General features: G+C 34.9%; 71 protein-coding genes, 1 tRNA gene and 3 pseudogenes (2 of these 75 running past the window's edge). 30 read left to right on the top strand and 45 right to left on the bottom strand.

All coding sequences use genetic code 11. From position 1 onward, the window contains the following. The 5 genes in view from A9D35_RS05815 to A9D35_RS05835 are tightly spaced (at most 36 nt apart) and all read right to left on the bottom strand, a layout consistent with a single transcriptional unit that may run on beyond the window. Positions 1 to 862, bottom strand: the 5' portion of a protein-coding gene (locus tag A9D35_RS05815) for a fasciclin domain-containing protein (protein WP_066220257.1). It extends 599 nt beyond the left edge of the window; only the first 862 of its 1,461 coding nucleotides appear in the window; it begins with the start codon at positions 860 to 862; its stop codon lies beyond the left edge, outside the window. Between the two features lie 36 nt (positions 863 to 898). Further along, complete coding sequence (locus A9D35_RS05820) at positions 899 to 2,578, bottom strand: fasciclin domain-containing protein (RefSeq protein WP_066220259.1); 1,680 nt, start codon at positions 2,576 to 2,578, stop codon at positions 899 to 901. A gap of 11 nt (positions 2,579 to 2,589) precedes the next feature. Next, complete coding sequence (locus A9D35_RS05825) at positions 2,590 to 4,080, bottom strand: RagB/SusD family nutrient uptake outer membrane protein (protein ID WP_066220263.1); 1,491 nt, start codon at positions 4,078 to 4,080, stop codon at positions 2,590 to 2,592. A gap of 13 nt (positions 4,081 to 4,093) precedes the next feature. Continuing rightward, entirely contained in the window at positions 4,094 to 7,378 is a 3,285-nt protein-coding gene (locus A9D35_RS05830; protein WP_066220266.1) for a SusC/RagA family TonB-linked outer membrane protein, read from the bottom strand. 2 nt (positions 7,379 to 7,380) lie between these two features. Next, positions 7,381 to 9,615 carry a fasciclin domain-containing protein gene (locus tag A9D35_RS05835; RefSeq protein WP_066220269.1) on the bottom strand — a complete coding sequence of 745 codons (2,235 nt, stop codon included), beginning with the start codon at positions 9,613 to 9,615 and terminating at the stop codon, positions 7,381 to 7,383. A gap of 439 nt (positions 9,616 to 10,054) precedes the next feature. On the opposite strand from A9D35_RS05835, the gene A9D35_RS05840 reads away from it, so the two are divergent. Further along, positions 10,055 to 11,230 (top strand): DUF4998 domain-containing protein, encoded by a 1,176-nt coding sequence (locus tag A9D35_RS05840; RefSeq protein WP_066220271.1) that lies wholly within the window; start codon positions 10,055 to 10,057, stop codon positions 11,228 to 11,230. A 184-nt stretch (positions 11,231 to 11,414) separates the two neighbouring features. On the opposite strand, the gene A9D35_RS05845 is transcribed toward A9D35_RS05840, so the two are convergent. The 6 genes and pseudogenes from A9D35_RS05845 to A9D35_RS05865 form a co-directional block, all read right to left on the bottom strand. After that, positions 11,415 to 13,853, bottom strand: coding sequence for a glycoside hydrolase family 2 TIM barrel-domain containing protein (locus A9D35_RS05845; RefSeq protein ID WP_066220275.1), 2,439 nt, complete (start codon positions 13,851 to 13,853; stop codon positions 11,415 to 11,417). Between the two features lie 121 nt (positions 13,854 to 13,974). After that, positions 13,975 to 14,398: pseudogene (gene tnpA, locus A9D35_RS18745) on the bottom strand (IS200/IS605 family transposase). Between the two features lie 91 nt (positions 14,399 to 14,489). Beyond that, positions 14,490 to 16,652: a hypothetical protein gene (locus A9D35_RS05850; protein WP_066220277.1), complete on the bottom strand. Its 2,163-nt coding sequence runs from the start codon at positions 16,650 to 16,652 to the stop codon at positions 14,490 to 14,492. A gap of 39 nt (positions 16,653 to 16,691) precedes the next feature. After that, a complete protein-coding gene (locus A9D35_RS05855) occupies positions 16,692 to 18,356 on the bottom strand; it encodes a family 43 glycosylhydrolase (RefSeq protein ID WP_235817859.1) in 1,665 nt (554 codons plus the stop codon). Between the two features lie 11 nt (positions 18,357 to 18,367). Then, positions 18,368 to 22,000, bottom strand: a complete 3,633-nt coding sequence (locus tag A9D35_RS05860) for a DUF4450 domain-containing protein (protein WP_066220280.1) — start codon at positions 21,998 to 22,000, stop codon at positions 18,368 to 18,370. Between the two features lie 2 nt (positions 22,001 to 22,002). Next, positions 22,003 to 23,484, bottom strand: coding sequence for a glycoside hydrolase family 28 protein (locus tag A9D35_RS05865; RefSeq protein WP_066220283.1), 1,482 nt, complete (start codon positions 23,482 to 23,484; stop codon positions 22,003 to 22,005). A gap of 344 nt (positions 23,485 to 23,828) precedes the next feature. Between A9D35_RS05865 and A9D35_RS05870 the strand changes: the two genes are divergently transcribed. The 4 genes from A9D35_RS05870 (at position 23,829) to A9D35_RS19540 (ending at position 34,615) form a co-directional block, all read left to right on the top strand. Further along, complete coding sequence (locus tag A9D35_RS05870; protein ID WP_083191638.1) at positions 23,829 to 25,124, top strand: rhamnogalacturonan acetylesterase; 1,296 nt, start codon at positions 23,829 to 23,831, stop codon at positions 25,122 to 25,124. Positions 25,125 to 25,155: 31 nt separating this feature from the next. Continuing rightward, positions 25,156 to 28,008, top strand: a complete 2,853-nt coding sequence (locus A9D35_RS05875; RefSeq protein WP_066220286.1) for a glycoside hydrolase family 2 TIM barrel-domain containing protein — start codon at positions 25,156 to 25,158, stop codon at positions 28,006 to 28,008. Positions 28,009 to 28,021: 13 nt separating this feature from the next. After that, positions 28,022 to 29,533, top strand: coding sequence for a rhamnogalacturonan acetylesterase (locus A9D35_RS05880; RefSeq protein ID WP_066220289.1), 1,512 nt, complete (start codon positions 28,022 to 28,024; stop codon positions 29,531 to 29,533). A gap of 555 nt (positions 29,534 to 30,088) precedes the next feature. Next, entirely contained in the window at positions 30,089 to 34,615 is a 4,527-nt protein-coding gene (locus A9D35_RS19540; RefSeq protein WP_066220291.1) for a rhamnogalacturonan lyase family protein, read from the top strand. A 140-nt stretch (positions 34,616 to 34,755) separates the two neighbouring features. Here the strand turns inward: A9D35_RS19540 and A9D35_RS05890 are convergent, their stop codons facing one another. After that, positions 34,756 to 34,974, bottom strand: coding sequence for a hypothetical protein (locus tag A9D35_RS05890; RefSeq protein WP_066220293.1), 219 nt, complete (start codon positions 34,972 to 34,974; stop codon positions 34,756 to 34,758). 92 nt (positions 34,975 to 35,066) lie between these two features. Between A9D35_RS05890 and A9D35_RS05895 the strand changes: the two genes are divergently transcribed. Beyond that, entirely contained in the window at positions 35,067 to 35,363 is a 297-nt protein-coding gene (locus A9D35_RS05895) for a hypothetical protein (protein ID WP_066220298.1), read from the top strand. Positions 35,364 to 35,546: 183 nt separating this feature from the next. Then, a complete protein-coding gene (locus A9D35_RS18345) occupies positions 35,547 to 35,744 on the top strand; it encodes a hypothetical protein (RefSeq protein ID WP_141675488.1) in 198 nt (65 codons plus the stop codon). Between the two features lie 239 nt (positions 35,745 to 35,983). Here the strand turns inward: A9D35_RS18345 and A9D35_RS05900 are convergent. The 13 genes and pseudogenes from A9D35_RS05900 to A9D35_RS05950 all read right to left on the bottom strand — a co-directional run. Then, a pseudogene (locus A9D35_RS05900) lies at positions 35,984 to 37,258 on the bottom strand (DUF2264 domain-containing protein); the annotation flags it as partial. 53 nt (positions 37,259 to 37,311) lie between these two features. Next, positions 37,312 to 37,965, bottom strand: coding sequence for a DUF2264 domain-containing protein (locus tag A9D35_RS19455; RefSeq protein ID WP_262487481.1), 654 nt, complete (start codon positions 37,963 to 37,965; stop codon positions 37,312 to 37,314). A gap of 48 nt (positions 37,966 to 38,013) precedes the next feature. Further along, positions 38,014 to 40,065, bottom strand: coding sequence for a glycoside hydrolase family 2 TIM barrel-domain containing protein (locus A9D35_RS05905; protein ID WP_369692149.1), 2,052 nt, complete (start codon positions 40,063 to 40,065; stop codon positions 38,014 to 38,016). Between the two features lie 35 nt (positions 40,066 to 40,100). Then, positions 40,101 to 41,114 (bottom strand): sugar-binding domain-containing protein, encoded by a 1,014-nt coding sequence (locus A9D35_RS19645; RefSeq protein ID WP_369692150.1) that lies wholly within the window; start codon positions 41,112 to 41,114, stop codon positions 40,101 to 40,103. Positions 41,115 to 41,136: 22 nt separating this feature from the next. After that, positions 41,137 to 42,342, bottom strand: coding sequence for a glycoside hydrolase family 88 protein (locus A9D35_RS05910; protein WP_066220301.1), 1,206 nt, complete (start codon positions 42,340 to 42,342; stop codon positions 41,137 to 41,139). 19 nt (positions 42,343 to 42,361) lie between these two features. After that, a complete protein-coding gene (locus tag A9D35_RS05915; protein WP_235817860.1) occupies positions 42,362 to 43,675 on the bottom strand; it encodes a BNR repeat-containing protein in 1,314 nt (437 codons plus the stop codon). Positions 43,676 to 43,714: 39 nt separating this feature from the next. Then, entirely contained in the window at positions 43,715 to 46,618 is a 2,904-nt protein-coding gene (locus A9D35_RS05920) for a glycosyl hydrolase 115 family protein (RefSeq protein WP_066220307.1), read from the bottom strand. A 5-nt stretch (positions 46,619 to 46,623) separates the two neighbouring features. Continuing rightward, positions 46,624 to 49,059 (bottom strand): beta-galactosidase GalB, encoded by a 2,436-nt coding sequence (gene galB, locus A9D35_RS05925; protein WP_083191640.1) that lies wholly within the window; start codon positions 49,057 to 49,059, stop codon positions 46,624 to 46,626. A gap of 131 nt (positions 49,060 to 49,190) precedes the next feature. After that, a complete protein-coding gene (locus tag A9D35_RS05930) occupies positions 49,191 to 50,516 on the bottom strand; it encodes a rhamnogalacturonidase (RefSeq protein WP_066220312.1) in 1,326 nt (441 codons plus the stop codon). 51 nt (positions 50,517 to 50,567) lie between these two features. Continuing rightward, positions 50,568 to 51,959 (bottom strand): glycoside hydrolase family 28 protein, encoded by a 1,392-nt coding sequence (locus A9D35_RS05935; protein WP_066220315.1) that lies wholly within the window; start codon positions 51,957 to 51,959, stop codon positions 50,568 to 50,570. A 33-nt stretch (positions 51,960 to 51,992) separates the two neighbouring features. Next, positions 51,993 to 53,375, bottom strand: a complete 1,383-nt coding sequence (locus tag A9D35_RS05940) for a sulfatase-like hydrolase/transferase (RefSeq protein ID WP_066220318.1) — start codon at positions 53,373 to 53,375, stop codon at positions 51,993 to 51,995. Positions 53,376 to 53,511: 136 nt separating this feature from the next. After that, positions 53,512 to 55,380 (bottom strand): RagB/SusD family nutrient uptake outer membrane protein, encoded by a 1,869-nt coding sequence (locus A9D35_RS05945; protein ID WP_066220321.1) that lies wholly within the window; start codon positions 55,378 to 55,380, stop codon positions 53,512 to 53,514. A gap of 11 nt (positions 55,381 to 55,391) precedes the next feature. Next, positions 55,392 to 58,514, bottom strand: coding sequence for a SusC/RagA family TonB-linked outer membrane protein (locus tag A9D35_RS05950; protein WP_066220325.1), 3,123 nt, complete (start codon positions 58,512 to 58,514; stop codon positions 55,392 to 55,394). A 454-nt stretch (positions 58,515 to 58,968) separates the two neighbouring features. On the opposite strand from A9D35_RS05950, the gene A9D35_RS05955 reads away from it, so the two are divergent. The 9 genes from A9D35_RS05955 to A9D35_RS05995 all read left to right on the top strand — a co-directional run bounded on the left by A9D35_RS05955 (position 58,969) and on the right by A9D35_RS05995 (position 73,983). Next, positions 58,969 to 60,174: an oligogalacturonate lyase family protein gene (locus A9D35_RS05955; RefSeq protein WP_066225854.1), complete on the top strand. Its 1,206-nt coding sequence runs from the start codon at positions 58,969 to 58,971 to the stop codon at positions 60,172 to 60,174. 2 nt (positions 60,175 to 60,176) lie between these two features. Beyond that, positions 60,177 to 62,915 carry a glycosyl hydrolase gene (locus A9D35_RS05960; protein WP_066220327.1) on the top strand — a complete coding sequence of 913 codons (2,739 nt, stop codon included), beginning with the start codon at positions 60,177 to 60,179 and terminating at the stop codon, positions 62,913 to 62,915. Then, the gene (locus A9D35_RS05965; protein ID WP_066220329.1) at positions 62,905 to 64,035 is read left to right on the top strand and encodes a glycoside hydrolase family 88/105 protein; all 1,131 of its coding nucleotides are present in this window, start codon (positions 62,905 to 62,907) and stop codon (positions 64,033 to 64,035) included. The genes A9D35_RS05960 and A9D35_RS05965 overlap by 11 nt, the downstream gene beginning before the upstream one ends. A 158-nt stretch (positions 64,036 to 64,193) precedes the next feature. Beyond that, the gene (locus A9D35_RS05970; RefSeq protein ID WP_066220332.1) at positions 64,194 to 66,128 is read left to right on the top strand and encodes a family 43 glycosylhydrolase; all 1,935 of its coding nucleotides are present in this window, start codon (positions 64,194 to 64,196) and stop codon (positions 66,126 to 66,128) included. A gap of 7 nt (positions 66,129 to 66,135) precedes the next feature. Then, a complete protein-coding gene (locus A9D35_RS05975; RefSeq protein WP_083191642.1) occupies positions 66,136 to 67,146 on the top strand; it encodes a glycoside hydrolase family 43 protein in 1,011 nt (336 codons plus the stop codon). Positions 67,147 to 67,237: 91 nt separating this feature from the next. Then, the gene (locus A9D35_RS05980) at positions 67,238 to 70,159 is read left to right on the top strand and encodes a DUF4982 domain-containing protein (protein WP_235817861.1); all 2,922 of its coding nucleotides are present in this window, start codon (positions 67,238 to 67,240) and stop codon (positions 70,157 to 70,159) included. A gap of 64 nt (positions 70,160 to 70,223) precedes the next feature. Then, on the top strand, positions 70,224 to 71,264 hold the full coding sequence (locus A9D35_RS05985; RefSeq protein WP_083191643.1) for a glycoside hydrolase family 43 protein: 1,041 nt from the start codon (positions 70,224 to 70,226) through the stop codon (positions 71,262 to 71,264). 4 nt (positions 71,265 to 71,268) lie between these two features. Beyond that, positions 71,269 to 71,583: an L-rhamnose mutarotase gene (rhaM, locus tag A9D35_RS05990; protein ID WP_066220341.1), complete on the top strand. Its 315-nt coding sequence runs from the start codon at positions 71,269 to 71,271 to the stop codon at positions 71,581 to 71,583. 1,359 nt (positions 71,584 to 72,942) lie between these two features. Further along, positions 72,943 to 73,983: a GntR family transcriptional regulator gene (locus tag A9D35_RS05995; RefSeq protein ID WP_066220346.1), complete on the top strand. Its 1,041-nt coding sequence runs from the start codon at positions 72,943 to 72,945 to the stop codon at positions 73,981 to 73,983. A gap of 56 nt (positions 73,984 to 74,039) precedes the next feature. Here A9D35_RS05995 and A9D35_RS06000 read toward each other — a convergent pair whose 3' ends face one another. The 14 genes and pseudogenes from A9D35_RS06000 to A9D35_RS06060 form a co-directional block, all read right to left on the bottom strand. Further along, a complete protein-coding gene (locus A9D35_RS06000) occupies positions 74,040 to 75,044 on the bottom strand; it encodes a glycoside hydrolase family 43 protein (protein WP_066220349.1) in 1,005 nt (334 codons plus the stop codon). A gap of 85 nt (positions 75,045 to 75,129) precedes the next feature. Further along, entirely contained in the window at positions 75,130 to 76,290 is a 1,161-nt protein-coding gene (uxuA, locus tag A9D35_RS06005; RefSeq protein ID WP_066220351.1) for a mannonate dehydratase, read from the bottom strand. A gap of 12 nt (positions 76,291 to 76,302) precedes the next feature. Continuing rightward, positions 76,303 to 76,887, bottom strand: a pseudogene (locus A9D35_RS06010) (SDR family oxidoreductase); the annotation flags it as partial. A gap of 61 nt (positions 76,888 to 76,948) precedes the next feature. Next, positions 76,949 to 77,116 (bottom strand): SDR family NAD(P)-dependent oxidoreductase, encoded by a 168-nt coding sequence (locus A9D35_RS19650; protein ID WP_369692151.1) that lies wholly within the window; start codon positions 77,114 to 77,116, stop codon positions 76,949 to 76,951. A 439-nt stretch (positions 77,117 to 77,555) separates the two neighbouring features. Next, complete coding sequence (locus A9D35_RS06015; RefSeq protein WP_066220356.1) at positions 77,556 to 80,540, bottom strand: LamG-like jellyroll fold domain-containing protein; 2,985 nt, start codon at positions 80,538 to 80,540, stop codon at positions 77,556 to 77,558. A 413-nt stretch (positions 80,541 to 80,953) separates the two neighbouring features. Next, on the bottom strand, positions 80,954 to 82,387 hold the full coding sequence (locus A9D35_RS06020; RefSeq protein WP_066220358.1) for a purine-cytosine permease family protein: 1,434 nt from the start codon (positions 82,385 to 82,387) through the stop codon (positions 80,954 to 80,956). 134 nt (positions 82,388 to 82,521) lie between these two features. Beyond that, a complete protein-coding gene (gene aldA, locus A9D35_RS06025) occupies positions 82,522 to 83,961 on the bottom strand; it encodes an aldehyde dehydrogenase (RefSeq protein WP_066220361.1) in 1,440 nt (479 codons plus the stop codon). A 32-nt stretch (positions 83,962 to 83,993) separates the two neighbouring features. Continuing rightward, complete coding sequence (locus A9D35_RS06030; protein WP_066220364.1) at positions 83,994 to 85,142, bottom strand: alpha-hydroxy acid oxidase; 1,149 nt, start codon at positions 85,140 to 85,142, stop codon at positions 83,994 to 83,996. A 10-nt stretch (positions 85,143 to 85,152) separates the two neighbouring features. Beyond that, positions 85,153 to 86,442: a class II aldolase/adducin family protein gene (locus tag A9D35_RS06035; protein WP_066220367.1), complete on the bottom strand. Its 1,290-nt coding sequence runs from the start codon at positions 86,440 to 86,442 to the stop codon at positions 85,153 to 85,155. 34 nt (positions 86,443 to 86,476) lie between these two features. After that, positions 86,477 to 87,850 (bottom strand): FGGY-family carbohydrate kinase, encoded by a 1,374-nt coding sequence (locus A9D35_RS06040; protein ID WP_066220369.1) that lies wholly within the window; start codon positions 87,848 to 87,850, stop codon positions 86,477 to 86,479. A 15-nt stretch (positions 87,851 to 87,865) separates the two neighbouring features. After that, a complete protein-coding gene (locus A9D35_RS06045; RefSeq protein WP_066220372.1) occupies positions 87,866 to 89,146 on the bottom strand; it encodes a sugar isomerase in 1,281 nt (426 codons plus the stop codon). Positions 89,147 to 89,270: 124 nt separating this feature from the next. After that, entirely contained in the window at positions 89,271 to 91,376 is a 2,106-nt protein-coding gene (locus A9D35_RS06050; protein ID WP_066220375.1) for a bifunctional aldolase/short-chain dehydrogenase, read from the bottom strand. Between the two features lie 223 nt (positions 91,377 to 91,599). Then, the gene (locus A9D35_RS06055) at positions 91,600 to 92,844 is read right to left on the bottom strand and encodes a site-specific integrase (RefSeq protein WP_066220378.1); all 1,245 of its coding nucleotides are present in this window, start codon (positions 92,842 to 92,844) and stop codon (positions 91,600 to 91,602) included. Positions 92,845 to 93,072: 228 nt separating this feature from the next. Continuing rightward, positions 93,073 to 93,147, bottom strand: a tRNA-Pro gene (locus tag A9D35_RS06060). Between the two features lie 91 nt (positions 93,148 to 93,238). Between A9D35_RS06060 and A9D35_RS06065 the strand changes: the two genes are divergently transcribed. The 12 genes from A9D35_RS06065 to A9D35_RS06120 all read left to right on the top strand — a co-directional run bounded on the left by A9D35_RS06065 (position 93,239) and on the right by A9D35_RS06120 (position 103,724). Continuing rightward, complete coding sequence (locus tag A9D35_RS06065; protein WP_066220380.1) at positions 93,239 to 94,345, top strand: PQQ-dependent sugar dehydrogenase; 1,107 nt, start codon at positions 93,239 to 93,241, stop codon at positions 94,343 to 94,345. 34 nt (positions 94,346 to 94,379) lie between these two features. Continuing rightward, positions 94,380 to 94,988, top strand: coding sequence for a uridine kinase (gene udk / locus A9D35_RS06070; protein ID WP_066220383.1), 609 nt, complete (start codon positions 94,380 to 94,382; stop codon positions 94,986 to 94,988). After that, entirely contained in the window at positions 94,985 to 95,314 is a 330-nt protein-coding gene (locus tag A9D35_RS06075) for an FtsB family cell division protein (RefSeq protein ID WP_066220387.1), read from the top strand. Before udk ends, A9D35_RS06075 begins: the two co-directional genes overlap by 4 nt. Further along, positions 95,307 to 96,683, top strand: coding sequence for a methylmalonyl-CoA mutase subunit beta (locus A9D35_RS06080; protein ID WP_066220390.1), 1,377 nt, complete (start codon positions 95,307 to 95,309; stop codon positions 96,681 to 96,683). The genes A9D35_RS06075 and A9D35_RS06080 overlap by 8 nt, the downstream gene beginning before the upstream one ends. 185 nt (positions 96,684 to 96,868) lie before the next feature. Continuing rightward, positions 96,869 to 97,333, top strand: coding sequence for a hypothetical protein (locus A9D35_RS06085; protein ID WP_066220395.1), 465 nt, complete (start codon positions 96,869 to 96,871; stop codon positions 97,331 to 97,333). A 17-nt stretch (positions 97,334 to 97,350) separates the two neighbouring features. Continuing rightward, positions 97,351 to 97,803: a GNAT family N-acetyltransferase gene (locus A9D35_RS06090; protein WP_174545272.1), complete on the top strand. Its 453-nt coding sequence runs from the start codon at positions 97,351 to 97,353 to the stop codon at positions 97,801 to 97,803. A gap of 79 nt (positions 97,804 to 97,882) precedes the next feature. Beyond that, positions 97,883 to 98,338 (top strand): hypothetical protein, encoded by a 456-nt coding sequence (locus A9D35_RS06095; protein ID WP_066220397.1) that lies wholly within the window; start codon positions 97,883 to 97,885, stop codon positions 98,336 to 98,338. Between the two features lie 176 nt (positions 98,339 to 98,514). Further along, positions 98,515 to 98,949 carry an RrF2 family transcriptional regulator gene (locus tag A9D35_RS06100; RefSeq protein ID WP_066220399.1) on the top strand — a complete coding sequence of 145 codons (435 nt, stop codon included), beginning with the start codon at positions 98,515 to 98,517 and terminating at the stop codon, positions 98,947 to 98,949. 66 nt (positions 98,950 to 99,015) lie between these two features. Continuing rightward, positions 99,016 to 101,262: a nitric-oxide reductase large subunit gene (locus A9D35_RS06105; protein ID WP_066220402.1), complete on the top strand. Its 2,247-nt coding sequence runs from the start codon at positions 99,016 to 99,018 to the stop codon at positions 101,260 to 101,262. Between the two features lie 11 nt (positions 101,263 to 101,273). Next, entirely contained in the window at positions 101,274 to 101,996 is a 723-nt protein-coding gene (gene ric, locus A9D35_RS06110) for an iron-sulfur cluster repair di-iron protein (protein WP_066220405.1), read from the top strand. Positions 101,997 to 102,067: 71 nt separating this feature from the next. Continuing rightward, complete coding sequence (locus A9D35_RS06115) at positions 102,068 to 103,267, top strand: hypothetical protein (RefSeq protein ID WP_235817862.1); 1,200 nt, start codon at positions 102,068 to 102,070, stop codon at positions 103,265 to 103,267. Continuing rightward, complete coding sequence (locus A9D35_RS06120; RefSeq protein WP_066220407.1) at positions 103,260 to 103,724, top strand: hemerythrin domain-containing protein; 465 nt, start codon at positions 103,260 to 103,262, stop codon at positions 103,722 to 103,724. The genes A9D35_RS06115 and A9D35_RS06120 overlap by 8 nt, the downstream gene beginning before the upstream one ends. A gap of 213 nt (positions 103,725 to 103,937) precedes the next feature. Here the strand turns inward: A9D35_RS06120 and A9D35_RS06125 are convergent, their stop codons facing one another. The 6 genes from A9D35_RS06125 to nirK form a co-directional block, all read right to left on the bottom strand. Further along, the gene (locus A9D35_RS06125) at positions 103,938 to 104,648 is read right to left on the bottom strand and encodes a FadR/GntR family transcriptional regulator (RefSeq protein WP_066225870.1); all 711 of its coding nucleotides are present in this window, start codon (positions 104,646 to 104,648) and stop codon (positions 103,938 to 103,940) included. A 284-nt stretch (positions 104,649 to 104,932) separates the two neighbouring features. After that, entirely contained in the window at positions 104,933 to 106,492 is a 1,560-nt protein-coding gene (locus A9D35_RS06130) for a RagB/SusD family nutrient uptake outer membrane protein (protein ID WP_066220410.1), read from the bottom strand. A 13-nt stretch (positions 106,493 to 106,505) separates the two neighbouring features. Next, positions 106,506 to 109,538, bottom strand: coding sequence for a SusC/RagA family TonB-linked outer membrane protein (locus A9D35_RS06135; protein ID WP_066220413.1), 3,033 nt, complete (start codon positions 109,536 to 109,538; stop codon positions 106,506 to 106,508). Positions 109,539 to 110,442: 904 nt separating this feature from the next. Further along, complete coding sequence (locus A9D35_RS06145) at positions 110,443 to 111,066, bottom strand: SCO family protein (RefSeq protein ID WP_066220419.1); 624 nt, start codon at positions 111,064 to 111,066, stop codon at positions 110,443 to 110,445. 19 nt (positions 111,067 to 111,085) lie between these two features. After that, positions 111,086 to 111,865, bottom strand: coding sequence for a formylglycine-generating enzyme family protein (locus tag A9D35_RS06150; RefSeq protein WP_066220422.1), 780 nt, complete (start codon positions 111,863 to 111,865; stop codon positions 111,086 to 111,088). 17 nt (positions 111,866 to 111,882) lie between these two features. Beyond that, complete coding sequence (gene nirK / locus A9D35_RS06155) at positions 111,883 to 113,352, bottom strand: copper-containing nitrite reductase (RefSeq protein ID WP_066220425.1); 1,470 nt, start codon at positions 113,350 to 113,352, stop codon at positions 111,883 to 111,885. A gap of 522 nt (positions 113,353 to 113,874) precedes the next feature. Between nirK and A9D35_RS06160 the strand changes: the two genes are divergently transcribed. Then, positions 113,875 to 114,639: a ParA family protein gene (locus A9D35_RS06160; protein WP_066220428.1), complete on the top strand. Its 765-nt coding sequence runs from the start codon at positions 113,875 to 113,877 to the stop codon at positions 114,637 to 114,639. A 9-nt stretch (positions 114,640 to 114,648) separates the two neighbouring features. Next, positions 114,649 to 115,343 carry the 5' portion of a ParB/RepB/Spo0J family partition protein gene (locus A9D35_RS06165; protein ID WP_066220431.1) on the top strand. The gene runs 220 nt beyond the window's last position, so only the first 695 of its 915 coding nucleotides appear in the window; the start codon lies at positions 114,649 to 114,651; its stop codon lies beyond the right edge, outside the window.

Here is a 115,343-nt window from a genome sequence, read left to right on the forward strand (position 1 = left end):
CTGGAAGGTTTTCTTTGGCTACCGATTTATAGAAAGCATAGTCTCTTGTCGCAAAGTAGCTTGCATAGGTTTTTGTAGAATCAGAATTACTTTTCAATAAATAAGGTTCTAGTTTTTCAACTTCGGTCTTAAAGTCATCATCATCTAATAAAAAGAAAGTGTATTTATTCTTCTCATTATTTAAATTGTATACGTTATTTAAATATGAATTTGTTAATGAATCGGCATATAACTCTGGCATCACTTCTGCATTAGCTTTAGCTATACTATCCGATTGGTAAATATTGAATTCATTAAGAGATACTAAATAAGCACTCATTACATTACTGCCTTCTATACTATTAATATATTCCCAAATATTTGCTCTAGGAATAAGCGCATCGTCTACAACATGATATAAACCGTTGGATGTATATTGGTCTGCTGTAACAACTTTAGAACCATCCATAACGGAGCCTCCTATAAACTCTAAATTCTTATTAGATAGCATTTGTACTATAACTGTATCTTGGTTAGAAACAGACCCAAAAGCAGTTAATGCAATATGGTTACTCACAAATATTTTTTTACTTTCTAAATCACTTAGTTCGTTGCTTGACACCTCCTTGATAGCATCATTTGTTGGTACCCAAACTGTATAGGTTTTAGAATTAGCTAAAACACGATCGTAACCAGTTTCTGTAAGCAGTTTTCCAAATTCTGAAGTTTCAGAAATACTGGTAAGTCGTTCCGCTAAGTTCTCATTTAAATTATTATCTGAATTCTTGGTATGCTCATCCCATGGGTCTGAACATGATATAACAGCTAAAAGTGTTATGCTTGCTAAAATAGCTTTAGAGTATTTGTATATATATATCTTCATCCTTATTGGATTAGTTTAGTTAATAGTTTTCATGTTTTACTCGTAGATAAGTCCATCTCCTCCTGCTTCAAACTTAGGATACAATTGATCCATATCTACTGGTCTAAATTCAACCACATCAAACCAACTGTTACCTCCAGCATAAGCCAAAGATTGCAGTCTAAATTTATGTCTTCCCGTTGTTTCTACATTTATAATCCCTAATAACCTACAATTATATCTAGAGGTAGCAGGGTCGATATGGCGTTTATAGCCTTGGGACTCTAGCACTCGTTCTGGGGTACTAGTATCTCCATATTCCGTCATGTTAAATGTTCTTGCTAATTGGGTATCGTTAAAATAAGCTCGCACAGAATTAGGTGCCCTAGCATTTTGACGCCAAGAAATCCAAACTTTATATTGACCTTTAATAATTACAGGCGTATCAAATTCTATATTATTAATATACCCATCTCGTAAACGTAAAATATCTAGTACGTCGCCATGCCACCCTGGCCTGCTAGAATCGCCTAAATCGAAACTAGAATAGGTTATACTTGGACTACCTTCCCAAGTAACACTTGCGAGTTCATCATTAGTAAGTGAAGCTGACATCCCTGGGACTCTAAAGACAGAGCTTAATTGTCTAAATTCTGGCTGATCTCCCAGATCAAAATAAACAGGTGCAGGTAAACGTTTTTTAATGAAATAATTTTCTTTAATATAATGTACAACCCCATTAGTTGTCGTTTCATCACTAGGAGCTCTATCAATTTGGACACCTTTTTCTAGTACTCCATTAAATGTTTCTTCATTAATTAAAAGACTATCGGCTGCTAGTTTAATACTAATTACTTCTAAAGGTGCTTTAGTTAGTAAAGCTGGTGTAACCGCTAAATCTGCTAAATAATTTAAACCCGGAGATATTCTATATGCAACAAATAAATTCAAACTATCTTCTGGATTCATTGGGTCGTCTAAATGACTATATCGTGCTTTTAACTCGTCGAAATTATTAAATCCAGCTTCTGAAAATACCTCATCAGTTTGTGCAACAACACTTAAATAAGAAGGTATACTATCTACATACGTAAGTGGAAGGTCTAACTTATCATACCAACCTGTTGCCTTAATGGCATCTGTAAATAGGGAAAGAGAGGGATTGCTTTCTATAGTTTCAGCAATTGTTCTTGTTGCTACTCTTAGGACTTCATCAACTTCATGTATAATACCATTACCTACTTCGATATTTGAAGTGATAATATTAGATGTTTTATTAACAGTAATACTTGAACCTTCGGCGGTATTAGTTGCACCTGTAATTAAAAATTGACCTTGCATACTAGGCGCACTAATTTTACCATCTGTAAAAGAGGTTGTTAAAATTTTTTGTTCAAGGATATGTAACTTTGCTAATTCCTCAAGATCTTCAAGAGGTACATCAACTAAATTATTTACTCCTAAATCCGCCATATACATTTCTACAGCAGTGTTAGTAGGTAAAAACAACGTATATGTTCCATAGGTATTCATAAATGAAGCATAATTGGTAATATTTAAAATCTCAAGAAAAAGTGAATAATCTTTTGGATTGGCTCTTAAATATTCTGTAATATTCAGAGTCTCATCTGTGGACTCTTTAATCTTTTCTTCTGCACAGTTAAATAAAACAACCATTGCAAAAAGCGATAAACACACAAATTTTAACACATGGGATAGTTTGAATATATTTTTCATGATATAATTTTTTATTTATAAAATGGATTTTGCACTAGGGCTTTGTTTGTATACAACTCATACTCCGATATTGGCAAATAATGACTGTTAGGATCCTTCAGCTTTGCAATAATAATTTGTTGCTGATTTGCGGGCGCTGAATTAATTGCAATCCCAATTATAATATCTATATAAGCATAATTATCTTTTCTAGCATTACGCAAAACATCGAACCAACGTTTACCTTCAAAGGCTAATTCTCTTGCTCTTTCAGCCAAAATGTACATCCGAACCCCGTTCTTATCTACACCTGAAACGTGTTCAGCTGTCAAGTCAATTGCCAACCTAGACTCGCGAATTTCTTCAATAATTTCTAAAGCTTCACCTCCCCTATCTAACTCATTAAGAGCTTCTGCTTTCATAAGTAAAACATCGGCATAACGATATACAAACCAATGAGTATCAGAAACTTCTAAAGCTTTTCTATTATCACTATTTAATCCTGTAAACTTGTATATCTCGTTAGTTCCAGGAACTAACGAGGCTCGTTCTCCACGAACATCTTTATTCTCTGGATTTTGGAAATCTAACCCAAAAACGTCTTCCAACACTTTAGCATCTGCTAAATATTCCGGGCGTTGCAAAAAAATCTCATAAAAAGGCCCTCTGTTTTCTGCAGTATATTGAAACTCAAAAATGCTTTCTGTAGAGTTTCCTCTAGCAAATACGGTTGTAAACCATGACGTGTTACCTGGAATTAACTGGTAACCTTCTCCCGAACCAATAATTGCATCGGCGGCCATTATTGCGTTTGTATAGTCTTCCTGCCATAAATAAACATCTGTAAGCATGGCATTTATGGTGTTTTTTGTTATACGTCCCTTATTAGATGGAATATCTCCATGATCCTCAATTGCTGATTCTAAAGCTGTCGTTAAATCGATTACCACTTGCTCAAATATTTGAGCTTGGGGTGTAGTTGGGATTTGAAAATTATCGTCGTCTGATAATGTAGCTTCTAATTTTAAAGGAACATCTCTAAATGTTCTTGCTAGGGTAAAGTACAAATACGCTCTAATTGCTAAAGCTTCAGATATATATTGATCCAACTGTTCTTCTGTAAAAGTTGGATCTCGCTCTAAAACACCCGGTGCCAAATCTATTACAGTATTACAAAAATTAATTACCGTATAGAATGCCCCCCAAGAGGCCACCGTATTAGATGGTAAAATATTTGTTGTAATGATATCTCTTTGATCTGGTGCAGAATACAAACCTGCACCTACCATACCCCCTCTCAACTCTCCATACATAAAAATGTATTCTGCTATGGAGGTAGATGAGTTTGGGGTATTTAACAGTCCTGAATAAATACCAAAAACAGCGGCTCGTACATCTTCTTTTGTTTTCCAGAACTCATTACGTGTCGTTCCATCTTCTGGTTGTAAATCTAAATAACTGTCGCATGACTGTACTAGAAATACTACAGAAAAGATTAGGTTGAATATTTTTATTTTTCGCATGTTAAATTATTTTTTAAAATCTCATTCTTAATCCTATAGTAAAACGTCTTGTTGGTGGGGTACGAGAATAATCTATTGCTATCCCAAAAGGATCCCCTCCTTTCATATTTACTTCAGGGTTTTGACCTCGATAATTTGTAAAAGTCATAATGTTATCTGCAGTGAAGTACATATTTAAATCATCTAACCTTAAACTCTTTATAACGTTTTTGCTAAAATTGTAACTGAAAGTGGCTGTTCTAAATGTTAAAAAGGAGGCATCTTCTACATAACGGCTAGATCCTAACCAGTTGTAGCCTCCTCCAATAACAGCACGAGGCATATCTGTTTCATCTCCAGGATTCCTCCATCTCGACAATACCGCAGTACTCTGATTATCATAATTATACATATTTGTTGTTACCATATTTGTACCATTAATAATATCATAATCGATACGATATGTAAAGAATAATTGTAATTTAAATTGGTTATTAAAGGAGATAGACGGACCAAAACCTCCTGTGAATTTAGGATTACTATTACCTAAATAAACTACATCTCTACTATCTATATTACCATCTTTATTAACATCTTCATAAATGGCATCCCCTGGTTGAAATGTATAATCTACATTCGGATAGTTAAATCGCATGTAAACCTCCTGTCCATTAGGACCTACAATTACATTACCACTAGCATCCAAAGCTTTGGTAGATTGCAAATCTGAATACACTCCTTTAAATTTATAACCATAAAACGAACCAAACGGATTATCAACCTGTAGAAAACGTTTATATTCACCGTTTCGGTCTATATTACCACTTTCGTTAGGATAGAATTCTGAAATTTCTCGAATAATATTTTCATTTCTAGAAATATTAAAATTAAAATCTATTCGCCATTTTTCTGTTCTTAGTGGTGTGGTATATAAACCAATCTCCCAACCTTGGTTATCTATAACTCCAACATTCTGGTCTGATAAACCAGGATAACCAGAAACAGTAGTAATATCAATATTTTCAAATAATAAATCTTTAGTTCTATTTTTATATAAATCAACATCTAAAATCATTTTTCTATCAAACAGCTCTATATTAAATCCAATGTTACCACCTGTTAATGTTTCCCAACGTAAATTATTTAACTGTATGTTTGCGGGATAAACTCCATTTTCTCCTAAATACTCAGATGAATAGTTACTATAGTAATTAAAGTATCGATAATCATAACGAGGGGTACGTCCAGATTGCCCTAAACTAGCACGAATACTAAAATCATCTACCCAATCTAGGTTTTTCATGAATTGTTCTCCTGAAACTCTCCAACGTGTAGAAATAGACGGAAATAAAGCATAGCGGTTATCCTTACCGAATTTCGAATTACCATCACCACGAAGTCCTACATTTATTAAATATCGATCATCATATCCATATTGAGCATTAATTAATGCTCCTATATTTCTAGATTGGCTATTATTAGTATAAAGTTTTAACTCAGAATTTTGAATTCTTGAAGGCACCGAAGGGTCGGTTAACAACGAGGACGCAGTATTAGATGTTAAAGCCTCGTGTGATTCATATCGATAGTCATTAGACTGAATTGACAAAACAGATTTAAAACTATGTTTGCCTCCCAAATTAGGAGTATAAATAAAATTTGTTTTTGTGGTAATACTTGTAGCATCAATATCAGAGTCAGAAGCTCGGTTTACAACCGTTTCGGTAAACGGCCTACCCGTGGCATTTTGTGGTAAAAACGACTTTGCTTTAGTACTATTAAAGTCATACTGAATATCGAACGTAGATATTAATTTATTTGGTACTATATCTACCATTACAAAAAAGTGCGGAACTATGCGCTCTCCTACCTGATTATTGGTCGCAAATTCTGCCATTGCCAGAGGGTTATAAGTTCTAGAATATCCCCCTTGGATGTTCTGTTCAGGTGAAAAATAGTTTGGTGTAATATCTCCTAGATCATCATACTCATAAATACTCATGTTTGGCATTTTACCGTAGGCTACACTTCTTAATCTATCTCTATCTGATGTATCAAAAGAATTCACATAATTTCTATCGGTATCTGTATGTGTGTATGAAATGTCTGCTTTAAATTTAATTCGGTCTGAAACCACATAATCTAAATTTAAACGACCATTAATTCTTTCGTAAGCGGTGCCTTTAGTAACTCCTTTAGAATTATAATATCCTACTGAAGAATAGTAACGCGCTCTTTCACCCCCACCTTGCATAGAAAGATTATATTCTCCAGTAAGTCCTGTTTGTGTAATGGCATCTATCCAATCAGTATTATTACCGTAATTATTATAATAGTATACTTCTTGTGGATCGTACTGAAATTCTTTAATTGTTAAACTGTTTAGAGGAGTCCCTGTACGATTCATATAGGCTTCTGGAATTAATTGAGAGTATTGATCACCACTTAACATAGGAATAGTATTTGGCAGCTGTTGGACTGTACCTGTATACGAGAACCCTATTTTCGGAGCTCCTATAGCACCACGTTTAGTGTTTATAATTAAAACTCCACTAGCTGCACGTGAACCCCACATAGCCGTAGCTGCAGCATCTTTTAAGATGGTAATACTTTCAATATCGGACGGTGCTACATTTAATAGTGCTGCGTAACCCTGCTCGTCTGCCGTTCCAAAATTAAAGTCTGCTGGAACAGATGTTTCATAAGGCATCCCATCTACTACTATTAAGGGATCTGAAGACCCTGTTATAGAGGATGTACCTCTTATACGAATTTGCATACCTGCCCCAGGATCTCCTGAATTGGCTGTAATATCTACTCCTGGAACTCTCCCTTGAAGTGCTTCGTCAATAGATGCAGCCTGTGTATCTTGCACCTCACTAGCTTTTATGGTTACTGCACTTGTTGTTAAGTCACGGTCTGCTATGTTTAAAAGTCCATCATCATCCCCTTTAGAGGCATTAATTACAATTTCATCTAAACCTTCAACCTTTTCAACTAATTGAACTGTAAAGTTCCTTTTATTTCCAATATCTATGGTTTGAGATGCGTAGCCAATGGTTGAAATTACTAATTTATGATTTGTACTCTTTACACGAAGAGCGAAATTACCATCAAAATCGGCAACTCCTCCCGTTAAGGTTCTGTTTTCGGCATCCTGTTCAATAACAGTTGCCCCCATAATTGGTTCTTTTGTTTTTGCATCAACGACCTGACCTCTGACCACTTGCCCGGAGGATTGTGCAGACAACTGGAATGATGTAAAGAAAATCAATACAAGTGAAAAACTATAAAGTAAATTGGTTATATTATATTTCATATTTATTCCGTGTAAAAAAGATAATTATCTACTAAATGAATAAGAGTACGATCGGCTAAATGATTACTTTCGAGAGGAATGTAAGTAGCTATTCTATTGCTTGAATCGATAAAGCTAAGATCACCTACTGCAGATACTATATTGACATAAGTTTTCTCGCCAAACTCTGTTTTAAGTAGTGTTTCTGTTAATCCATTGATTAAACCGTCGTCAGAAGCTGTGCGATTAGTAAGGAAGTGATATTTCACAAAATTTGCAATTTCATCCTTAATCGTATCATCTGCTGGAACAAAGTTTGGTTCTCCTGTTAATGTGTCTCCTGGTAAGACTCCATCCATAACGGCTTGCTTAATAGCATCGTTACTCGGAATTACAAAAGTAAAAGGAGTCCCCAATTCAATACCATCGATTGCTCCTGAGGCTTCATCGTACAATCCTGAATTTTTTAAGAACTCAAAGAAAAATGCAAATTTAGAGTCAGGTTCAGATGCGATTTCAGCCAAATCTACACCTTGAAACTCTTCGCTAAATTCTAATAATTTATCGATATAATAAGTACGTCCATTCTCCTTATCTTCGTATCCTAAAATATTTACAGTATTTTCTAGAACCTCGTTACCTGCAGCAAATACTTGATTATTGTTCCACTTAATGTATTCACCTGGTAAATCGAAATCTCCTGATCGGATAATACCTGATCCAGAAAGATCATTTAATTCCATATTAGGGGTAGGTACAATACCATTGTATAATATCCTTAAAATTCGAGCACGTGCTAAGCTACCTCGTACCTCATTACCTGTTTCAGGAGAAACAAATACCCACTCTGATCGATTTATATCATAATTATATCCTAAATCCATTAAAACTTCATCGGAAGGTAAAAACAACGTGTAATCACTATAGATATTACTAATTATTTCACGATATCCAGAACCATCATTAAACAATCGAGTGGCTAGCGTAAAGCCTGGATCAAGATAAGCAGACGTATAAACAGAATAAAACAAATTAGACTCTTGTACTCTACTCGTTCCATAGAAGAAACCGTTGCTTAAAATTTCTGCTTCAACAACATCTGTATCCATATCAATACGAATATCTTCTTCAAGAGCATTACTATATCCTGATACTTTTGATGGCCATACTGCGGCTTGTATCATATGAGCATTAAAAAAATCTTGATATATATATTTAGGTAATTCACCTAAAGACGAATATTTATTCAATAATATCTCATCAACAAATATCTGTAATGATTCATTATTGGGAACTATTAAGGTATAGGCATCACTTTGCCCATCATTATCTGTTGCTTTTAGAAAGTTTTCATTATTTGGAGAAAATGATAAGGTAGGATCGTATACTTTAATATAAACATCATCAGAATTACGTGTATAATTTCTATACGTTGTTGTTGCCTCCTGATCGAAATTATAGCTAATTAAATTATCTTCTAACATTTCATAAAACAAGCTGTAATCTGAACTTTGTTCTATTTTTTGGTCAAGATTTAATGGTGGTAATATTACTTTATTTACCTCGTGAATAATACCATTTTCAGCAACTATATCGGCCTGCACAACTTCGGAGTTTAAAACATTAAACCCTGTATATATTTCATCCTTAAAAAAGTAATTATAATCGTAACTTCCTAACGAAGCTGCATTCATATATTCCTCTGTGAAATAGGAGACATACTTATTATTATTGTCTCCTGGAATATAATAATCTCCCCCTTCAACATTGTTCCGATTAGATCCTACAACTACCATTGGCGAACCATTAATAGTCCTCTTTTCAAAACCATCATAGTAAGCTGTTCGACGTCTAAAAGCTAAATCCACTTCCCAACCAATATTAGATTGATAATCCGAAAGTCTTTCGGTACGAAATGCATTATATATAAGAGCGTATTTTACAATTTTTGATGCTATTATAGTATCAACCTGCGAAATATCTGAAACACCTTGTTCCTTAAAAAAGGAGGTAAAAGCATCATCATTTGGGGCCATTAATGTCCAATATCCTGCTTTCCCTAGAATATCTTTATATCCGGCAATTTCTATAAGTTTTATTAGATTTTGAAAATTACCTTCAGTTTCAAGTTGTTGGTAAATAGGGGGTTCAAGATCGTCGGGTCTTGCATAATACTCATCAACTTCATCTCTGCTACAATTAGCAAGAAAAAAGAAAAGTGGTAAGCATAGCAAATAATATGGTATTATTTTCTTCATTATAGTTAGACTTATTTGGTTTGTGGAAAAATAAAAAGTGGTTACTTTACCAACTTTTAAAAAAATGGTTGTCTTATAAAAATAGAGTTAGTTGATTTTTGTGATTAATAATTAGTTTTAATATTGATTTTTTAATATAGTAATCGATTACAATATGTTGATAGAAATAAATGTAGTTAACACATTTCTTTCACGAATAAAACGTTAATTTTCTGTTAAGGCATCCTGCAGTATCCTGATAATTGATTTTTTCTTAAAAAAATTAAAAAAAAATGAACACTCTTTATATTTCTATGAATTAACCTGAGAATTTCATTTTATCTAAAAGCTTAAAACAAAACTTATAAATTAAGTTGCTACAGGTTACCACAGGATAGTAATTTTAATAGTATAGAATACATTTAAATTATTATAGTAACTCTTAAATACACTAATTAGAATGAAAACCAAACTCAATTATGTAATAACACTACTCTTAATATCCGTACTTTTCGGTGTTACATCCTGCAATTCAGAAGATTACCCAGATGTGAATAATAATGATGATTCGCTAGGAGAGATAAAATCTTTTATCGTTAGGCCTGGCTTTAATATGGCTTTAATTGAAGGAATTATCGTTGATCCTAATATTTCTGAGGCCATTATTTATTGGAATGATCAATCTGAATCAATTAGTGCTCCTATTAATAACAATAACATTTCTGTACAAATAGAAAATTTACAAGAAAATAAGCTTTACACGTTTCAAATTAAATCTTTAGATGCACATGGAAACAATTCCAATTTTGTAAGTGCAGGAACTACTGTATATGGACCTAATTATGTACGAGAACTTAAAAACCGTAATATTTCCACAAGTAAACTAAATGGAACCAATTTAAATCTTTCTTTTAGTTCTGCAGATTTAACTTCTGGTATTTTAGGTACAGAACTTTTTTATATCAATTCTGAAGATATAGAAAAAGAAATTTTAATAGATCCAAATAATAACGATTTATACATCTCTGATTTTAAAAGTGGTTCTACCCTTAAACACAGATCTTACTTTGTGTACTCTCCTTTAAGTCTAGATACACTTTATACAGATTATACGACGCATAAACCTTTTGTGTTACCTGTATTAGGAAATGCTTCCGTACCATATTTGGCATCTGAAACAGGAGGCCGATGGGGCACTTTGGCAGAGCCATGGATTACTAATGAAGCTGCTAAAAACCATGATGGTTTTGGAGGTTGGGACGAAAAGAATGACAACATCTTTAACCTTGAGTCTGGATGGGGATCACCTTATATTGTAAACGGTAAAATTCATCAAGTCATAAATGCAGAACCTGCTAACTATAGATTAACAGTTGAGGTATTAAACACCAATCATGATACTAACGTCGATGGTGCATATTTTGTTATAGCTAAAGGTAATACTGGCTTACCTGACTTAGAAGAAATCGAAACATCCACAGAAGTGATTGGATACCAGAAAATTGAATTATCCGGAACCTATACGGTAGATTTTATATTAGATGAAAGTACCGATATCTCTATAGGAGAAGTTACCACACAGAATGGGAACCTCTATTGCAATATTACATCTTGGTCTTTGAGTTTAGCCAATTAACATAACCTACAAAAGACATTTAATAAACTGAGTTTAAAAATACTTTTAATAAATCTTCTTGTTTCATAAGTGTGTAAAATTTAAAATTAATCAAAAAAAATCTCAGGTCAATTTTTAACCTGAGATTTTAAAACTTACACAGTTTATAAGATACCGCCTAAGTATTGAATTTATGATCTCATCATCAAATGGAATTCAGTTCTACTTTCCCTGTTTTTAAACCCTTTCCTTTTACCTCTAGAATAATATCTCCCGGATTCTGTGTGGCTTGAACAAGCACTACTAATTTCCCACTAAACAATTTCATAGTTGGTAAATGAAACTGTTCTAAAGAAGTGGCGTCCCCATTGCAGGAAGCGCGATAAACTCCGCCTTTACCTTTAACTTTAAATTGTAATTGATTTGCAGCTGTCGGACATGGGATACCGTTTTTGTCGACAACAGAAACCTCAACATAAGACAAATCTTTTCCATCTGCTTGAATGGTTTTACGATCTGGAGTCAATACAATTTCATAGGGCTTTCCAGAAGTATGTATTTCCTTTTCCGCCACCGCATGACCTGATTTATCAAAAGCCACAACTTTTACCGTTCCTGGCTCGTAAGTAACATCCATCCACATTAAACGGTACCGGTTTTGTGGTGTGCTTTTATTTTTGGTTTGTACGCCCATACTTTTTCCGTTGACAAATAATTCGGCACTATCGTAATTCGTATAGACAAACACCGGTGTTATTTCCCCTTCTCGTCCTTCCCAATTCCAATGCGGTAAAATATGTAAGGTTTCTGCGTCAGTATTCCATCGACTTCTATATAAATAAAACCGATCTTTTGGCAACCCTGCTAAATCCGAAATTCCGAAGTAAGAACTCCGAGACGGCCATACATGATCGTAAGGCGTTGGCTCTCCCAAATAATCAAAACCTGTCCAAACAAATTCACCAATAACCCAAGGTTTATCGTCTTGCATGACAAAATCATCATCGGGCACATTCGACCAACTGCAATATTCTAAATCGTAAGATGAACTTTGAAAATCAAGATACATTTTCATCGCTGCCTTTTCCACTGGAAATTTATAAATACCACGCGAACTAACCGTTGATGCGGTTTCTGACCCTAAAATAAACCCTTGCGGAAACTTCTCGTAAGCTTCTTCGTATAAATGCACACGATAATTTAAGCCTGGCACATCTAAAAGTGATGCAAATCCAGATTCCATAACTGCTTTTACCTGATCCATACCTACGGTAACAGGACGTGTAGGATCTTCACGATGAAAAATCTCTTGCAGCCATTTCGCACGCTTTACACCTTCCGCACCCCATTGGTCTGGCACTTCATTTCCCGAACTCCACATTACTACACTTGGATGATTTCTTGTAGCATGCACTAAATTCACGATATCTTTTTCTGCATAGTCATCAAAAAAACGATGGTAACCATGCTCTACTTTTGGTTTTTTCCACTCATCAAAACTTTCGGCTAAAAATAAAAATCCCATTTCATCGCATAACTCTAATTGCTCTAAAGACGGCATATTATGAGAACTCCGAATTGCATTAGCTCCCAAATCCTTTAAAATTGTTAACTGTCGCCGTAAAGCTGCTTTATTTATTGCAGTCCCCAACGGACCTAAATCGTGATGCAAACACACGCCTTTAAACTTTGTAGTTTTTCCATTTAACTGAAACCCGTGCTCGGCAGTATAATCTATTTCTCTAATACCAAATCGTGTAACTACTTCATCTTTTAATACCTTCCCGACATAAATTTGAGATACCGCCGTATATAAATATGGTGTTTCTGGGCTCCATAATTTTGGATTAGATACTTTTATATTCTGATCGAATTGATTTCCAAATTGCGTAGTGCTGCTCTTCGCTCCTACTTCATTTTTAACGGCATCATAAACTTTGGTTACCAAAGAAATACCATCGCCCGAAGCTTTTGTTTTAACATTCACCTGAGCTTCAGTTTTACTAACGTAAGGGGTGGTTATAAATGTTCCCCACTGGTCTATACTTTCTTTGTTTTTTACAATTAGAGATACTTTTCTGTATAAGCCCGCACCTGGGTACCAGCGCGATGAAAACTCTGGATTAGAAACGTCTACTGCCAAGATGTTTTCTCCTGTTCTTAAATCTTCTGAAATGTCGAAATAAAAATAGCTATACCCATACGCCCACTCACCAATTTTCTTTCCGTTTAAATACACTTTAGGCTCGCTCATAGCCCCTTCAAAGAGCAAAATTACCTTTTTACCTTTTTCAAAATGAGGCACAGAAAATGTATTTCTATACCAGGCTGTTCCTATAAATGGTAAAGCTCCAGTTCTTCCAGTTTTCTCGGCTGCCTCTTTTTCACCATTTTGAGTTATGGCAACATTTTGCTTATCTATGGACTTATCAAACGGACCATAGATTGCCCAATCGTGAGGCACAGTTACACTTTCCCAATTTGAATCGTTGAACTCGATTTTATAAGCATTTGTTTGATGCCCTTTATTAAATTTCCAACCCTGTTCTAAAACTTGAACTCTTCGTGTTTGTGCTTGTACTTGTACTTGTGTTAATTGTGTAAAGACTAACAATAAACACATTAAACATCTTAATTTCAACATTTTACTTATGTGATTTTATTAGTTTTATAGAACAATAATACCGTTCTAATGTATTTAATATTTTTTTTAGTTGTAAACGTCATTTACTGAATCCCCTATAGACTTAAGTCCCTCTTTGTTTTTACTCTAATATAAAGTTGGAATTATCAGAATTGGGCTTTCTATGATGTTCTAGATATTCATTCACAATATCTTCTGTGATATTTCCTGTACTCAAAACACCATAACCTGTGTCCCTAAAGTGTTTACTCCAATATGATTCCTTAATTTTAGAAATTCCTACTGTAACTTTCTTGAACTCCCCTTCATTTATTTTGTCAAAAAACTAATACTCTGTTTTAGTGAGTATTCGATATCCATATGGTCAGAACTTACAACTCTTTTAATATTTCAACTTCTTCGGCTTCACGTATTTGAATCAGTAAATCCCGGCAACGTGGCTGAATATCGCCTTTCAATACTTTATATCTATATTTGGTAGATCAAACTATGTAACAACTTAAACGACTCACTGTATGCAATCTTTTTCGTTGAAATTCTCCCATTCCATAAAGATATAATTTTTATATTACTAAAGTACTGCAATAAAATTGCAGGGTTTAAACCCTTATTTGAAACCAATAAATGTTTTAAGAATTAAAACATCTTATCTAAATTTTCCCAACGTACGGTCCATGTACCATCTTTAGGGAACCCAGGATTTTCATCTTCAGATCCATCCCAACCAGCACACATCATGGCTACAGTGGTAAGTAACCCGCCATTTCCGGGTAAATACACAGGCAAACGTCCTTCTTGATAATTATGTCCGCTTTTAAGAAAGGTATTGGTTGTAATATCCATAAACAATGCATCTACAGCCTTTTCTGGTTCACCTAACCGCGCTGCTGTCATTGCGGTCATCGGGAAATCCCAGCCCCAGGTATCTTCCCAAGCCCAATTTTCCCAAATCCAATCAAAGGTATTTTTCATAATAGTTTTATCCAACAATTCCGATTCTGGCAACATACCCAATGTTCCAAATACCGATGGATGATCGGTTCTATATTCTGGATTTGTATACGAATCTGTCGCACTTTCTGCTGCTAAATACATATTGTCTTGAACGGGTAATGGCGACAAACCTTCTAACACCTTTACCCACTCTGGATTTGGTTGCTCCTGCAGGCGTTCCTTCCATTTTATAGCCGTATGTAAGGCCCAATTCCAATACGCTAATTCGTAAGTTGGGTTGTAGGTTTCAATGGCTTTAAATCGTTCTTGAGCTGCTATTATAGGAGGACCCAATTCGTAACGATTTTTCTCGGCATTATAATTAGCATAAGACGCCATAAAATCGGCTGTAGCATAAACGCGTTCTTTGTATAAATCTAATGTTTCTTTTGTGGAATTTTCGCGATACATTAATTCTGCATAGGTAATCATATGTGGCTGTTGCCAAACTAAAAATGCACCAACAGACGATGGCCCTTCATCACCATAAGGATCGGTCATTTTTTGCCATCTTGCTCCTTCAAAACCTTGTCTTTTTGCTAATTTTTCTGCCTTTCCTAATACCTTATCATACCATGGTAAGGTACGCTCTAAGTATTCTGATCTATTCCATAAAGCAAAATGAACCCCATGCCACCAATGCATTTCGAGGTGCGGTTTTCCATACCAACTGTTATATGTTAACCCAGTTTCTTGTGGTGGTAATGCGCCGGTGCACTGCAATTTTGTTAGATATTGTGATAAAATCACACGGCGTTCCAACTCTTTAGCCCTTGTATCTGTACTTGCTGAAAAATCAATCGCGCCACCACTTTCCCAGAAACGTTCCCACTCGGCTGCGCTACTTTTTTGAGTCGTTTCGAAAGTAAAATTATTTGTAACCGCTGCCTTGGTAAACTGGCAAGTAAATTCAAATACCTTCTTATTTGTTGGTGTTAGCACAAAATAATTTGTGTCTTTCGTTGTTAATTTAGCTCCGCCTTTCCAAGCTAAACCTACTTGATATTGCAAAGAATCTAAATGGCGTGAAATGATAGCCTGACTATCTTCTTGCTTAACAATGCGACTTTTATACGGGCGTTCTCCCTCCCATTGTGCTCCTAAATCTGTCCATGATGCTGTTGGATAAGGAAAACGAACGCGTATTTTAAGTTGATTGTTCTGTAATAAATCAGATTGAATTCTTACACCAATAGCATCTGCTTCTTGGTGACAATTGGTCCATACCCTTACAGGCACATCTTCAATAGTAAATTCACTTTTAATTTCTCCACTCCAAACGTTTAAATGCTGGTTGATATTTTTAATGTCTGAAGGTTTAACTTTCTCGCCGTTCCTTTTAAATAATTCTAATCCTAAATTCCCTAGTTGTAAACGGTGTGGATTCGCTCTAAAATATTCTGTTGCGGCCTTTGTACGCTCTGAAGCTTTATTCTGAATCGCATAAGAAACTTCTCGTCCGTTTTGCTTGTAATCCACCAAAGTTTCTTCAAATTTATAATTCTCGGTATTTGGATGGCTATCCCATCCCCATTCCGATTGCGTTCCTAAAGGCATACCGTCTTTATAATATTCTGGAAAAGTCTGCAAGCCTGTAACATCTACAGTATAGGCAAATGTTCCGTTACCCACCGTTAACGACGCTAGAGTGTCTAAGGATTTCACTTCAACATTATGTCTGGAAACCAAAGCTTTTCTGTCAATTTTTTCGAAAATTGTTGCTACTGTTTTAGATGCTTCTTCCTTACATGAAAACACAGCTATGCTTACTACTATTAGAATTAAAAGTGATTTTAGTTTTTTCATTTTAATGTAATTAGTGCTTATTAATTTAATACGCTTGTTTTATTGTTTCACCAGAGTGATATCGTCTATTTGACAACTTGCAGTCTTATCGCCTTCTACTTTAAATCCGATTTCTACTTTTTCATTAGTAACCGAAATATCATCTATTTCTACAAGGGCCCATGACGTGTTTATTTTAGAAACATTTAAGTTCTTCTCCTTCCCGCCACTCTCTGCATACACCTGTAATGTTTTAAAACCAGTGGTGTTTTTAATTTTAAAAGACAACTTATACCGCCCCGATTCTAATGGCACAAAAGATGTGGATTCTATAATCTGATAAATGCGTCTTTTAAAAGGAACATTATCTGAAATATTTAAACTCTTTTCTCCAATTACAAAAGCTCTATCGGCTTCAGTATTAAAATAATTTAACGATGGTGAAGCATCAGACCCAACAACAATTTCATTGCCCTGATAAATTTTAGTAACCCATCCTTTTAATTGCTCTTGAATCGGTTTTACTGGACTTGGTATCTGCCTACGATCAGCTTCAAAACTGCCATTTTTAACATAATTATTATCTTTTGCAACGCTCCAATTACCAGTAGCCCCCTCCAAATTCCATGAACTTAACGAGTTAAAATAGGGCGTTTCTCCAGTAAAGGACATAGGAAACCATTGATTATACCCCAATCCGTTACCAGCAAAATCGGCCCATCGATCTCCACAGTACAATACTAAATCTTGATCTCTCCCTTTTAGGGTAACAAAAAAACCAGTTTGTGTAATATGCGCATAATCGTCCATAGAACCTGGAGTTATAAGCATATTATTCTCGGGTAGATATGGCCCCCTAATATCGTCGGCTACCAAATAATAAGCATAAGACGAATCCCAACCATACAAATTTGAAGCATACAAATAATATCTACCTTGGTATTTAAACATACAATTTCCCTCTCTACCGGCACCTTTAAAAACTTGAGTACAGTCTAGTAAATTAACCTTCCCATCTTTTACACCAATTTCTGAAACATAAATCTTATTTCGACCACGACCATACGAATAGACTAAATACGAAATACCCGTATCTTCGTCTGTAAACACTGTTTGATCGCCTGTGTTTGATGTCCCAATCATGGCTTTCATATTTATTCTTTGATGCCATCTAAATGGACCTGTTGGGCTATCGGCAAGCGTTATTAAAACTTCGCTATCGTGCTGTATAAACATGGCATATTTTTTTAAGGCTTTAATATAAGCCACACCTAACCTACCCATCCATTTTGTATTGCTGTAATGAGCATTAATGTCATCTATATGTAAAACTGGTGATTCTGTATTCCAGTTGACTAAATCTGTAGATGAATAGCAGGTAACCGACTCGAACGTGGAAGTTTCTTGTGTTACCGCAGGGTTATCTCTATACGCTGCGGCTTCTTTGTAAAATGCGCCATACCAATAATATTTCTCCGTATTTGTTTTAGGATCTTTAAATTTAAAAATACCACCACCTTGACTATAAATGGGAGTTCCATCTGTAGTACTCCAAAAGCTATCATTTTTAATATTTAAAGATTGGCCAGACAACACAGTTGCCGTAAAACACAATATAAGTGTAGTAAAACAATCCTTTATTTTAAATTGAGATGGCCGAGAACAGGACTTCATTATAAAATCTGCGATACCTATTTTCACTTTATCTTTTTCAAAAAAACTCATTCCGTTTTGTATTAATTTCTTACTAAAGTTGCACTCATTAATCCAATAACCACATCGTTTGCTATGGTTTTCACTTCTAAACTTTTCAACGTTTTATTTGGGTTTAGGGGTAAATCCAATAATGTAGCTGCTCCCCCATCTATTGCAAAATCTGAAAATCCTTTTATGGGGATATAATCTTTAAAATCGGTTAAAAATTTCCCTGATTTTAAATACAAGCGAGGTGGTTTAACAGCTCCTGTTGTAAAAGCAGAGCCATCGGTATAATAATTCTGTTCTATTGGCCACCAATTTTCTGGATTTTTAAGCTCTAAAACTTCGTAAGCACCATCGGCATACCCAACTTTTACTATACCATTTACCATTTGTGATTGCATGGGGTTGGTTGTTCCTGCCATTAAAAGATAAGCATGTGAGGCGTTTCCGTCTAGCGAAATTGTTATCGCTTCAGGGTAATTATCCCACATTGATGTAAATGCAATATTATTTGTTTCGGAATTTTGAGGTGTTTGCAACGGAATATGTTGTGGTGTTTTTATACTTCCATCTGAAGCTTTTTCACGTAAACCAGAATCGTCTAAATCTGGTTTAATATACGGGTAACACCAATTCCCAATTCCCTGAGTTGGTAGTTGTAATGTTGGTGAGATTGGCCGCGGACTTAAATATTCCTGCTGAAAAACTTCAGTAACTTTAGCATTAAAATGTGCTTCTAAAGGAATGGTCTGAAATTTTAAATCAGACTGAAATTCGATATCCCAATTTTGGAATGTTACGCTAGTTTGAGCTGTTTTCGTTGTAATTTCTAACTGATTTGTTCCGGGAATAGCATATGTTTTTGGAATTGAAATGCGATAATTCTTGCCTTCTGAAATTTTAAAATCAGAAATCGTCTTGCCGTTTAATTTTAAACTTTGTATCGTTTCTTTTGCGTTTGAAGGTTTTAAACTTAAAATGATGTTGTCTGATTCATTTTCAACCGAACTTAATTCAAACGGCTTGTTTATATTCAAATAAATGGGTTCCCACCAAATCAAATCGTTTTGTTGCAATTTCACAAAAAACATGCTATGTCCGGTCTTCTTAACAACTGTATTGTTTAATTCATTAGATTGAATTTCACTTTCACTTAATACGTTCTGCGGATCCTTAATTTGCAATATCTTAGCTTTACCTGTGTTTATATTCAATAATTTTCCGGTATACGTATCTGTTTGAATACCAACATTTTCAATACGCTCATCTCCATAAACAATTCCAATAATATAGTGTTCAGAATAAGGGCTTTCTATTATCACTTGAGGAGCTCCAACTGCATCATTTACAATTTCGTAAGATACTTTTTTACCATTTAGAGTAACCGCTTTAATGGAGGCAAATTCTGGTTTAACAACCAGTTTTAAATTTAATTTCGTTTCAAATTTTGGTGTAATATTGTACCAAGAAGCACCTTGATCTCGTTTATAACTAATCGCAATATTTGGAATATCTAAGTCGGCAAAATCCCAGTCTGCTGGAAATCCAGGTTTAATAGTTAATGTGTTTTCAATCGCATTGGGAACTATTCCAAATAAGCCTTCTACCAAAGACCTCGCTGCCATCCCGATAGAATCGGCAAAATCGCGATACAATTCACCGCGAATGGCATCGTAAAAAGATAATTGCTGGAATCCACCTGGTGAAGCGCCATAATACATACTTTCTACCAGGGCACTTTTCCAAAGTTGAAAGGCTTTTTCAGAATTTCCACCTTGCCAATAAGCTAATGAAGCATGTAAATTTTCGGCTAATGCCACATTATTCACACTCCAAGTATAAGGCTGCCAATTGGTGGTTGACAATAAAAACAACCCGTCTGCTTCAGAATTATTAGTTATTACAGGAATATGCGGAATCTCGTTATCTACATAATTAAGCATTTGCTGCGCTTCAAAACCATCTGCAATGCCTTCATCTAAACTGTGATAAATCGTCCACAATCCAGGTGTTTCATGCAGTAATTTATTACCCAGTAAATCTTTAAATTCGGCAAAAACACCTTTCTCATTTATCCATAATTCCTTTTGAATTGCATTTTTTATATGATTTGCTTCCGTTTGATAAGCTGTGGCATCTTCACCTAAAATAGTCGCTATTTGCGCTGCTATTTTATTAGCACTATAATTATATGCTGAAGCATAAGTAACACCGCCACCACTGTATTGCAAAGCGTCGCTTGCCCAAATACAGGCGTATGCATCATACAGGCCGTCGTTATCAACATCGAAGTTGCGCTTTTCCCATGCCAAATGGCGCGTAATTACAGGCCACATTTCCTTTATAAATTCTAAATCACCAGACCACAAATAATGACGTAACACCTGATTGATAAACACCGAATTCATATCGTAATGATGCGCAATGGTATTGTTATTGGGACGACGGCTTATATAGCCACGACTGAACATCGCCGTGCCTAAAACTTCTTTCTGTCTTGCAAAATTTCGCGAACTATCTAAAACCACAGGTCCAGTTTCTGGTTCTAAAACTTGAGATTTTCCATAACTTTTAAAATGAGTTCCTGCCCGGTCCTTCCAACCTAATGGATCGGCCACATAAGCACCACGCCAGGCATTTAGGTGCATACGCCAGGCCACCGAACCATGTAAAAATGCGGGATCTTCCCAAATAGCATCGGCTGCAACTGCCAAAGCACCCCCTAAAGTATTAATGTATTCGTCTGGAGTTTCAACCGTAACACGTGTTCTTAAATTTTCAATTTTATCAATGGCTTTATGATAGTCTTTTTCAATTTGAGATTGACTTTTAAATGAATTAGCCTCTGTATTTTCGAAGCACCAATACCTTGACTGTTTTGCTTTTAGGTTTAATTTTCCAGAAATTACTGGTAAGGAATCTACTTTTGAAGCATAAAGCACTCCGGGGTTTTGCTGATGATTCGCACTAACTAATTTCACTTCCGAATCGGGAAAACAGGCTACAATACGTCTATTATTCCCTGTTTTCTTTTTATTAGTTTCCGAACCAAAAGCTAAGGTAAAATGTGATTCTTCTATAAGGTACGTATTGTTTATACAATATTCTGGCTGCAAATAAAATACCGATTCCGGATCGGCACCAATATCACCATCGCGATGAAATTTTTTACCGCTTGCACCTCCAAAGGCCCAAATTAAATCTATTGGATTAACTAAGGATTCTGTATCCATTTTTAGAATAAAACCTTCACTATCGGCCAAAGCCACCACTTCAATTTTTAAAACACCAGCCCCTAAAAGCGCATCACGAATTTCGTATATCATGCTACCGGGAATATACTTTGTTACAATACTATCGCAAGTTGTTAGCCATTTGCTGGTAGCTGTATCAGAAATTCCCAATTTAAAATTACCGCCCATTCCAGGCAGATACATAGCAAATTCTGGCAAATCACCTGTTTCTACTCTAAACCCGGTATTTGTGCCATACAATGCACGATTAAATTTACGACTCCCTTGTACGAGCTTAAAATGCTCTCCTTCTGGTTTATAATGTAATTGTCTAATGGTATCGTGCCAAACATGATTTTTAGGTTGTGCAAAAACGAAACCTGAAATAAAAAAGATAAAAAAGAAAATTGACTTAGCAGTTATTTTAAAAACCATAGTTAATTTGTGTAGTTTGTTTTAGAAAGAGGAATATTGGATACGTGATTCATGTCCACCATAGAACTATCACGTATTTTTAGGGATACATTCTTTAACTGCCAATCTTTACTGTACTTAATTTTCCCTGCAGTTTGTGCTTCTATAGACACATTATTTAATGTGATATTTTCGATAATGGATTGCTCCAAGCCGTTTACATTTATGGCCGTTTTAGCACCTTTTACATCTATATTTTGTAACGTAATATTCTTGAAGGTTGGAATTCCTTTAGATGCAGGCTCTACAGTTTTTAACATTTTTTTCCAATGTTCGGGTATCGTGTTAGGGTCGTAGTTTTCGGGTAATTTAGAATAACTATAGGTTGGATTCCAGTTCATAGAAACTTTAATAAAAGTGCCCACACTATCCATTTTAATATTTTCTAGATAAATTTCTTCAACAGTTCCACCTCGGGTTGTAGCCGACTTTATGTTTAAACCGTTACTAGTACCCAATCCTTTTATATTGGACACGTACACATGACGGATGCTTCCTGAAGTTTCACTACCTATAGTAAATAGCCCAGCACCACTACGTGCAATACAATCTTTAATCACCACGTATTCTGTGGGTTTATTTACACGAAGGCCATCCCAATCGCGACCTGCTTTTAAGCAAAAATTATCGTCATTACAATCAATATCGCAATTTTGAACTAAAATCCATTTGGAAGAATCTATATCGATACCATCGGTACTAGGACCATGACCACCAATATTATTTTTAATTGTTAACCCTTCTACAGTTATATACTCGGAATACAACACTTGAACTGTCCAAAATCCAGCCTTTTGAAGCTGCAAATCTTTCAGCATTACATTTTTAGCATCCGAAATTAAAATAGTTCGCGGTCGTTTAGCATCGTAATCTACTATCCAACGTAAGCCTTTAGGTTCGTAATCTTCCTTTCTAAGCTTCCAATAATAATCCCAAAACACTTTACCTTGACCATCTATAACACCTTCTCCTTCAATAATGACATTGTTCTGGTTTCGTACATTAATTAATGCCGCTGGCCATTCTATTTCTACACCTGCTACACGCGTATCTATTTCTTTGTAATCTTTAATGTTTTCGCTGCCAAGAATAGTAACATCTTTACCAACAAGAAATCGTATATTTTCTTTTATAAAAACAGATCCAGTTAGGTAAGTTCCCGATTTAAAAGTAATAGTTCCTCCTCCATTTTTATAACAGGCATCTATAGCATTTTGAATGGCTTCTGTATTTAATGTTTTACCATCATTAACCGCTCCAAAATCATTTACATAATATACGGTATCTTTAATTGTAGGCGTTGCTGCTCCAACTTTAGTAACCCAGTCTGGAGCTACATAATTTTGTTCTATTTTAATCTCTTGCGATTCTGTTGTTTCCTTTTGTTTACAAGATAACAGGAGTAAAAGCACTATAATACTAACGAGTTGACATTTTGGTTTCAAGAGCAAAGTGTTTCAAATTTATAGAGGCAATTTGGGCAAAATTCATTAATAAAGTATCCTGTACATACATGACTTAAAAAAATAAACCAATAAATTTTTAGTTTTACACCCCTTTTTTTCAATAATTTTATTAACCAACTCCCTAAACAACAAGCTCTAGCCAATCTTGGAATGTTGAAATTATTAGAAACTTAATTTACCTTAAGATTAAAGAAACCGGAATGTTCATCATAGTACAGGATAGTAAACCAGGTTATAGTCCTTAATTTAGTAGTTTATTATACGCATAGAGCATATTTAAACCCTAAAACCAACACCCTAATAATAATCTTCATCCTTTAATAATGAAACCAATCCTTTTTCTTTTAATCCATTTTATTACAAGCTGCATAATTGGGCAACGGCAAACCGACTCTTATTCATTCTACTTCGGAAAAGAAAGTAACGATAAAACAGCGATACAAATCGCTAATCCCATAACCTATTCCAAACAAACAGGTTATGGTTTCGATTTTAATTCCGCAGAAAATGTCTCCTTAAAAAATAAAGCTTTAACGGGAACTGGCAGTATTTATTTTTCGGTAAAACTACCTGAAGGCAATTACAAAATAGACCTTATTTTAGGAGAAAAAAAGGCATCGAACACCACTGTAAAAGCTGAATCTAGACGACTCATGTTACCAGAAATTAAGGTGAATAAAAACCATACCGTTCATAAAAGTTTTATAGTAAATGTACGCACACCAAAAATAAACGACTCGTCAAGTATTTCTATTAAAGATCGTGAAAACAACTATTTGAATTGGGACGATAAATTAACACTTGAATTTCTAGGAAACTCAGCCATACAAAGCCTTAAAATCACACCGATTACCAAGATCAAAACGCTTTTTCTTGCTGGCGACTCTACGGTAACCGACCAAGATGTGGAACCTTGGGGGTCTTGGGGACAATTTATTACCGCTTTTTTTAACACCAATGTTGTGGTAGCCAACTATGCTAATTCTGGTGCGTCTTTGAGTTCTTTTAAAGGTAGAAAACGTTTAGATAAAATCCTATCTAAAATGCGACCTGGAGATTATCTTTTTATAGAATTTGGTCATAACGACGAAAAAATAAAAGGAGAAGGTAATGGCGCTTGGGGATTGTACAGTAATTTATTAAAAGAGTTTGTACTAAAAGCCAGAGACAAAGGTGGCATCCCGGTTTTACTTACACCAACCCAACGTCGTGCTTTTAATAAAAATAACACCTTAAATCCAACTCATGGTGATTTTCCTGATGCCATGCGAAAAGTAGCTAGCGATTTACAAGTTCCTTTAATCGATCTTACAAAAATGACAACAGAACTGTACGAAGCCTGGGGCGATCAAAATTCTAGATTGGCATTTGTTCAATACCCAGCAAATACGTTTCCTGGGCAAGATAAAGCCTTAGATGACAATACACATTTTAATAGTTTTGGTGCCAATGAAGTTGCAAAATGTGTGCTTTTGGGTATTCAGAACCTCAATTTAGATCTCGTTAAATATTTTAACAATGGTATTTCAGAATATACCCCAAAACAACCAGACCAATTAAAAGATTGGACGGTACCCATGAGCTCTAGGTTTGAAATAAATAAACCAGATGGCAATTAATACAAACTAATATTTGACCAATAATTACATCATGTATAAATCACGCTTATTTTTTCTTTTACTATGTCTTAGTTTTCAATTAAGCTTTGGCCAAGACACTAAAAAAATCTATTTATCAGGTAAAGATTTCAAAAACCCCGTACAATGGGAGTTTATGTGTACTGGGGGTAACAATAGCAATACTTGGAGTACGATAAATGTACCCTCTAATTGGGAGCTTGAAGGTTTTGGAACGTATACTTATGGTAGATGGTACAAAGAATTAAACCAAAAAGAACCTAGTAAAGAACAAGGCTTCTATAAATATAAATTTGAAGTTCCTGAAGTGTATAAAAATCAAGAAGTTGTTATCGTTTTTGGCGGTGCTATGACCGATACCGAAGTAAAAATTAACGGCAAAATAGCAGGAGAAATCCATCAAGGAGGCTTTTATGAATTCAAGTACAACATTACCGATTTAGTAAAAATTGGAGCTGAAAACCTACTTGAAGTTCATGTTTCTAAACATTCTAGTAATGCAACCGTTAATAATGCCGAGCGCAAAACCGATTGGTGGTTATTTGGTGGTATTTATAGACCTGTTTGGTTAGAAATCAAACCAAAAACCAATATAGAGCACGTTGCTGTTGATGCCAAAATGGATGGCAGTTTAACGGCTGTAATTAATTTGAACAATACGCCTAAAGATGCTACATTACAAGCTAGTATAAGTCCTATAGGCAGTAAAGAGACTTTTAAACCACAAACATTTCCAGTTACTAAAAGCAGTACTAAACAAACCATTCAGGCAAAATGGGATGGTGTAGAACCGTGGAATCCCGAAAACCCTAAACTATATCAATTAGAAATAGCTATAGTTAAAAATGGGAACCCTGTACATAAATACACCTCTAAAATTGGATTTAGAACCCTAGAATTTCTTAAAAAAGATGGCATTTATGTGAATGGCAAAAAAATAATAATGAAAGGGATTAACCGCCATGAAATCTGGCCAGAATCTGGACGTAGCACCGATAAAGACATCAGTATTCTAGATGTAAACTTAATTAAAGATATGAACATGAATGCGGTGCGTTTTCATTACCCGCCAGCAACACATTTTCTTGAAGTATGTGATTCGCTAGGCCTTTTTGTTTTAGATGAATTGGCGGGCTGGCAAAATGGTTACGACACCAAAACAGGTACGACTCTAATAAAAGAAATGGTACAACGCGATGTAAATCATCCGTCCGTAATTATTTGGGATCACGGGAACGAAGGTGGTTGGAATTACGATATCGATCATGTCTTCCACGAGTACGACCCACAAAAAAGAATTATTATTCATCCTTGGTCCGATTTTGATGGTTGGGATACGCACCACTACCCGACTTACCTAACCGGAATGCACCGATTTAATAATGGTGAGAATGTATTTTTCCCTACAGAATTTATGCACGGCACCTACGATAATGGTATTGGAGCTGGCCTGGAAGATTTCTGGACACGCTATAAGCAAAGTCCGTTATTCGCTGGTGGATTTATGTGGGCCATGTTAGATGAAGCTGTATTACGAACAGATTGGACTGGCGAACAAAAATACGATTCTAAAGGCAATTTAGCCTCGGATGGCGTTTTAGGACCTCACCGTGAAAAGGAAGGTAGCTTTTTTACCGTAAAAGAGGTATGGGCACCAATCCAGATTAAACCCAAACAAATCACCTCTACTTTTGATGGATCGTTCTTTGTTACAAACGACTATATATATACCAATCTTAATAGCTGTAAACTGGAATATCGTGTTCTTAGCGCAGATAAAGATGCGTTATACACTAACAGTAAAAAAGTAGTTATAACCACGAACCCTATTGAAGTTGGCGATATTCAACCTGGAGAGACACGTGCTATTCACTTTAATGTACCCACGAATTTCTTTAAAGGTGATTGGTTAGAAATTACAGCTACAGACAAACATGGTAGAGAAATTTACACCTGGTCCTGGCCAATTCATCGGGCGCCTTACTTTGCTCAAAAATTCATAAAAGCTGAAACAGAAGCTACAGCTACTAGCATATCGGAATCTGATGGTAAAGTTCTAATGTATAGTAAAAACATAAGTGTAGAACTAGACAAAAAAACTGGAGAAATTGTTTCTATAAAAAACAAAAAAGGGAATGTTCCTTTTAGTAATGGTCCAAGACCTGTTGGTATGAAAGCCAAAGTTGAAACTATAAAAATAGAGCAATTTAAAGACTCTATTGTTTGCCAAGTAAAGTATTCTGGAGGCATTGACAACATTACATGGACTATGTTTAATGATGGCCGATTAAAAATGAAAGCTTTACTACTAAAAAATGCGGGCCGAAATAGTGGTTTCGACGGAGCGTTTATACAAGGTGAGATTAGTGAATTCGGATTGACTTTCGATTTTCCAGAAGAGGGCGTAGAACATATAAAATGGCTTGGCAATGGCCCTTACCACGTATGGAAAAACCGCATAAAAGGAACCACAATGGGGCTTTGGGAAAAAGACTATAACCAAACCATAACAGGAGAAAGTTTTGAAAATTTAGTATATCCAGAATTTAAAGGTTATCATGCCAACCTTTTAGCTGCCAATTTAAAAACTAAAAATGGAGACCTTAAATTCTTTAGTGAATCTGATAAATTATTCCTGAGATTATTCACACCCGATTTGCCTCAAAAAGCAGTATCTAAAGTCTTTCCTCAGCCAGAATTTCCAGAAGGTAATATTTCATTCATGTACGAAATTCCAGGTATGAGAGCCTTTAAAGCCTTACAAGATCAAGGTCCCGAAAGTCAACCAACCAACATTCGTATTAAAAGTGGCGATGTAGGAATCCCGATGACATTATGGTTCGACTTTAGATCAAATTCAAATTAAATAAAACATTATAATGAACGTATTAAAATTCTTAGCCGTAGGCCTTTTAAGCCTCTCTTTTTTTAATTGTAATAATAAAGATTCTCAGACCTTAAAACCTACCGTTTACACCGTTGGAGACTCAACGGTAAAAAACGGCAGAGGTAATGGCGACGGCGGACTCTGGGGCTGGGGCGACTTTATTGGTCAGTTTTTAGATACTACCAAAGTTTCCATAGAAAATCATGCTTTGGGAGGTACGAGTAGTAGAACCTATCAAAACCTTGGTTTATGGGATACAGTAAACAATAAACTAAGAACAGGTGATTATGTATTAATTCAGTTTGGACATAACGATAATGGCCCCGTAAACGACACTATAAGAGCTAGAGGTACCATTAAAGGTATTGGAGATGAAACCGAAAAAATAGATAATTTAATTACAAAAAAACATGAAATTGTTCACAGTTACGGTTGGTATATCAGAAAAATTGTGACCGATGCTAAAGCTAAGGGCGCCATACCTATTATTATGTCCCCTATTCCTAGAAATAAATGGCAAAACGGACGTATTCCTAGAAACAATAATTCTTATGGATTATGGGCCAAACAAATTGCCGAACAAGAACAGGTTACTTTTATAGATCTAAATAAACACATGTCTAAAAAACTAGAATCCTTTGGGGAATCAGGCGTTACAGGCACCTACTTTTATCTAAGAGATCATACACATACCTCTGCAAAAGGGGCCGTATTAGCAGCTTCTTGTATTATAGACGATTTAAAAGCTTCAACCAACCCGTTAAAACAATATGTATTAAACGAACCGAAAATTATACTCCCAAAAAAAATTAATTTCTTTTTAATAGGTGACTCTACCATGGCAATCAGCGACAACCCTAATACTATTGGTTGGGGTGTTCCTTTTCCAAAATACATAGACACCATGCGTGTTAACGTCATCAATAAAGCACGTGGCGGACGGAGTACTAGAACCTTTATTTATGAAGGTTTATGGGATAAGGCAAAAACAGAATTTAAAGCTGGTGATTTTGTTTTTATTCAATTTGGACATAACGATGCAGGAAATATTGATAAGAAAAAATATCGCGGATCTTTAAAAGGAATGGGAGAAGAAACACAAGTAGTAGATCGCGATAGCCTTACCGAAACGGTGCATACTTATGGGTACAACCTAATAAAAATGATTAGAGAAACTAAAGAAACAGGAGCAACACCTATAGTTTTAAGTTTAACACCAAGAAATGAATGGCCACATGGTAAAGTCGAGCGTCGAACAGATTCCTATGTAACTTGGGCAGAACAAGCAGCTAATGCAGAACATGTGTATTATATGAATGTTAATGATTTAGTAGCTACCAAATATGAAGGTTTAGGCAAAGACCAAGTAAAACTATTCTTTCCTCAAGATCATACCCATACCAATCTAAAAGGCGCCACATTTACAGCAAAAACTATTGCAGAAACGCTAAAAAACTCTAAAGCAAGCGGATTAAGAGATTATATAGAATTACCTAAAAAATAAAGCAGTATCTCATAAACCATATACTATCTAAAATCTCAGGTCAATTTTTAATCTGGGATTTTTTTTATGCATGAATTATTATGCTATTTACATCCCTTTTTACCCGTTCCTCTTTAGGTACATTCCGGCTTCCATTTATCTATTACTGCAAAAGAAGCCTTGTTCTACTACATAATTGCAATAACTATTATCAATAAACCTTTATAAGTAGACCTGAATTTTTCAGAAACCTATTAATTATTTGAATCAAATTCAAAAAAAAAGACCTATCATACTGTATTCCATGACAGTACAGGATGCTTTAGCTCCGAAATCTCAATAAATTTAAGTAGTAAAAAAAACAACAAGCTTATTATGTTTTTTCAGGTAAAGCTTTGTTTTCTAAAGATAAACCTTAAGCCCTAACAATTGAGTAGATCGCCACCAACACCCTAACAATTTGAATTTCCAAAATGCATTTTTTGTCTCTGACTATTAATGCTACAAACAATCTAACTAATTCTAGATTATATGATTTTTTATGAGGTCATAATTCTAGTAACCTAAAATTTTAAAATGAAAAAAACTTACTTTCTTACACTAATATTATTCTTTATTGGAATAAATTTAAGTGTAGCACAACGAAAACTAGAAACCTTAAATCGAGGGCTTATAGCTGTAAGAACTACAACCGATCAGGTCTATATCGGGTGGCGACTATTGGGATATGAAAATCAATCTACCGCTTTTAATGTTTACAGAGATGGCGTTTTAATAAACGACACGCCAATCGAGAATTCAACAAATTTTATAGATACCGTTTCCAGCGATGGATCTTATCAAGTAAAAACAGTTATAAATGGTGAAGAAAAAGACACCTCTGAGTCTGTCGATGTATTGCAGCAAGATTATCTAGAAATTCCACTTAACACCCCCGATGGCGGTATTACACCAGATAATGTTTCTTATACATACACGGCAAACGATGCCAGTGTTGGCGATTTAGATGGTGATGGCCAATATGAAATTATCTTAAAATGGGATCCAACAAATTCCAAAGATAACTCTCATGAGGGCTATACTGGTAATGTTTATTTAGATGCTTATACTTTGGAAGGCGAATTTAAATGGCGTATCGATTTAGGTCATAATATTAGAGCAGGTGCTCACTACACTCAGTTTATAGTGTTTGATTTTGATGGGGATGGAAAATCTGAAATCGCCTGTAAAACGGCGGATGGAACCATAGATGGCCAAGGAAAAATTATTGGAGACGCCACTGCAGATTATAGAAATAGTGCTGGACGCGTCCTATCAGGCCCTGAGTTTTTAACCATCTTTAATGGCGAAACGGGTGCAGAAATGGCAACTGTAGACTATTTGCCTGCCCGTGGGGATGTTAGTTCCTGGGGAGATAATTATGGGAACCGTGTTGATCGTTTTTTAGCAGGAGTTGCTTTTTTAGACGGTAAAAATCCTAGCCTAGTAATGTGTCGCGGATACTACACGCGTAGTGTTTTGGCTGCCTGGGATTGGAAAGATGGTAAACTTACCCAACGTTGGATATTTGATTCGAACGATGAAGAAAACAAAGGTTATGGAGGTCAAGGAAACCATAGTTTAAGTATAGCCGATGTAGATGCAGATGGAAAAGATGAAATTATTTACGGTTCTATGACTGTCGATGATGATGGGACAGGTCTTTATAATACAGGTTTAGGTCATGGAGATGCTTTACATGTTTCAGATTTTGACCCAGAAAGACCTGGGCAAGAAGTCTTTATGCCACACGAAAATAAAGTTGATGGGATTACATTTAGAAGTGCCAAAACAGGAGATATTATATGGCAATATAAAATGAATACCGATGTCGGCAGAGGTTTAATTGCAGATATAGATTCTACACAATTAGGAGCTGAATCATGGGCATCTAGTGGTTTAGGCGTTTATAATTCTAAAGGAGTTAAAGTACTATCAGATAGACCTTCAATTAATTTCGCGATTTGGTGGGATGACGATTTACAACGTGAATTACTTGACGGAACAAGCATAACGAAATATGGTGTAGGTGAAGTTTTTAATGCTACAGATTGTAATTCTAATAATAGCACTAAAAAAACACCCAATTTGCAAGCCGATTTACTTGGAGACTGGAGAGAAGAATTAATGCTTCGTACAAGCGATAATAAAGCTCTAAGAATATTTTTAAATCCAACAAAATCTAAAAGAAAAATGTACACTTTAATGCATGATCCTCAGTATAGAGTGGCAATAGCATGGCAAAATGTAGGGTATAATCAACCCCCGTGGCCTTCTTTTTATTTGGGATATGGTATGGATACACCTCCTCCTGCACCTTTAACTAATAATAAATTAATTTGGAATAAAGGTGATGTATGGGATATAGAAAAATCTTCAAACTGGTTTTTAAACGATAACGTATCCGAATACCACCAAGAAGATGTTGTATTGTTTGATGAGTCAGGTGAAACCAAACAACCCATACAATTAGTTGGAGATATAACACCTACTAGTGTTACTTTTAATTCGGCTTCTAATTACATATTAACTGGTGAAGGACACTTAACTGGAACTATGGAACTTGTCAAATTAGGGAATAGTAATGTCTTTTTAAATAATAGCAACACATTTACTGGTACCTCTACCGTCTGGCAAGGCGGTCTCTTTATAAATGGAAACTTAGAAAATAGTTCTATAATCATTAAAGATTATGCCACTTTTGGAGGCGAAGGTATTGTTGGTAAAACGCTTAATTTGGGAAAAGGGGTCCACATGTATGCTGGTGAAGATAAAAAAGCAGGCATATTAACGGTAAATGGTGCAGTAACTATTAAAGATGGTATTAACTTTAATTTCGATTTATCGGATGACCCAATTGGTTTAAATGATAAACTGGTGTTTAACGAATCTGTTCAATTTAATGGGGATGTGACATTTGTTTTTAATACCATAAATGATGGGTTAAACAGCGGAACCTATACACTAATTGAATATGGGAAAGATTTTGATATCGATTTAGATAATGTAAAAGTAGAAGGGATTCCTGGTATTAAATACGAATTAAACAATACAGGTGCTACCATAACCATGGAAGTTGAATGGGTGAGAAATCCAACAACTGTATATTGGCGAGGAAATACGAGTAACGTTTGGGATTTAGCCGAAACGTATAATTGGTACAATGGAACGGATTCGGATTTATTCGCTCCTTCAGACTATGTTATTTTTGATGATTCTGGAGCATCAAAAAATACTATTGAAACATCTGGCACACTGCCTATTGGTCAAATTACCGTAAATTCAGATTCCGATTATTTTATACAGGGAGATGGCAGTATTAATGGCGATGGCGGATTACTAAAACAGGGAGATGGTACTTTATATATTAAAGGAAACCATAATTTTACAGGTATTACCACAATTGAAGGCGGTAAAATTAGTGTAGATGCACTTTCTAACGGCGGTGAATCTGGATCTATTGGAGCCGCATCAAATCTACCTGAAAATCTACAAATAAATGGCGGAACATTAGAATTTTCTTCAAACATAGAAACCGATAGAGGCATACTTACTTTAGATAAAAATGCCACCATTATAGCTCCTGATGGTGTTATAGCAATTCTAAATGGAGAAATTTCTGGTAAAGGAAAATTAGAAAAAACAGGAACAGGACAGATTCAACTAAATAATAAAAATACGATTCTGGGCAATGTTATTTTAAAAGAAGGAATAATTCATTTAGGATCGGAAGAAAGTATTTCCCATGGGTTTAACGATGGAAATATTGTTTTAGAAGGCGGTATGCTAAGTATGCTAGACGACACCAATTCTTTTAGTAAAGCCTATTGGAATGTTATTATACCAGAAGAAAAACAAGCAGAATGGAGATTAGATGGTCGCTGCGAATTTAGAGGTACTCTTAGAGGTGCAGGTATTCTAAATCTTTACGCCCCATGGATTAGATCTGAAATGTACGGAGACTGGTCTGAATTTAACGGACATGTAAATGTAACCACAGATAGTGATGGCGGCTGGTTTATACTCGGAAATAAAAATGGGTATGTAAATACTTCTATTAATTTAGCAGACGGCGTTTCAATCCTGTTCAGATTAGACTCAAACGAAACTATTGAGTTAGGAGAACTATCGGGTACTTCCAATTCTTTTTTGTCCTCAGGTTACGGATCCAGAACCTTAACTTGGAAAGTTGGAGGAAAAAACACAGATGCTATTTTTAATGGTGTTATAGATGAAACAGCCTTTAAAGGTTCAGGTTCTAAAACGGCTATAATTAAATCGGGTTCTGGTACGTGGACCTTAACAAATTCAAACACTTATTCTGGAGGAACTAAAATAGAAGCCGGAGAACTTATCGTAGACAATACTATTGGTAGCGGTACAGGAACAGGTATGGTAACTGTAGATGCTCATGCTATACTTTCTGGAAATGGCTCTATGGATGGAAACCTGCTGCTACAAGATGATGCAATCTTGGCCCCAGGACGAGAAAATATAGTTGGACAATTACGGTTTTCCAAAGATGTTAGTTTTTCTGAAACCTCAATTTTAAAAATAGATATAAACGACAATTCTTACGACAAAATTACAACTTCCGGGACATTGAAATATAATGGTATACTTCATATTAATAATTTAGGGAACGAATTTAAAGAAGGGGATCGTTTTGCTATTTTTGATGCAGAAACAATCGAAGGAAAATTCGCAGATATTACACCTGCATTAACAAATAATTTAGCTTGGGACACTTCCGAATTATACACTAACGGTGTTTTAATCGTAAATCATGAAGACAATCTATCTATTTCAGATGATGACCTAAACAAAAACCGTATTTCATTTTTCCCTAATCCAACACAAGACTATTTAAATATTTCACTGCAAAAAAATCCAGGACTTGATAGTCAAATATTAGTTTACGATTGTTTAGGGCATCTTTTAGTTAAAGAGTCTTTCAACAAGGATAAATACCAATTATCCCTAGAGCATCTGTCTAGTGGTATGTATATTATTAAGGTAAAAAATACTGAAGGAGTAATTACCAAAACAATTATAAAGGATTAAATAAAAAACAGTAATTAAATCTATAAATAGTACACTTCTATACAAAAGGGATAGACATTGCATAAAGTCTATCCCTTTTCTTATAATATAAATTAAATTACTACTCTTCTGAATTAAAATGAATAAAAAAATAAAATAAATCAATTCTTAATAATTTCAATGTAATCAATAACAATTCCCGTTTGATTTACTCCAACTTTAATATGATGTATTCCTGCCGATGTAAAACTATACGGAATGGTTGTTACTGCACTGTTTCTAAGAACATTTTCTTTCCATGTCGCACTTCTTCCTTGTGTTGAAATTGAATAAGATAAAGGCGTGTTATTATCTATAAATACATCTCCTGAATTCTGCACTTTTTTACCCTAAAAACGCTAACCATCACTATTACAGTGAAATAACATGATTTAATCTTGTGTTGTGGGTGTCCCAGCGGTATATTTATACCATGTTTGTAAGAAAAAAGAAGAATAATAGCGGTATTATAAGTGTCCAAGTTATAGACAAAAGCTCAGGAAAATACAAAGTGCTAAAAACAATTGGGAGTTCTTCGGTTGATTCAGAAATTAAAACATTTTACCAACAAGGGCTTGACTACATCTCACATTATGAAGGTCAACAAACCTTTGATTTTACAACTCAAGATTTCAAAGAAACAGTCAAACAAAGCATCCAAACTATCTCAATAGAAGGAGTTAACTTGTTACTTAGTAAAATTTATACCGAAATTGGATTTGATACCTAGATAAGATTTATTCTGATTATAAAGAGTCGCTTCAGCAGATTAGTTATAATCATACAAAAAAAATTCTTGGCGGTATTATGAAAGAATGAAAAAGCCTTTAGAATATCTAAGCATGATTTAAAAATCCGACCAATCTATCATAGGTTACAAAAAAGAATTGAGGCTCACATAACTATTAATTTCGTGGCATATAAAATCTACAAAGAACTAGAACGGCAGCTAAAATTAAAAACATCCAAAATGAGTCCTGAGAAGGCTATTGATATAGCTAAGTCTATTTATGCTATAGAACTTGTTGACCCTACTAACGGAAAAACTTTTAAAGAAACACTGCTGCTAAACCAAAAACAAAAATTACTAGCTAATTTATTTGATTTTTGATTTGGGTGTCCCAGTGCGGAACTCAGGAAAAAACGATTCAAATAGATAAGAATTATTACATGTTTGATTTAAAAGATAAAGTAGCTATTGTTACAGGAGGTAATGGCGTTTTGGGAGTAGCATTCAGGTTTTATTCAGTTATAGAATAACCACCTATTAAAACCAAGATTTAATTCATTTTTAAGTCTTGGTTTTTGTATTTCTTATAATTTTATATCTTAGATTTTTTACACCAATTGCTACTCATTGTATTTTATTAGAGTCGTTTTACCATCATTCCTTTTTACCTTAATGCTATTTGAATCTTCTGAGACTTCTATTTCATCAACGGGTATCAGATCTTGATTTTCCCATTTTTCTCCAGATTTTTTCCAAAGCATTAGGGTCGCATAAATATTGGATTTCGTGTTTGGATTCGCAGTTGCTGTCAGGTTAATTACAGAACTCTCTATGCTTTCTGGATGCAGACCTTTTGCAGTTACGATTTCAGCTTGTTCCCACCCCAGAAGTGGCACCATAGCCAACTGAAATTTCCCGTTATCAATAATCGTCACGTTATGACTCTTTACTTTTCGTTTTCTGGTTGTGATGTCCTTATCCAATTTAGGTAAAGCATAATGCCCTAAACGCATAGCAATAGTATTATCGCTATTGTTTTTGTCAACCCTTAAAATGCCGTTCGGTAAAGGTATATCGGCTAAATTAAACTTGATAGTTTCATCGGTTTCTAGCACCACATCTCTGTAATAGACCCCATCCTCAAACGATTTAAATGTGTATAGCCTGAACGCTTCCCAATGGTTCTCTTTATTTTTTATCACGTAATTCATAGCGACTTCTCCTTGAGATCCATCGGCTTGCCAAGGAAAATCACTATTATAGGATAAACGATTATAATTTTCCGTAGAACGAAATTTTTGCCAATCGTCGGCTACTTTTTCATGACACCAAGCTCTGATTTCTGAAGCGCCAATATTTGGATAATCTGTAATTAAGACTTCCGATTCACCTTGAAATTTATTATATACCTCTCCTTCTTTAAGCTCATCTTCCCAAGCGCCATTATTTTCTGTTGCTGTCCAAAACGGACTATCATCTGGCAACAATAATCCGAAGAAAATTTTCCCCATCCAATACACACTTCCGCGGCAGCTATAATTCTGTACCGCAGGTTCAAAAGCACCATAAAAACCAAGTGTCGGTACCTCATCTTTCATAAAGTCTGGGTGCGTGAAAAATTGTTTAATAACGCCAGATGCAATTCTGCGCATCCAACCATAATTTACATTTTCATCATTTTCAAAGCCCATTAACGGAAAGGGTACTGCTGCTCCCACTCTATAACTTATACTTCTGCCGTACATAATCATTTCGCCATGTTCACTAAACATGTAAGGGTAATTCCCTTTCATATCGTTAAAGTTTGATTTGAATTTCGCTGCAATTTCAGGATAATGTTTGTCTCCAAAATATTGAGCCCACACACTTCCATACATCTGAAAGGCCCACATGCTGTAATAATCATACGCAGGACTGTCGTTATACCATCCGTTGCCTCTGTAATGTGTTAGCGATTTTCTAAATACTCAACCAGTAATTTTTCATTGACTTGATATCCTTGTTCCTTGAAGAAACTCAATACAAATATGTTGAAAAATTTCCAGTTAGAATCTACCGTTGGACCATCGCCATAACTTAACATAACTCTTGCCAAGTCGTCTTTTTCCTGTTTAGTTAAGGGATCCCATAAGACTTCAGTATTTACCAATAACGACAAGGCTAAAGCACCAAACTCCACCAAATTTTGGTTTGCACCACCATCTTTAGCTCTAGGAACGATATAGGATGAACTTTTGGGGTCTGTTAGTTTTGAAATCTGATAGCGATAATAATTAGCTACGTTTATTGTATTGAGGACTAAATTTGGATCTTCTTTTAAAATCGGAGACGCCACAAACAAAGTTCTACATAGACCTTCTAATTTTTCTGTTGGTACGCGTGCTTCATCATGCGGATAACTTTTCCCTGGTTGTTTAGGGAACTTCATAGGATCGTCCAAGGTATGAATATAACTGAATGCACCCTCTAACAAATAAAGGGCGGCATCTTTCCAGTGTTGCTTAGTCATACCCGTTTTGGGGCTCAACTGATAATCTGGATTTTTAATTTGAAACACCTCATCATCTTTACTTTTTTCTTGTGAAAAAGAAGATGCGTTCAATAATAAACAAAGTATAAAACAGGTCCTATTTTTTCTAATCATAATGAATTATTCCAGTTCCATTGTAAAGCTATAGGTATAGGTTTTATTTTCCAATCGGTAAGGCTTATGCGGTAAAGCCCCCCAACTCGTATCACCACCAACACCACGTTGTTTTAAATCGACATGTAGATATATTTTATCGTTTTCAACTTTAATATCTGTTGGATGCGTTTGCGCTTTTTGTTTTCCACCATCTAAAGTTTCTGTACTCATATTTAAAGCGCTAAATCCTAAAGGCTGATCGCCCGTAAATCTTAATCCTTGATTATTTGAATTTAATAAAGTTAACCAACGTACATCGGTTTTATAACCTGCTTCTTGCGGACGAATATAAGTCCAAGTAAACTGGTTTTTAACGGCATCTTTATATATTCCCATAAATGACGCCGTATTTCTATCTGAATAATTTTCCCAAGGACCGCGACCATAATACGCTAAATTATTGTATTTGCCATCTAAAACCATACGCATACCAAATCGTGGTAATTCTGGCAAATCTTTACCTGTCATATCTATACTTGCAGTGACTTTAATGCGTCCATCATTTTGAATTAAATAATCAACAACATAAGGAACATCTATATTTTCTATATGAAACGTCACTTTTACAGGAATACCTGCATTCATTTTATCTCCAACGGTCACAGTTTCTACTTTTAGATTTTTAGAAGCGTCTTCCCAAACGGCCAATTTTTCAGGCATTTTATTCCCATAATCATTGTCTGTTGGTGCACGCCAGAAATAAGGTTCTGGAAAATTAATAAATCGTATAGAATTGTCTTTTACCGACACATATTTTGTGATTTTCCCCGTTTTTAAATCCAATGTACCTTCAACTAAATCATTTGAAAAAGAAAGTACATCATCTTTCACGGTGTAAGTGATTTGCCCTTCTACTGTCGTATTAAGATTGAAAAAAGAACCTGTCCCAATTTTGAATTGTTCTCTTGCTTGTTCATGGTTTTCAGGAACTAAAGTCGTTGCTGTTTTGGTATATGCGTAGACTTCTAAATAATACTCCTTTGATGGGTTTAAGGTTGGTAGATTAATAGTAATATCTTGGGTTTCATTTGGGTTTGCGGTGACCTTGAAGGTCTCTTCTTTAACTAGTTCTCCATTCGCTTTTAAAACCCATTTAAAATTAAAATCATTTAAATTGATAAAGTTGAAGTTGTTGGTCACCGATAGTTTATTATTAACCAGTTTAAAATCGATATCCTGATATACTTTTTTAATTTCCTCTAATGCTGGATGCGGAACCCGATCTGCTGTAACCAAGCCGTTGGCACAAAAATTTTGATCGTGTTGTAGGTTTTCGCCACCTAAATCGCCGCCATAGGCCCAAAACATTCTACCATCGGCTGTTTCTGCTTTTAATCCTTGGTCTACCCAATCCCATATAAAACCACCTTGCATCTTTTTATTAGTGGCAATCACATCAAAATACTCTTGAAAATTCCCATTACTATTTCCCATGGCATGAGAATACTCACACATAATATATGGACGGTTATCAGAACTATCTGCATACGCTTTCATATTTTTTAACCTGGGATACATAGGCGCAACAATATCTGTGTTTTCATTATCGTCGGCTTGTTCAAACATAACAAAACGTGTTGAATCTTCTGCCTTTAACCATGTATAGGCTTCGTGAAACACGGGGCCATTTCCACATTCATTACCCATAGACCAAAGAATAACAGAACTGCTATTTTTGTTTTGTTGAAACATGCGCTGTATTCTATCTGTGTGGGCTGCAGCCCATTCTGGCAAATAAGCAGGATGCTTAGATTTATCGAACGTTCCTTGCTTTTCCGCTCCCATGGCATGGGTTTCTATATTGGCTTCGTCTACAACATACAAACCGTATTCATCGCATAAGGTATAAATGTATGGGTCGTGCGGATAATGACTCATTCTTATGGCATTGATGTTATTCAGTTTCATCAGCTTTACATCTTCCAACATCGTTTCACGGTCTGGAGCATGCCCTTTAACTCCGTGATGTTCATGCAGGTTTACACCGTTTACCATCAATGCTTTCCCATTAACCATTAATTGAAAATCTTTAATTTCAACTTTTCTAAAACCTATTTTTTTGAAAGGACTTGTGTATCTTTTTTATCTTCTAAGGTCAATACATATCTATATAAATAAGGCTGTTCGGCGCTCCATTTTTTAACATCTTTAATGGTTGTTGAAAAACTCACTTTAGATTCTGATTTTTTAACTTTTTTAGCTTCAGAATACACCTCATTTCCTTTCGCATCTAATAATTTGAGTGATACAGTCTGGTTCTTTGACACTTTTTTACCAAAAGACCTTAAATCTGCACTCAATTTGAATTCCCCGTTTTTGTAGCTATCATCTAAATTACCTTCAACCACATAATCCCAAACTGTGGTTTTTGGCGTGGCTTGTAAATACACATCGCGTTCTATACCACTTAATCTCCAAAAATCTTGATCTTCTATATAACTCCCATCGTGCCAACGAAATACTTGTACCGCTAAGAGGTTTTTCCCGTCTTTTAAAAATGTGGTTACATCAAACTCGGCTGCTGTTTTAGACGCTTTAGTCATCCCAACTTCTTTGCCGTTTAGAAAAATTCTAGCATAACCAGAGATCGAACCAAAATGAAGAATCACTTCCTTATCACTCCAAGCATCAGCCACTTCAAAAGTGGTTCTATAGCTTCCTACTGGATTATAATCGCCATCTATAAACGGAGGGTTTTTAGGAAATGGATACACGATATTGGTGTAAATAGGCGTATCGAAACCCTGTAACTCCCAATTGGAAGGGACTTGAATCGTTTTCCAATCAGTATCATTTAGGTTTGTTTGATAAAAATTTTGAGGCCGATCCGTTGGATTTTTAACGATATTAAATTTCCAAGTGCCGTTTAAACTTTGGTAATATTTAGATTTTTCAGGGGAATCTATCAACGCCGATGTTTCATTATCGAACATGACAAAAGAAGCTCTAGCAGGTTCTTTATTACGACCTACTATTTTTGGATTCTCCCATTCATTGGTTTTGGTCTGAGCAAAACTGAATAAAGTGAATACAATGAAAAAAGGGGCTATAAGGAATTTATACATGCTAATTGTTTTTTTAAGTATTCTATAATTTAGTGTTGTCTAGATCGGATTTTAAACGCATAAGGGCTTCCACAAAATAATAATCGCCATAGGATAGAGGCGTATCAATTTCGGTATTATTTGGCATATTTCCGACACCATGTTTCAATATAAATCCGCCATTGGTTCCTACTTTTGCTAAATAATCATCTGAACTCAATGTGGTTAACATGGTTTTTGCAGCCATATTATATGTTTCGGTTAACGGATTTTCTACATAATTTTTAAGCTCTAACAATGCAGAAGCTATAATGGCTGCTGCCGAAGAATCTCTTAAAGCATTCGGAATATCGGTCGCATCAAAATCCCAATAAGGCACCATATCCTTTGGCATATTTGGATGGTTTAAAATGAAATTAGCAATACCTTTCGCTTGATTTAAATAGCTCTGATTTTTGGTTTCTCTGAATGCTACAACATAACCATATAATCCCCACGCCTGACCACGAGCCCAAGCCGAATCATCTGCCGCGCCTTGATTGGTTATTTTTGCCTTCACGTCGCCTGTTTTTTCATCGTAAATAACTTCGTGATACGAACTAAAATCTTTTCTAAATTGATTTTGTATGGTTTTATCGGCATGATTAACAGCTATATTATAATAGGTGCTATCACCGCTATGTTGCGTTGCCCAAAACAGTAATTCTAAATTCATCATATTATCGATAATAACTACGAGATCCCCTTCTTTTCCTTTATTCCAAGAGGCATTATCCCATGAGCGAATCGCTTTTACCGTATCGTTATACCGAGTTGCCAAAGATTTGGCACTATTCATTAAAATGTTTTCATATTCAGGCTTTGGATGTAAACGTTGCGCGTTCCCAAAACTACAATACATCATAAAACCAAGATCGTGAGTGGTTGTGTTATATTGTTCTTTTTTTAAATCAAATAAAAGACTTTTCGATTCTTGCCTTAAAACAGGTTTGTTTAAGTCTTCTGTTAGATATAAAAGCGTACCCGGATAAAAACCACTGCACCACCAATCTGATGTGCTTATTTCTAAAGTGTTTTCGTGATAGGTTTTAGGAAAGCCATAATCTGGTAAGTGTGTCATTAAATACTGGTATTGACTTGCGGCATGGTTTAAAACAGTCTCCACTCTATTTTCAATTAAAGTTGTTTTTGAAGCACACGAACTAAATAGTTGAAGTGTAACTAATAAAACAATGACGTTTTTTCTCATGATGTGGTTAATTATTTTTTTATTTATACAATTTATTAAGATTCTTTACTTTTAGAACTCGCACCTTAGAAGCCTTTGTTTCAGCAACTCCTTCTCCATCTATTTGGATCACATTTTGAACAAAAACATCCAATTCTTTTTTACTATTCCACAAATTAATATCATAATTCGGCTCCCATTCCCCTACTGAAGTTTCACTTAAATCTTTCACATTCCACTCTGTCCTATTGTTTAAACTCGCGTATGCTAAAGACACTTTATTCTGTCTTTCTTCATCTCTAAAAAGCAGATTAATGTATGTTTGTTTATTGAAGTCATTAATAAAAATATCGGGTCTGGAAATTGGAATTTTTTTAGTCCCGCCGCCACCTAAAGTAAAGGTTGTTGTTCTAAATCCTGTATTTATTTTTTGCCATGCATTATCCTTTAAATACACGATTTGATATTGAGTAATATCATTCTCATTCCAATAGGACGCTATAAACGGATTACCATGAGCATCCGTACTCATAGCCGTTTGATTGATAAGATTACTGTTTTGGGGGATTTTCCAGGCCTGTTCTGCTGAAGCTAGTGTGATTGGTAAGTTATAACGCTCTCCAGTAGATTTCTCCCAAGTTACACCACCATCTTTGGATCGTGCGTAGCATATATCGTGATTAGTGGATACATCCCAAGTTTCTCTCCAAACCCAAGAAATATGAATAACGCCCTTTGTGTCTATGCAAGTTTGCCAATAAGCACTCCGTTTGTTTTCTCCGTCTATAAGGTTGTGTTGCAACTGCTTCCAGGTGTCTTTATTAACATCATAAGAATTCAAAACTAAATTTCCTCGACCTGATTGACCTGAACGGTAGCAAAATAATAAATTGCCATTGGGTAAATTATAAAATTCTGGATAAGTTACTTTATCTTCTAGCAAGCCCGTCATTTGCATTTCTGATCCCAGTTCTAACCCATAAGGTTTTACGCTTTTTACATACCTCAATTTAGTATCATGATGATTCCAACTAACGTGAACAAACCCGTTACCGTCTATAGCTATACTAATGCTATTATGTGCATCTTTAGTATGTCCTTTATAAGCTGATTTTAAAATCTCCCATTTTTTTGATTGTAATTTACGTTTGCCCAACACCAAATGACTATCCGCATCATAATATGCTACGAATTGATAATTCCCAGATGTTGTTAAAGCATTTTTTCTAAATTTAACCGTATTTATAGAATTGGCACTCCAGCCTTCTCCAACATAAGTATCTGTTATCTGTTTTGTACATGAGGTAACACTCAATAATAGAATGAATAATACTTTAGTATTTTTTAATTTCAAAAACGTTTTAAAGTTGTTCATTAAGAATTTTACAAAAAATTAATGATTAATTGTTTCTGACACTATTGGGTAAACTTCCGAAGTTTCACCTGTGTTTAAAACAAAATAATCTAACAACACACCAGCATCTACCGGATATACCTTTAAGGTTTGTTTTCCTTTGTTTTTTATTGGAGCTTGAATGTGTTTGATGGCTTTGTTACGCAGCACATTTTGTTTCCATTCATCACTTCTTCCTTTAGTTTTAAAATCTATTATTTTTATAGGTTCGTCATTCCATTGTACAGCAATTCTTATTTTCCCATCTGTATTTAAAGGATGGGTTGGCATGGCAACAATATCTATCATGGCTTTTTCCGTTATGGTTTCAGTAAAAAATTCATAAGATAAAACGGGAGCTTTTGGTTGGTCCAAAACAGATTTAGCACTTAAGGGTGATGCTTGCATGCTGCTTTTAGAATGTCCTAATCCTTTTAATTCTTTCCATGTTAAACCTTCTTTTTTTTCATTGTTCATAAAATTATTCGCATACACAATTGCCTTTCCGTTTTTTTCTACAATGCTGTTTTTAGGAACATTTACATAACTATCAGAAATATTAATTTGAAGGTTTTTTTCAAAACCTTCTGCTTTTATCTTTAATGTTACTGAATTTGGTTTTCCTGCTTTTTTCCAAAGATTCCAGTTGATTGACAACTGTATTCTACGCTCTAAATTCTTTTCATTTAACCGTCCTGATGTTTTGGTTGCTGTAATCCAATTTGGTAATGCATCAAACTTCCAATGCGCTTTATTTGCAGATTTTAAATAGATATCTATAAAGTGTGATAACGTCTCATTCACATAAAAAGTTGGCAATTTATCAATCCCTTCTCTTGTCTTCAACGTATCTTCTAAAGTGATTCCTATGACGTCTTTATCACTATTTTCTGCAAGATTTATTTCAGGGTTGTCAAAAACAGGCAATCGTCTTGGTTTCATATCCATTATACCTTGCCATTTTCCGTTATTCAATCCATTGTACTTTTTTGTTAAAGACACCATTTTATCATAGGCCTTTGCTGATAAATCTTTATAATGCGCTGCACTTTTTCGACCTTCTTGGGCATACGTCATCGCTTTGTCTCTGTACAGAAACTTTTTATTCATATTGGCAGCTCCTTCTACAGGATAACTAACCAATTGAATAAAACTACTTTTAAATTCTTTTGGCAATTGATTTTCTATTTTTTGTACTTGCTTTTCAATTGTTTGATAAGCATGGATACGTTGTTCAATTTCATCACCATTAGCCAAAGTATTATATGCCGTATTGTAAATAGGCGTTGTTTTTTCTGTTTGACTCCATCCCATAAACTCTGGTTTGCGTTCAAAAGCCAATTGATAATAGGTGTTTTTTATTTCAGCAATCTCACTTCCCAACTCATTTCCATAAATATCACTAAAAAATTGTTGTTGATGTGTGGACACATATTCTGATTTTTGAAATTGTTCTGCATCATAAGCCATGTCTAAAAACAACTGTGTATTATATTCTGCTGGTTTGATGTCTCCTACATTTAAAATCCAAATTTCTTTGTTGTTTAAGTTGTAAGCTTTCATCATTTCTTCTTGAATTAAATACGGATTGATAGCACTTAACCACAAATAATCATGAGGTCTTCCCCAATAAGACGCATGGTAATACACGCCTCCGCCACCAGCACGTTTTTGCTCATCTGCATTGCTTAATGCTCTTATATATCCGTAATTATCGTCTGTCCACACCAAGGTAATATCTTCAGGAACTTCTAACCCATTTTTATATAAATCCAAAACCTCTTTGTACACTGTAAAAGCTTGCGGCACATTTGCCGCCTCTGGATTAATGTACTTTTTTATCAATCCTCTCTGGTCTACAATCACCTCATTTAAAACAGCAATAGCCTCTTCTATGTTTTTTACACCTTCCATTCCACTATCGTGCACACCACGCATTCCAATGGTATAAATAGCATCAATATCTCTGGCTGCTTTTACTCTGTCTTTCCAATACTCATAGACATTGGTTTTGTTAGTTTTATAATTAAAACTCCCAAAAGATTTTTTATCCCATTCATCTACATTGTTCCGTAACATGGGTTCTGCATGAGAGCTTCCTAAAACAATATTGTACAACGCTGCCATTTTAGGATTTCCAGGATAATGAAAAAATGCCTTGGTACTTGGGTGCATGGCTGGCCAAATGGAATTCGCATTTAAACGCAATAGTAATTCAAAAATTTTAGCATAGGTTTTTGGACCAATATCTCCTGTTTCAGGTTCAAAGCTTTTTTCAGCCCAAGGTTGTAACCCCCAATCTTCATCATTTAAAAAGATACCTCTATATTTTACCGATGGCGCTTTACTATAATATTCTGGTTGATTTATTATCAGTTCCTTACTTTTTTTAACGGGCACATCTGCCCACCAATACCAAGGATTCACTCCAATTATTTTTGAAATATTAAACACGCCATAAGCTGTCCCTCTAGGGTTTGTTCCTGCAATAACAAAAGCTTTGTCGATGGTTTTAGTTGGATTTGTGATGGTTTTGTACAAATAACTTTCCCACTGATTTTTAAATCCTTCCTTAATATTCTTATCATCTATAAATTGATTGACCAAATCTGAATCCACACGACCAATAACAATTACATGTCCTTTGGCTTGTTTAATATCTGTAATTACTTTGGGTTTATAATTGGTTACTTTATAAATATCATCTGCTAGAAGATTGGCCGTTACAGAATCTAGAGCCGATGCGTTTTTGTCATACAAAATAATGGCTTCGCTTTTCGAACTATAAATTTCAAATACAACGTCCTTACTGTTTTGAAGGGTATCTGAATTTGCCATGCCTGAAATGGGCAGCAAAACAGTTACTAATAATAAAATTTTGTTTTTAATACTATTGATAATCATTTATTTTAATCTTTTGAACTTAAAATTACTTTTGCTGTTTTTAAACCTTTTCCGGAAACAGTCAATTCCATTTTTCCTGCTTCTTTTGTAGACTGTACTAGCACCACCAATTTACCACTAAATAATTTCATAATTGGTAAATGAAATTGTTCTAAAGATGTAGCATCGCCATTGCAAGCAGCCCTGTATCTCCCTTTTCCAGTTACCTTAAATTTTAATTGATTGGTCGCTATTGGACAAGGAATTCCAGCTTTATCGACAACAGAAACCTCTACATAAGACAAATCTTTTCCATCTGCTTTAATAATTTTTCGATCGGGACTCAGCACGAGTTGATCAGCTTTTCCTGCGGTTTTAATTTCCCTTTCGGCCACAGGTTTTCCTCCTTTATTAAAAGCAACAACTTTTACCGTTCCAGGTTCGTACTTAACATCCATCCACATTAAACGATATCTAGTTTGTGGGGTGTCTTTATTCTTTTTTTGAATTCCCTTACTTTTCCCATTAATAAATAGTTCTGCACTATCGTAATTGGTGTATACAAAAACAGGTGTTATTTCACCTTCTCGTCCCTCCCAATTCCAATGCGGTAAAACATGTAAGGTTTCTTCTTTTTTATTCCAACGGCATCTATATAAATAATATCTATCTTTTGGTAAGCCAGCTAAATCTGAAATACCAAAATACGAACTCCTTGAAGGCCAATAATTATCGTAGGGCGTAGGTTCTCCTAAATAATCGAAACCTGTCCATACAAATTCGCCTATCACCCAATCTTTGTCATCCTGTAAAACAAAATCTTCATCGGGCACATTAGACCAGCTACAGGCTTCTAAATCGTAAGATGAACTCTGCAAATCTGGATATTGCTTTCCTTTTCCTTGAACTACGGGAAATTTATATATTCCACGAGAACTTACTGTCGAGGCGGTTTCCGAACCTAAAATCATGCCTTGTGGAAATTTCTCATAAGCTTCTTCGTATAAATGCACGCGGTAATTTAAACCCAGCACATCCAAAAGTGACGCAAAACCCGATTCCATAACGGCCTTTACTTGATCCATACCTACAGTTACAGGTCGTGTGGGATCTTCACGATGAAAAATATCTTGCAATTTTTTAGCACGCTTTAGGCCTTCTGCCCCCCATTGATCTGGTACTTCGTTGCCCGAACTCCACATGACAATACTAGGATGGTTTCGTGTGGCATGCACTAAGTTCACAATATCTTTTTCTGCATAGTCATCGAAAAACCGATGGTATCCATTTTTCATTTTTGGTTTTTTCCACTCATCAAAACTTTCAGCTAAAAACAAAAACCCCATTTCATCACATAATTCCAATTGCTCTAAAGATGGCATATTGTGAGAACTTCGAATCGCATTTGCTCCCATATCTTTAAGAATTGTTAACTGCCTACGTAGCGCTGCTTTATTAATGGCCGTACCTAACTGGCCTAAATCGTGATGTAAACACACCCCTTTAAATTTGGTAGTTTTTCCATTTAATTGAAACCCGTTTTCGGCTGTATACTTAATATCTCGAATTCCAAAACGCGTTGTTAATTCATCTTTTAATTCATCGTCAACATAAACCTGAGACACAACTGTATATAAATATGGAGTTTCTGGGCTCCATAATTTAGGGTGTTCTACTTTTAAATTTTGATCAAATGATTTTCCAAATTGTGTAGTAGAACTATTAGTCGTTACCCATTTTTTATCGGCATCATAAATAGTCGTTTTTAAGGTTATTTTTTCTCCTGAAACCTGTGTCTTGACATTAACACGAGCCAACTTATCACTAACCAAAGGAGTGGTAATAAAGGTACCCCATTGGTCGATACTTTCCTTATTTTTTACTATTAGAGATACATTTCTATAAATCCCTGCTCCTGGATACCAACGTGAAGAAAACTCAGGATTTGATGCTTTTACTGCTAATGTGTTTTTTCCTTTTTTTAAAGCATTAGAAATATCAAAATAAAAATAGCTATAACCATATTTCCACTCTCCAATTTTTTCACCGTTTAAATAGATCTCAGGCTCACTCATTACGCCTTCAAAAAGTAAAATAACGGTCTTCCCTGTCTCGAAACTAGGAACTTCAAATGTATTTCTATACCAAGCTGTACCTATAAATGGTAAAGAACCTGTTCTACCGGTCTTCTCTGTTGCCTCTTTTTCATTATTCTGAGAAATAGCAATATTTTGCTTATCAATGTCTTTATCAAAAGGTCCGTAAATAGCCCAATCGTGTGGCACAGTTACTTGTTCCCATTTTGAATCGTCAAACTGTACTTTAAAGGCATCTGAAGACTTTCCTTTTTTAAAAGCCCATCCCTCTTCTAACACCTGCACCGTTCGATTTTGTGCTAGTAATTGAAAGGTAACCACACACATACTACATATTAAAAACAGATGCCTTGTTACTCCTGTCATATTCTAATTTTTGAGGAATAAATATTTTTTATTCTTAAGTATTCTTTATTAACTCCCTGCTATTGAGTCGATAAAATCATCTTAGAATAAAGGTGAATACATACAGGAAATTAATTTAAGGTATCTAACTTTTATTTAATCAATTTATCGTTCACATAAACATTCTTAAATGAAATACCATCCACTAAATTCTTATTAATAGAAGCATCTTTAGATATGATCTTAGAATCTTCGAAGGTGAAATCATTAAGCTTAATGTTATCATACTCGTCTACTGCAAAAAAACGATCGCAATTTAAATTCAAGTTTTTTAATGTAATGTTTGATCCTGTCGAAAGTGGTGGATCTTTTCTTCCTTTTAAATCAAAAAACTGGCTCCATTGATATACAACTAACCCGCGCTTTACCTTCCCTTTTATATTATCTAAGGTAATATATTCATAATGTTGTGGGGTATCTGGTCGCATTTTAAGCCAAAGTAAACGCGAAGGCCCATCGACTTTACAATTACGAAAAATAACATTTCGATTATGAATAGATTCGCTTCCATTTGTTAATGCAGAATGGCAATATCCAAATTCACAATCTTCTATAATAATATTAGTGTTTTCACCATTCCCTTCTTGTGTGTCTGCCCAAGGGCCTTTCCCTCCTTTTAACGCTATGGCATCATCATTTACAGACATATAACATCCTTTTATTAACACATTTGAACAGACATCAATATCAATAGCATCTGTACTTGGTGCTTTTACGGGCTGATATGGCGAATAAATGTACAGATCTAACAATTTAATATTGTTGCATTGGTAATAATGACTAGTCCAGAACCCTGCATTGATTAATTTTACATCTTGAAGTTGAACATTATTCGATTTCCAAATAAAAACCAATCTAGGTCTTGAGACTTCTAGATTTGTACACTTTGGATTAACTTTTCGTCGTTCCCAAAATGCTTTCCAATAATTTAGCCCATTTCCGTTAATAGTTCCGTGACCTGAAATAGTAAAACCATCAACTCCATAAGCGTTTACTAATGCTGGAAAATAATCTAAATTTTGACCTTCCATTCTCGACGGCATAATTGGGTAATTTGAGATATCATCAGATCCTTTTAAAACTCCGGCTTTATCCACATATAAATGTGTTTTAGGTTTAAAAAATAATGCTCCACTTAAAAACACTCCTTTAGGAATAACAATTACACCTCCTCCATTTTTTGCTGCCTGATCAATAACATTTTGAATTTTAACGGTTTGGACTATTGTACTGTCGTTTACAACACCATAATCCGTAATTTTATATTGCTTGCCTAAATTTTTTAGTTGAATTTTAGATGTGTCTCTAAACCAATCTGGAATTGCTGTTCCATCAGGAAATACATCTTTGCTATCTTGCGCATTTGAAATCGAAATACATCCGATAATACAAATAATACATTTTAAAATAGTTTTCATACTGTTTACTTTTAATTATGTTTAAGTTTAAAATTTTATAATCCTTACCAATTATTCTTTGGTTATTTCAATAAATCCAATAACATGTTCATGATGACTATGTTCTTCCTCTGCTAAGTCGACAACAACATTTTTTAAATGAATATTTTCTACAGGTAATTCTTCCTGCCCTAAAATTCGAGACACATATTTTACGTGACCAGCTCTAATATTCTCTAGAAAAACATTTTTAATAGGCGTAAGTTTACGCTCTATAGTTGGTACTAAATCTCGCCATTGGTATAAAACATCTGTTTCTATTCCTAATACTCCATTTTTCATAGCTCCAGACTTTATATTACTAACAAATATATTTTTAACATATCCTCCACGTCTTTCATTCGTTTTAATAAATACTAAATGATACATATTTGCATCCTCTACAACTTCACAATTATCGACAAATACGTTTTCTATCCCCCCTGAAAGTTCACTACCAATTGCCAATAATTGATGTCCATTCTTAACTACACAATTACGCATAACAATATTTTTTGAAGGTGTATGTAAACGCCAAGCATCTTGATTTCTACCAGATTTTACAGCAATAGCATCATCTCCTTGATCGAAAACACAATTTTCAATTAATACATTCTGACTCATTTCGGGATCTACACCGTCGTTATTATGACCATGGGCATATACATTAACGTTTCTAATAACAACATCTTGAGATAGATAGGGATGAATCGTCCAAAATGGGCTATTTGTAATTGTAATACCTTCAATTAAAATATGCTTACTTCTATTGAATTGAATAAATTGTGGACGAAAATGAGCTGTACCATTTACCATTTGTCGTTTAATAACTGGGCTATTATTTGCAGCTAAATTGTAAAGTATTTTAAGGTTTTGCATATGACCTTCTGGTCTTGCATACCATTTTTCCCAAACATCTAATTTAGCTTTAATTTCACCATCACCTGTAATTGCGATATTCTCGCAATTGTATGCATAAATTAATGGTGAATAATTATAGCACTCCATTCCTTCCCATGTTGTATGTACAACAGGCAAATAATCTTGAGGATCTTCTGAAAAAAGTAAGGTTGCCCCCTTTTCCAAATGTAAATTCACATTACTTTTAAGCTGTATTTTTTTTGTTAACCATTCTCCCTTAGGAATAATAACAGTTCCTCCTTCATTTTTATTTGCTAAATCTATGGCCTCATGTATGGCGTTATAATTTTTATTTTTATCCTCTGGTATTGCTCCAAAATCGGTAATATTATATTGTTTTGTTTTCCTAAAGTCCGGAATTTTTATGCCAGGCATCACGAATGGAGCTTTAACATCAATCGTATTAAAAGTTAAAACTCTATTAGACAGATCTTCTGAATTCCTTTTACATCCTACTAATAAGATGACGGTAAGAATTACGAGGTTATTTATTAGATTTTTCATTTTATATATTTTTGTTCTAACTAGGCCTTTTAATTATTTTAAACCAACATTCACGGTTTTATCATCTTTTAAAAACTGATTAATTAAAAGATTCTTAAGTTTTAAAGTTAAACTTGAATCTCTATTAATTATATTGTGTTTTTCTTCAGGATCAACTTCTATATTGTATAACTGGTAGGTTGGCAAAGAGTTATCTTTATATCTATTTCTGATAATTTTCCAAGGTTTATGAATTAAACTTTCTTGGATATGTCCTCTTATATAGATATCATGAGTGGTTTCTCTATTCATGTTCTTTATAGACTCCCAAACATTCTCACCTTCTACTTGTTTAGGAATATCTGCATGTATCAGCCCAAGTAAAGAAGGCATTATATCTGAAACAGATATATAATTATAGTTTTTTTGATGTTTTAATTTATTTTTCCAGTACACTACAGCAGGAATTCTAATAGCTCCTTCGTAATTTGAACCTTTCCAATCTCTAAATGGAAAATTACTTCCTAAAACAGGATTAGGGCCATGCACACCATTATATTGTGTTGTAGGGTACCAGTTTTCCATTGCACCATTATCGCTAATGAAAATAATCACTGTGTTTTCATCGAGATTTTGTTTTTGTAAAGTTTCTAAAACTAAACCAATACTAAAATCCATGTGAGACATTGCTGCTGCAAAATCTCTTCGTGAGTTATTCTCTATCGTTTCTAAATAAGGCAATTTCCATTTTTCCTCTTCCTGAAGAGGGAAATGTGGAGCACTATAAGCCAATTGTACATAAAAACCTTTGGTTGTATCCCTTTCTTCTGTAATCCATCGAATAAAATCATTGGTCAATAAATCTGTTGTATGTCCATTTTCTTCTAAAAATTTGCCATTTCTATGCCAACTTAAATCACCATTTTTATAATGATGTGTATACTGATCTATTTGGCCATGTAAAAACCCATATGAATAGTCAAACCCAAATGTATTTGGACCATTTAAGGCATTTAAACCTAGATGCCATTTGCCAAATAATGCATTCTGATAATTACTTTTCTTTAAAACCTGAGGTAAGGTTATAATAGAATCTGGAAGTGTTTTTTTACTTTTCCCACTAATAGGAGAGACAACCCCTATTCTACTTGAAGGCATACCTGTTAATAATGACACTCTAGAAGGAGAACACGTGGGATTTGTATAAAACCGTTGCAGTTGAACCCCATGGCTAGCTAACCAATCGATATGTGGTGTTTTAATAACTGAACCATTATACCCAACATCGTTCCAACCAGCATCATCTGCAATAATTATCAAAAAATTGGGAGTATTATTTTGTGTGATATTTCGATCGGTATTTTTACAATTGAAAAGAGAAGCCATTATGAATAAAATATACCCAAAATGCAGCACTCTATTTTTAAAATTCCTCATATATCAATAATTTTAAATCTATTTCAACCTTAGAATATTGAAGTTTCTAAATTTATCAAAGTAAAAAACAAACGCTATTATAAAAATTATAATAGCGTTTGCCGTTTTAAAAAACACAATTATTAACTATTATAAATTAATAACCTGGATTTTGCATTTGGTTTCTTTCGTCTGGAGGCAACAAATTTCCTCCTACTGTTACCGATTCTAAATAGCTTTGAGGTATCGGTCTTAATGCATGATGTTGATCAACATTAGGAGCTGCTTCTGGATTGAATGCTTTTGCTCTACTAACTAATGTATTTGTTCGTGCTAAATCTACCCAACGATGGAATTCCCCCATCAGCTCTCGAGCTCTTTCATTTAGAACAAAATGAATAAACATTTCTGGTTTTGAAGATACTCCTGGAGGATATAATTCTCCTGCAGACTCCTGAGTACCAGGTGTAAAATATGCTTCTGTTGCTTGCATTGCGCTAAGAGTACTTGTTTCGTCTCCTTCTGCAACCTGTTCTGCTAAATAATAAACAGAACTTCTAGCTTCCCCTTCTTTAAAAGCCGCTCTACTCCTTATTTGATTAATATAGTTTAAAGCTGTACCATAATCACCCATTCTACCATATGCCTCTGCGGCAATCAAATATGTCTCTCCAAGACGTGCTAAGATCCCATCTCTGGTTCCTTTTGCATCATTAAAAGATGTACGAAAAGGGTCTCTATATTTAGATAATGAAGGATAAGTACTTACATCGTAATCCGTTCCTTCCGAATCATTTGTATATCTTACTAGCATAAGAGGGGCAAAGGAATCCTTGTATTCAGGCGTAAACCTATTATCTTCTTCATCATTTATTAACATAACAATAGCAGTATCCCCTATTCCAAACTTAGGTTGACCAACTAGACTTGGGTCTGGTGCATTTGTAGCAGACCAATTAGGAATACCATTGGTATTTACAGCAGTATAACTTGTTTGAAAACTCTTATAAAAACGAGAATCGTTTTTTCTATCAAATACATCTAGAGCAAAATCTGTAGGTTTTAAACGTTGAAATTCTCTACCATCATAAAGGTTTCTTGTCATTCCAGGGAAATTTCTATATACCGATAAAAAATACATATGTGTTTGGTTACCATAGCGTCCCAATAATGCTTGTGTATCATCGAATTGTGATGATAAAATAATTTCACTTAAAGTTTCATTTGGTCCATTAACACTTGTATAGTTAAATATATCGTTATAGTCTGGGGCCAATGTGCGGCTAGAAATCACCATTTCTGCAAACTTTGCAGCGTTCTCCAAATCTGTAGATTGTGTCAAATCTGCATTTTGTTCGCTAGCTCTATTTAAATATACTTTGGCTAAAAAATGTTGAGCTGCAGTTTTTGTAATGCGACCTACTTGACCAGGTGTTGCTGGAAGCAATTCCTCTGCACGTGTTAAATCTTCTATTATTAGGTTAAAAACATCTTCCTTGCTTGCTCTAGGAAACTCTGCCGTATCTTCCGATATAGGTGATGTTGTTATTGGAACTCCTCCAAATTGTTCAATCAATTTTAAATAATCGAACCCTCTTAAAAAGTATACTTCTCCTAAACGAGTTTTCATTAGTTCTTCATCTAATGGATCCCCTAAAACCACTGGAATATTTTGAATACCAATATTACATAAGTTTATTTGAGCATACATATTATCCCAAAGAGGAGCTAAATTTCTTGTTTCCAAAGGATCTAAAACAGGAGAATATGTATTCCATTGTACATGGTCTCTACCTCCTCCATTTGTAAATTCGTCTGTTCCATAATTTGTTAAGGTATATGACCATTCGTAATTATGATGGTAACGTAAGCCTTCGTATGCTCCATTAACCAACTCTTCTATTCCTTCTTTAGTATCGTAACGCTCTTGGGTTAGCGTAGAAACCATTTCTTCCTCTAAAAAGTCGCTACATGACGATAATAATCCTGTAACACTAATTAATGTTATTATTAATATTTTTTTCATTGTTTTTTTTATTAAAATATTAAACTTAATCCTAATACAAAACTTGTTGGAGCACCATCACTATCTATAAAATCCGTTTTAGAATACAACCAAGGGTTGTTAGCTTGAGCATAAATTTTAAATTTTGTCATCCCTAAATTATCTAGTACTTGATCTGGCATATAATATCCTAAAGAAAGGTTTCTCAGTTTTACAAAAGATCCGTCTTGATAATTCATTGCACTATAATGTACTGGTTGCCCTCCGTTATTAAAATCTGCGATAGGATATTCGTTTGTTGGATTATCTGGTCTCCAATAATCTACCTTTCTACTAGCATAGCGGCCTTGCATATCTACTGCTCCCCCTGATACCGTATGCCCCCATCTAGAGAATAAAAACACATAAAGCTCGAAGTTTTTATAGGTAAAAGTATTTTGTAAACCTGCAATCCATTTAGGGTTTGCCTGTCCAATAATTTTCTGATCTTCGTTAGCGTCAATTTTATTATCGCCATTTATATCTCTAACTTTTATATCTCCAGCCTTGTAATCGTGTCCGTTAGCGTTGAACAATGCCATTTCTTCGGCATCGTCTAGTTGCCATATACCTGTTTTTTCGTAATCGTAGTATACACTAATAGGCTGCCCAATAAACCAACGGTTAACTAAATCATCTTCCCCAGTCACCAAGCTTACAATTTCTTCTTTATTTTTAGTAAAAGTAAAGTCTGTAGACCAAGTAAAATCTTTAGAATCAACGTTTATAGAGGATAACGCAATTTCAATACCGCTGTTTTTTGTTTCACCAGCATTTACAGTAATATTACCATAACCAGTAACCGAATTTGGACGCTTGTCTAATAAAATATCTTTAGTATCAGCACTGTAGTAATCGATAGACCCTGTTAATCTGTTTTTGAAGAATCCAAAATCCAACCCAAAATTAAACGAGCTTGTCTTTTCCCATCCTAAGGTTCTATTTGGTATAGAGCCTCTATTGGCTTCTGAGGCTTTTGGATCTCCTGTAATGTAACCTTTTGCAGGATCACTACCAAACACATAAGCCGACGATTGTAATGCTCCAGATGTACCATATGGATCTACCGCTTGGTTACCAACTGTACCATAACCACCTCTTAATGCCAATTGACTAATCCATGAAACATCTTGAAGGAAGATTTCTTCATCTAGTTTCCATTTCAATGCTACAGAAGGAAAGAAGTCCCATTTATGTCCTTGACTTAACACTGAGGACCCATCTGAACGTCCTGTAACAGTTACAATATATTTATCTTTAAAGGCATAATTAACACGGGCCATGTAAGATAATAAAGTTTGTTTACTATATCCAGAACCCCAACCGTCTAGAGCTCCTCTGTTTGTAGAACCTAAGTTATACCATAGTTGACTATCGTAAGGTAAATCAGATGCTACCATACTAGAAGATTCATTTTGGATCGCAGACGAACTTTGTAATAATGTTACCCCTAAACGATGATTTTCATTAAAAGTTTTATCGTAGGTTAGTAAATTCTCTAAGGTCCAAGATAAATTTCTCCCCTCATCTGACCTAGCATAATTTGTTGAAGAAGGAGCACCACCTCCTCTTAAACTAGAATCTGCTGTTTGGAACTGTCCGTTCTTATACGTTCTAATATCTGGTCCAAAAATGGTTTTAAAATTAAGACCTTCAATTATTCTAAAATTAGCAAAGAAACTTCCAAAAACTCTTAAATTTGTTCGCTCATTAATAACTTCTTCAAAATCCCTAATTGGATTTACAATATTTGTATCAGCTCCTGGATTGAAAATAAAATTTCCATCAGCATCATACGGCACAGCAAAAGGTAATTGTCCTCGAGCTTTAGCATATAAATTGCCAGCACCTCTCGAGCCTCCTTCTACATATCCATAGTCTTGTACACTATATAATGTATTTAAAGTACCTCCCATGGTAAACCATTCCGTAGCTTTAAGTTCAGCACTTACTAACCCTGTATATTTAGTATACTCTTGGCCTTTTACAGCTCCCGTTTGATGTAAATAACCTCCAGACACAAAGGCTTTAAGTTTTTCTGTACCTCCACTTGCACTTAAATTATATTGCTCGGTTATCCCTGTTTGTGTAACGTAATCTGCCCAATCCGTGGTACGCACATTAGATTCATCATAAATAGGATTTCCATTTTGATCTAATTGTGGAATCAAATTATCCTTATCTACCCATGTGTATCCTGCTGCGATACTCTCCCAAGCCGAAGCGTCTTGTCCAAAATATTGAAAATCTTTTACTGGGTCTGCATAATTCATAACATTACCGTCTGCATCATTGTACAAACCTGCTGTTCGTAAAGCATCTCTTCTATATTTAGCGTATTCACCTCCGTTGAAATAATCGGCTTTATCATAGATTTCTTCAAAAGACACTGAGTTTTCAAAATTAATTTGCATTTTTCCACCACTTCCTCTTTTTGTAGTCACCAATACCACACCATTTGAACCTCGTGATCCATAAATAGCTGTAGCCGATGCGTCCTTTAGAATTTCAATCGATTCAATATCATTTGTGTTTAACATTTCCAAACCACCTGTTTGCAATGGTACCCCGTCTACAACATATAGTGGACCATTACCTCCGGAAATAGATCTATTTCCTCGAATTCGAATACTTCCGACTTCTCCTGGACGCGCATTAGAGGTAATATCTACCCCTGCAGCTTTTCCTTGCACACCTTGTAAAGCATTACTAGTTGGCTGAATGACTAATTCCTCTGAGGAAACTGAAGAAATGGCTCCTGTAATATCACTTTTTTTCTGTGTTCCATAACCAACAACCAATACTTCTTCCAAAACAGCAGTATCAGGATTCAGTACAACATCCAGTACATTAGAAGAACCTACATTTTTTTCAACTGTTAGAAATCCAACGTAAGAAAATACCAATGTTTCACCTGCTAATGCAGAAATTTCATAGTTTCCATCAAAATCGGAAACTGTTCCTTTTGTGGTACCTTTTAGTATCACATTAACTCCCGGTATAGGCATACCTGAGTCATCAATTATTGTTCCTTGTATTACCTTGGTTTGAGCATAACTGGCGCTCGATAATAAAGAAAAAACAAATACCAATAAATAAATTAGTTTTCTTCTCATATTAATAAAATAGTTAGATGTTTATTTACCCAAATATATATTATAGACAAAATGATACCATCCTGTGCTTACCTGAACTTTCTACTTTTTACTAGAAAAAATAAACATAAACACCTACAAAACAAATGATTAAAAAATTAACAAATAATTAATATTTTTTTATTGAATTTAAAACTTTCCTTATTTACTTATCTTACTATTTACAGAACAGCAATTAATTGCTAATTGATTAATAAATTATGATTTTCACTTAAACAAAAAGCCAACTCACTAAAAACGAAATAAATACCTAAATTATCACAACCATTTAACTCATAGTACAGGATGCTACAGGATACAAGTACATTTGAAATAATCTAATTTTAAAACTGTTTAGAAGTCATTTATCTAGTAAATATTATTTATGAAACTCCAATCCCAGATAGTTTTTAACTTTTTTTTAATAGCAGTTTTTTTGGGTTGTAAAACAGAACAAAAAAAAGGTGTAGATATTTCAGGTAAACTTCCGTTTTTAGAAACGGGAAGCTTAGACGCAATGCCTGCCATTTGGATTGATAAAGTCACAAAACATAGAATAAGAAAGCTTACAAACAGAATCGGTACAAACCGTAGTTTTTACTTCCACAATAATCCTTTCCTAAAATCTAAAGATGGTAATACCGATTTAATGATTTTTTATGGCGGCAACGGAAATGCTAAACATTTATACACAGTAAACTTAGAAACGCAGGAAACAGAACAAATCACCAATAAGCCAGGGAATAAATATGGTGAAATTCTTGGAGTCCAAACAAGAAAAGTATATTACACCATAAACGATAGTATTTTTGCCACGCATATTGATACAAAAAAAAATGAATTCATTTATAAATTTCCAGATAGCGTAAGAGGTTCGGTGGTTACCTTAAATGCTTCAGAAAATTTGTTAGCAGGTACAATTATTAGTAAAAAGGAAGACGACTTACTTCGAAAAACTTTAGACGGTAACGGCAATTTCGATAAAATATATGAAGCCAAATCAGAACGCACTTTAGTAACTATTAATATAGAAACCAAACAAATGCAGCCTATTTATAAAGAACGGGCCTGGCTAAATCATTTACAGTTTTCACCAACCAATCCAGATCTATTAATGTATTGCCACGAGGGTCCATGGCATAAAGTAGATAGAATTTGGAATATTAACATTAAAACCAAGGAAAAGCAACTCATCCATAAAAGAACGGTAGATCGTGAAATAGCAGGCCATGAATTTTTTAGTCCTGATGGTAATACCATTTGGTTCGACCTTCAAATTCCAAGAGGAGAAACTTTTTATGTAGCAGGTAAACATTTGGATACAGTTGATGAAACACAGTACGGTTTAAAAAGAGATGAATGGTCTATACATTATAATATATCACCAGATTTAAAAACATTTGCTGGAGACGGCGGCGATGAAAGTCAGGTAGCACATGCCAAAGATGGTAAATGGTTATACCACTTCACTCCTACTAAAGATTCATTGGTTTCTGAAAAATTGGTAAACATGGCACATCATGATTATAATCTCGAACCTAACGTTCATTTTTCACCTGATGGTAAATGGGTTATTTTTAGAGCTAATTTTGAAAGCAACACACAAATTTATGCCGTTGAATTGAAAAAATCTAACATTTAAACATGATAAAACATACCTATATCATTGTATTTCTAACAGCTATTATTGTTACATCTTGTACTATAAAAGCCCAAAATGAACAGAAAAACAAAGAAGCTTGGCCAAACATTAAAAACACTTCTAAACCCTGGACCCGTTGGTGGTGGATGGGTAGCGCTGTAGACAAACCCAACATTAAAGACAATTTAATCAAACTCCACAAAGTTGGTATAGGAGGCGTAGAAATAGCGCCCATATATGGGGTTAAAGGGGAAGAAGATCATTTTATAGATTATCTATCTCCAAAATGGATGGAAATGCTAGATTACACCATTAAAATTGCAGATAGTTTAAACATGCAAGTAGACTTAACTTTAGGAACGGGTTGGCCTTATGGTGGGCCACAAGTTACACCTGAATTTGCGGCTACAAAACTGATATCCCAAAAATATAATGTAAAAAAAGGAGCAATATTTAACAAAACCATTGTTGTTGAAAATCCGAAAGAAAAACAACCTGCCAAATTACTTTATGTGTTAGCATATGGCGAAAACGGCACCTACCACAATTTGACAAAGCAAGTTGAGAATCAGCAATTAAATTGGACGCCAACAGATTCTAATTACGACATATATGCTATTTTTGAAGGTAAAACTGGCCAGAAAGTAAAACGCGCCGCACCGGGTGGTGATGGCTTTACCTTAGATCATTATTCCAAAGCCGCTTTAAACGCTTATGTAAAACCATTCGATACGGCTTTGGTGGGCTTTAATGGAAAAATCAGATCCATTTTCAACGATAGTTTCGAGGTGTACGGTACCAATTTTACACCTAACTTTTTTGAAGCTTTTCAAAACTTACGCGGTTACGACTTAAAGCCCTATATTAATCTGTTATTGAAAGAAGCAGACGATCCAATAGCAAACCGTATTAAAAGTGATTATCGCGAAACGCTATCGGATTTATTGTTGCACGATTTTGATGAACCTTGGACAAATTGGGCACATAAACATAATTTTAAATCCAGATTGCAGGCTCATGGCTCCCCTGGTAATTTAATAGATATGTATGCGGCTGCCGATATTCCAGAATGCGAAACCTTCGGTTCTATGCCTTACGATATTCCGGGATTCCGCAGAGAACAAGAAGACATCCGCGAAGGTGATGCCGATCCCGTAATGCTTAAATTCTCTTCCTCTGCAGCACATATTGCAGGCAAACCTTTAACCTCGTCTGAAACGTTTACTTGGTTAAGAGATCATTTTAAAGTAGCGCTTTCGCAATGTAAACCAGAGTTAGAAGATTTATTTTTAAACGGTATCAACCACGTGTTTTTACACGGTACCACCTACTCGCCAGACCGCGCTGCTTGGCCGGGATGGAAATTCTACGCTTCAACAAACTTCAATCCGAACCTTACAATTGGCGAAGATGAATCGGAATTATTTAGTTATATCGCCAATTGTCAATCGTTTTTACAATCGGGACAAGCCGATAATGACGTCTTGCTGTACTGGCCTATTTACGATGTTTGGGACGATTATTTGAAAGGCACCTTATTTTTTCAGTTTAAAATTCACTCTTTGGATGAATGGTTACACGACACGCCGTTTTACAAAACCACAACCAACTTAATGCAACAAGGCTATTCCTTGGATTTTATTTCGGATAATTTTATTGCCCAAGCTAAAGTTGAAAATGGCCATATTATCGTACCCGGCGGACAATATAAATCTTTAGTGATTCCGCACTGCGACAACATGCCCTTGAAAACATTGAAGAAATTAATGGAATTACAAAAACAAGGCGCTTCCATCATTTTTGAAAACAAACCAAAATCGGTGCCTGGTAATTTCAATTTAGAGCAACAAAATAATGAATTGCAAACCGTAGCTAAAACCATTACAACAAGTAGTGATGTGTTTTCCGATTTAGCAAAAGCAAATATTCACCCGGAAACTTTAGTAAATACTGGACTTAAATACATAAAACGTGCGGTTGATGGCGAGACCATTTATTATCTTGTTAATCACACAGCCAAGCCGGTTAACAGCTTTATTCCGATAAACAGCAGCAACAAAGATGTGATTATTTTCGATCCGTTAACGCGACATTTCGGAAAGGCTGCAACAAAAAACAGCGACAACAAAACTTTGGTTAAAGTCCAAATTGAACCAGGACAATCGCTATTCTTAAAAACAGAAACAAATAGCTCCATTGCCGACTGGCAGTATTTTGAAACCGAAAAAGAAACCTATCCTATTTCAGGAACTTGGAAACTCGAATTTATAAAAGGTGGTCCAAAACTACCGCAAGCCACCGAAATTTTAGATTTAGTTTCCTGGACGACTTTAGATCCGGAATACGAAGCATTTTCAGGAACTGCAAAATACAGTATCAACTTTAAAAATCCTGATACTGCCATTAAACATTGGCAACTTCATTTAGGCGATGTTAGAGAAAGTGCTAAAGTCTGGCTTAATGGCAAACTTGTAGGAACGGCTTGGTCGGTGCCTTATCAATTAAAATTGGATAATTTACAAGCTGGCGACAATCAATTAACCATAGAAGTAACCAACCTCGCGGCCAATCGCATTAGAGCCAAAGAAATGCGTGGCGAGGAATGGAAAAATTTCTACGAAATCAATATGGTCGATAAAGACTATCAAAAATTCGATGCGACTAAATGGAAGCCAATGCCTTCTGGTTTATTGAATCCTATAACATTAACACCCTTAAAACTTATAACACATGAAAAATAAAATCCTTTGTATTTGCCTAACTCTGGCAAGCTTTTCGTCGGTATTTGCTCAAGACTTACCCGACCGAAAAGCCGTATTAGAAACCATGATTTTAACCAACGATTACTTTATGAAAAAGTGGCCCGATGTTGGTAAAACTATCGTCACTAATAAAGAACGCCCAAGTAACATCTGGACGCGCGGCGTGTATTACGAAGGTTTAATGGCCTTGTACAATATTTGGCCAAAAGAAGAATACTATCAATACGCATATGACTGGTCCGAATTTCATAAATGGAATTTTAGATACGGAGCAGCAAACCGCAATGCAGACGATTATTGTGCGGCACAAACCTATATCGATTTATACAATTTAACGCCTGATCCTAAAATGCTAAAAAGCACCAGAGCCTGTATGAACATGTTGTTAAATACACCTCAAAATGACGATTGGTGGTGGATTGACGCTTTACAAATGGGCATGCCTGTTTTTGCGAAAATGGGCGTGTTGGAAAACGATAATCGCTATTACGAAAAAATGTACGACATGTACATGTATACCCGCGATAAACATGGCGAAAAAGGCCTTTACAACCCAAAAGATGGTTTATGGTGGCGCGATGCCGATTTCGATCCGCCTTACACCGAACCAAATGGTGAAGATTCGTATTGGAGTCGCGGTAATGGTTGGGTAATCGCAGCTTTGGCGCGCGTATTAAACATTATGCCAGAAGATGCGCCACATCGCGACCAGTACATTAAAGATTTTAAAGCAATGGCCGAAGCCTTAGTGCCAATTCAGCGAAAAGATGGTTTTTGGAATGTTAGCTTACACGACCCAAAACATTTTGGCGGTAAAGAAACTTCGGGAACAGCACTGTTCGTCTATGCGATGGCTTATGGTGTAAACACAGGCATTTTAGATCGCGACACTTACTTGCCTGTACTTTTAAAAGGTTGGAATGCGATGGTTAAGGAAGCGGTTCATAAAAACGGATTCTTAGGTTGGTTACAATCTACTGGTAAAGAACCAAAAGATGGTCAGCCGTTGTCTTACGACAAAGTTCCAGATTTTGAAGATTACGGTTTAGGTTGCTTCTTATTAGCCGGTACCGAAGTTTATAGATTGGAAGAAAAATAATTATACCTAATTAGACAGCTTGCCTTTTGTAACTTTTAAATAACTAACGCGGAGTCGAGACAGCAAATTAATTTTTTAACACATTCACGACTCCGCGTTTTTTCATTATTAATCCATCAGTATTCCAATAATTGCCAACACATTAAGAATTCATCTAAATGAAACCAACAACCAAACTAACAGCATTACATCTTATTTTAATCTGCCTTTCCCTCCAAATGTACGGTCAAAAAAGACAAGGCATAGAAGAGAAAGATTATACCGCTTATTTATTCACCTATTTTACAGGAAATAAACAATCGCAGGAACAAATTCACTTTGCTGTAAGTCAGGATGGTTATCATTTTAAGGCACTAAATAATAATCAACCGGTTATCAATTCGGAAACCATTAGCTCCAGTGGCGGTGTACGAGATCCACATATTTTAAGATCCGAAGATGGCAAAACATTTTATATGGTTGCTACCGATATGGTGACTTCTAAAGGTTGGGATTCTAACAGGGCTTTTGTTATGCTCAAATCGACCGATTTAATTCATTGGACACATTCGGTCATTCACATCCCGAAAAAATACGGCGGCCATGAGGATTTAAAACGTGTTTGGGCACCACAAACCGTGTTCGATCACGAAGCAAAAAAATACCTGATATATTGGTCTATGAAGCACGGCGATGCTAACGACATTATTTATTACGCTTACACCAACGACGATTTTACCGATATTATTGGCGAGCCTAAACCTCTTTTCATTCCTAAATCGGGAGATTTCTGTATCGATGGCGATATCATTTTTAAAGATGATATTTATTATATGTATTACAAAACCGGAACGCTGGACAATAACGGTTTACGAATGGCTAAAACACGTTCGCTAACCAGTAATAACTGGATAGAATTCAACGATTTTGTTGAAAGCACTAAAGAGGATGTGGAAGGCTCTGGTTTATTCAAACTGAATAATTCTGAAGACTATATTTTAATGTACGATGTGTACCGTAAACACCAATATCAATTTACAAGAACTACCGATTTTCAAAACTTTGAAATCGTCGATCAAGATATCCAAATGGATTTTCAGCCCAGACATGGCACAGTAATTTCCATCACAAACAACGAATTGAAAGCGTTAACTAAAACTTACGGCATACCAGAAGGCCTAGCGCCTATTCCTAACAACCCGGTTTTGCAAGGCTATTACGCCGATCCGGATATTATGTATTCCGAAAAAAACAAAAAATTCTATATGTACCCTACTTCCGATGGTTTTAACGAGTGGTCGGGCACTTATTTTGAAGCGTTTTCATCTGACAACCTAGTGGATTGGAACAATGAGGGCGTGATTTTGGATTTGGAAAAAGATGTATCTTGGACTAACACCAACGCGTGGGCGCCTTGTATCATTGAAAAGAAAACTAAATCCGGTTACAAGTACTACTATTATTTTACGGCGGGAAAATTTATTGGTGTAGCCACTGCCGACGAACCGGAAGGGCCTTTTAAAGATTCTGGGAAACGCATAATCGACAAAAAACCAGAAGGAACCAATCGCGGTATCGAAATAGATCCCGAAGTATTCCATGACCCTGTAAGCAATAAGGATTACCTCTATTACGGCAACGGCTATATGGCGGTAGCCGAATTGAAACCAAACATGACTGAAATTGATGAATCCAGCATCAAATTATTAAATCCGTCCCATTACCGCGAAGGCACGACAGTATTTTACCGTAACGGCATTTACTATTTTTTATGGTCCGAAAACGACACCAGACATGTGAATTATCGCATTCGTTATGCGACTTCCAACTCGCCAACAGGTCCATTACATATTCCTGAAGATAATATCATTTTGGCAAAAGATCCAAGTCAGGGCATTTATGCCACGGGACATAATTCCGTGATTCAAGTTCCGGGGAAAGACGCATGGTACATTGTGTATCATCGGTTTTCGTATCCCAACGGCATCAACATAGGGCGTGCTGCTGGTTACCATCGCGAAGTGTGTATAGACACCTTGAAATTTAATGCCGATGGCAGTATTAAACCAACGAAACCAACCCATACCGGCATTAAACCTATTCAATTAAATTGATAACAATATGAAGTCTAGAATAACAACATATATAAAAATTGTATTAACAGGGTTTTGTCTGTGTCTTTTAGTACAAAAGTCGCAAGCCCAAGCGGTTAATTCATCTAAAATAATTCATAAATGGAAAGCAACAGGAAACCCTATTGTAACCCATAAATACACTTGCGATCCGGCCGCCTTGGTACATAACGACACCTTGTTCATTTTTACGGGAGAAGATTTTGAAGGCGGGCAAAAACGATACAATATCCTCAATTGGTGTGTGTTCGCTACTACCGATATGGAGACCTTTTGGGAATATGAAACACCGCTAAAAGCCCCCGATTTTAAATGGGGTGAACAAAATGCCGCTTGGGCTAGTCAGGTTATCGAACGAAATGGTAAATTTTATTGGTATTCTAGCTCGCAACGAACAGGAATTGGCGTAGCGCTTGCAGACAGTCCTAAAGGCCCTTACAAAGATGCTATTGGCAAGCCACTTTTAACTAACGACGATAGCTTCGGGAAAAAGCACAGTTGGCGCACTATCGATCCAACGGTTATGATAGACGACGATGGTCAAGCTTGGTTATACTGGGGAAATGGCGCTTGTTGGTTGGTAAAACTCAATGACGATATGGTTTCCTACGACAAAAATTACGGAGTTAAAGAAGTGAAATTTAACGGTGAACTCGATTTCCCGTTTACCGAAGCACCGTGGATTCACAAAAAAGATGGCCTGTATTTCTTATCGTTTGCCATTGGATTTCCAGAGCGCATTGCTTACGCCATTAGCGATAAACCAGAAGGGCCTTTTGAATACAAAGGCATCATAAATGAGATTGCTGGCAACTCCAACACCAATCATCAGGCCATAATCGAATATAAAGACAATTGGTATTTTATTTACCATAATGGCGGCATACAAACAGATGGTGGTAGCCATAGCAGAAGCATCTGTATCGACAAATTAGAATTTGACGAAAATGGTCTGTATAAAACGATTAAAATGACAACTAACGGCGTTCAAAATAAATAATCGAAATATAAACAAAATAAGGAATAACACAAAACCTATGATTAGTCACCATTATTTAAACCGTTACACCGCAATTTTACTCGTTTTGTTTTTGTCAAATCTACTAAGTGCTCAAGATTTTAAAAGAATAAAATATAATTTCAATTCCGATTGGAAGTTTAAAATCGGAGACTTCAACCAAGCCGAAAGCAATAGCTTTAACGATGCCAATTGGCAAAACGTAACCCTGCCCTACGCCTTCAATCAAGAAGAAGCATTTTTAAAAGACATTGTAGACCTAACAACAGGCATTGTTTGGTATAGAAAAACCTTTCAGCTTCCAAAAAACACAGAAGACAAAAAAATATTTATCGAATTTGAAGGTATCCGGCAAGGTGGTGTAATTTACGTAAATGGAGAGAAAGTAGGCCTACACGAAAATGGCGTTATGGCCTTTGGTTTCGATATTTCAAACTATTTAAAACCTTACCCCTATAAAAACGTAATAGCTTTACGAATAGACAACAACTGGGATTATAAAGAAACAGCAACGGATGCCACATACCGATGGAATAACAAAAATTTTAATGCGAATTATGGCGGGATTCCAAAAAATGTTTTCCTTCATATTACCGATAAATTATATCAAACTTTACCCCTATTTTCAAATTTAGAAACAACTGGTGTTTATGTGTATGCTAAAAGTTTCGATATGACAAATAACAGTGCCTCAATCCATATAGAATCTCAGGTTAAAAACGAATTTAACACTAAAAAGGAAGTCGCGTTAGTTGTTGAAGTACGCGATATGGACAACAAAAAAATAGCTGAATTTACTTCGGAAAAACACACCTTACCAGCTCATTCAACAGAAACTTTAAAAACCAACAAAAGGCTGAATGATTTAAATTTCTGGAGTTGGGGATACGGTTATTTATATACTATTAAAACGATTTTAAAAGTAAATGGCATTACAATAGACGAAGTAAACACCAAAACAGGTTTTCGAAAAACAGCCTTCAAAAATGGTGAAGTTGTTTTAAACGATCGCGTTATACAAATTAAAGGTTATGCCCAACGAACCAGTAACGAATGGCCTGCAATAGGCATGTCGGTTCCGCCATGGTTAAGCGATTTTAGTAATAAAATGATGTTGGAAAGTAATGCCAATTTAGTCCGTTGGATGCATGTTACCCCATGGAAGCAGGATATAGAATCCTGCGATCGCGTTGGCCTTATGCAAGCCATGCCTGCGGGAGATGCCGAAAAAGATTCGCAAGGAGCACATTGGGAACAACGCGTCAATTTAATGCGCGATGCCATTATTTACAATCGAAATAACCCAAGTATCATTTTTTACGAATGCGGAAATGAAGTTATTAGCGAACCCCATATGCATGAAATGAAAAGCCTCCGAAATACCTACGACCCGTTTGGGGGTCGCGCAATTGGATCGCGAGAAATGTTGGATAGCCAAGAAGCTGAATATGGTGGCGAAATGCTATACATAAACAAAAGTGCCGGAAAACCACTTTGGGCAACCGAATATTCCAGAGATGAAGGTTTACGCAAATATTGGGACGAATTTTCGCCACCCTACCATAAAGAAGGTGTTGGTCCGCTATACCGTGGAAAAGATGCCTCCGAATATAATCACAATCAAGATGCTCACGCTATCGAGAATATAACACGTTGGTACGATTATTATCGGGAACGTCCAGGCACGGGACATCGCGTTAGTTCGGGAGGTGTAAATATTGTATTTTCAGACACCAATACGCACCACAGAGGCGAATCTAATTACCGAACCAGTGGCGAAGTAGACCCTATGCGTATTCCTAAAGACGGCTTTTTTGCCCATCAGGTAATGTGGGACGGTTGGGTCGATATCGAACAACATCGCACACATATTTTAGGTCATTGGAACTACGAAAAAGGCACCACCAAAAACATGTATGTTGTTAGCTCTGGTGCTAAAGTGGAACTTTTTATTAATGGAAAGTCGCAAGGTTTTGGGGAACAGTCCAAACAATTTCTATTCACTTTTAAAGACATTTCTTGGGAATCTGGCACCTTAAAAGCTATTAGTTATAATGAGGATGGAACAATAATATCGGAAGCGACTAAAACAACCGCAGGAAAACCTGTTGCTATTAAATTAACATCGCACACAAGTCCAGATGGCTTTTTAGCAAATGGTGCCGATGTCGCTTTAATTGATGTTGAAGTTGTGGATAAAAACGGAAACCGCTGCCCTACTAATAATAGTATGATTGACTTTTCAATAAAAGGTGAAGCGAGCTGGTTGGGCGGAATAGCACAAGGTAAAAACAACTACATTTTGGGTAAACAGTTGCCAGTTGAAAACGGGGTTAATAGAATCATGATCCGTTCCGGCATAAAAGCCGATCGTATTAGCATTCAAGCAAAATCTAACAATCTAAAACCTTCAAATATACAGCTAGAAACAACAGGGTTTTCGACTAAGAGTGGGCTTTCAACACAATTACCCGGCGACAATTTACCGTCTAATTTAGAACGTGGATCAACACCAAAATCACCATCGTATACCATTAAAAGAATCCCTGTATTTATCCGCTCTGCAACCGCTTTGGCAAATTCAGAAACAGCGTATCAAAGTTACGACGATAACGAATTAACCGAATGGCGTAATGATGGCCGCATAAATACAGGAAAAATAACCTACACCTTAGCCAAAGAATCTGTAGTAAAACAATGTGTCATTAAATTAACTGGATGGCGTACCAAAAGTTACCCGATAAGAATAGTAGCAGATGACACAGAAGTTTTTAAAGGAGAAACATCACAAAGTTTAGGTTATATTACGATTGACTTGAAACCTGTCTCAGCCAAATCAATTACAATTGAACTGATTGGTGCCAATACCGAAAACGATGCTTTTAACCAGATTGTTGAAGTAGACCCTACTAAAGAATTAGACTTATATAAAGATAAAGCAAGCACCAATGCCAAAGGACAATTACGCATTGTAGAAATTGAATTTTACGAATAAATGTCTTTCAATTAAAACGCATTAAATAATCAGCACTTAACTATAATTAAGACTTTAAATAATAATGAAACTTCTAACATCAAACCGCAGCAATTACGCAAGACTTATTTTATGTTGCTTTTTTATTCTAAAATTAAATGCAAAATCGGAAATTAGCAATACTAGTAATAGCCTCATAGTTAATAATAATCCCCTAAATTTAAAAAGTGACAGTTTAAAAGAGCAAGATTCAATTTACCTATTTTCCTATTTTAAAGGCAATGGGGAAGATGGCTTGCATTTAGCCTACAGCAAGGATGGATATACATTTAAAGCCTTAAATAACGACCAAAGTTTACTAACACCCGAAATTGGTCCAAACAAACTGATGCGCGACCCGTGTATTATTCAAGGGCCAGATAAAACCTACCACATGGTCTGGACAACGGGCTGGACAGACAAAGGTATTGGTTATGCACAGTCTAAGGATTTAATCAATTGGTCCAAACAACAGTATATCCCCGTAATGGAACACGAAGCTGAAGCCAGAAACTGTTGGGCTCCCGAAGTCACTTACGATGCTAAGTCTAAGCAATTCATCATTTATTGGGCAACAACCATTACGGGTAAATTCCCCGAAACCCAAACCGATGCCGATAAGGGGTATAACCACAGAATGTATTTTACGACCACAACAGACTTTAAAAATTTCAGTAAAACTAAACTACTATACGAACCTGGTTTTAATGTCATCGATGCTACAATTAAAAAAGAAGGCAATCAATATATCATGTTTTTAAAGGATGAAACGAAGACTCCTAAAGCAGAAAAAAATATTAGAATTGCAACCAGTAAATCACTAATAGGACCTTATTCTAAAGCCAGCTCTCCAATTACCGGTAATTACTGGGCAGAAGGACCGAGTGCTATTAAAGTAAACGGCAATTGGATTATATATTTTGATAAATATACCAATCACGAATACGGCGCTGTACAATCTAAAAATTTAAAAGATTGGGAAGATATTTCAGAGCATATTTCTTTTCCTGAAGGAACGAGGCATGGTACCATTTTTAAAGTATCTAAAGCTACTTTCAACCAACTACAATCTTCTTTAACACCTTAAATTTATGATAAGAAAAGCTTTTAAAATGAAATTATATTCTGAAAAAATTGAAGAATATAAACAACGTCATAACCCCATTTGGGGCGAACTAAAACACGTGCTTAAGGCTCACGGGGTACATAATTACAGTATCTTTTTAGATGAAGACACTTACCATACCTTTGGTTATGTGGAAATAGAATCGGAAAAACATTGGAATGAAATTGCTTCAACTGAAACTTGTAAAAATTGGTGGAAATATATGGCAAGTCTCATGGAAACCAACCCTGATAACAGTCCCGTTTCCACCGAATTAATTGAATTATTTCATTTAGATTAATGAATATATTTATAAACTATTATCTTTTGATATAATGTTATTCTACTAAAAAATTTTCATAAACAGCAAGCTAAACCGCTAAGACTAAAGTCAAACGGTTTATGACACTGGAAACTACCCCTCTTTGTTATTACTCTAGAAATGAAATTTGGATTATCAGAATTAGTACTTCTGTCGTGTTCTAATATTTATTTATTATTTCTTCTGTTATATTTTCTGTACTTCAAACACCATAAACTGTTGCCCAGAAATGTTTAACTCAATATTGTTTCCTTAATCTAGGAAATTTCTATTATAAATTCCCAAAACCCATTTCTTTCATTTGTGGCTTCGAAAAACTATACTTTACTTTGGACTATTCTGCTTCACATATTTTGTGAGTAAATCCTAGCAACTAGACTCTATACCCCCTTCTAACACGTTATATCTATATCATGGTAAATAATAAATAACAACTTAAACGACTCAATGTAGGATTTCCTTTTTATTGATATCTTCTCATTTAATAAGGAAATAATGTTTTTATTATTAATTTGCTGTAATTAAAACACATGAGTTTAGCCCCAAATTTGGACCAAAAAAAATATTCGTATAGGTAATAAACATATAATAAATAATACTTAGTCCTCTAACCTCCAATTAAAAGTTCATCATATCACAAAAAATAACTTGATTCATTACTCCTACTCTTTAACTAAATTTGAATTGATCCTTTGAAATTTAGCAAGTCGTTTTTTAAAGTTTTTCAAGTGTTTAAGTTTTTAACTTATTTTTACATAGACTTTAATTTGACACCATTTTATAGCCCATATTAAAATCTAACATATTATACTCCATATTGAATATATTAATAAAACCTTTCATTAATATATTAATCTAATGAAAGGCTTATCAAACAAACAAACTAAAAAACAAACTAAATAAACTCAATATTATTATTTAATTAAAGTAACTAGACATTAACTATTTTATATTCAACAATTTTTTTTAAATTAATAATGCCTATATTTCCGTATTAACCTCTCCACATCCTTAATTTGTAATTCTTTAATCCGGTCCCAGAATATAAGAACTATCTGTCTGAAATTAAATTATTTATAGAGTGCTAATATCAACTTTTATTTTATCTATAGGATATAACCACATGGTTATAATTGATTAATAATATTATATAGACAAAGATTCCAATGACAATATCATAACTGAAAGATAAATAAAATAAAAAAACAAACCATCCTGTACTATAGGGCTTTTGCAAAAAAAGTAATGTAATATCCACACTTATATCTTATTTATAATTAAATTGCAATTCAATTAATAATTTTAATAAAAAAACTTAAAGAAAATAAATTTGTGGACATGTTAGAATTTATTAAAATCGATGAGAACTCTAGAAAGCCAAAATACAAACAAATTGTTGATACTATAATCTATAATATTTCAATTGGAAATTTAAAAGTAGATGACAAAATCCCATCTATCAATAAATTTAGTGAAGATTATTACTTATCTCGAGATACAGTTGAGAAAGCATATAGTGTTTTAAAAGATCGTAAAATAATTTCTTCAATTAGGGGGAAAGGTTATTATATAACACGTACAAAGTTAATTTCCAAAATTAATATTTTGTTCTTAATAAATAAGTTGAGCTCTTATAAATTACGCATACATAATGCTTTTGTAGATAGTATTGGAGGAAATTCGCATACAGATTTAATTATTTACCATTGCGATGAGTCCTTATTTTTAAATTTAATGGAAAAAAATTTAGGGGCGTACGACTATTATATTATTATGCCTCATTTTAAAAACGATAATTTAAAACATATTAGTATAACAGACAAAATTGTTAATTCGATAAACAAAATACCAAAAGAAAAACTTATCATATTAGATAATAACAAATTAAACCAAGTAGATGCAAGTATAGAAATTTATCAGGATTTTGAAAACGATATCTACAATGCGTTGGTTGAAGGCATGAAAAAAATACAAAAATACAAGAAAGTGTTTTTAGTATATCCTAACAAAGCGGTCTACCCATATCCTAGGCGAATTTTGCACGGGTTCAGAAAATTCTGCGTAAATCATGATATGCTTTTTGAAATTATAGATGAAGTTTACGAAGATATGATATTAAAAGAGAACGACCTTTTTATAACCATCGAAGAGCCTGATCTAGTAAATTTAATTAAACAGATTAGAGAGAGTGAATTTGTTCTGGGAGAAAATATTGGTATTATCTCTTATAATGATACGCCTCTTAAAGAGCTTTTAGGTATTACTGTAATATCAACAGATTTTAAGGCTATGGGTGAAACAGCTGCTCAAATGATTTTAAATAAGAAAAAAGGTAAAATAAAAAACCCTTTTAATTTTATAGAGCGAAATTCAGTTTAAATAAAATTATTTTAATTACATAAACTACTATATATTAGATTATTAGCGCGAGCCTTCTAATCTTTTGTATTTTGCATAAAATCTGGGAACCCTGATTCTGTCCATTTCACAATTCGTGCACGAGTAGCTCGATTTTTATCAGAAAGTTCATGACCCTGGATATGCTTGTAGTCCCGAGCATGGTAAATCATAATTGTTGTTTCTCCATCCTTAGATGTTGTAAATGAATTATGACCTGGGCCATATCGTTTTAAATCTTCATTTGTAAAAAACACAGGGCCTGGCGATTTATGCCAATTAGAAGGATTTAATAAATCTTCATCTTCATTAATCCATAACAGCCCCATACAATAATTCTCATTTGTTGCACTTGCAGAATAGGCTACAAATATTTTATCATATTTTTTAATAACAGCAGGGCCTTCGTTAACATTATATTTCACTTTTTCCCAACCAAATTCGGGTTCAGATAAAACTACTTCTGGTCCTATTAGGCTTGTTGGATTTTTCATTTCAGAAAGAACCAGACCAGTTCCATGATTTTCTTCACTCACATTTTGTGCCCATAACAGATAGCGCTTCCCCTTATTCACAAAGGTGGTTGCATCTAACGAGAAGGACTCTCTTTTTGTAATTATTTGTCCTTCTTCTATCCAGTCTCCTTGCATGGGATCTTTTGATGAATTTGACAACACCCACATTCTTATATTCCAAACATTTTCAGTTTCCCCTGCTGCGAAATAAATATACCATTTTCCCTCTATTTTATGTAATTCTGGCGCCCAAATATGATGCCCCATTACTCCTGTATTATGCTTCTGCCAAATTACTTTTTCTTTGGCGTCTCTTAAACCATTTATACTTTTTGCCTGTCGTATTACAATTCTATCATATTCCGGTACGGTTGCTATTAAGTAATACTCGCCATCCTCCGTTTTGTAAACCCAAGGATCTGCACGTTTTTCAGCAATAGGATTATTAAATTGAAGTGTCTGTGCAGTACCATCATGTATAAACGAAACAGCTATAAGTACACCTGTAATCCATCGAAATAAATTCATAATTGTAAAGTTTTATATAAAATTCGTTATATAATCTTGTTAAATTAATCTACGAGACTCTATCTAATTAGTTTTGTTTAATTTTTTATAAACTTCGCAAAATGCCAAGTTCTAATCCTCTTATCTCAGCTAAACCTTTTAAACGACCAATAGCTGAATACCCTGAATAAGCCGAATTTGTTTCCAAGTCCTGCAACATTTGATGCCCATGATCTGGTCGCATAGGCAATTGTACTTTGCGTGAATTTTCAATTTCTAAAGCAGCTTTTACAACATGATACATATCTGTAGAACCTTCTAAGTGATTGTCTTCATAAAAGCTGCCATTAGCTTCTCTTTTCACATTTCTAAGATGTAAAAAGTGTATGCGGTTTGCAAACTTCTTAATCATTTTTGGTAGATCGTTATCAGGATTTGCGCCTAATGATCCTGTACAAAAAGTAATGCCGTTTGAAGGGCTATCAATAAAACCAACCAAATCATCTAAATCGGCTTCCGATTTAATAATTCTGGGAAGCCCCATAATATCTATTGGCGGATCGTCTGGATGAATGGCCAAAACAACGCCAAGTGTTTCACAAAGGGGAATAACTTCATTTAAAAAATAGGATAAATTGGCTTTTAAATCGGCATGGGTTAAATGCTCGTATTGCGCAATCATTTCCTTAAAAACAGGTATCGTTAAATCATCAACCGTTCCGGGTAGACCTTTTAAAATACTGTCTTCAAGTTGCTGTTTTTCTTCAGTAGTCATTTTAGCAAACAACTGTTTAGCTTGCTCTAATACCTCTGGAGAGTATGATGCTTCAACATCTTTCCGTTTCATAATGTAACTTTCAAAAACTGCCATTTCAACCTTATCAAATCTCAAGGCTGTACTGCCATTTGGTAATTTCCAATACAATTGAGTTCGGGTCCAATCCAGAACAGGCATAAAATTATAACATACGTTTTTAATGCCGCAGGTCGCTACATTTTTCAAACTTTGTTTATAGTTTGCAATGCGCTGTAAATAATCGCCTTTTTTTAGCTTTATATTTTCATGGATTGGAATACTTTCAATAAAAGTCCACTCTAAATCTTGTGCTTCAATGGTGCTTTTAACTTTTAAAATCTCGTCAACTTCCCAAACTTCACCATTGGGTATATGATGTAATGCTGTTACAACTCCTGAGGCTCCTGCTTGTTTGATATGTGATAATTTTACGGGGTCTGAAACTCCAAACCATCTAAATGTTTGTTTCATTTTATAATTTATTTAAACGCCACTAAAAGCACTAAAACCGCCATCAACAGGAATAACAATACCTGTTACAAATTTTGATGCATCGCTACACAAAAAATGTAGTGCGCCATGCAATTCGTTAGCTTCTCCAAAACGTTTCATTGGTGTATTTTGTATTATGGTATGGCCTCTATCGGTATAAGTACCATCTTCGTTTAGCAACAATGCTCTGTTTTGATTTCCTATAAAAACCCCAGGAGCAATAGCATTTACACGTAATCCATCGCCATATTTTGTAGCCAGTTCTACTGATAACCATTTGGTATAATTATCTATTGCTGCCTTGGATGCCGAATACCCTGCAACGCGAGTTATGGCACGATCTGAAGCCATGGATGAGATATTAATAATAATTCCGGAGCCATTTTTTACCATTTCTTTACCAAAAACAACCGAGGGGATAATGCTTCCAAATAAATTTAAATCCACTACTTTTTTAAAGTCGTCCATATTAATATCGAAAAAAGACTGATTTGGTCCAATGGTTGCTCCTGGCATGTTTCCACCAGCTGCGTTAATGAGAACATCTATTTTTCCGTACTTTTTAATAATGGCATCCGAAGCTTCTTGAAGACTTTCCTGTTCGACAACATTACATACAAACCCATCGACTTTATCGCTAAATAGCCCTTAACTTTTTAACAGTAGCTTCAACCGTTTTTTGTTTGTAATGCAATACAATTACAGTTGCTTCATTTGCTAATAAGTATTCTGCCATACTTCCTCCTAACACACCGCCTGCACCTGTTACAAGTACTACTTTATCTTTAAGATTAAATAAATTCATAGTCTATTTTAATTTGCTTTGTACTTTTTTTTTAAAACTTGAGATATAACAAATTTAAACAATACCCATAAGAATACTTCCCTGTACTACCCTTTTAAATTTAACAACGTCTAGTTCATTTTCTCTACTGCCCTAAATTAGATTGACCAATTTTAAATATTTATTTCGAGATTTAAGGCATCCTTAATTGATAGTGTAAAAAACCCTCTATTTTTCCTGAAAGTAATGAAGCATAAATATCTCGAAATTCCGAATTGCTGTACGAATTGCTAGAAACACATTTAAAGCATTATATCAATTTGTTGGAATAACAATAACGTTTAAAATGAGCTGGATTGCCTAAAAACGCATATTACCCCTAAACAACCTACTCTATAATTATTCATAAATAAACCGTTACAAATACTAGCAACGGTTTAATATAAATGCCTTAAAACAATTATTCTACAACAATTTTAAAATGGGTATGTATATGCTCTCCAGAGATATTTAGAATGTATATTCCAGAAGTATGGGAGTGTGATACATTTAACATATAGGAACTATTGATTTTAGAATGAAGTTTTTCTTTCAGTATAACCTTTCCTGTCATATCAAACAAAGTTGCTGTAGCTCCATTTAAATTGGTTTTACCTGCTTGAATGAAAATATGATTTTTTACGGGATTTGGATAGATCTTAATACGACTCGAGTCTGTATAGAATGTTTCATTAATAGAAAGTGTATTATCATATAACTGAGCCACTTCGCTTTCGGTTAAAGCATAATTAAATATCTCAAGTTCGTCAAACAAGCCTTTATAAGGAGCAGGCGCTGTTCCCGCTGCTAATTCATGAACTCCAATATTTCCTATAATTAAATCACTAGCTTCAGAAATACCAGTTACAGAGCTTTCATCAAGTTCAGCAGTAAAAATACCATTGGTGTAAATTCTTATTTTATGAGCAGGAATATCTCTCATTATAACGACATTCACCCATTCTCCAGTAAAAAAGTTAGCGGCCGTTGTGCTTAACTCTTTTTTGGTAATATTGTCGTCTATAGCAAATCGTAAAACATCTCCTTTTACCTCTACATTAAATCGTTTACCAGTCGCTCCCGTTGTTTCATTTTTTGTAAACGACCCTTTACATAGTATGTACATGCTCTCGCTAGAGGATTGGGGTAACAAACTTGGATCGGCTTTCATCCAAAAAGAAACCGTAAACGAACTGTTGTCGAATAAAAGTTGATTTTGGCTAGGAATATTAACCATGTATTTAGAGTCTAATGAGGTTGCAAAATCTATAGCTTGATTTGTTTTACCAGCTACACGTACATTTGCATTATCAAAATCAGGGTCTAGTTTACCGTGGTTTTCATAAGGTGACATATCAGCTATTTGCATGCCTGCACCAGCAACTTCTTTAAACGGCCAGTGCCCCACATGTTCTGGAGTAAGCACTTTAAAAGTCCATACATCACCAGGCGTCGTTCCTTTATCGTTAATAGCATCTACTCGCCAATAATAGTTTGTTCCAGGGGTTAATTCTGTAACTTGATACGAAGGTGTTTCCGAATAGGTTACATCTGCCAATTTGTTTAGATTTTCGGAATCTGTCCCTAAATATATAGTGTAACTTACCGTATTATCACTTCCGTTCCATTTTAAATTTAATTGGCCGTTTAATAATTCGGTATTTTTAAATCCCGATGTTGGTATGGGGCTATTTGCTTTATCTGGTGCAGATGGAATACGCTGGGTAGTTACCGATGCTATGGTATTATAAACCGAAGATTCGGTACTGTTTATGGCTTTTACTCTATAGTAATAGGTTGTGTTTGGCGTTAATCCCGTATCAGTATAACTAATAGTATTCGCATCAAGCGTGCTAATTACAGTAAAGTCGGTTCCGTTATCAGAACGCTCTACAACATAATGGTCTTCATTTGTTGCATTATCACCCCAATTAACAGTTAAAGCTGCTGAAGGAGGTGTTTCTGTAGAAACAATTTCTGTAAATGTGATATCGGATGGTGGATAAATAAAATCAGGAGGTGTTTCATTAGTTATCCCATTAATATACACTTCAATATTTAAATACGGTGGTTGCAGAGTGCTTTCGGCTAAAGCATCGGGTGTGTTTTTATCTAAGCCATTGGCGTCTTCCCAGGCATCTGGCATACCATCATTATCTGAATCTAAAGGAGCTGGTGCGCCGTAAACATGACCTAAACCCCCATTTATAAACGGCAAATCGTATTCGCGATACACGTAAAAAGCTTCAGTACCTTTCGAAATTAAATTAGCAATCATTAAACTATCTACTTGATCGCGTTTTGGATAAGAGGCCCCCACATCTAATACCACTTTATCAAAAGCATCCTGTGCAGATAACGTTGCGTTTTTTTCTGGATAATCGTAAGGTGTAGCTTGTAGACTTAAATCATCACCAGTTGGGTATCCTGTTAAATCTTCAGAAACCAATTCGCCATCTAAGATTCCGTTTTTATTATTATCGAAGTAGTTTCCAGATCCGTACAGAAAGAAATTAGAATTTCCTCTATTAAAGGGAGTAGATACATTATTGCTAGTATGAGGCCCTCCAATAAAATAATTATTTATGATGTTTACTTTTGAAATGCCTTCGGAATCACCTCCCATAATATAAGCATCACCAGATTCAGTATGCCCATAAGTATTACCATAATTCCCCCAATTATAAACTACATTATTTACAAACTCGTTTATGCCCTTTACTTTAGGGTTTCTGGTTTTGTTACTCAAATATAAATTGCCTATAATACTTAATTTACCTTCTGATGGTTGCATTAAGCCACCTGCAGAGTGGTTATGACGGTGTAATCCTTGTGCAATAATAGAATTTTGAATGGTTATATTATCTGGACTTTCACCTTTATTATCCCAATTTACTGAGAAAACTTCATCAGTTCCCCAAGAAAAAGTCATATGGTCCAGAATAATATCCCTTCCATTTGAAATTCCAGAGGCATCCTGATTTTGTGCGCCCCCCACATAACGAATGCGCACATATCGTGCAATGGTATTACTTGCTCCTGTAAAGGACACTCTAGGCCCAGCAAGAACAATACCTTCTCCTGTAGCCGTTTGTCCTGCAATGGTAGTATTTTTAGAAACTACGATTTGAGATTCTAAGTTTATAATTCCGCCAACTTTGAAAATAACAAAACGGCCTTCCTTACTTACCGCATCGCGAAACGAACCTGGTCCATTATCGTTTAAATTAGTAACTAAGTATATTTCGGGGTTTGCAGCACCTCTAGCTCCAGTTGTATATCTACCAAAACCAGTAGCTTCGGGAAAAGCGAGTGTTTGGGCACTTAATGTGGAACACATGGTAATAAGCCCCGAAAATAAGCATGCTTTTGATAAAAGTTTAAAGTTAAGTCTGTTTGTTTTCATATTAGTAGGTTACATAGTTAATAATGCATGAATTTAATAAGGCCGCATTATTTAATCATCCTGTAGTATCCTGTTTATATGCTAGTTGGCGATTATTTGTTGTTTATTTATAGATCTTGATTCAGGTTTTGTTGGTTCCGAGTGAAACAACATGGAGCGTGACAATCTATTTATTTTGAGTTGTAAATTGTGAAATTCGTATAGATAAAAGAGCATAGCTATTTGTCAATTAAATTCAAAAGGCTGATCGTTACATCCAAATACGCTTAGCCTATTAAACTAGAATGTTATTCCTCTCATTGTCGGAATGACATTCTGGTTAAAATGCATAAATGTTTAATGGATTCCTGCAAAAATGAAATAATAGCACATCTCAACTCCTTTCGATATTACCGACGGTTGGTTTTTAGTATTTAGTTCGCTTTTTTCTCGACACTTGATACTCTTTGATACATTTTACTAAAGACTAAAAATAACACTCCACATAACAACCATGCAGGTAAGGTTACAAAAGATAAGAACACATCAAACTGAAGCGATATAAAGTAAAAAACACCAAAGCTTATAGCCCATGCGAAAAACACAGATTTATTAAAAGAAAGTTGAGCTACTTCTGCATAATTTTTTACAATCCCTGCTTGTTTATGGAAGAAATGTTCAAAGACGATTACCGCTCCAAATGGTGCTAGAATAAATCCGTAGAGCGCTACAAAACCTAATAATTTCATAGCAAAGGCCGGAAACAATCCTGCTATGGTTGCTACTGTTCCTGCTAATATTGTTACTTTAGCTGTAGACAATTTTGGTAAAATAGCTTGAAAGGCTAATCCTGCTCTGTATATGGTAGGGTTAGCTGTAGTCCATCCCGCTAAAACAACTGCAATAATTCCTAAGATTCCAATAGCATTGTTTGCTAAAGGTCCTGGAGCTACAGGAGGAGCTTCTCCGTTACTTAAAAAGGCCTGAGCTTCTGGCGATTTTAAATAAACTGCGTATAATAAGGCCGCTGCAATCCACGCCATATAATGCCCAACATACATCCCTGCTGCAGTTGCCCATCCCGCTTTAGCTTCCTTTGCGAATCTAAACACAGACAAATCGGACATACCAATATGCATCGCACCATTAGCAAACCATGACCAAATGACTACATGCCAAAAGGTAAATTTTATTTGTCCTGGGAAAGGCTCGGAACCTTCTCCCCAAATATTCCAGAAGTCTGAAAAACTTTGAACTCCTAATTGATTAAGGGCAACGATTCCACAAGCTACAAACGCAATTACAATAACTGGAGACATCCAGTTTGCTGCTTTGGTAACCGTATCGTAACCTCTAGCCGCAATTATAGAAATAACGGCACCAATAAGAATAACAATTACAATCCAAGTTAAACCATTAGGCATCGTATCGGTTAATTTTGGCATGGGCATATCGAAAGGTATACCTACCGCAGTTGCCGAAACTGTTATCATTGATCCCGCCAAAAAACAAAACAGAATCCCATTGGCCAAATTATAACCTGTCACTAATTTTTTACCACAAATTTTCTCTAATTGAAAATATAAAGTGAGCCTATTTTTCACAGCAATTTCGGCCGTTAAAAAACGCCAGCATAAAACCGCTAATATATTACCTATAAGGAGTCCAATTATTAAATCGAAGGCGCTTACCCCGGCAGTTAAAAATAAAGGACCTATCATAAATTCTGTTCCGGCAGCATGCTCCCCGGCATACATCCCTATAAAACTTTTCCATCCTTTAAGTTTAGATTGTGGTACAGGTGTTCTTTCAAATTCTCCACCTGCTATTTGCTCTATAGCATCTTGTTCTTGACTATATTCTGACATTTTTAGTTGTTAGTTTGTTTTAATTTAAATTCTTTTCTCGATAGTTAATTGGTTATTTTTAAATTTAATGGCCCATGATGGTTAAACATAAGCTTATAAATCATAAAACTAAAAAATCCCTTTTAACTTATAGTTTAATAATACTTTGCATAAACCACTCGGGTGTGCAAATATTCTTCCATACCATGTTTTCCATCTGCACCACCGACACCTGACTTTTTCCATCCGGCGTGGAAACCTTGTATGGCTTCAAAATGTTCTCTGTTTACATAGGTTTCTCCAAATTGCAAACTATTGGTAGCATGCATGATGTTATTATAATTTTCTGAGAATATAGATGATGTTAAACCATATTGACAATCGTTAGACAACGCTATGGCCTCATCTAATGTGTTAAATTTCATTACTGGTAATACAGGACCAAATACTTCTTCTTGTACCACCTGCATGTCCTGTGTACAATTGGTTAAAAGTGTAGGCTCATAGAAATACCCTTTACTAAATTTTTCCGGACGCTTTCCTCCAACAAGAACTTCGGCACCCTCTTTTTTAGCAAATTCGACCATTTCAGAAATTTTATCGACTTGAGATTTAGAAACTAAACTACTCATATCGGCATTCACTCCGGTTAAAGCATCTTCAACCGTAACTTCACTCATCTTTTTAGTCAGTTTTTCAACAAATTCATCGTAGATACTGTCTTCTACATAAACGCGTTCTGCACAATTACATACTTGTCCGCTAAAAATCACTTTTGAAGACACTACAGCATTAACTGCTAATTCTAAATTGGCATCTGCACAAACAATCGCAGGTGCCTTCCCTCCTAATTCTAAAGAGACTTTTGTAATATTTTCGGCTGCAGCAGTTATAATTTGTTGTCCAGCACCAACACTTCCTGTTAAACTAATTATCCCCGTAATTGGACTTTTTGAAAGCGCGTTACCAACTGTTCTACCAGATCCACACACAAAATTTAATACACCTTTTGGCAAATCTATTTTTTGAATAAAATCGGCAAATTCCATAATCGTATTTGGTGCTTCAGAACTTGGTTTTATAACACAGGTGTTACCGGTAATTAACGAAGCTGCAACTTTTCTTGCCATGACGAAAAAAGGAAAGTTCCAAGGACAAATACCAACAGCAACACCAATTGGCACTTTATGAAGGTAAATGTGTTCTTTGGCACGATCACTCTGGATAATTTCCCCCTCAATACGTCTTGCCCATCCCGCATTATAATCGAAATAATCTGCTGTGACGTCAATTTCTACTTGTGCTAAACCGATAACTTTTGCTTGTTCTTTAGACAAGGTTTCTGCCAAAAACACTCTGTTTTCTCTAATAACATCTGCCATTTTATGTAAAAAAGCAGCTCTTTGAATGGCTGGTAATGCTTCCCATGCTGGTTGTGCTGCTTGCGCTGCTTCTAAAGCATTGTTAGCGTCATCAACTGTTCCTGTAGAAATGGTGCTTAAAATTTCTTCTGTACAGGGATTTAAAATTTCAATGACATCTGTAGCTTTTGAGTCTACAAATTGTCCGTTTATATATTGCTTATAATGTTTCATTTTAAAAAATTATTATGCTATTATAATTTGTATTATTTAATTAAGTGATCTGGAAAATCACTTGTTGTTGCACAACAAAGCTGATCCATGACTTGTTGTAATTCTGTTTTCAATAAGGAAATGGTATGATTTCCACCTTGTTTTCCAAGTGCAGAAACACCGTACATAAAGGAGCGTCCCATGAAAGTGAATTTAGCCCCACTTGCCATGGCACGTGCCACATCGGGACCGGAACGAATCCCACTGTCCATCATCACCTCTATCTGGTCACCATACTTTTCGGCAATGGTGCTTAACGGTTTTATCGTGGACTGTCCAGCGTCTAATTGACGTCCGCCGTGATTGGACACAATTATTCCATCAAGACCTAACCTAATCGCTTCTTCTGTATCAAATTCGGAAGCCACACCTTTAAGCACTAATTTACCTTTCCACATATCGCGAATAGGTTTTATTTTTTCTTCATTTAATCGACCACTAAAAGTATCGTCCATAAACTTACCCAATTGTGTTAAGTCTAGTCCTTTAGGCATATAGGGCTTTAAAACTTCAAAGCTTGGGATACCATGTTTTAAGGTTTGCAAACTCCAATCTGGTCGTCCAAATGCTTGTAAAATGTTAGTGAGATTCATTTTTGGAGGCATTGCCAAGCCATTCCTAATATCTCTTGGTCTAAACCCGAATGTTGGGACATCGCACAGAATAACTAAAACTGGACACTCTGCCGCTTCTGCACGTTTAATAATATCGTCTCTCAATCGATTTTCGGTTGGATGATACAATTGAAACCATGCTTTTCCTTGGGTTAATTCGCTTGCGCGCTCGATACTCGTCGTGGTTACTGTGCTGAGAATAAAAGGAATATTATGCTCAAAAGCGGCTTTAGCCAATATCTCTGGCGAATTGGGCCACATTAATCCTTGTAAACCTACCGGTGCAATGCCAAAAGGTGCGTCGTATTCGATCCCAAATAATTTTGTTTTTAAAGATGCTCCTTGATGTGCCCTTAAATAATTTGGCTTGAGTTGTACATCTCTTAATTCTGATGTATTTCGTTTTAAATTTACATCTTCATTACATCCCCCATCTAAATATTCAAAAGCAAATTTTGGTATTTTTTTCTGAGCTTTAGCTCTTAAATCATCTATTGAAGGATAGCGATTATCAAACTTTATGGCCATAATTTTCTGTTTATGATAAAAACTTTTTTCGTAAATCTTCTACCTGTTCATCATTGATAGGCACCATGTCTCCTAAGGAATTCCCTAGAACTATTGATTTTGCACTAAATTCTGCGACTTCTAAATAATCAAAAGTTTGTAGTAATTTATCGCCTGTAATAATTACTGAATCATTTTCAATAATTAATGCTGTGGCACAATTATCTATGATTTCAGAATTATTATTTTCTCTAAAATGATTACCGTATTTCACCATATTTATATCTTGTAAAAAGATCCAACTTTCTGGAATAGTACGCACGTTTAAATAACTTTTTGTAACTCCAAATGCCATTAAATACGGAGATTGTGTCATTATAATGGAGTTAACCTTTGGGTTACGGTTGTAAATCTCTTGATGTATCCAAGCGGCTCTACTTGGTTTTTTACCAGCCTCGCGCTTGCCGTCTTTTATTTGAACAATATCGTCTAAATCTATATCCCAACGATTAATTCCTGTTGGCGTTATAAGAAAATCATTGTCGTTCCAACGCATAGAAACCGTCCCGTAAGAGCTTATCATCAAGCCTTGCTGACAGGAACGCTGTACGATTTCACATATTTCAAGTCGTTTTTCAACTTCATCTGCAGGATACTCGGTAGTCTCCATTTCTGGCAAAACTCCTGTTGCCTGTGCTTCAAATTTTGCTATCTGTGCATCCGACAAATAATGAGGTGTCCCTATTTGCGACCCGTACAAAATAGTGCGTGCACAAAACTCTAAAGCTTCAAAACGTTCAAAAGCATCGGTTAAATCACTTCCGCCTAAAACAGTTCCATGATTTTCCATGATAATAGCTTTGAATCCTTTTTTGAATTCTTCTGCAATCACATCGCCTAAATCTTCACTCCCTGGCAATCTATACTCTGCATAGCCTATAGGCCCACAAATATGTTTGGCTTGAGAAATGATGTTCGTATTTGGAATTTGACGTACAATACTAAATGACACTAAGGCCGGTGGATGCGCATGAATAACCGATTTTATATCTGGACGCGCTTCATAAATCGCTTTATGGAAAGGAAATTCTGAAGAGGGTTTATGTTTACCAATAATAGTTCCATCCTTTTTTACACAAATAATATCTGAAGCTCTTAAAGAGCCTTTATCAATCGCAGAAGGAGTTACCCAAATATCGCCGTTATCGTCTATTATTGAAATATTACCACCAGAAGTTGTGGTCATTCCACGTTTATAAATTCTACTAATTATTGTAGTAATTTGGTCTCTTGGATGAATTAATTTATTTTTTCTTTTCATTTTTTTAAGTTGAATATTAAAAATATCCTAAGGTTTAGCTTACTATAAAAGGTACATGCTTTTTAAGGGCGTAATTCTTTTTTAGAAATTTAGAATTTAATTTGGCATCAGAAATAGCAATCGCTGCTCCCAATGCAGAACCTAAAGAGGAATCGGTAGTACGTAATTTCATATGTCTAAATTCATGCGCTAATAATTTTATATACACATCGTTATCACTAAAACCACCATCGACATATAATCTTGAAATCGCATCGGTACCAATGGCTTTTTGTATGCTTTGTATTTGAAGTAAAACCAGCTCGGTCATTAATTGATGATACGCCTGCTCGTAATTTTCAAAAGCCATATTGGTTTTTTCAGCCATAGTTTCATCATCAATACTTTCCCATTTAAAACAAGGTTTAAAGTTGTCTGTAATTTTTGAATACAACTCGTAATCAAACTTAACATGGCGGTGATAATCATCGGCAACCCCAAAAGCTTCATCTAATTTCTTTACTTGTAATTTGTATTCATTGCCTAAAAATAAACGTGTTGCTTTTACTGGCTTCCCATTAATTCGCATGTAATTAATAGCTTCGTTTCCTTCAACTTCGGTCGCAATGGGCTGCTCTGTAAACGGATTAAAAACTATGCTCCACGTCCCTGTAGAGACTAATACAAATTTCTTTTTTATGCTTCTTACATAAGGCAGAAGTGCTGCAGAACTATCATGAATACCAACACCTATCTTAATTCGTGTACCATTATAATTCATGTTAACACTAGTCTCTGTAGACACTATTGGTGGTAAAATCGTATGAAATCCTTCGTTATAAACCCAACTGTGATAATCCATTTTTACATAATCCCAAAGTCCAGTATGGCAGCCAATACTCGTGTATTCACTTAAAGGTATACCAGTAAAAACATAACTAAGATATTGCGGTAAATGCAAGCTGTATTTAATTTTTTTATAGACCTCTGGTTGCTCTTTTTTTAACCAATACAACTGTAGACCTGAGTTTAACATACTCAAATCTGAGCACCCTGTGGTTTTTAGAAAAGCCTCTCTTGGCCCGTAGGTATCGAAAAAAGAAGTTACTATATGTTCGGGTAACGACTTTGTATAATTGTAAAGCGGCGTTAAAGGATTCCCATTTTCATCGATATGAACCAAACTAGCACCATAGGTAGAAAAGTTTATAGCTTTTACATCAAATTCCTCCGCTTTAAGAATACGATTAAACACGTCTTTTAACCACGCTTGTAAGGCCTGAAGGTTTTCTGTAGGATGCCCGTCTTCATCTTCTATTTCATCAAATGAAATGTACTCTTTATGTACTTCCTTAAAATCCTTATCGAATAAGAAAAATTTCTTGTTGGTCTTGCCTATATCAAATACGGCTGTTACTTTTTTCTTCATCAATCTAAGCTTTAATTATAACCCGGAAGCAATACTGTGTTTTCCACGTTCTTGAATTAAAGCCTCTCTAATTTTTAATTCTCGGTACACCCCTAACGGATCTAAAGCGCCACCAGATTGTAGTCTTGCTTGTGCTAATAACGGACGTACATCGGTGCGGTAAGCCTTTTGTAAAATTTCTTGACATGCCACCACATCATGAGCCGATTGAGCTTGCTTTAATTGTGCTTGATCTACTAATAAAGCTTTTGCATAAGCTTCTTGAATAGCTTCTAAAGATTGAATTAAATCCTCTAACGGATCTTTTATATTATGGCTCGCATCAATCATCCAAGACAATTCTGGATTTTGCGGATTGTTTTGCATACCGTAAACCAATTCATTAAAAATTAAAAATAGAGCGTATGGTTTTACACTTCCCACAGTGACATCATCGTCGCCATATTTACTATCGTTAAAATGAAATCCACCTAATTTACCTTTCAGCATTAGAGTTGATACAATCTGTTCGATGTTTGTATTTGGTAAATGATGCCCTAAATCTACTAACGTATACGCTTTATCACCACAAGCATTGGCCAACATAAACGAGGTTCCCCAATCTTGAATAACGGTGCTGTAGAAATTAGGTTCGTAAGGTTTGTATTCTATAAACAGTTTCCAGTCGTCTGGAAGCGTTTTGTATATCGATTTTAAGCTGCTTTCAGTATTTGAAAGTGCCGTTTGAAAATTATTTTGTCCAGGAAAATTAGAACCATCGGCTAACCAAACGGTTAAACTTTTAGACCCCAATTGTTCACCAATTTTTATAACCTCTTGGTTGTGCGCAATGGCTTGCTCTCGAACTGCTTGACTGGTATTGCTTAAAGATCCGTATTTATAACTTTCTTTAGCATCCTTTTGATCTTGAAAGGTATTAGAATTTACAGCATCGAACTTTAAATTTAAACTATTTGCTTGATCTTTAATCGCGCTATAATCCTCTGGTATGTCCCAAGGAATATGTAACGACACTGCTCCTGCTGTTTGCGTTAAACTATGTAAAAGTCCAACATCGTCTAATTTCTGAGTTAAATTTGAAGGCTCGCCATAATAAGAAAAACGCCCAAAACGCGTACCTCCAGCACCTAAAGCCCAACTTGGAATAGCCACCTGAAATTCAGCCAGACTATTAATGATGCTTTTGGTATTGTGGTTGTTTTTTTCTAATGTATTTGCTAAGAAATCAAATTGACTCTTATGATTTTCACTTCCTTTTTGGTTTAATTCTGATATTTGAGATTTCTGTAATTTCATAATTCCTGATTTTTTTTAAATAAGACCTTTCAAGGGTTTCCCAATGAAAGGCCTCTCTAACAAACTAACAATTTAACATACTTAATTAGCCATTTACTACTAATTAAAGACATCAATTTTAAAACTAACGCACAAATGCATTAGCCATTCCACCGTCTACATTAATAATATTTCCGGTCGATTTATCTAAAACTCCTACTAGTGCAAATACGCCGTTGGCAATATCGTTTGGAGTAATAATTTCGTTTAATAAATTTCTTTTAGCATAAAATGCAGGTAATTCTTCAACAGTTATTCCATTGGCTTTTGCACGTCCTTCTGCCCAAGCTCCTTCCCAAATTTTACTACCTACTATAACGCCATCTGGGTTTACGGTGTTTACTCTAATTTTATCTTTAGCTAACTCGGCTGCTAATAAACGCACCATGTGTTGTTGAGCTGCTTTTGCAGTACCGTAAGCCACATTGTTTGGCCCTGCGACCAATCCGTTTTTACTGGCTATAGAAATATAATCGCCACCTAAATTTTGTTTTCTCATGATTTCAGTTGAAAACTTCGCTAGGTTAAATTGTCCTTTTACTAAAATGTTTTGTAAAATATCCCAATCTTTATCTGTTGTTTCTTCTAAAGGCTTAGAGATCGCTAATCCTGCGCTGTGCACTACGATATCTACGCCTCCAAATTCAATACATGCTTTTTTGTAAGCCTTATTAATTGAATCTGTATTGGTAACATCGCAAACTGCCGTTGCAGCAACGTCGCGTTTGTAGGTTGCCAAAGCTTCTGCAAGACTGTCTTCATTAATATCTGTAAGTACCACGTTCGCACCTTCAGCGGCTAGCTTATCGGCAATTGCTTTTCCAATTCCTCCACCAGCTCCAGTAACAAAGGCTACTTTGCGAGATAACGGTTGTTCCTTAGGCATACGCTGTAATTTGGCTTCTTCTAACAACCAATATTCTATATCAAAAGCTTCTTGCCTTGGTAATGAGGTATACGATGAAATCGCTTCTGCCCCACGCATCACGTTAATGGCATTAATATAAAATTCGCTTGCCACACGTGTAGTTTGTTTGTTTTTGGCAAAACTGAACATCCCTACACCCGGATAAATAATAATTACCGGATTGGCATCACGAATGGCTGGACTGTTGTCCTTTTTACACGTGTTGTAGTAATCTGCGTATTCCTGTCGGTAAGTTTCAAAAGCAGGTTCTAATTTTTTAAGAATAGCTTCTGAATCTGATAAGTCTTCATCTTTATCTAAAGTCAACACTAATGGTTGAATTTTTGTTCTTAAAAAATGATCTGGGCACGAAGTTCCCATAGGTGCTAAACGCTCTAAATCATTACTATTGATATATTCTAAAACCACATCGGTATCAGAAAAATGACCAATCATTCTGTTTTCCGAAGAACATAATCCTCTTAATAAAGGCATTAATTGTGCGGCTTTTTCTAAACGCTCCGCTTTAGGTAGAGACTCTATTTTTTGTCCGCCGAAAACAGATCCTTTTTCAGCAATCTTTTTTTCGATATACTCTGAAGCCATTTCAATAACTTCCAAACTATTCATATAACAGTCGTACGAAGTATCTCCCCAAGTAAATAATCCGTGAGATCCTAATACAATGCCACGAATGCCAGGGTTATCGGCTAAACATTTTTCTAATTGTAAACCCAAATCGAAACCTGGACGTTGCCAAGGCACCCACCCCATAGTATCTCCCCAAATTTCTTTGGTAACCTTTTCGCTATCCTCTGCTGCCGCAACGGCTATTAAAGCATCTGGATGTAAGTGGTCGATATGTGCAAAGGGTAATAAACCGTGTAAAGGGGTGTCTATAGATGGTGCTTTACTGTCTAAATCGTAAATACAATGGTTAAAAAGTCCAACCATACGATCTTCATCTTCTAATCCGCCATAAACATTTTTTAAATCACGTAAGCGATCTGTATACAAACCTGCGATTCCTGCACGTGTTAAGGTTCCGATATCTCCTCCAGATCCTTTTACCCACATTACTTCTACATTATCTCCTGTTAAAGGGTCTTTTTCTATGGTTTTACAACTCGTATTTCCACCGCCATAATTAGTAATCCTTAAATCTGCTCCTAAAATATTTGACCGGTATAAAAATAAGGCGACTTGATCGTCTCCTAATTCTGATGCTTTTTCGTTATCCCAAAGGTAATCGACGTAATTAAATTGTTTAACAAGATTATCCATATTCTTATTTTAAAATTAATAGTGTTGTAAATCTAAAACGATAGAAAAATTTATCCGTCCTGTACTATACCGCTTAAAATGAAAAACTTCATTTTTTTTAAACTATACATTCCATTTCTGGTATTTTAACTAAAAATTAATTTTCATAATACAGAGGTTATTCGATACGTATTTGCCCATTATGAAGAACAACTTTGTGAGGAATTAAGATATGAATGCCTTTTCAAACGTTCATAATTTCGTTATCAATATCATTCAAACTCTTCATTCTTGTCAACAACTTACTAAAATCTTCACTAATCTTGCTCTCAACTACTCTTGCATAAATTTGAGTTGTCGATAATTTTGTATGGCCTAATAGTTTTGAAACCGTTTCTATAGGCACACCATTTGATAGCATTACTGTTGTTGCAAAAGTATGTCGCGCGACATGAAATGTTAGTTTCTTTTGAAAGTTACAGTCCATAGCTATTTCCTTTAAATATTTGTTTGTTTTCTGATTCGATATCATGGGAAAAACATAATCTGTTGAATAATCTTTATATTTTTCTATAATTTGCATTGCCTTGGGAAGAATTGGCACCTTAACGGTTTGTGATGTTTTTTCTCGTCTTGTAAAAATCCAATAGTTACCGTCGATACCCTTAGTAATTTGTTTTTTAATTAGATTCTTTTCATCTATGAAGGATAAACCCGTGTAACACGCAAACAAAAAACAATCCTTAACCCTCTCTAATCTATCATTATAATAATGAGTATCTTCTAAAAACTGCAGCTCTTTAGTTGTCAGATAAGCCCTATCATGCTTATCGAACTTTAATTTAATTTTTTCAAAGGGATTTCTTTCAATCCATTCTAATTTAACGCCTAAATTCAAAATCTTCTTAAAACGCTCTAGATGTTTCATTACCCCGTTATTGGCTAATGACAGATTACCCTTTACATTTTTTAAGCGTCGTAAAAAGAATTCAAAATCTGTTACAAAACGATAATTTAATTGTTTCAAATACACATCATCAACTTTTAAACTAGTACTTAAAAATTGCTTTAAGTACTTTTCGGAAGTATAATAATTTTTCATAGTTCCAGGCTTCAAAACTTGAAGCATAGTTGTATTATGATACGTTATTAAATCTGTTAGTGTTTTATAAACATCACCCTCCCCTAAATATTTAGCCTTTATGGTTTTTGAAGTAATAAGGTCACCTTGTTCTAATAATTGTCTATGACAATCTAGTAGCTTAATATAGGCTTGATCCAAATACGTATTTAAGACAGTTATCTCCTTTGACTTCCCTTTACCTCTACTCTTGGAGCTATCCCATTGGCTCAATAAAACATGTCTTTTAAGACTAATTTCCGAGCGTTTTCCATTAACAGTTACTCGTGCATAAATAGATAAATTTTTCGAGTCTGTTTTAGATTTTCTTGTGAAGAAAATAATCGCGAATGTGTTTGTTGTTTGCATCTTACAAAGCTTTAATTGAACATTTGTTTTGTGAATGACAAACAAAAATTACCCTTTAAAGTTCTTTAAATGTACAACTATTTGATCTAGAGACGCTTCTAAAAACGACTCACCGAATGACTCACCTTTAATATGATATCTTATGATATTATATAATAGCACCAAAAACAAAAAACACTGAAAATCAATAGATTAACAGTGTTTATATTGCTACTTGAATCAAGTTAGTCGGGGTGGCAGGATTCGAACCTGCGACCTCCGCGTCCCAAACGCGGCGCGATAACCGGGCTACGCTACACCCCGAAAAAATTATCGAGGTGCAAATATATACCTTTTATTTAAAAACAAACAACTTTTTTTAAGTAAATTAGTCTTAATTTTTAAAATAAACATTATGACTAAGGTAAAACACTTATTATCAATAGTTTTGTTGTTGCACTTTTTTGCTTGTGCTCAAGATAAAAATACCAACGTAGCTAATTACGAATACGAAACTGTAGTTAATGACCTTGAAATTCCTTGGGGGTTTGTGTTTTTACCAGATAATTCTATGTTAATTACTGAAAAAGCTGGAACATTAATTCATTTTAAAAATGGTAAAAAAACAGAAATAACGGGGTTACCGGCTATAAAACGTCACGGTCAAGGTGGCTTAATGGACATTGCATTGCATCCCGATTATAAAAACAATGGTTGGATTTACTTTACTTATGCCTCTGCCGAGGGTGAAGGCTCTGGTGCAAACACTGCACTTATGCGCGCAAAAATTAGCAATAACACGTTAACCAATAAAGAATTACTTTATAAAGCTACTCCAAACTTTTCTGGGCCAGATCATTTCGGGTCTCGAATCATATTCGATAAAAACAATTATTTATTTTTTAGCATTGGCGAACGTGGCGAGCGCGATCTTAATCCGCAGGATCTTACTAGAGATGGCGGAAAAATTTACCGTTTAAAGGACGACGGTAGTATTCCAGCAGACAATCCATTTGTAAATACACCAAATGCAAAAAAAGCAATTTATACTTATGGCCACAGGAATCCGCAAGGCTTAATTTATATCGAAGAAACAAACAGCATTTGGTCTCACGAACACGGACCTAAAGGGGGCGATGAAATAAATATTATTGAAGCAGGTAAAAATTACGGTTGGCCTGTAATTACCTACGGTATTAATTATTGGGGCACCAAAATTACAGATATTACCGAAAAAGAAGGCATGGAACAACCTATTCATTATTGGACGCCTTCTATTGCTCCTTCCGGTATGTGTTATGTAACTAGCGACAAATACAAAGGTTGGAAAGGCAATATTTTAGTAGGATCGTTAAGATTTCAATACTTAGATCGTTGTGTTATTAAGAATAATAAGGTGGTATATGAGGAAAAATTATTGGATAATTTAGGACGTGTACGCTCTGTAGTTCAGGGGCCCGATGGCTATATTTATGCCGGGGTAGAAAATGTTGGAATAGTTAAAATTATTCCGAAAAATTAACCTTAAATTTGTAGACTCTTAAAACAAAAATTCAATGCTAATTATAGGAATTACCGGTGGTACGGGTTGTGGTAAAACAACAGTAGTAAATCAGATATTAAACGAACTCCCAGATGCCGAAGTAGGAGTAATTTCTCAAGATTCCTATTATAACGACACCTCTCACCTGTCGTACGACGAGCGTAAAAAAATTAATTTCGACCATCCTAAATCGATTGATTTTGATTTGCTAGTCGATCATTTAAAACAACTTAAATCGGGTGAGGCCATACAACAACCTGTTTATTCGTTTGTAAAACATAACAGAACGGGAGACACTATTTTGACGCATCCGCGGAAGGTGATGATTGTAGAGGGCATTTTAATTTTTACACATCCTGAAATTCGAAACTTATTCGATATTAAAATATTTGTTCATGCCGATAGTGACGAACGATTAATTAGACGTTTAAAACGTGATATTGCCGAGCGTGGCCGTGATTTAGACGAGGTTTTAAACCGATACCAAACCACGTTAAAACCCATGCATCAGCAGTTTATCGAGCCTATGAAAGAGTATGCAGATCTTATTGTACCTAACAACAAATTTAATACGGTTGCCATAAATGTAGTGCGTACCATTATTAACGAAAAACTATTATGAAGTTTAAATTTTTCAATCACAAATATGTTAAACCCTTCACAAATCCCTTCGTAATTCCTGGGATTGGCTTTGCTATTTGGATGTTATTCTTCGATAGTAATTCCTTTTTAATTCATAACGAATTAAACAACGACATCGACGAGCTTAATGAGCAAAAGGAATATTATATTAATGAAATAACGAAAGATAGAAAAGCTTATAAAAAATTAAACACCGAAGAAGGAATCGAAAAATTCGCACGTGAAACGTACTATTTAAAGCGTGAAAATGAAGACATTTACATCATTGAATACGAAGATAGTTTAAAAACACAAAGCGATGAGTAAGGCTAATTTGTTTGATGAATTTGATCCCGTTTCGGCTAAGGCTTGGAAACAAAAAATTCAATTCGATCTTAAAGGTGCCGACTACAATAACACCTTAATTTGGAATAGTAACGAAGGGATTCATGTTAAACCGTTCTATACAAACGAAGATTTAAAATCCCCTTCTTATACTTCTAACACAAATTCGTTGCCATTCAACATCACGCAATCCATTTTTGTTAATTCTGAAGAAAAATCGAATCTTGCAGCACTAAATGCCTTACAAAATGGTGCTGAAGCTTTACATTTTATAATATCTAATACCACCTGTAAGCTTGAACGTCTTTTTGAAAGTATCGACCTTCATCTTACCCCTATTTACTTCGAGCTACAATTTTGTTCTGCTGATTTTGTTATAAAACTAGATCAAATAGCATCTAAAAACAATGCTTTGTTTTATGTAAATTTCGATAGTATTGGTCATTTAGCAGAAACTGGAAACTGGTATACTACGCTTCAATCCGATCATAAAACATTAGAATCTATATTAAAAACTTGTCGGCATTTAAAAAGTAATGTTAGTGTAAATATGGCTCTATATCAAAATGCGGGAGCAAACATTACCCAACAACTCGCATATAGTTTAGCACATGCCAACGAATACCTAAATTTGTTTGCGCAACATATTAAATCACGAATCACTTTTAAAGTAGCTATAGGCTCTAACTATTTCTTCGAAATCGCGAAACTTCGAGCTTTACGAATGTTATGGAAAACTGTGGCACAAACTTATAACTTGAGCCCAGATTGCCATATTATTGCCTTTCCTACAAAACGTAATAAAACCCTTTACGATGTTAACACAAACATGTTACGAACAACTACAGAATGCATGAGTGCCATTTTGGGCGGTGCAGATAGTGTTTGCAACTTGGCTTTCGATGCCGTTTTTCATAAAAACAATGCGTTTGGGGAACGGATATCTAGAAATCAGTTAATTATTTTAAAAGAAGAAAGTGCTTTTGGAGCCGTGAATAACCCTGCCGATGGCTCATATTATATCGAAACTTTAACCCTTCAATTGGCAGAACAAGCACTAGATTTATTTAAAGACCTTGAGGCCAATGGCGGATTTTTAAAAGCATTGAAAGCTGGTTTAATTCAGAAGAAAATAAAAGAAAGTGCTTTAAAAGAGCAAGAACAGTTTAATGCTAACGATATAATTTTAGTCGGTACAAATGCACACACCAATCCGAAAGACCAAATGAAAGATAACTTGGAATTGTACCCCTTTGTAAAGCAAAACCCAAGAAAAACATTAATAGAACCTGTTATACAAAAACGTTTAGCAGAAACCTTAGAACAAACTCGATTAAAGGCTGAGTCTTAATTTACCTGAAACCATCCGAATGCAGGAGTTGCTGTTTTACTTCTAGTGTCGCATTTTTTTTATGCTGAAAAAAAGAGCTAAATTTAAGATCAATTGCGAAACTATTACCTTTAGTGAAGTAAAACGAGAGCTGATCCTATTCATAAATAAAGAAATCTATATCAACCTTAAATCAGAAAAGATGCATGGATATTAATAACGACAAATCTGTTACAAAAGCGAAAGAACTCGCTAACCGTTTTGCAGATCAAGAAGGCCGACGCCCTAGGTTATTACTGTCTAAACTTAGGCACCATAATGATGAGCTCGAGCTTAAAAGAAAAGCTTCTGCCTACGCCGATATAGGTTTCGATGTCGATTTAGCTCCACGTTTCCAATCGGCTAAGGCTATTGCAAAACAAGCGGTAGAAAACGATGTACATGTACTTTACCTATCGGCCATTCAAAAAGACGACATCATTTTAATTTCAGAAATAATAACTGCCCTTCTAAATTTCAATTGTGGTCATATTTTAGTCGTGGTAGACAGTCAACAGCTTTCGGAAGCCGATGTTAAAAAATTATCTAATTCCGGTGTTGCTATCTGCCTAAATTCTGAAATAAAAATTAACGATGCTGCTATTCAAATTTTAAATATCTTAATCGCATAGTTAAATTGAAATTACCAATGATTCATATTAAAAGAACGACTTCCGAAAACCCAGATTTTATAGAACTTGTAAAACAATTAGATGCCGATTTAGCGGTTAGAGACGGCGAAGACCATGCTTTTTACGCTCAATTTAATGGTATCGCTACGTTAAATCATGTTATTGTTGCTTATCACGATAAGCAGCCTGTAAGTTGTGGAGCGATTAAACCTTTTAATACAGACACTTTAGAAGTGAAGCGTATGTACACTTTGCCGGATTATAGAGGTGAAGGGTTAGCCTCTAAAGTATTGGCAGAATTAGAACTTTGGGGTAAAACAATGCATTACAACTATTGTATTTTAGAAACAGGCATGAAACAACCCGAAGCCATAGCGCTTTACAAGAAAAATGGATATCAGAGTATTCAAAATTACGGGCAGTATATAGGTGTTGAAAATAGTGTTTGTTTTAAAAAAACACTGGAATGAACAACTTAAACACTCATTTAAAGCTTTTTATTTTTCAAAAACTTGAAATTCCATTACCTTGTTTAGAAATCGATTTTATATGAAACCCTTTCGGATTATTGTACTCCTTAGCCTAGTATGTTTCCATTGTAAAGAACAAAACAGTATTAAGCATACACCCGCTCTGCACACCGAAAAGACGGAATTAAAATTATCTTTGGGGTGTTATGAATTTAAAGATGATAAAAATGCAATTCGGTTTGAAATTTCTAAAATTTCTGATAGCGTTATAGGAAACCTCAGCTATCAATTATTTGAAAAAGATAAAAATTCGGGTAAATTTAAAGGTGTACAAATAGACCATAACATTTCAGGTATATATACATTTATGTCGGAAGGCATTCAAAGTAAAAGACAAGTTGTTTTTTTAATCTTAAATGATACTTTGGTTGAAGGATATGGCCCATTGCATGAAGACGGCACGACTTTTAAAAATATAGACCAGCTTGAGTTTCATTCTAGCATGCCTTTAACTAAAATAGATTGTCTAAAATAAATTTATAGAATCAATTCACGGTACTTCATTATTAATTATCTTTATAGCAAATACAGTAGGTGGCTCTCAACTTTAAGAGCCAAATTATAAACAGTAAATTAATTTATTATTTTAATTCGGATAATTTTGTCTTAATTAGATTTTATAATTATCTTTGCATCAAATAAGTCAGATATATGTTTTCAAAAGCATGCGAATACGGTATTAGAGCCACTATTTTTATAGCCCATAGTTCAATGGATGGACGACGAGTAAGTCCGAAAGAAATTGCACAAGAAATAGACTCTCCCGCTGCATTCACTGCTAAAATATTACAGGCTTTGGTAAGACATCAAGTTGTTGAATCTACAAAAGGCGCTCATGGTGGATTTGAGATTAACTTGAATAATATTAAAACTATAAAACTATCGGATATTGTAGATGCTATAGATGGCGATAAAATTTATAAAGGCTGCGGATTAGGTTTACATGAATGCGATGAAAACAGACCCTGCCCTATGCACGACAAATTTAAGTCTATTAGAGACGAATTAAGAGTTATGTTAGAATCTACAGATTTAGAATCGTTAGCCCTAGACCTAAAATTGGGTGAAACCTTTTTAAAACGATAAAAAAATTTACTACTAAATAAGACAAATTTATCCTAATTAAAAATTAATTATCAACCCTACTTTATTATGAACAAAGAAAAAAAACTCTGGCTAATATTCGCCGCAGTGGTAATAAGCTCCTTTAGCGTATTGGGCTATTACGGTTTCGAAATTTATCAACAATCCCCTCCTATTCCAGACGCCATAGTTTCTACAAAAGGTGAAACTATATTTACTAAAACCGACATTCAAGATGGTCAAAATATTTGGCAAAGTATTGGCGGACAAGAATTAGGATCTGTTTGGGGCCATGGTGCTTATGTCGCTCCAGATTGGACCGCAGATTGGCTACATAGAGAAGCAGTTTATATTCTAGACATTTTTGCCAACCAAGATTTCGGAAAAAACTTCCAAGATATTTCAGATGAACAGCAGGCTGCCTTAAAAATAAGATTACAAAACGATGTTAGAACAAATACTTTTAACGCTTCGGCAAATACCATTACAATAAGTGAAAACCGCGTAAAAGCAATTGATTATTTAAGTGAATACCACCACGGATTATTTACAAACGATCCTGCTTTCGATAAATTAAGAGCAGATTACGCTATTCCGAAAAACACCATAAAAGACGAAGCTAAAATGCATAAAATGAATGCATTTTTCTTCTGGGCTACTTGGGCAACCGTAACCGAACGTCCGGGCAGTGAAGTAAGTTATACCCACAACTGGCCTGCAGACGATTTAGTAGGTAATGTACCGACTATGGATTTAATGGTGTGGTCTGGTGTAAGTATTATTCTACTTATTCTATGTATAGGAATACTTGTATTTTACCACGTAAAATCTGGTGAAGACGAAGATATGCCGGTACCTGCAGAAGATCCTCTACTAAAACAAGGCATGACACCAAGTATGCTTTTAATTAAAAAATACTTCTGGGTTGTTACCTTACTTATGGTGCTTCAAATGCTATTAGGTATAGTAACTGCGCATTATGGTGTAGAAGGTGATGGTTTCTATGGTTTTGCTTTAGATCAAATTTTACCGTATTCTGTTACCCGAACTTGGCACACACAACTCGCTATTTTCTGGATTGCTACAGCTTGGTTAGCTACAGGATTATATATTGCACCGGCGGTGTCTGGTAAAGATCCTAAATTTCAAAAATTTGGTGTAAACTTCTTATTTATTGCGTTACTTATCATAGTGCTTGGTTCTATGATTGGCCAATGGTTTGGCGTTATGCAAAAATTAAACCTAGTCAATAATTTCTGGTTCGGTCATCAAGGATACGAGTATGTAGATTTAGGACGTTTCTGGCAAATATTCCTATTTATAGGCTTATTACTATGGTTAGCATTAATGATAAGACCATTATTACCTGTACTAAAACGTAAAACAGAAGAAAAGAACTTAATTATTATGTTCTTAATTTCTTGTACTGCTATCGCTTTATTCTATGCCTCTGGTTTAATGTGGGGACAACATACCAATCTTGCCATTGCAGAATATTGGAGATGGTGGTTAGTACACCTATGGGTTGAAGGCTTCTTTGAAGTATTTGCAACCGTAGTTATCGCCTTTTTATTTGTAAGATTAGGACTTTTAAAAACAAAAACGGCAACGTTAAATGTCCTTCTAGCCACCATAATATTTATGTCTGGAGGTATTTTAGGAACCTTCCATCATTTATATTTCTCTGGAACCCCAAAAGCGGTTATGGCATTAGGAGCTACTTTTAGTGCTTTAGAAGTTGTACCTCTTACGTTAATAGGTTACGAGGCTTATCACAACTATAAATTATCTAAAGCTACAAAATGGATTGCAGATTATAAATGGCCGATTTACTTTATGATAGCCGTCGCATTCTGGAATTTCTTAGGAGCAGGTATCTTCGGATTTATTATTAATCCACCAATTGCATTATACTATGTACAAGGATTAAATACCACACCATTACATGCACACACGGCTTTATTTGGTGTATATGGTATGCTAGGTATAGGGCTCATGCTATTTGTATTACGTAGTTTATACAGAAACGTACTATGGAATAATAAACTTATAAAAATTTCTTTCTGGTCCTTAAACATCGGGTTGTTAGCCATGGCTTTATTTAGCCTAATGCCTATGGGAATTTGGCAAGCTATTGAAAGTATAGAGCACGGTATGTGGTACGCACGTTCATCAGAACTTATGCAAAACCCTAACATGATTACGTTAAAATGGCTTAGAACGATAGGCGATGTCATTTTTGCTGTAGGTATCGTTACTATTTGCTGGTTTGTATTCGATTTAACACTGAAACATAAAATAACAAAAAACAATTAAATAAATATATTATGGAAGCTATAACACAAAAACACGTAGGAGCATTTGTTGCAGAAGATTTTAGAACTGCTGCCGTATTCACGAAATATGGAATCGATTTTTGCTGCAGAGGAAACAGATCGTTAGAAGAAGTTTGTGAAAAAAACGGAATTTTAACCAGCGATTTAGTAGATAGTTTAGAGCATGTTCTTAACTCTAAAGCCGATCAATCTATAGATTACAAATCTTGGCCTTTAGATTTATTAATTGATTATATCGAGAAAAAACACCACCGTTACGTAGAAGAAAAAACGCCGATAATTAAACAATTTTTAGATAAATTATGTAGAGTACATGGCGAGAGACACCCTGAATTATTTCAAATAAATGAATTATTTACGGCCTCTGCCGGAGATTTAGCACAGCATTTAAAAAAGGAAGAATTAGTATTATTTCCTTTCGTTAAACGTTTGCTTAAAGCAAAATCTACCAACACACCAATAGAAGCACCTGGCTTTGGAACTGTAAAAAATCCAATTGCAACCGTGATGCAAGAACACGATAATGAAGGTGTACGTTTTAGAGAAATTGCCGACATTACAAACAATTATACGCCACCTACAGATGCTTGTAATACGTATAAAGTAACCTTTGCTATGTTACAAGAATTTGAACAAGATTTACACTTACATATACATCTTGAAAACAACATTCTTTTCCCTGCTGCAGAGAAATTAGAAAGCGAGTTTTGTTAAAATCTCATTTAAAAATTTTAAATTCCGAAACATTAATTTTATAATGTTTCGGAATTTTTATTTACCCTATTATGATGCCTAAAAAATGCGTACTTGTATGTCTCTTTAATTTCCTAGTTGCAGGAATTATGGGACTTACCATGCGATTAGCCTTTATAACTGACATCAATTTTAACTATCGGAATTTAACCCATGCACATTCGCATACCGCGATGCTTGGTTGGGTGTATTTAATACTTTTTGTATTGATTGTGCATTATTTTGTTCCCGAAAAACAAAAACTATTTAATCGGTTATTTTGGGTTACAGAAATTGCGGTTTTAGGAATGATGCTTAGTTTTCCTTTTCAAGGGTATGCAGCCATATCTATTACCTTTTCTACATTACATATATTTTGCAGTTACTATTTTGTATATCTGGTTTTTAAGCATCAAAAAATAACTTCTGCCCCCACAAGAATATTATTAAAAACAGCACTCATTTTTATGGTAATTTCTACCATTGGCGTGTGGTGTTTAGGTCCAGCTGTGGGACTGTTAGGCCAAGCCTCAGCGTTTTATCAAATTGCGATACAATTCTTTCTCCATTTTCAATTTAATGGTTGGTTTTTAATTGCTATACTCGCCTTATTTTTTCATTATTTCAACATAAAAAACCATCACCTTTTTAAACGATTTCACTTTACCCTTATTCTGGCCACCATATGCACATTGGCCTTGCCTGTAAGTTGGTTTGCTCCCGCTCCTTTTTTAATTTGGATTAATGGTTTTGGAATACTTTGCCTACTAGCATCATTCATTTTATTTATAAAAATGTCTAAACCTTATATTAAACAGCAATTTAAAGTCGTTTCAAAAGAAGTGAAATACCTATATACATTTGCTTTATTTTCATTCGCTTTAAAAATAGTATTTCAGAGTACATCTTTCTTTCCCGAAATTGGAAACCTCGCGAAACAAAATCACAATTTTGTAATCGGATTTATACACTTAACCATGTTGGGTGTGGTTACAGGTTTTTTATTCGCGTACTTAATGCAGTCAAAACTAATTTTTAATGCTGCTATTGTTAAATACGGTATTTATAGTTTTATTTTAGGCTTTCTGGGTACAGAAGGGATCCTTTTCTTTCAAGGCTTAGGATTTATTTTAGGTGTTGGACTATTCCCACATTATTACGAGTGGTTATTTGTATTAAGTTCTTTCTTAGTTATTGGAATATCCTGTATCTTTATAAGTGTCTTACCAATTAAAAAGGAACACTATGCCTGACAAGAAACCCTTAAAGCGCCATAAATCGTTACAACCCTTAAGCAGAGATCACCATCACGGCTTATTATTGGCTTGGAAAATTAGAACGGGATTTAAGAAAGGTATTGAGGTAAACCGGATAAAAACTTATGCCGATTGGTTTTATACGTCACATTTAGTTCCGCATTTTAAAATGGAAGAAGCTCATGTGTTTTCTATATTAGCTGATGACCATCCGTTAAGAATACAAGCTTTAGCAGAGCATAAACAAATTGAAGCATTAGCTAGTAAAACTACAGATTTAGAACACAATTTAAATTTACTTGCCGACGTTTTAGAAAAACACATTCGTTTTGAAGAACGTGTCCTCTTCCCTGAAATTCAATCTATAGCCTCTCCCGAAGCGATGGCACATATAGATGAAATACATTACGAACAAAATCTTGAGGAAAATACTAGCGATGAATTTTGGAAGTAATAGAGCTTAGGAATGCTATTAACATACATCCTGAACTATTTTTCTACAAAAAAAGAAGGCTTAAAATATTTATCAATATGTCTTAAAATAAAAAATACCAAAGTGCAATGTATATAATTGCAATTTAGTATCTCTTTATATTATTAAAACCCGTTACGTTTAAGTGAGTTTTAATGCTAAATTAATGTTGAAAAAATTTTATAAGCGTAAATTTTATTGACGCTTAAAATTATGACAAAATTGATTTAGTATGGTAAAATGTGTTTCTAGCATTTCTTTAGCCTTTTTCGGATTCTTTTCTTTAATCGCATCAAAAATATCCTGATGTTCTTGTAATCGTTTATGGCTTTGATCTTTATCGCAAATGTGATGCTTTTCGAAATTATTAATAATTTCTGAAATAATAATAAGCATCATTTTATTGATAGTGCTATTTCTACTTGCTTGAGCAATTGTTAAATGAAACAATAAATCTTCCTGAACAGCGTCTTCGTCGTTTAATACTTTTTGGCGATAGGCTTCTAAAGCCGTAGACATCTTTTCTAAATCTTCTTCGGTTCTGCGTTCTGCAGCAAAGGTTACCGTTTTTAATTCGAGTAACATTCTTGTTTCGAGTAAAGATTTAAAGTCGGGTTCTTCTAAACGAAGAATATCTTCCATCATACCATTCATGGTAACCTGACCTATATCTGCTACAAAAGTACCACTTTGAGGTCTAGACATTAAAATGCCATAAAATTCAAGTTTTTGAATGGCTTCTCGAACATGCGTTCTACTTACACCAAATTTATCTGACAACATACGTTCAGAAGGAAGTTTATCTCCAGGTTCTAGATTCTTGAAATTTATTAAATCTCTTATTTTTGAGATAATTTCATTCTGAAGATCTTGATTTTCATTATTCGTTAGGGAATCTAACTTCATAGGTAAATTACTTATCATTAAACGGCTTAACCTTCTAGGTTATTTGGACAGATGTATTACTTATAGTCAAGATTACAAGCTGTAAATTTTGAACTAAAGTATCGTATTTATTTTTAAAATAAAGCAATTTTACCGGCCTGAAACAGCCGGTAAATTGCTTCAAAACAAACAAACAAACTAATTTAAATAATTTTCAATTTAATTGCATTGAAATTATTTCTATACATAGGATTCCGACTCAATGAAATCCTTTGTTTTTTAATTCTATCTAAAAAGTATTAGAATTAATACCCTGGGTTTTGAGGTAATAAGTTTGGATTTCTTTCTAACTCACGTACAGGTAATGGTAATAAATATTTATTTTCATTAAATGCAGGTTTAGAACCTTCTAATCCATCTGCACCATATACATTGTACGGTGCACCTCCCATTTTACGTCTTACGATATCGTACCATCTTTTACCTTCAAAAGCCAATTCGTATCTACGCTCTTCTAATATTTCTGCTACTGTTACAGTACCTGTTGCATCTGCTGGTACTGCACTTGCAGGAACAGTTACAGCTTCGAAAGATCCGTTTTGTGTAACTCCACCTTGTCTAGCTCTTGCTCTTACTTGGTTAAGGTACATTAAAGCAGAGGCATTGTCTCCTATTTCTACAGCAGCTTCTGCAGCAATTAATAATACTTCTGCATAACGCATCATAGAGTAATTATGGCTTGTAGCTCTTGCATTAATACGAGCAAATGGGCCAGGGAAACGAGCATATTTAGCAATGTATGGTGAATTTCTTGCAGCCGAGTGACCACTTATTGTGAAATTAGTATAAGGCTCTAAGTTTCCGTTAATTGTCATTTCATCCTCTAAACTAACAGCTCTTCTGTAATCTTCTGCGGGCCATGTAGTGTACACTTTTAAAGTAGGACTTACAATAGACCATCCACCACCTTCATTTCTGTCGGCTCCTCTAATATCTGTCATTGGTGCTAATTGATCGTAACCATTATCTTCTGCTTCTACATTATTATAATCAAGAGCGAAAATTGGTTCTGGAGAACCGTCAATTACGTCAGCATTAAATAAATTTTGGAAATCTGAATCTAAGCTATAAATACCACTATTAATTACTTTAGTTGCATAATCATAAGCTTGTTGAAAATGCTCTGTTCCACTAGTTCCTGCCATAGTTAAATGTACAAGAGCTAAGTAAGAAGTAGCTGCCCCTTTAGATGGAATTGCTGCAGAACTTGTAGTTTCTGGCAACCATGCTTCTGCATATTCTAGATCTGAAATAATTTTAGCATAAACTTCGTCTGCAGGAGTTTTACTAATTGTTATATCCTCTGCAGTAGCTCTCTTGTCTAAATAAGGAATATCTCCAAATTGTCTTACTAAATGAAAATATAAAAATGCTCTAATAAAATAAGCTTGAGCTACAACAGGATTCTTTACACTTTCGTCTTCATCAACTTCACTGGCACCTTCAATAGCATCGTTTGCAGCAGCAATAGCTTGGTATGTTCTTGGCCAATAATTTTGAATCATTTCATTATCAGATAAATTATCTAAATCATTCATCTGTACCCTTCTTGTCTCTGTTGTATTAAGACTAGCCATATCGGATAATAACATTAATGAAATAGAGAATTTTCTACCCCAAAACTGTTCGTTAATCATATGCCCATAAGTGGCATTAATTGCGGTTTGAATATCATCTGTAGTTTTGAAAAACCCTGTTGGAGTTAATATCCCTACAGGCTCTTCTTCCAAGTCAGAACATCCTACTATTGACAATCCAATCATCAATAAGAATAAATATTTATATTGTACTATATATTTTTTCATAATTTATTTTTTTTTAAAATTTTAAATTAAGGCTGAAAGTTACAGTTCTAAGTGTTGGGTAGTTTCCGAAATCGAAACCTTGAACTGTATTGCTAGAAGTGTTATTGTTACCACTAGCTCCATAATAATTTACTTCAGGATCTAAACCAGAATAATTTGTAAATGTTAATAAGTTTTGTCCACTTATTCCTAATCTTAAATGATCTACTCCTATTCTTTCTACCAAGTTAGTTGGGAAATTATAACCAATAGCAAGGTTCTTTAATCTTACATAAGATCCATCTTCAACAAAACGAGAAGAAATTTCTCTATTTGTGTTAGCACCTACACGTGGTGTATTGGTATCTGTATTTTCTGGTGTCCAAGCACTTCTGTAGAAATCTTTAGTAGTGTTAGCATCTCCATTGAATAACTGAACGTTAGTCATGTTAAAAATTTCACCACCTTGAGAACCTTGGAAGAAAATACTTAAATCGAAGTTTTTATATCTGAAATTGTTTGTGAAACCAAAAGTCCAATCTGGATTAGGATCTCCAATAGTAGTTTGGTCTGCTCTGTCTAACTGACCGTTTCCATCGTCTGTAAATAATGGATCTCCAGCAACACCATTTGGAAAAGTAGCAGTTCCTTCTGGTAACTCTCCTCCTTGGTATACACCTCTATACTCGTAACCCCAGAATAAACCAACAGGCTCTCCTTCTCTTAATACATAAGTATCTCCAGAACTAAAGTAAGCAGGAGCAGCTCTACCATAAATATCTGCACCATTAATTAAGCTTACAACTTCATTTTGGTTTTTAGACCAGTTAAAGTTAGTAGACCAGCTAAAGTTTTCGTTAGAAATGTTAATAGTATTTAAACCAATTTCAAATCCACGGTTATTAATTTCTCCTAAGTTAGTTAAAATTTCATCATTGATATATCCTAAGTACTGAGGGATACCGTTGTTTGCAAGAATTAAATCTTTTGTGTCAATGTTATAATAATCTAAAGATAAATTCAATCTGTTATTAAACATTCCTAAATCTATACCAAAGTTAGCTTGGTAAGAAGACTCCCATTTTAAGTCTGGGTTAGCAGGTTGGTCTGGTGTAACTGCGTTTACAGTTTCTCCGTTTAAAGAAGCATAAATAGTACTATATCTCGCTAAAGATTGGTAAGGTGCAATAGAAGGGTTTCCTGTAACACCATAACTAGCTCTTAATTTTAAATTACTAACAGTTTGGCTATCCTTTAAGAAGTTTTCGTTAGATATTTTCCAACCTATTGCTCCAGAAGGGAAAACAGCATATTTGTGGTTTTCTGCAAAGTTAGAAGCTCCATCACGTCTTACTGTAGCAGTTAATAAATATTTGTCGTTGTAATCAAAGTTTACTCTACCAAATAAAGATTGAATTTCTGTTTCTGTATATGTAGAATTTGGCTGTAAATAAATAGCAGCACTACCCATATTGTGGAAAAGGAAATCATCTGATACAAAACCTGAAGCTTCAGAAAAAGAAGTTTGAGTTACACTTTTTTGGTAAGAGTATCCCCCTAATAAAGTTAAAACACCTTTTCCTATTTCTTGATTGTATGTTAAATAGTTTTCACTTAATACATTTGTTCTTCTAGCTTCTGTAATTGAAGCTCTACCACCAGCAGCTCCTGCTGTCATTCTTAATGTTGATGGTTGGTAAGTACCTCTACTATCGTTTTCAGTACTCATACCAAACGTAGTTTTAAAGGTAAGGCTTTCTAAAATATCGTAATTAGCAAAAAGGTTTGCTCTAAAAACATCAGATTTAGTTTCGTCTGTTCTTTGAGTCGCTACTGCATAAGGGTTATCTACTTCATCTCCTACAGTATTGTTTGTAGAGAAATCACCATTTTCATCATAGATTCCTTTATCTGGAGCCATTCTCATAGCTAAAGAAATAACATCATCCCCACCAACAGATACAGAACCATCAGATTGTGTAGCTACACCATCTTTAGTACCTGTACTACCAAAAAGGTTCATACCTAATCTAAATTTTTCAGTTACTTGAGCCTCTACGTTTGAAAGGAAAGTTGCTCTTTCAAAACCTGAATTAACTACAATACCATCTTGTTTAAAGTAGTTACCAGAAGCATAAAAATTAATATTATCTGAACCACCAGAAAATGAAAGTTGTGTCATAGAAATACCTCCAGTAGTATAGATTAAATCTTGCCAATCTGTATCGTAATCTCCTTGTGGATATGGAGTACTGTTACCTTCATTAGCTCTAATATCGTTTTGGTAGTTAGCAAATTCATCAGCACCTAATAAATCCAGTTTGTTCGCTGTATTTTGAATAGAGTAAGAAGTATTAAGCTCTACAGATAATTTTCCTGATCTACCTTTTTTAGTTGTTACCATGATAACCCCATTAGATCCTCTAGATCCATATATTGCAGTTGCAGAAGCATCTTTTAATACTTCCATAGATTCGATATCATTAGCTTGAGGCATTGTACCTCCAACAAATCCATCTACTACAATTAAAGGATCACTACTTGCAGAAATAGAAGTGTTACCTCTAATTTTAATATCTATAGGAGCTCCTGGCTCACCACCGTTATTAGATTGTACAAAAACCCCAGCAGCATTACCTTGAAGGGCTTGTGTTGCGTCTAATACAGGAAAAGCTGTTAATTCCTCAGATTTTACAGAGGCTACAGATCCTGTAATGTCGCTCTTTTTACGAGTACCGTATCCTACTACTACCACTTCTTCAAGTTGGCTAGCATCTTCAACCATAACAACATTAAGTTGTCTTTGATCTGTAATTGTAATAGACTCTTTAACGTATCCTAAATAAGAAAAATGAAGAATATCTCCACGTTTAACCTCTAATTGAAAATTTCCATCGAAATCTGTTGCTGTACCCGTCGTGGTTTTGTCGATAACCACATTTACACCAGGTACGGGCATGTTTGCCGCATCTGTTACAGTCCCGGATAATTGATATCCTTCTTGTGCAAATAATGAAAGATTGAAAATCAATCCTAACATTAAAATTAGTTTAGTTTTAAAATTCATTTGTAATTTGTTTTGGTTATTAATGTTGTTTTACTTCTCGGTTATAAGAAGCAGGTGTTTGAATTAAGAAATGATAGCTTGTACTATCATTTTTTTAATCTGTGTGTTTAGTCATTGTGTTGTTTGAGTTTTTGTTAATTGTTTTACTTTATTTTATTGTTTTTTGGTATTCCAATCTGGAAACCCAATCTGGATTCCCAATCTGGTTTTCCAATCTGGTTTTCCAAATGTATGTTATTTTTTGTTAATAAAAAGACTTTATTGATATTCTGATAATTTTTTGATTTTAATATTCTCAGAAAATCAAAAATTCGCGTAAACATTAGCAATACGGCAATTTTTTAATATAAAAAAATCTTAAAATGATTTATAAAAACCCGCTCTTTTTTAATATTTTTCATCAATATTTAAGACGATTACCTCAGTAATTAAGGCAAATTCTTCTAAGACTAACTGAAAATTTAAGACATTTTTAACAACGAAAAAGAATATGAATTCAGCAAAAAATTGACATAAAAAACAATAATAATCTAGAAATCTTCTTAAAATTTGAAATACATAAAAACCACTAAATATTATTATTTAATAAAAAGAAGTGCTTTTAAAAGCTAATATTCAGCCCCTGTTTTAGCTATTTTACAAGGACATATTTGTTAAAATAAGGACACACTTTTCTACCTTTAAAATCTGTTATTTTAGCTTTAAAAAATGAATAATATGCCCATACCAAAACAGCGCATTTTAAGAAAAACGGCTACCAACATAAAAGAGCACACCCTTATGTGTGTCTCTTTATTTTAAAATCAATAATTACCTAGCGGTTAGGCAAAAAAAATAGCGAAGAAAAATTTCCTCGCTATTTTTTGTCCTCCAGTATGAAAGAGGTAAAACTCATTGACAATTATTACATATCTCGAACCGCTTTTTCTATATTTTCTATAGTTTCATCAGAGTTCACCCCTAAACCTTCTTGTTGAAATACCAATTCACCAGCTTCATTAAACACACTAATAATATTGGAGTGCGAAAAATCCATAGGTGATATTTCTTTATACTTTACTGCTAGTACAGCAGCAAATTCTCGAGTGTTTTCTTCGGTAGAACGTAAAAAGATCCACGGATCTTCGTCCATAAAGTTTTCTTTAGCAAAGGTCTTTAAGCGTTCAGGCGTATCGGTTTCTGGATCGATACTTACAAAAATCATTTTCACTTTATTCTTGGTGTCTTCTGGTAAACGTTTTTCTATATTGCGCATATCGGCCACCAATCTAGGACAAGCTGCTTTACAAGTGGTGTAAATCATTACCATTACCAAGACGTCCCCCTTCAAATCTTTTAAATGAATAGCCTCTCCATTTTGATTGGTCCACTTTGAAGGTAAATTATAAATGGACATTTCTGAAATTACATCGCTATCTGCTTTCGATTTCACTACTTCTGAGGTTTCTTGTGTAGAATTCTTAGTTTCGTTTTTACATGAAATAAGTCCGAAACAAATCAAACTACATAGTATTATATACCTTTTCATAAATTCATTATTTTTTTCTTTATTCTATCTCTACATCTTTAACACATCTAAATCCCAAATTCTTAATACTATATCGCGCACTTATACTACCACGGAATGCATAACGCATAAATGCGGCGTAATTCATTAAATCTGTTGCACCGATTGCTGCACTTCCACAAAATAAATTAGCATCTTTATCGACATCCTTTCTAGACTCTCCTGTAATTAAAATAGAATTGAAATCTGAAGTCCACTCCCAAACTAAACCATGTAAATCGTAAATACCCCAATAATTTTCTGGATTACGTCCTACTTCGTATGTATTCGTTCTAGGCACTTCGTACCAAGATAGTATTTTCTGATTGTAAGATTCTTTTACACGAGCATCTGCAATTTCTTCGTCGGCCATGGCTACATATTCCCATTCATCTACTGTTGGTAAACGCTTTCCTTGGCATTCGCAATATTTTTTAGCTGCAAACCAAGAAATATACGTAATGGGACTTTCTGGTTTTTCAGAATCCTTCAGCTCGGTATCATTTTTCCAATTTCTTAAATAGGTAGCATCAACAAATAATTGTTTTGCTTTCGATTTTTGCCATTCTGGATATTTAATAACAAACGCTTGGTATTCCTTATTGGTTACCGGATACCTATCCATTAAAAAATCATTCACTTTAACTACAGCCGAATCTCTACCATAAAGGGGGATATAACTCCCCCCTTTAATTTCTGCCATGCCTTCGCTGGTTTGTGCGAAGGCCGTAACCTGTATCGTGAATGCTATGCAAAACATTAAACATGTTCTTACTAGCATACCTTTATAATTTTAAATTATTTATTATTTACTTTCTTAACCATTTCTGGTGTTACCACTTTTTTGGAGTTACCCCAACTGTGATATGCATACGTTAATACGTTTGCAACCTCCTCTGGAGATAAACTCTGACGCGTCATTACACTATTATATGTTTCGCCATTTACCGTAATTTCTCCTGTTAAACCATGTAATACAACTCCAATGGCACGATCTACATCGGCATTTAAATAATCGGAGTTAGCTAAAGGAGGAAATGCTCCTGGCACCCCTTGACCTTCTGATTGGTGACAAGCAAAACAAGTTTGCATATACGTTTGCTTTCCAAATTTTAATTGCTCGTCTAACGATTTTGCAGGAATATCTTTTTCTGCCACCTTACCAGATTCTGGCATACTTTGAATTTTACCACCTTCAGGCAAATAGATATCGTCTCTTAATTCTCCACTATAAATTTTCTTATCTTCTTCTCCTTCAACTTTAAGCATTCCCAAAGCTCCTTTATTAAAGGCTCTAAAAATAGAGTGATCTACCATTATAAAAGTTCCTGGCACCTCAACTTTAAATTCAACAATACTTGCTCCACCAGCTGGAATCAAGGTAGTTTGTACATTATCATTAATTAATTCTCCGCCTTCAACGTGAACTTTATCAAATATCTCTCCAATAACATGGAAAGACGACACTAAATTCGGACCACCATTTCCAACAAACAATCTCACAGTTTCTCCTACATTAGCTGTAATGGCATCGTCTCCAGTTAGCGCTCCTACTTTACCATTAAACACAACGTAATCTGGTTTTTCGTCAATTGCTTTTTGCATATCGAAAGGTTGTAATCCACGATCTCCGTGTGCTCCTTTAGTATAGAAGTCACCTTGCATAATATAGTATTCTTTATCTACTGGAGGTAATCCGCCTTCTGGCTCAACTAAAATAAGGCCATACATTCCGTTTGCAATATGCATTCCAACAGGTGCCGTAGCACAGTGGTACACATATAACCCTGGATTTAACACCTTAAATGAAAATACTTTTTCATGTCCCGGAGCGACAAAAGAAGACTCTGCTCCTCCTCCAGGACCGTTTACTGCATGTAAATCTATATTATGTGGTAATTTATTATCTGGATGATTCTTTAAATGAAACTCTACTTCGTCTCCAACACGTGTTCTAATAAAACTTCCTGGCACGGTACCACCAAAAGTCCAATACACATAGCTTACCCCGTTAGTCATTTCTCCTTCTTCTTCAAGAATTTCCATGTCCACGATTAACTTTTTGGCCTGTCTGCGCCCTACGGGAGTTGGTACATGAGGCGGAGCGGTTAATTCTGCCTGCATCACTTGGCTTACCTTAATTTGGGCAGTGTCCTGTTTTTCTGACTTGTCTTTGTTCGCGCAAGACGCTAAAGTAATACATGCCAACGCTAATACAGATTGCCTCCAATACGAGCGCACTTTTAGAGAGTTTAGTTTTGTAATCATAAAATTCAGTTTCAGTTTAAATTTATTATCAATAAAAGACAAATATATCTTAATTAATTTATTTCAAAATAAGATTACTGTATTCGATAAAATATGATAATTATCAGTTTACAACGGAATAAGTAAAAACACACCTCAAACCGCAACTAATTATAAATTCCTTATAAATTTAACTAATTTTTTTAAAATTAATAATTTTACACTGAACATATTTAGAATATATCAATTCACAACAACACTTTAATTAATGACAAAAAAAACATAAATGATTACCACTTAAAATTTTGATATACACAATAATTTCATAATTAAAACTGTTGTCCACTGCTGTTTAGAAAAAAGTGAATTTCTGCGTGTAAAATTAATTCAACAACTATTAAAAATTAATTTAATAACACCCAAAAACGAATAGCAAACTCTTCCTGAATCGAAAAGAAAGTACACTTAACATTTGTTAACAAGTTACATTTTTAAAAGTCATAAATAGTTGTATTTTTACACCTACTTAAAACCAAATCATTAATGGGTAAAATCATTGCAATTGCAAATCAAAAAGGGGGTGTTGGAAAAACCACAACTTCTGTAAATTTAGCAGCCTCATTGGGGGTGCTTGAAAAGAAAGTATTGCTGATTGATGCCGATCCTCAAGCCAATGCCACATCGGGATTAGGCATAGATGTTGAAACCGTAGAAATTGGCACCTATCAATTGCTAGAACACACCAACTCGGCTAGAGAAGCGATTCTGCAAACAGATACACCAAATTTAGATATCATTGCATCTCATATCGACCTAGTTGCTATCGAAATTGAATTGGTTGATAAGGACGATAGAGAATATATGATGAAACGCTCTTTAGAAGAGGTTAAAAACGATTACGATTATATTATTATTGATTGTGCGCCGTCTTTAGGGTTATTAACACTGAATGCCTTAACAGCATCTGATGCCGTTATTATTCCTATTCAATGCGAATATTTTGCGCTTGAAGGATTAGGAAAATTATTAAATACTGTTAAAAGTGTTCAAAAAATTCACAACCCTAGTTTAGATATTGAAGGCCTTTTATTAACCATGTACGATTCGCGTTTAAGACTTTCTAACCAGGTGGTAGAAGAAGTACAGAAACATTTTAACGATATGGTTTTTAAAACAATTATACAGCGAAATGTACGTTTAAGTGAGGCACCAAGTTTTGGTGAAAGCATAATTAATTACGATGCAAGTAGTAAAGGTGCGCTAAACTATTTAAGTTTGGCTAAAGAAGTTATTAATAAAAACTCCTAGGAAAAGACTATGGCGAAGGCAGTAAAAAAACAAGCGTTAGGAAGAGGATTATCTGCATTACTAAAAGACCCTACAAACGATATCAACTCGGTACAAGATAAAAATGCCGATAAAGTAATAGGGAATATTGTAGAATTAGAATTAGAGACTATTGAAATGAATCCGTTTCAACCACGTACTAATTTTAACGAAGAATCCTTACGCGAACTGGCTTCATCAATTAAAGAATTGGGTGTTATTCAGCCTATAACGGTTCGTAAATTAAACTTTAACACCTATCAATTAGTATCTGGAGAACGACGTTTTAGAGCATCGGAATCTTTAGGATTAAAAACGATTCCGGCATACATTCGAATTGCTAACGATCAGGAGTCTTTAGAAATGGCTTTGGTTGAAAATATTCAACGTCAAGATTTAGATCCTATAGAAATAGCTTTGTCTTACCAACGTTTAATTGATGAAATAAACCTGACTCAAGAGCAAATGAGTGAACGTGTAGGTAAAAAACGATCTACGATTGCCAATTACTTACGTTTATTAAAATTAGATCCGATTATTCAAACTGGAATGCGAGATGGGTTTATTTCTATGGGTCACGGTCGTGCTCTTATAAATATAGAAGATCAAGCAAGCCAAATAGACATATATACGCATATTTTACAACACAAACTATCGGTACGAGATACCGAAGCTTTGGTTCGTAA

Origin of the sequence: Formosa haliotis, assembly GCF_001685485.1 — a bacterium.
Classification (GTDB): Bacteria; Bacteroidota; Bacteroidia; order Flavobacteriales; family Flavobacteriaceae; genus Formosa; species Formosa haliotis.

What these genes read in the sequence shown, in the direction of transcription:
- A9D35_RS05820 (WP_066220259.1), bottom strand. Translation starts at nt 2,578, where the DNA reads ATGAAAAATATATTCAAACTATCCCATGTGTTAAAATTTGTGTGTTTA.
- A9D35_RS05825 (WP_066220263.1), bottom strand. Translation starts at nt 4,080, where the DNA reads ATGCGAAAAATAAAAATATTCAACCTAATCTTTTCTGTAGTATTTCTA.
- A9D35_RS05830 (WP_066220266.1), bottom strand. Translation starts at nt 7,378, where the DNA reads ATGAAATATAATATAACCAATTTACTTTATAGTTTTTCACTTGTATTG.
- A9D35_RS05835 (WP_066220269.1), bottom strand. Translation starts at nt 9,615, where the DNA reads ATGAAGAAAATAATACCATATTATTTGCTATGCTTACCACTTTTCTTT.
- A9D35_RS05840 (WP_066220271.1), top strand. Translation starts at nt 10,055, where the DNA reads ATGAAAACCAAACTCAATTATGTAATAACACTACTCTTAATATCCGTA.
- A9D35_RS05845 (WP_066220275.1), bottom strand. Translation starts at nt 13,853, where the DNA reads ATGTTGAAATTAAGATGTTTAATGTGTTTATTGTTAGTCTTTACACAA.
- A9D35_RS05850 (WP_066220277.1), bottom strand. Translation starts at nt 16,652, where the DNA reads ATGAAAAAACTAAAATCACTTTTAATTCTAATAGTAGTAAGCATAGCT.
- A9D35_RS05855 (WP_235817859.1), bottom strand. Translation starts at nt 18,356, where the DNA reads ATGAGTTTTTTTGAAAAAGATAAAGTGAAAATAGGTATCGCAGATTTT.
- A9D35_RS05860 (WP_066220280.1), bottom strand. Translation starts at nt 22,000, where the DNA reads ATGGTTTTTAAAATAACTGCTAAGTCAATTTTCTTTTTTATCTTTTTT.
- A9D35_RS05870 (WP_083191638.1), top strand. Translation starts at nt 23,829, where the DNA reads ATGAAACCAATCCTTTTTCTTTTAATCCATTTTATTACAAGCTGCATA.
- A9D35_RS05875 (WP_066220286.1), top strand. Translation starts at nt 25,156, where the DNA reads ATGTATAAATCACGCTTATTTTTTCTTTTACTATGTCTTAGTTTTCAA.
- A9D35_RS05880 (WP_066220289.1), top strand. Translation starts at nt 28,022, where the DNA reads ATGAACGTATTAAAATTCTTAGCCGTAGGCCTTTTAAGCCTCTCTTTT.
- A9D35_RS19540 (WP_066220291.1), top strand. Translation starts at nt 30,089, where the DNA reads ATGAAAAAAACTTACTTTCTTACACTAATATTATTCTTTATTGGAATA.
- A9D35_RS05895 (WP_066220298.1), top strand. Translation starts at nt 35,067, where the DNA reads ATGTTTGTAAGAAAAAAGAAGAATAATAGCGGTATTATAAGTGTCCAA.
- A9D35_RS05905 (WP_369692149.1), bottom strand. Translation starts at nt 40,065, where the DNA reads ATGGTTAATGGGAAAGCATTGATGGTAAACGGTGTAAACCTGCATGAA.
- A9D35_RS19645 (WP_369692150.1), bottom strand. Translation starts at nt 41,114, where the DNA reads ATGTATAAATTCCTTATAGCCCCTTTTTTCATTGTATTCACTTTATTC.
- A9D35_RS05910 (WP_066220301.1), bottom strand. Translation starts at nt 42,342, where the DNA reads ATGAGAAAAAACGTCATTGTTTTATTAGTTACACTTCAACTATTTAGT.
- A9D35_RS05920 (WP_066220307.1), bottom strand. Translation starts at nt 46,618, where the DNA reads ATGATTATCAATAGTATTAAAAACAAAATTTTATTATTAGTAACTGTT.
- galB (WP_083191640.1), bottom strand. Translation starts at nt 49,059, where the DNA reads ATGACAGGAGTAACAAGGCATCTGTTTTTAATATGTAGTATGTGTGTG.
- A9D35_RS05930 (WP_066220312.1), bottom strand. Translation starts at nt 50,516, where the DNA reads ATGAAAACTATTTTAAAATGTATTATTTGTATTATCGGATGTATTTCG.
- A9D35_RS05935 (WP_066220315.1), bottom strand. Translation starts at nt 51,959, where the DNA reads ATGAAAAATCTAATAAATAACCTCGTAATTCTTACCGTCATCTTATTA.
- A9D35_RS05940 (WP_066220318.1), bottom strand. Translation starts at nt 53,375, where the DNA reads ATGAGGAATTTTAAAAATAGAGTGCTGCATTTTGGGTATATTTTATTC.
- A9D35_RS05945 (WP_066220321.1), bottom strand. Translation starts at nt 55,380, where the DNA reads ATGAAAAAAATATTAATAATAACATTAATTAGTGTTACAGGATTATTA.
- A9D35_RS05950 (WP_066220325.1), bottom strand. Translation starts at nt 58,514, where the DNA reads ATGAGAAGAAAACTAATTTATTTATTGGTATTTGTTTTTTCTTTATTA.
- A9D35_RS05960 (WP_066220327.1), top strand. Translation starts at nt 60,177, where the DNA reads ATGATAAAACATACCTATATCATTGTATTTCTAACAGCTATTATTGTT.
- A9D35_RS05965 (WP_066220329.1), top strand. Translation starts at nt 62,905, where the DNA reads ATGAAAAATAAAATCCTTTGTATTTGCCTAACTCTGGCAAGCTTTTCG.
- A9D35_RS05970 (WP_066220332.1), top strand. Translation starts at nt 64,194, where the DNA reads ATGAAACCAACAACCAAACTAACAGCATTACATCTTATTTTAATCTGC.
- A9D35_RS05975 (WP_083191642.1), top strand. Translation starts at nt 66,136, where the DNA reads ATGAAGTCTAGAATAACAACATATATAAAAATTGTATTAACAGGGTTT.
- A9D35_RS05985 (WP_083191643.1), top strand. Translation starts at nt 70,224, where the DNA reads ATGAAACTTCTAACATCAAACCGCAGCAATTACGCAAGACTTATTTTA.
- rhaM (WP_066220341.1), top strand. Translation starts at nt 71,269, where the DNA reads ATGATAAGAAAAGCTTTTAAAATGAAATTATATTCTGAAAAAATTGAA.
- A9D35_RS05995 (WP_066220346.1), top strand. Translation starts at nt 72,943, where the DNA reads ATGTTAGAATTTATTAAAATCGATGAGAACTCTAGAAAGCCAAAATAC.
- A9D35_RS06000 (WP_066220349.1), bottom strand. Translation starts at nt 75,044, where the DNA reads ATGAATTTATTTCGATGGATTACAGGTGTACTTATAGCTGTTTCGTTT.
- uxuA (WP_066220351.1), bottom strand. Translation starts at nt 76,290, where the DNA reads ATGAAACAAACATTTAGATGGTTTGGAGTTTCAGACCCCGTAAAATTA.
- A9D35_RS19650 (WP_369692151.1), bottom strand. Translation starts at nt 77,116, where the DNA reads ATGAATTTATTTAATCTTAAAGATAAAGTAGTACTTGTAACAGGTGCA.
- A9D35_RS06015 (WP_066220356.1), bottom strand. Translation starts at nt 80,540, where the DNA reads ATGAAAACAAACAGACTTAACTTTAAACTTTTATCAAAAGCATGCTTA.
- A9D35_RS06020 (WP_066220358.1), bottom strand. Translation starts at nt 82,387, where the DNA reads ATGTCAGAATATAGTCAAGAACAAGATGCTATAGAGCAAATAGCAGGT.
- aldA (WP_066220361.1), bottom strand. Translation starts at nt 83,961, where the DNA reads ATGAAACATTATAAGCAATATATAAACGGACAATTTGTAGACTCAAAA.
- A9D35_RS06030 (WP_066220364.1), bottom strand. Translation starts at nt 85,142, where the DNA reads ATGGCCATAAAGTTTGATAATCGCTATCCTTCAATAGATGATTTAAGA.
- A9D35_RS06035 (WP_066220367.1), bottom strand. Translation starts at nt 86,442, where the DNA reads ATGAAAAGAAAAAATAAATTAATTCATCCAAGAGACCAAATTACTACA.
- A9D35_RS06040 (WP_066220369.1), bottom strand. Translation starts at nt 87,850, where the DNA reads ATGAAGAAAAAAGTAACAGCCGTATTTGATATAGGCAAGACCAACAAG.
- A9D35_RS06045 (WP_066220372.1), bottom strand. Translation starts at nt 89,146, where the DNA reads ATGAAATTACAGAAATCTCAAATATCAGAATTAAACCAAAAAGGAAGT.
- A9D35_RS06050 (WP_066220375.1), bottom strand. Translation starts at nt 91,376, where the DNA reads ATGGATAATCTTGTTAAACAATTTAATTACGTCGATTACCTTTGGGAT.
- A9D35_RS06055 (WP_066220378.1), bottom strand. Translation starts at nt 92,844, where the DNA reads ATGCAAACAACAAACACATTCGCGATTATTTTCTTCACAAGAAAATCT.
- A9D35_RS06065 (WP_066220380.1), top strand. Translation starts at nt 93,239, where the DNA reads ATGACTAAGGTAAAACACTTATTATCAATAGTTTTGTTGTTGCACTTT.
- udk (WP_066220383.1), top strand. Translation starts at nt 94,380, where the DNA reads ATGCTAATTATAGGAATTACCGGTGGTACGGGTTGTGGTAAAACAACA.
- A9D35_RS06075 (WP_066220387.1), top strand. Translation starts at nt 94,985, where the DNA reads ATGAAGTTTAAATTTTTCAATCACAAATATGTTAAACCCTTCACAAAT.
- A9D35_RS06080 (WP_066220390.1), top strand. Translation starts at nt 95,307, where the DNA reads ATGAGTAAGGCTAATTTGTTTGATGAATTTGATCCCGTTTCGGCTAAG.
- A9D35_RS06085 (WP_066220395.1), top strand. Translation starts at nt 96,869, where the DNA reads ATGGATATTAATAACGACAAATCTGTTACAAAAGCGAAAGAACTCGCT.
- A9D35_RS06090 (WP_174545272.1), top strand. Translation starts at nt 97,351, where the DNA reads ATGATTCATATTAAAAGAACGACTTCCGAAAACCCAGATTTTATAGAA.
- A9D35_RS06095 (WP_066220397.1), top strand. Translation starts at nt 97,883, where the DNA reads ATGAAACCCTTTCGGATTATTGTACTCCTTAGCCTAGTATGTTTCCAT.
- A9D35_RS06100 (WP_066220399.1), top strand. Translation starts at nt 98,515, where the DNA reads ATGTTTTCAAAAGCATGCGAATACGGTATTAGAGCCACTATTTTTATA.
- A9D35_RS06105 (WP_066220402.1), top strand. Translation starts at nt 99,016, where the DNA reads ATGAACAAAGAAAAAAAACTCTGGCTAATATTCGCCGCAGTGGTAATA.
- ric (WP_066220405.1), top strand. Translation starts at nt 101,274, where the DNA reads ATGGAAGCTATAACACAAAAACACGTAGGAGCATTTGTTGCAGAAGAT.
- A9D35_RS06115 (WP_235817862.1), top strand. Translation starts at nt 102,068, where the DNA reads ATGATGCCTAAAAAATGCGTACTTGTATGTCTCTTTAATTTCCTAGTT.
- A9D35_RS06120 (WP_066220407.1), top strand. Translation starts at nt 103,260, where the DNA reads ATGCCTGACAAGAAACCCTTAAAGCGCCATAAATCGTTACAACCCTTA.
- A9D35_RS06125 (WP_066225870.1), bottom strand. Translation starts at nt 104,648, where the DNA reads ATGAAGTTAGATTCCCTAACGAATAATGAAAATCAAGATCTTCAGAAT.
- A9D35_RS06130 (WP_066220410.1), bottom strand. Translation starts at nt 106,492, where the DNA reads ATGAAAAAATATATAGTACAATATAAATATTTATTCTTATTGATGATT.
- A9D35_RS06135 (WP_066220413.1), bottom strand. Translation starts at nt 109,538, where the DNA reads ATGAATTTTAAAACTAAACTAATTTTAATGTTAGGATTGATTTTCAAT.
- A9D35_RS06145 (WP_066220419.1), bottom strand. Translation starts at nt 111,066, where the DNA reads ATGAAAAGGTATATAATACTATGTAGTTTGATTTGTTTCGGACTTATT.
- A9D35_RS06150 (WP_066220422.1), bottom strand. Translation starts at nt 111,865, where the DNA reads ATGCTAGTAAGAACATGTTTAATGTTTTGCATAGCATTCACGATACAG.
- nirK (WP_066220425.1), bottom strand. Translation starts at nt 113,352, where the DNA reads ATGATTACAAAACTAAACTCTCTAAAAGTGCGCTCGTATTGGAGGCAA.
- A9D35_RS06160 (WP_066220428.1), top strand. Translation starts at nt 113,875, where the DNA reads ATGGGTAAAATCATTGCAATTGCAAATCAAAAAGGGGGTGTTGGAAAA.